This window comes from Micromonospora sp. CA-246542 (assembly GCF_050942905.1).
Lineage (GTDB): Bacteria > Actinomycetota > Actinomycetes > Mycobacteriales > Micromonosporaceae > Micromonospora.
Map to the genome: position 1 here is coordinate 6,152,844 of NZ_CP192040.1, position 113,648 is coordinate 6,266,491.

Here is a 113,648-nt window from a genome sequence, read left to right on the forward strand (position 1 = left end):
CCCGCCGACTGCCCGGCCCGCCCCCGTCGATCATGAAGTTATTGCCTTCCCACTCGGCGTGTCCGGGCAATAACTCCATGATCGACGCGCGGATAGGGGTGCGGACCCGGCGGCGACCCCGGTGATCAAGAGGTTTGCGTCAGGAATTGGGGTTTTGGTGACGCAAACCTCTTGATCACCGGGTTAGGTGGGCGCGGGCCGGGATGTGGGCCCAGGCCTGGGCGGCCGGGCGCGGGTGGGGACCGGGATGTGGGGCCAGACCTGGGCGGCCGGGCGCGGGTGGGGACCGGGACGTGGGCCGAACCGGACGGCCAGGCCCGGGCCGGGCGCGGGCCAGGCGCGGGCCGGGCGCGGGCCGGGCGCGGGCGGCCGGGTGGGAGGGAGTGCGGAGGGTGGGAGGGAGTGCGGAGGGTGGGAGGGAGTGCGGAGGGTGGGAGGGAGTGCGGAGGGTGGGAGGGAGTGCGGAGGGTGGGAGGGGGTGCGGGGGTGGGAGGGGGTGCGAGAAGGGCGCGCCGGCTTGGCCGGCGCGCCCTTCGTCCTGGTGCTGGTGGATCACATGCTGGAGATGTCGCCCTGCTTCGCGCGGACGGCCTCGGCCGCCTCGAGGAGACTGGCGCGCTCGTCGGCGTCCAGGTCGGTCTCGACGACCCGACGGACACCCTCGGCGCCGATCTCGGCCTCGACGCCCAGGTAGACGCCGGAGATGCCGTACTCGCCGTCGACCCAGGCGCAGACCGGCATGACGTCGCCGGAGTCCTCGGCCACGGCCTTCGCCATGCGGGCGGCGGCGGCGGACGGGGCGTAGTACGCCGAGCCGGTCTTGAGCAGCGCGACGACCTCGGCGCCACCGTTGCGGGTCTTGACGACCAGTTCCTCGATCTGCTCGGCCGGCATGGCGTCGCGCAGGGGCTTGCCGTTGACGGTGCTCTTGGACGGCACCGGGACCATGGTGTCGCCGTGCGAGCCGAGGGTCAGGGTGCGTACGGACGCGACGGGCACGTTCAACGCCTCGGCGACGAAGTTGCTGAACCGCGCGGTGTCGAGCATGCCGGCCTGGCCGAGGACCCGGTTCTTGGGGAACTGGGTAGCGAGCTGCGCCAGGGCGGTCATCTCGTCCAGCGGGTTGGAGACGACGATGACGACGGCGCTCGGGGCGTACTTGGCGACGTTCTCGGCGACCTGGCGGACGATCTTGGCGTTGGTCTCCAGGAGGTCCATCCGGCTCATGCCCGGCTTGCGGGGCAGACCAGCGGTGATGACGACGACGTCGGAGCCCTCGATGGCCTCGTAGCCCTCACCGTTCGGGCCGGTGGTCACGCCGACGACCTTGGTCTCGAAGCCCTCGATGGCCCGCGACTGGTTGAGGTCGAGCGCGAGGCCCGCGGGCTTGCCCTCCACGATGTCGGTGATCACTACGGTGTCGAAGACGTCGTACTCGGCCAGGCGCTGTGCGGTGGTGGAGCCGTAGAAACCAGCCCCGACGACAGTGACCTTCTTACCCATGGTCGTCCCACTCCCTGATACCAGTCGGTTTTCCGGACCGTATCAGCCATCCTGGCACCGATAGGGCCAGGGGCGGACGGTTACGGCCTTCTCGGGTCAGGAAGGGCCCCTTTACATGCACCAGGTGTTAATAAGGTGCCCTTCCTTACACATCAGCCGCGTTCGGCGCGCTCCACCACGTTGGTCAGCAACATGGCGCGGGTCATCGGGCCGACACCGCCGGGCATCGGGACGAGCGCGCCGGCCGTCTCGGCCACCTCCGGGTCGACATCGCCGGTGTAGCGGCCCTTGCCGTCCGGGCCGATCACCCGCGTGATGCCGACGTCCACGACCACCGCGCCAGGGTTGATCATGTCGGCGGTCAGCAGTCCGGGTACGCCGGCCGCGACGATGACGATGTCGGCGGCGCGGGTGTGCGAGGCGAGGTCGAGGGTGCCGGTGTGGCAGAGGGTCACCGTGGCGTTCTCGCTGCGACGGGTGAGCAGCAGGCCGAGCGGACGGCCGACGGTGTTGCCCCGGCCGACCACGGCCACGGTGGCGCCCCGCAGCGCCACGTCGTGGCGGCGAAGCAACTCGACGATGCCGCGCGGGGTACAGGGCAGCGGACCGTCGTAGCCGAGGACCAGACGACCCAGGTTGACCGGGTGCAGGCCGTCGGCGTCCTTGTCCGGGTCGATCAGCTCCAGCACCCGCTGGGTGTCCAGGTGGGCGGGCAGCGGCAGCTGGACGATGTAGCCGTGGCACGCCGGGTCGGCGTTCAGCTCGGCGATCACGTCGTCGACCTGCTGCTGGGTGGCGTCGGCCGGCAGCTCCCGGCGGATCGAGGCGATGCCCACCTCGGCGCAGTCGCGGTGCTTGCCGTTGACGTACGCCTGGCTTCCCGGGTCGGCCCCGACCAGGACCGTGCCCAGCCCGGGGACGATGCCGCGCTCCGCGAGAGCCTTCACCCGCGTCCGCAGCTCGTCCTTGATCTCCGCTGCGGTCGCCTTGCCGTCCAGAACCGTCGCCGTCACGACCAGATCGTCTCATGTCCGGCACCTGCCATCTCCCGGGACCTCGCTCCGGCCGGCCACCGAGGCCCCGATCACACACCCATCGGCAACGAAGAGTCACGTGCCGTTCATCACTATCAGTGACCGTCTGTGGAACTGGTCACCGTCGAATCGGGCGGCGGCGGTGCGCGTGGTTGAGACGGGACGGCTCGCCACGGAGGACCGAAGCCGGTGCACCAGAGCACGGAAGATCTCCGATATCACCGATGAGTTCCCAGTTCAGCGCCGCCTGTCCGGTCTGGGGTAGCACGCGCCAGGGCCGCATGCAAGCAGGTACGACTGGAACCGTTACCCGCCCGCGACCCAGCCGTTGTCGACAGGCGGTAGGCCGACCTACCGTTACCGCCTGTTGCGCAGCGTAAACCCAGCGTCGGGCATAACTGCGCAGCGTGAGGAGATGAGGAGGCTCAATGCGAGTTCGTAGACTCGCTGCCTGGACCGCCCTCCCGCTCGCGGTGACGCTGGGCCTCGCGGCCTGCGGCAGCGGCGGAGACGGCGGATCCGGTGGCAACGGCAGTTCGGCCGTCAGCATCCAGATCGGCGAGCCGAAGCACCTGGTTCCCACCAACACCACGGAGACGTCCGGCTCTCAGGTCATCTCTGGCCTGTTCAGCCCGCTCGTCGACTACGACGCCCAGAACAAGCCGTACGAGGTGGCTGCCCAGTCGATCACCTCGTCCGACAACAAGGTCTGGACGATCAAGCTCAAGGACGGCTACACCTTCCACAACGGTGAGAAGGTCACGTCCCAGAACTACATCAACGCGTGGAACTACGGCGCGTACGCCCCCAACGGCCAGGACACCAACCCCTTCTTCGAGAAGATCGCTGGTTACGCCGACCTGCAGGGCAAGGAGCCGAAGGCCAAGGAGATGTCCGGCCTGAAGAAGGTCGACGACCTCACCTTCACCGTGGCGCTCTCGGACCCGTACATCGACTTCCGCACGACGCTTGGCTACAACGCGTTCTTCCCGATGCCGGACGCCGCGTTCTCGGCCCCGGGCGTGCTCAAGGACTCCTACGAGCAGGCGCCGATCGGGCAGGGCCCCTTCAAGATGAAGGGCACCTGGCAGCACGACAGCAAGATCGAGGTCGAGCGGTACGACGCGTTCCCGGGCGAGAAGCCCAAGGTAAAGAACGTGGAGTTCCGGATCTACCAGCAGCTCACCGCGGCGTACGCGGACGTCCTGGCGGACAACCTGGACGTGCTGCCGACGATCCCGACCGAGAGCCTGAGCACCGCGCCGACCGACCTGGGCGACCGGTACCAGACCAGCCCGATGTCGTCGTTCCAGTTCCTGGCGTTCCCGACGTTCGACAAGGACTACAGCAACCCGGACGTGCGTAAGGCCATCTCGATGGCGATCGACCGTGACGAGATCACCAAGTCGGTCTTCAAGGGCTCGCAGACGTCGGCGCGTTCCTTCGTCTCGCCGGTCCTGCCGGGCTACCGCGAGAACACCACCGGCGCGGCGGGCGAGTTCAACCCGACCGAGGCCAAGAAGCTCTACCAGGCTGCCGGCGGTCCCGCGAAGATCGTCATCTCGTACAACGGCGACGGCGGTCACAAGGACTGGGTCGACGCCACGGTCAACCAGCTCAAGGCCAACCTGGGTGTGGACGCGGTCGGCTCGGCCGAGCCGAAGTTCGCCGACCTGCTGACCAAGGTCGAGAAGAAGACGCCGGTGGGTGCGTTCCGGATGGGTTGGGTCATGGACTACCCGACCATGGAGGACTACCTCGGCCCGCTGTACAGCACGAACGGCTCGTCGAACTACTACGGCTACAGCAACAAGGACTTCGACAGGCTGGTCAAGGAGGGTTCCGCCGCCAAGACGCAGGACGAGGCGATCGCCAAGTACCAGCAGGCGGAGGACATCCTGGCCAAGGACATGCCGGTGATCCCGCTGCGCTTCGGCCAGAACGTCTTCGGCTACTCGTCCAAGGTCAAGAACGTGCAGATGGACCTGTTCCAGCGGGTCAACCTCGTCAAGATCGAAGCAGCCAGCTGAGCTGAGCATGCTGCGGGCCACCCGGGCGACGAAGCCCGGGTGGCCCGGTCTGCACCACCGGGGCCGGGCCGCAGCAGCGGACCCGGCGTCGGTGGCGTCGGCTCCCCCGGGCCGGACGGCCCATCCCGGATATTTCGGGTACGACCAGAGATGCCGTCCTGCGACCCTTTCGCACATTTCCGGAGAGACTGCTAAGCATGTTCCGCTACATCCTGCGGCGCCTACTGCAGATGGTCCTCGCCTTCTTCGGGACCACCCTGATCGTCTACGCGCTGACATTCGCCGGGCAGGGCGACCCGATCCAGGCGCTCGCCGGCGAACGGCCGGTGACGCCAGCGCAACGGGCCTACCTGACCGAGAAGTACCACCTCGACGCCACCGGCGTCGGCGGGTTCTTCTACCGCTACTTCGACTACGTGAAGAACCTGCTCCAGGGCAACCTGGGCGAGTCACTCACCGGTCGGAACATCGGTGACATCCTCCAGTCGGCCTGGCCGGTCACCGTGCGGCTCGCGCTCATCGCACTCGCCGTGGCGATCATCTTCGGCGTCACCGCCGGGGTGCTCGCCGGCATCCGTCGGGCCAGCATCTTCGACAACTCGACGCTCGTGCTGACCCTGCTGGTGCTCGGCATCCCGACGATCGTGCTGGCGCCCCTGGCGCAGTACCTCCTGGGCGTCAAGTGGCAGCTCTTCCCACCCACCGCCGGATCCGACCCGACGTTCTACGCGCTGCTGCTGCCGGGCATCGTGCTCGGCTCGCTCTCGCTGGCCACCGCCCTGCGACTCACCCGGGCCTCGGTGGCGGAGAACCTGCGCGCGGACTACGTCCGGACCGCCCGGTCCAAGGGCCTGGTCAAGCGGCGCATCGTCGTCGTCCACGTGCTGCGCAACTCACTGATCCCGGTGGTCACCTTCCTCGGTGTGGAACTGGGCAACCTGATGAGCGGCGCGATCATCACCGAGGGCGTCTTCAACATCCCCGGCGTCGGCTTCAACCTCTTCCGCGGCATCCGCACCGAGGACGGTCCCCTGGTGGTGGGCATCGTCAGCGTGCTGGTCGTGGTCTACCTGGTCTCGAACCTGGTGGTGGACGTCCTGTACGCCGTACTCGATCCGAGGATCCGCTATGAGTGAGCGCAGCGAGGTGCCGGCATGAGTGACTTTGAAACTGTCGCGGCCAGCGAGAACCAGGCCGCGCGGCGGGGCCCTTCGGGCGAACCGGGCGCACCCAACCAGGTTGGCGCTCCGCAGAAGCCCCGCAGCCTGGCCGGAGACGCCTGGCGGGACCTGCGCCGCAACCCGATCTTCTGGATCTCGTTGGCGCTGGTCACCATCTTCACCCTGATGGCACTGCTCCCCGGGGTCTTCACCGCGAACAATCCGAACGACTGCCTGCTCTCCCGACAGCACGCCGGGCCGTCCGGCGGGGCCATCTTCGGGTACGACTTCCAGGGCTGCGACACGTACTCCCGGGCGGTCTACGGCACCCGGGCGTCGCTGCTGGTCGGTGCGCTCGCCACCCTCGGCACCGGGATCATCGCGCTCGTGGTCGGCATGCTCGCCGGTTACTTCGGCCGCTGGGTCGACGCGGTGCTCTCCCGGGTGATCGACGTGGTGCTCGGTATCCCGCTGCTGCTGGCCGCGATCGTGCTGCTCAAGCGGGTTTCCAGCGACAGCCAGTGGGCCCGGATCGGCGCTGTCGTCTTCGTGCTGGCGCTCCTCGGATGGACCACCGCCGCCCGCGTGGTCCGTTCCTCGGTGATCACCGCCAAGGAGCAGGACTACGTCGCGGCGGCCCGGATGCTCGGCGCGGGCAACAGCCGGATCATGTGGCGGCACATCCTGCCGAACTCGCTGGCTCCGGCCATCGTGGTGCTGACGATCGCGCTCGGCTCGTTCATCGCCGCCGAGGCGACGCTGTCCTTCCTCGGCATCGGCCTCAAGGCGCCGACCATCTCGTGGGGCCAGGACATCGACACCGGCCGGATCCACATGCGCGAGGCGGCCACCCCGCTCCTCGTTCCGTCGGCCTTCCTCGCGCTCACCGTCCTGGCGTTCATCATGCTCGGCGACGCGATCCGTGACGCCTTCGACCCGAAGCTGCGGTGATCAACTCATGACCGTCGAACCCACGCCCGCCTCCGCCACACCCGAGGGCGGCCACCTGCTGGAGTTGCGGGACCTGCACGTCGAGTTCCGCACCAGCGAGGGCGTCGCACGGGTGATCAACGGGGTGTCGTACCACCTGGACGCCGGCGAGACGCTCGCCGTACTCGGCGAATCCGGCTCGGGCAAGTCGGTGACCGCCCAGGCGATCATGGGCATCCTGGACACGCCGCCCGCGTTCGTCCGCTCCGGCCAGATCCTCTACCAGGGTCAGGACCTGCTCACCCGATCCGAGGAGCAGCGTCGGCAGGTACGCGGCAAGGAGATCGCGATGATCTTCCAGGACGCGCTCTCCGCCCTCAACCCGGTCTTTCCGGTCGGTTGGCAGATCGGCGAGACACTGCGCCAGCGCGCCGGGATGTCCCGGGCCGACGCCCGCCGCCGTGCCGTCGAACTGATGGACCTGGTCAAGATCCCCGGGGCCGCGAAGCGGGTCGGCGACTACCCGCACCAGTTCTCCGGCGGCATGCGGCAGCGCGTCATGATCGCGATGGCGTTGGCGCTGGACCCGAAGGTGCTCATCGCCGACGAGCCCACCACCGCGCTCGACGTCACCGTGCAGGCCCAGATCATGGACCTGCTCGCCGACCTGCGCCGGGACCTCAACATGGCGATGATCCTGATCACCCACGACCTGGGCGTGGTCGCCGGCGTCGCGGACCGGATCGCGGTCATGTACGCGGGCCGGATCGTCGAGCACGCCGACGTCCGCTCGCTCTACAAGGCGCCGGCCCACCCGTACACCAAGGGGTTGTTGGAATCGATCCCCCGCCTGGACGTCCGCGGCCAGGAGCTGGCGACGATCAAGGGGTTGCCCCCGAACCTCATGCGCATCCCCTCCGGATGCCCCTTCCACCCCCGGTGCCCGTACGCGCAGCAGGTCTGCGTGGACGTGGTGCCGCACGACCTGGTCCTCGGCGACGGCCGAACCAGCGCTTGCCACTTCGCGCAGGAGGTCCGTGATGACAGCGCCCGCTAGCTCCGCCAAGGTCCGGGGCGAGACGATCCTCTCCGTCGACAACCTCGTGAAGCACTTCCCGATCAGTCAGGGTGTGCTGTTCCAGCGGCAGATCGGCGCGGTCAAGGCCGTCGACGGCGTGAGCTTCGAGCTGCGCCGGGGCGAGACGCTGGGCGTGGTCGGCGAGTCCGGGTGCGGCAAGTCCACCCTCGCCCGGCTGCTCATGCGGCTGGAGACCCCCACCTCCGGAAGCGCCACCCTGGAGGGTAGGGACCTGTTCAAGGCCTCCGGGTCCGAACTGCGCCGGCTGCGCCGGAACATGCAGATGGTCATGCAGGACCCGTACACGTCGTTGAACCCGCGGATGACGGTCGGCGACATCATCGGCGAGCCGTTCGAGATCCACCCCGACGCCGCGCCCAAGGGCAGCAAGGCCAAGCGGGTCCAGGAGCTGCTCGACCTGGTCGGTCTGAACCCGGAGCACATCAACCGGTACCCGCACCAGTTCTCCGGCGGTCAGCGGCAGCGCATCGGCATCGCCCGGGCGCTCGCGCTGCGGCCCGAGGTGATCGTCTGCGACGAGCCCGTCTCGGCGCTGGACGTCTCCATCCAGGCCCAGGTGATCAACCTGCTGGAGCAGCTCCAGGACGAGTTCGGGCTCTCGTACATCTTCATCGCCCACGACCTGTCCGTGGTGCGGCACATCGCCGACCGGGTCGCCGTCATGTACCTCGGGCGGATCGTCGAGATCGGCACCGAGGACGAGATCTACGAGCGGCCGACCCACCCGTACACCCAGGCCCTGCTCTCGGCCGTGCCGGTGCCGGACCCGGAGGTACGCGACCAGCGCAGCATGATCCGGCTGGTCGGCGACGTGCCGAGCCCGGCCGACCCGCCGAGCGGCTGCCACTTCCGGACCCGCTGCTGGAAGGCCCAGGAGATCTGCGCGATCGAGGACCCGCAGACGGTCCCGAGGGCGGCGGACCCCCACCCCTCCGCCTGCCACTTCGCCGAACTCCGCTCCCCCACCACAGCCTGACCCGCCGCCGCCCCTCCGCCCGTTGATCATGAAGTTATTGCCCTGCACATCGGCGTGTCAGGGCAATAACTTCATGATCAACGAGGTTCTACAGAGGCCGGTGGTTAGTGGAAGAAGTGGCGGGTTCCGGTTAGGTACATCGTTACGTTGGCCTTCTTCGCCGCTTCGATGACCTCTTCGTCGCGGATGGAGCCGCCGGGCTGGACGATGGCGCGGACGCCCGCGTCGATGAGGATCTGCGGGCCGTCGGCGAACGGGAAGAACGCGTCCGAGGCGGCCACCGAGCCACGGGCCCGGTCGGCGCCGGCGCGGCTCACCGCGAGCTGCGCCGAGTCGACGCGGTTGACCTGACCCATGCCCACCCCGACGGTCGCGCCGTCCTTGGCGAGCAGGATCGCGTTGCTCTTCACCGCGCGCACCGCCCGCCAGGCGAACGCCAGGTCACGCAGCAGCTCCTCGTCGGCGGCCTCGCCGGTCGCCAACTGCCAGTTCGCCGGGTCGTCGCCGGGGGCGTCCACCCGGTCGGCGGCCTGGGTCAGCACGCCGCCGGTCACCGACCGCCACTCGACGGCAGCCGGGGTCCACGCGGGCGCACGCAGCAGCCGGATGTTCTTCTTGCCCTGCAACACCTCGACCGCGCCCTCGTCGAAGCCGGGGGCGACCACCACCTCGGTGAAGATGTCCGCGACCTGCCGGGCCATCTCGACCGAGACCGGCCGGTTGACGGCGATGACACCGCCGAACGCCGACACCGGGTCGCAGGCGTGCGCCCGGCGGTGCGCCTCGGCCACGTCCACGCCCACCGCGATGCCGCACGGGTTGGCGTGCTTGATGATCGCCACGGCCGGCTGGTCGGCGAAGTCGTTCGCGGCCCGCCAGGCGGCGTCCGCGTCGACGTAGTTGTTGTACGACATCTCCTTGCCGTGCAACTGCTCGGCCTGGGCGAGCCCCGCCGGGGCGTCCGGGTCGGTGTAGAGGGCGGCCGGCTGGTGCGGGTTCTCGCCGTACCGCAGCACCGTCGACTTGCGCAGCGCCGAACCGGCGAACGCCGGCCACGTGTCGTCGGCGGGGGCCAGCTCACGGGCGCACCACTGGGCGACCGCCACGTCGTACTCGGCGATGTCGGCGAACGCGCGGGCCGCGAGCGCGCGACGCTGGGCCAGCGTGAAGCCGCCCTCGTCGAGCGCGCCGAGCAGCGCCGGGTAGCCGGCCGGGTCGGTGAGCACGGCGACCGAGGCGTGGTTCTTGGCGGCGGCGCGCACCATGGCCGGGCCGCCGATGTCGATCTGCTCCACGCACTCCTCGACACCGGCCCCGGAGGCGACGGTCGCCTGGAACGGGTAGAGGTTGGAGACCAGCAGGTCGAACGCGGCCACCCCCAGCTCGTCGAGCTGCGCCACGTGCGCGTCCTTGCGCAGGTCGGCGAGCAGGCCGGCGTGCACCTTCGGGTGCAGGGTCTTCACCCGGCCGTCGAGCACCTCGGGAAAGCCGGTCACTGTCTCCACCGGCGTCACCGGCACGCCAGCGGCGGCGATGGTGCCCGCCGTGCTGCCGGTGGACACGATCTCGACGCCGGCCGCGTGCAGGGCCTGGGCCAGCTCGACCAGACCGGTCTTGTCGTAGACGCTGACCAGCGCCCGCCGAATCGGGCGACGCCCGTCCTGAGTGGGACTCACGGAACCGTGACCTTTCTTCCGGTGATGGTCCAGCCTTCGCGGACCAGCCGACCGACCTGCTCGACGAGCTGGCGGCGCTCGGCTTCCTTGATGCGTTCGGTGAGGGTGTCCACGTCGTCGTCGTCGAGCACCGGCACCGCGACCTGCGCCACGATCGGCCCGGTGTCCATGCCGGCGTCGACGAAGAACAGCGTGGCCCCGGTGAGCTTCACGCCGTAGGCGAGAGCGTCGCGCGGGCCGTGGATGCCGGGAAACGCCGGCAGCAGGGTGTTGTGGGTGTTCAGGTAGCGGTCGCCGAAGGCGGCGAGGAAGTGCGGGCCGACCAGCTTGAGGAACCCGGCGGAGATGACCAGGTCTGGTTGGTGCTTGGCGACGTGCGCGGTGAGCGCCCGGTCCCAGTCTTCCCGGCTGTCGTGATCCGGGACCCGCTCGACGAACGTCGGCACCCCGGCGGCCTCGGCCCGGTCCAGGCCCGCGATGCCGTCGCGGTCCGCGCCGACCGCCACCACCTGGGCGCCGTACGCGGGGTCGACTGCGGCGTCCAGCAGGGCCTGGAGGTTGCTCCCGGAGCCGGAGACGAGGACGACGATGCGGGCGACGGACGCGGGCTCGGTCACCGCAACACCCTATCGGGCAGGTCACGAACGACCTTCGACCGGGCGGCGCGCCGAATCTGTGCCGGCGCGGACGAGCATCGAACCGGTACGCTGCCGGTCGCTCGGGCTGGACACCGTGCCGGCCCGCAACCCCTGTCAGTGACCCGGCACGGCGAGCGTGCCGATCGAATGAGGAGCACCCCCATGCACCCCGGCGCCCACCCCCAGCAGCAGCCGCCGATCAACAACAACATGACGATGTCGATCGTCGCCATCTTCCTGTTCTGGCCCCTGGCCATCCCGGCGATCATCAACGCCTCGAAGGTCAACCCGCTGCTGCAGCAGGGTGACTACGCCGGCGCCCAGGCCGCCGCCGCGGAGTCGCGGAAGTGGTCGAAGTGGGCCCTCATCGTGGGCATCGCGTGGCTTGTCATCGTGCTGCTGTGCTGTGCGTTGGGTGGTCTGGGCGCGATCATGAGTGGGGACAGCAGCACCAACTGACGGAACCAACCAAGGAGTTCTCTCGAATGCAGCCCGGTAATCCCGGTCAGGACCCGTACGGTCAGCAGCCGAACGACCCGACCGCACCCCAGCCGCCGCACGACCCGTACGCCCCGCCGCCGGCCGCCCCGTACGGCCAGCAGCCCACCTCGGGCCAGCCGTACGGCCAGCCCACCTCGGGTCAGCCCTACGGCCAGCCGCCGCAGGACCCGTACGGCGCGCCGCAGGCCCCGTACGGCGCGCCGCAGGCCCCGTACGGGCAGCAGCCGCAGGCGCCCTACGGCGCTCCGACGTACCCGAACGCCGGGTACCCGCAGGCCCAGGGGCAGAACAACACCCTCGGTCTGGTGTCGATGATCCTCGGCATCGCGTCGATCCCGCTGGTCTGCTGCGTCTTTCTGGGTATCCCGGTGGGCATCGCCGGCGTGGTGACCGGCTACCTCGCCAAGCAGAAGGTCGCCCAGGGCCAGGCCAGCAACGCGGGCCAGGCCAAGGCCGGTCTGATCTGCGGCGCGGTCGGCGTCGGCCTGGGCATCCTGCTGCTCCTGCTGAACATCGTCGGGAGCTTCAGCCTGCCGACCGAGCCCTGATCGGCAACCCTCTCGTCGGGGCGCTCCGGATCTCCTCCGGGGCGCCCCGCGGCGTTCCCGCCCCTAGACCGCTCCCGGCCCACCCAACCCACCCGGCCCCCGCCCCCGTGCGTTGATCATGAAGTTATCGCCCCTCGTCTCGGCGTGTCGGGACAACAACTTCATGATCAACGGAGGGAGGCGGGGGCCTGGGGGCAGGTGGGGGGGTGGTCAGGGGGTGGGGCGGGGGGTGCGGGTCAGTACGCGGGTGGCGGCGGCGCCGAGCAGCGCGCCTACCGCGACGACGCCGGCCGCCACTGCGCCGACCTGCCAGGCCACCGGCCCGAGCTGCGCCAGCCGTCCCGATCCGAGTGGTCCGGCAGAGGCCGCGGCGGCGACGCCGAGCAGCACACCGGCCACCGGGCCGGCCAACGCCGCCGGCGCCAGCAACTCCGCCCACCGTCGCGGAGCGCGCTCCGGCCCGGCGACGCGGGCCAGCCGGCGCGCGAGCAGCCAGCCGGCGACCATCCCGGCCAGCACCGGCACCGCGAGCAGCAGGGCGCCGAGGCCGTCCACCGGGCCGCGCGGCAGGCCAGCGAGCAGGGTACGGCCGGCAGCGCGCCGACGGACACCTCGCTGGTACGCACGGCCGTGTCGACGCCGACCGCGAAGCCCGGCCCGAGCAGATAGCTCGTCGACCAGACCGCCGCGTTCGGCGCGTACGCCATGCTGACCAGGGTGATCCCGGCCTGCCCGGCCACCCCGGTCCGGTACGCGCCGATCATGTCCGCCGCGTCGCCGCCGCCGGTGGCCACGGCGAGGCCGGCCGCGCCAGCCCCCGCCCCGAGGAGCAGGAGCGCTGCCACCAGGCCGGTGCGGACACCGTCGCGCAGCGGGCCGGGTATCCGGGTGATGAGCAGCCGGGTCACGGCGGTGATGCGGATCGCGCCGACCAACGCGCCGAGCGCACCGACCACCGCGAACGTGGCCGCCGCCCGTACCGGCGACACCTGTGGACCGTGCGCGCCGATCAGCAGCGCGGCGAGAGCGCCGAGCAGGGCGTACGCCAGACCGACCGCTCCGGCCGCGATCAGCGCCCGGCGCGGTGAGCGGCTGTCGCGGGCGCCGATCGCGCGGCTCACGTGCACACCGGCCCGGCTGAGTCGCCACAGCGCGAGCACGGTCAGCGCCAGCGGGGCGAGCCCGAACGGGCCCGCCTCGGTGTGCAGCGGAACACCGTGCCCCACCAGCCAACCGGCCAACGCGGTGCGCAGAGTGCCGCCCAGCGTGGTGGAGTCCGCGCCGAGCTGGACCAGGCCGAGCACGATGGCCACCGGCAGGTACGACGTGAGGGCGGCCCCGCCGGCGGCCACCCCGGCGGCGACGGGCAGCGGCGCCCGACCGCGTGGCGACCCACCGGCGCGGGGCGCGGGCACCCGTCGGCGCGGCGGGGCGCGGTCGACCGGCCGCTCGTCGGCGCGTACGCCGCCGGCACGGCTGGGACGGTCAGGGGTGACGGGGGACATCCGCTCTACTCTGGCACGTCGCGCGGGCTGTGGCAGTCCGATAACCCGCCCCGGAGGGCGGCGAGTTGAGCGAACCGGGGTCCGGGCGACCCGGACGGGTCTAGCCTCGGCCCTGAGGGGGTGGCCGTCGCCGCCATCGGATCCCACCCGCCGGTCGCGACCCGGGTAGGTCGGCCGCCCACGACGCACCGGAGGTAGTCGTGACGACCGCATACCCGCCACCACCGCCGGCCCGGGGCCGGGACCGCACCACGCTCTGGGGCGTGCTGGGCATCGTCCTCGGCCTGATCTGTTGCGGCATCCTCGGCATCATCTTCGGCTACCTGTCACTGCGCGACGCGCGGCGTAACGGCCAGTCGCCGGTGCTCGGCTACCTCGCCATCGCGTTCGGCGTGATCAACATCATCGGCGGGGCGATCCTGCGTCTCACCGGCAACTACCCGTTCTGGAACAACGACTGAGCCGGCGGTACGACGAAGGGGCCGACCGGTTCCGGTCGACCCCTTCGCTGTTGCCCTGCCTGCTCAGCTGCCGGACATGATCTCCCGCATCAGCTTCGCGGTCTCGGTCGGCGTCTTGCCAACCTTCACCCCGACGGCCTCGAGCGCCGCCTGCTTCGCCTCGGCGGTGCCGGCCGAGCCGGAGATGATCGCGCCGGCGTGGCCCATGGTCTTGCCGGGAGGCGCGGTGAAGCCGGCGATGTAGCCCACCACCGGCTTGGTCACGTTGGCCTTGATGAACTCGGCGGCCCGCTCCTCGGCGTCGCCGCCGATCTCACCGATCATCACGATGGCGTCGGTCTCCGGGTCGGCCTCGAACGCCTTGAGAGCGTCGATGTGCGTGGTGCCGATGATCGGGTCGCCACCGATGCCGACGCAGGTGGAGAAGCCGATGTCGCGCAGCTCGTACATCATCTGGTAGGTCAGCGTGCCGCTCTTGCTGACCAGGCCGATTCGGCCGGAGCCGGTGATGTCGGCCGGGATGATGCCGGCGTTGGACGCGCCCGGGGAGGCGATGCCCGGGCAGTTCGGCCCGATGATTCGGGTGCGCTCGCCCTGGGCGAGGTTGTACGCCCAGAACGCGGCGGTGTCGTGCACCGGCACGCCCTCGGTGATCACCACGGCCAGCGGAATCGCGGCGTCGATCGCCTCGACCACGGCGGCCTTGGTGAACTGCGGCGGCACGAAGATGACGGTGACGTCGGCACCGGTCTCGGCCATGGCGTCCGCCACGGACGCGAACACCGGCAGCTCGGTGCCGTCGAAGTCGACCTTCTGGCCCGCCTTGCGCGGGTTGACGCCGCCCACCACGTTGGTGCCGGCGGCGAGCATCCGCCGGGTGTGCTTGGAGCCCTCGGAGCCGGTCATCCCCTGGACGATGACCTTCGATTCCTTGGTCAGCCAGATAGCCATGATCAGACCCCCGCAGCTGCCAGCTCAGCGGCCCGCTCGGCCGCACCGTCCATGGTGTCCACCCGCTGCACGAGCGGGTTGTTCGCGCCGTCCAGGATCGCCCGGCCAGCCTCGGCGTTGTTGCCGTCGAGACGGACGACGAGCGGCTTGGTGACCTGCTCGCCGCGCTGCTCGAGCAGGGCCAGCGCCTGGATGATGCCGTTGGCGACCTCGTCGCAGGCGGTGATGCCGCCGAAGACGTTGACGAAGACGCTCTTCACGGCCGGGTCGGAGAGCACGATCTCCAGCCCGTTCGCCATCACCGCGGCGCTCGCGCCGCCGCCGATGTCGAGGAAGTTGGCCGGCTTGACGTTGCCGTGCCGCTCACCGGCGTACGCGACCACGTCGAGGGTCGACATGACCAGACCCGCGCCGTTGCCGATGATGCCGACCTCACCGTCGAGCTTGACGTAGTTGAGGTCCTTGGCCTTGGCGGCCTGCTCCAGCGGGTCCACGCTGGCCTGGTCGACCAGGGCCTCGTGGTCCGGGTGCCGGAACGCGGCGTTCTCGTCCAGGGTGATCTTGGCGTCGAGCAGCAGCAGCCGCCCGTCGCCGTTCTTGGCGAGAGGGTTCACCTCGACCAGGGTGGCGTCCTCGGCGACGAACGCCTGCCACAGGCCGACGGCCACCTCGACGACCTGGTCGGCGACTTCGGCCGGGAAGCCGGCCGCGGTGACGATCTCCCGCGCCTTGGCCTCGTCGACACCGGTGTTGGCGTCGATCGCCGCCTTCACCACGCGGTCCGGGGTCTCGGCGGCGACCTGCTCGATGTCCATACCGCCGGCCACGCTGGCGATGCAGAGGAAGGTGCGGTTCGCCCGGTCGAGCAGGTACGAGAAGTAGTACTCCTCGGCCACGTCCGCCGTCACGGTGATCATGACCTTGTGGACGGTGTGACCCTTGATGTCCATGCCCAGGATGTCGGTGGCCCTGGCCACCGCCTCATCCGGGCCCTCGGCGAGCTTGACGCCACCGGCCTTGCCTCGGCCGCCGACCTTCACCTGCGCCTTGACGACCACTCGACCGCCGAGGCGTTCGGCGATCGCGCGGGCCTCTTCCGGGGTCGTGGCAACGCCGCCGGCCAGCACGGGCAAGCCGTGCCGCTCGAACAGGTCCCGCCCCTGGTACTCGTACAGGTCCACGATTGCGCGTCCCGTCCCGTCTCCGCGGCGCGCCGTCGCGCCGCCACCAGCGTTCAGAAAACAGTTTGACGCCTGTCATCAGTTGAAACAGGCCATTGGCGGCAGCCTAGCGAGGTGGGCACGGCCGGCAACCGAGCGGGTGCGCGGTGTGCGGTAATGCACAGAGGCGATCGGGAGACGACCGGTTCTGGCCAGGCCAGGGCGGGTGTCAGCCGTCCGGGCGATGTTGGCGGGGGTGCGTAACCCGGCCGTGGGGTCGTCGTTGAGTCAGGTGTCGGAGCGCTGCACAGCGCGATGACGGGAGACGGCCGATGCCCTGTCGGTCGAGGGGTGGCGGCGGGGCATCGTGCATAGAGGGGCCGGACGTGTGAGGGGTGCGTCCGGCCCCTCCCCCGTGCCCGGAAACAGCGCCTCCGCTCAGGAGACCGGCTGCGCCACGTTCTCGCGGACCCACTCGACGATCGCCTGGGTGGTGGCGCCCGGCGTGAAGATCTTCGCGACGCCCAGCTTCTCCAACTCCGGGATGTCGCCGTTCGGGATGATGCCGCCACCGAAGACGACGATGTCCCGCGCGTCGCGCTCGGTGAGCAACTCCAGCACCCGGCGGAACAGCGTCATGTGCGCGCCGGAGAGCACGGAGAGTCCGACCGCGTCGGCGTCCTCCTGGATGGCCGTCTCCACGATCTGCTCAGGCGTCTGGTGCAGGCCGGTGTAGACGACCTCCATCCCGGCGTCCCGCAGGGCCCGGGCGACGACCTTCGCGCCGCGGTCGTGGCCGTCCAGACCTGGCTTCGCGACGACGACCCGAATTCGAGAGCTCATCAGCGCACACCTTTCACCGGCTCCACGGCCTTCACCTGAACGAACGGTAACCCGCCCGGCCGGGGCCGGGAAATCCGGGCCGGAAACACGTCCGTCATCCCGGCGACCTCGGAGGGACCCGGCGGCACGCACCCTCGTCCGGCTGCGGCGTCAAGCCGGACTACTCCGCCGGATCGGTCACGCTCGGCGACGAACGGGTGGTTACGGGGGCACCGTTCGACGGCACGATGCGTGACAATCACGGACGCAAACGGACAAGTCGACACGCCAATTCGACGGTCTGGCTTGTGACTCGCCTGGTGGTTGGCTAACGTGTCCACGGTTGTCATCAGGTCCATGGACGGGTGACGACGCGGTCGGCAGACGTTCACCTGAGCTTCACGGACGTCCACCGGTCGCCTCGGAACCCCGACAACGGAGGGTGTGCGTGCGCCAGCGCCTGTCGTCTGAGCCCGATCGATATCGCGGCCGCCGCCGCGTACCCACCCCCCCGCGTAGCCGTTACGCGGCGGTCGTCACCACCGCGTTCGTCGGCGCGGGCATCGTCGCGCTGGGCGCGTCGGCCCTGCCGGACGCCAAGGACGTCAGCCCGTCGGTGCTCGACGAGCTCAAGCAGGCGTCGGTCACCAGCCAGGACGCCGCTGCCCGCGCGGACAACGCCGAGCGCGCCTCCCGGGACAGCCGCGGCAAGGAAGCGGCCGAGCCCGACGTCTGGATGCTGCCGCTGCAGGGCTACGACTTCAACTCGCCGTACGGGATGCGGTGGGGCAAGCTGCACACCGGTGTCGACCTGGTCGTCCCCGAGGGCACGCCCTACGTGGCCGTCCACGACGGGCTGGTCACCAAGGCCGGCTGGTTCGGCGGCTACGGCTACGCCGTGATCGTGCAGCACGCCGACGGCAGCGAGGCCATCTACGGCCACTCCTCCGCGCTCAGCGTCAAGGAGGGCCAGCAGGTCAAGGCGGGCGACCAGCTCGGCCTGGTGGGCCAGACCGGTCACGCCTACGGCACTCACCTACACCTCGAACTGCATGTCAAGGGCGCACCGATCGACCCCGTTCCGTACCTCCAGGAGCGCGGAGTGGACATCAAGCTGCAAGTCGAGGCAATCTACAGCGATGCAGCCGCGTCCTGACGCTGCGTACTGACCGTTGACCGCCCGGATCTGTCGATCCGGGCGGTTCTGCATGTGCTGATGTTTCCTGGGTCACAGCGACAACTGTGGCCCAGCACACGCCGCACATGATCATATTTCTGGACGTGGGGCTGAAAAGCGCCTCATAACGGGCGGGCTCGCCTGCGGTCCGCGCGTCGGGCGGCCGGACCACGCGGTCATCCCACTCGGCCCGGCACCAGTATTTCGAGGTCAAGTGCCCCTCGACTGTGAAGGTCCGCCGTGCCGGAAGACAGCCCCGTCCAGAACGAGAACACCCCCGACACCACCGGTGAGCAGCCTCGGCGCGCCCGCCGACGGAACCGCCTCATCGTGCTCGGCGCGGCCGGCCTGGTCGCCCTCGGCCTGGGCGGGGTCGCCGTCGCCACCACCGGACCCGACCGGCCCGCGCCGACCGCCGTCTCCCTCGACGCGCAGTCCCGGGCCGAGGCCGCCAGCCGGGCCGACCGTTCGGCCCGCGAGTCGAGCGCGCCCGCCTCCCCGTCGGCCAGCCCGACCGCGAGCCCGTCGGCCGTCGTCGCCAGCCCGTCGCCCACGAAGACGGCCCCCGCCAAGCCGAAGCCGAAGCCGAAGAAGACCACCAAACCGACGGCCGCCTGGGTCGATCCGATGCCCGGGGCCGAGGTCACCTCCTGCTACGGCCAGCGCTGGGGCACCCTGCACGCCGGGATCGACCTGGCGCTGCCCTCGGGCACCCCCATCCGCGCCGCGGCGGCCGGCACTGTCACCCAGGCCGGTGACGCCGCCGACGGGTACGGCAACTCGGTCTTCATCGACCACGGCAACGGCTACCTGACCCACTACGCCCACCAGAGCCGCATCGCGGTCACCGTCGGCCAGGCGGTCAAGGCCGGCCAGGTGATCGGCTACGAGGGCGCCACCGGCGACGCTACCGGCCCGCACCTGCACTTCGAGGTGCACCAGGGCATGTGGAACCAGATCGACCCCGCCCCGTTCATGCGCGCCCGCGGCGTGGACCTGGGCTGCTGACCCCGCACCTGCGCCGATCTTGCACTTTCGGTGGCGACACAAAGGGCACGAGCCCTCAAGTCGACAACCGAAAGTGCAAGATCGGCGCGGGAGTGGCGCGTGGCGCGGCGCGCGGGGCGCGGGAGTGGCGCGTGGGGCGGGTTAGAGCTTGTCTACCGGGGCGTGGCGCAGGACCAGCCACATGGTCTGGTCGCCGAAGTCGATCTGCGCGCGGGCGCCGGGGCCGTGGCCCTCGACGGCGAGCACGCGGCCCAGGCCGTAGCGCTGGTGGTTGACCCGGTCGCCGGCCGCCACCTTCGGCCCCTGCGGCAGCTCGCTGGCCGTGGTCAGGCGACTGCCGTCCACGCCGAGCCGCTGGGCGAGCTGGGCCGCCTTGGGCGTACCCCCGGTAAAGGTGCCGCGCCCGCCGGGCGCGCGGTCCGCGCGGCCACCGACGCCGCCGCCTCCGCCGGCCCACGAGGTGTACGACCCCTCGGTGCGCTCCCAGCGCACCAGCTCCGGCGGCAGCTCCTCCAGGAAGCGTGACGGGGGGTTGTAGGACGGCTGCCCCCACGCCGAGCGGGTGACCGCCCGGGACAGGTAGAGCCGCTGTCGGGCACGGGTGATCCCCACGTACGCCAGTCGGCGCTCCTCCTCCAACTCGCGGGTGTCGCCCAGCGAGCGCAGGTGCGGGAAGACGCCGTCCTCGAGGCCGGTCAGGAAGACCACCGGGAATTCCAGGCCCTTGGCGGTGTGCAACGTCATCAGGGTGACGACGCCCTGGTGGTCGGGGTCGTCGGAGGGGATCTGGTCGGCGTCGGCCACGAGCGCGACCTGCTCCAGGAACCCGGCCAGGGTGGCCCGCTCCCCGTCCTCGCCCAGGGCCTCGATCCGCTCGGTGTACTCCCGGGCGACGCTGACCAGCTCCTGGAGGTTGTCCACCCGACCGGCGTCCTGCGGGTCGAGGCTCTCCTCCAGCTCGGTCAGGTAGCCCGAGCGGGTCAACAGGGCCTCCAGCACCTCCTCCGGGGTGCCGGTCTCGGCCAGCTCCCGTGCGCCGTCGAGCAGCGCCACGAAGTCGGCGATGCCGTTGGCCGCGCGGGTGGAGATGCCGGGCGCCTCCCGGGCCCGGCGCAGCGCCGCGCCGAAGGAGATCCGGTCGCGGCTGGACAACGCCTCGACGCACGCCTCCGCACGGTCGCCGATGCCCCGGCGTGGGGTGTTCAGCACCCGCCGCAGGCTCACGGTGTCGTCGTCGTTGACCACCGAGCGCAGGTACGCCAGCGCGTCGCGGACCTCCTTGCGCTCGTAGAAGCGCACCCCGCCGACCACCTTGTACGGCAGGCCGGCGCGGATGAACACCTCCTCGAAGACGCGGGACTGGGCGTTGGTGCGGTAGAAGACTGCGACGTCACCGGGGCGGGTCTCGTCGGCGTCGACGAGGCGGTCGATCTCCCGGCCCACCCAGTCGGCCTCGGCGTGCTCGGTGTCCGCCACGTACCCGACGATCCGCTCGCCGTCGCCGGCCTCGCTCCACAGCCGCTTCGGCTTGCGGGAGGTGTTCCGGTCGATCACCGCGTTGGCCGCGTTGAGGATGGTCTGCGTGGAGCGGTAGTTCTGTTCCAGCAGGATCGTCCGCGCGTCGGTGAAGTCCCGCTCGAACTCCAGGATGTTGCGGATCGTCGCGCCCCGGAACGCGTAGATCGACTGGTCGGCGTCACCGACCACGCACAGCTCGGCCGGCGCCAACCCGTCGGTGCCGGAGACCAGCTCCTTGATCAGGATGTACTGGGCATGGTTGGTGTCCTGGTATTCGTCGACGAGCACGTGCCGGAACCGCCGCCGGTAGCTCTCGGCCACGTGCGGGTGGGACTGGAGCAGGTGCACCGTCGTCATGATCAGGTCGTCGAAGTCCAGCGCGTGCGCCTCGCGCAGCCGGCGCTGGTAGAGCGTGTACGCCTCGGCGAGCGCCCGCTCGTTGGGCCCGCTGGCCCGCGCGGCGAACTGCTCCGGGTCGACCAGCTCGTTCTTGAGGTTGGAGACCTGGGCGGCCAGCCCGCGCGCCGGGTAGCGCTTCGGGTCGAGATCCAACTCCCGGGCGACCAACTGCATGAGGCGCCGGGAGTCGTCCGCGTCGTAGATCGAGAACGTCGACTTGAGGCCGGCGTGCTCGTGCTCGGCACGCAGGATGCGGACGCACGCGGAGTGGAACGTCGACACCCACATCAGCCGGGCCCGTGGCCCGACCAGCGCGGCGACGCGCTCCTTCATCTCGCCCGCCGCCTTGTTGGTGAACGTGATGGCGATGATCTCGCCGGGGTGGACGTCCCGTGCGGCGAGCAGGTAGGCGATCCGGTGGGTGAGCACCCGGGTCTTGCCGGAACCGGCGCCCGCCACGATCAGCAACGGGGAACCGGCGTGACTGACCGCGTCGCGCTGCGGCCCGTTCAACCCGTCGAGCAGTTGCCGCGGATCGAGGCGGGCGGAGGCCGACCCGGGCCGGTGCGGACGGGCCGGCACGGACTCCGGCGCGGGCGGGGACGCGGGAATGTCGAAGAGAGGATGCATCGCGCGACAAGTCTATGCCGCCAGCCGGACACTTCCCGACCGGTGCACGGCTCGTCCGCCAGCCGGGCACGGCGTCACGAACCGCGTCGAATCCTTGCGCACCGGCCATCCGCGTGGGCATACTCGACGGCGTGATCGGAGCGCGCTACTACTTTTACTACGGCACCGGGAGTCCGGCTGCCGTAGGTCGCGCCTGATCGATCAGACCTGCGAAACGCCCCGGGCTCCTGGAGTCCGGGGCTTTTTCGTCCCGGGTTGCGGGCACGGGGCACCAGAGCGCGAGAGGTACCCGATGATGACAGACGTGGTGGAGCAGAACGGCGGCCCGGCACGGCCGGACCCGGCACAGGCCCCGGTCGACGGGAGCGTGCCGGAGGCGGGCCCCCCGATGGAGTCCGGCGAACCGGCCGACGCGCGGACCGGCACCGTGGAGCCGACCGCTGCCGCACGGATCGTGCAGATCAGGGAGCGGATCGACGAGATCGACCACGCCCTGATCACGCTCTGGCAGGAGCGGGCCGCGCTGTCGCGGGAGGTCGGCGCGACCCGGATGGCCTCCGGCGGCACGCGGCTGGTGCTCTCCCGGGAACGGGACATCCTGGAACGCTTCCGGCTCGCGCTCGGCGCCGACGGTACGCAACTGGCGCTGTTGCTGCTGCGAGCCGGCCGCGGCCCGCTCTGAGGGCGCTGCTCAGCGAACCTGGACAGACGAAACCGCCTGCCGTCGTCGGGGTGACGTCGGCAGGCGGTTCCGGGAAATCACGCCTCGTGGGTGGCGACGATCTCGCGCCGCTCCGCGAAGTGGCAGGCGCTCGGGTGGTCCGAGTCGCGGCGGATCTCCAGCAGCGGGACCTGCTCGGCGCAGACGTCCTGCGCCTTCCAGCAGCGGGTCCGGAACCGGCAGCCCGAGGGCGGGCTGATCGGCGACGGCACGTCACCCGTGAGCCGGATGATCGTCTTGTTGTTCCGCTGGGTCGGATCCGGCACCGGCACCGCCGAGAGCAGCGCCTGGGTGTACGGGTGGGTCGGCCGCTCGTAGATCTCGTCCTCGGTGCCGATCTCGACGATCTTGCCGAGGTACATCACCGCCACGCGATCCGACAGGTGGCGGACCACCGACAGGTCGTGGGCGATGAAGATGTACGACAGGCCCAGCTCACCCTGCAGCTTCTCCAGCAGGTTCATCACCTGAGCCTGGATGGAGACGTCCAGCGCCGAGACGGGCTCGTCGCAGACGATCACCTCGGGCCGCAGCGCGAGCGCCCGGGCGATGCCGATGCGCTGCCGCTGACCGCCGGAGAACTGGTGCGGGTACCGGTTGATGTGCTCCGGGTTCAGACCGACCAGGTCGAGCAGCTCGCGGACCTTGGCCCGGCGGCTGCCCCGGGGCGCCACCTCCGGGTGGATCTCGAACGGCTCACCGATCAGGTCGCCGACCGTCATCCGCGGGTTCAGCGAGGTGTACGGGTCCTGCATGACCAGCTGGATCTGCCGACGCAGCCGGCGCAGCGCCCCACCGGAGAGCTTGGAGATGTCCTGGCCCTTGTAGACCACGCTGCCGGCGGTCGGCTTCTCCAGGTTCATCAGAACCCGGGCGAGGGTCGACTTGCCGCAGCCGGACTCGCCGACGACACCGAGCGTCTCGCCGGCCCGCAGACCGAACGAGACCCCGTCGACGGCCTTGACCTGACCGACGGTCTTCTTGAACACCACACCCTGGGTGACGGGGTAGTGCTTGACCAGGTCGCGGACCTCGAGGATGTTCTCAGACACGGTTCACCAGCTCCTCGGCGAAGTGGCAGGCGCTGGCCCGCGCGTGGCCCACCTGAAGCAGCGGGGGGACCTTCTCCCGGCACACCGGCTGAGCCATGGGGCAGCGCGGGTTGAACGGGCAGCCCGGCGGGATGTTCATCAGGTTCGGCGGGAGGCCCTTGATCGTCCGGAGCTGCTGCCCCTTCTCGTCGAGCCGCGGGATCGAGTCGATCAGACCCATCGTGTACGGGTGCGCCGGCTTGGCGTACAGGTCGTACACGTCGGCTTCCTCGACGATGCGGCCCGCGTACATGACGGCGATCCGGTCCGCGACGTCGGCGACCACGCCGAGGTCGTGGGTGATCAGGATCATGCCCATCTGCCGCTCACGCTGAAGCTCCGCGAGCAGGTCCATGATCTGGGCCTGCACGGTCACGTCGAGCGCGGTGGTCGGCTCGTCGGCGATCAGCACCTCGGGGTCGAGCGCCAGCGACATCGCGATCATCGCGCGCTGCCGCATACCACCGGAGAACTGGTGCGGATAGTTGTTGAACCGGCCCTTGGCGTTCGGGATCTTGACCTGGTCGAGCATTTCGATCGCGCGCTTCTTGGCCTCGGCGCGACCCATGCCCCGCCGGACCCGGAACTGCTCGGCGATCTGGAACCCGACGGTGAAGACCGGGTTCAGGGCGGAGAGCGCGTCCTGGAAGATCATCGCGATGCCCTCGCCGCGGATGCGGCGGCGCTCCTCGCTGGCCATGCGGAGCATGTCCTTGCCGTGGAAGCGGACCTGCCCACCGGTGACGAAGCCGGGGGGCGTGTCGAGGATGCCCATGATGGTCTGCGCCGTGACGCTCTTGCCGGAGCCGGACTCGCCGAGCACGGCGAGGGTCTCCCCCGCGTCGACGTGGTACGTGACCCCGTTGATGACCTTTGCGACGCCGTCCCGGGTACGGAACTCCACCCGCAGGTCGTCGACCTCGAGCAGCCGGCCGGAGGGACGTCCGGACCCGCCGGATCCCGGCGCGGACTGCTCGGAAACGAGAATGTCGGACACTGGATATCCCCTAGCGGAGTTTCGGATCGAGGGCCTCGCGGACCGCCTCGCCGAGCATCACGAAGCTCAGCACCGCGGCGACGAGGAAGGCGGCAGGGAAGAACACCAGCCCCGGCGCGACCCGGATGAAATCCTTGCCCTCGCTGATCATGATGCCCCAGGACACCACCGGCGACTTCAGGCCGACACCCAGGAACGACAGGGTGGCCTCGGCGCCGATGAACGAGCCGACCATGATCGTGCCGTAGACCAGCAGCGGGGCCAGACAGTTCGGCAGCAGGTGCTTGAGGATGATCCGACCGCTGCCGGCACCCAGCGCGCGGGCCGCGACGATGTAGTCGGCCTCCCTGGTGGCGAGCACCGAGGAGCGCATCAGCCGCATCACGACCGGCCAGCTCAACACGATCAGCGAGATGATCACCAGGCCCATGATCTCGGCCTTGCTGTTGGTAGCGCCCGAACCGTTGAACGTGGTCAGGATGACGATCGCGCCGAGCACGAACGGAATACCGAAGAACACGTCGGCGATCCGGCTGAGCAGCGTGTCGACCCAGCCACCGAGGTAGCCGGCGATGATGCCCATGGTGCCGCCGACCAGCAGCGTGCCGATCACGGAGAGCACAGCCACCACGACGGAGGCACGCGCGCCGTAGATGACCCGGGCGTAGACGTCCCGGCCCTGCAGGTCGTACCCGAACCACGCGCTCCCGGACGCCTTGTTGAGGCTGCGCGACAGCGAGCCGTTGACCGCGTCGCCCGGGGCGAACAGCGACGGGAAGGCGGCCATCAGCAGGAAGATGACGATGAACGTCGCCGAGATCCAGAACAGCGGCTTGCGGCGCAGGTCGCGCCAGGCGTCACCGAGCAGACCACGCGGCTTCTCGTTGCTCTGCGGTCCGGGGGCGGCCGGGGTGTCGACCGCGTGCGTGGGAGGGGTGCTGACGATCGATGCGGTGCTTGGGTCACTCATAACGGATCCTCGGGTCCAGGGCGGCGTAGAGCAGGTCGACCAACAGGTTCATCACCAGATAGACGACCACCAGTACGACCACGATGCCAACCACGGTAGCGCTTTCCTTGGTGACGATCGCGCGGTAGACCTCGCGGCCGATTCCGTTGATGCCGAAGATGCCCTCGGTGACGATCGCGCCGCCCATCAGGGCACCGAGGTCGGTGCCGAGCAGGGTGACCACCGGAATGAGCGAGTTGCGCAGCAGGTGCACGCCCACGACCCGGCGCATCGGCAGGCCCTTGGCGATGGCGGTACGCACGTAGTCCGCGCGGCGGTTCTCCGCGATGCTCGTACGGGCCACCCGGGCGATGTACGCCACCGACGCGCTACCGAGCACGAAGCCCGGGACGATCAGTTCGGAGAACCGCATCTCGGACGAGACGGTCGGCTTGACGATGCCCCACTGCACACCCAGCAGCCACTGCAGCACGAAGCCGACGACGAACACCGGCAGCGCGAGCAGGAACAGGGTCGAGACCAAGACCAGGTTGTCCAGGAAACCGTTGCGACGAAGGCCGGTCAGGATGCCGGCGCCGAGGCCGATGACGGCCTCGATGGCGAGCGCGACCAGGGCCAGCTTCAGCGTGTTGGGGTACGCGTTCGCGATGATGTCGCCGATGTCACGCTGCGAGAACGTCTGCCCGAAGTCGCCCTGGAGGAGGTTCTTCATGTAGTTGCCGTACTGCACGAAGACGTTCTGGTCCAGGTGGTACTTCTCGGTCATGTACGCGACGTACTGATCCGGGCAGCGCCGCTCGCCGCACTTGCCGGCGAACGGGTCGCCCGGCACGGCCCAGACGAGGGCGTAGATGAGGAAGGTCGAGCCGATGAAGACCGGCACGAGTTGGAGCAGCCGTCTCAACAGATAACGGCCCATGGGGTGGTCCTCCAGACAGGGGGCGCGTCGGACGGCCGACACGGTGGTGACAACGTGGCGAGTGGAGTGTTGTAGCACCCACTCGCGGAACGGCCCCGGGTCGGGCTCACCGGATGTGGCGAGCCCGACCCGGGGTCAGACCGTACGGATCAGAGCTCGACCGAGGTGATGTCGAGTTCGCCGACGTTGTTCAGCTCGAGCTTCTTGATCTTCTCCGAGTGGCCGGACTGCTGACCGTAGAAGTAGATCGGGATGCTCGGGACGTCCTGGTCGACAACCTCGACGGCCTTGGCGAACGCCTCGTGCGAGGCCTCCAGGCTCGGCGCGGCGCTGGCCTCCTTGGCCAGGGCGTCGACCTGCGGGTTGCTGTAGAGACCGTCGTTCGAGGAGCCACCCTTGATGAAGAGCGGGTTGACCCAGTTCTCCACGTCCGGGTAGTCCTGCTGCCACGCGGCACGGTACGGGCCGGTCATCTTGTGGGCGTTGATGTTCTGCCGGAAGACCGCGAAGGTCGGGATGCCCTCGGCGCGAGCCTCGATGCCGAGGTTGGTCTTGACCTGCTGCGCAACGGCGTCCATCCAGTCCTTGTGGCTGGAGTCGGCGTTGTAGTAGAACACCATCTCACCGGTGAAGCCGCCGGCCTCGGTCAGCAGCTGCTTGGCCGTGGTCGGGTCGAACTTGCAGGCGGTGCAGTTGCCCGGCTTGGCGCCCGGGGTCAGCGGGTTCGCCCAGCTGTCGGCCGGCTTGCGGGTACCGAAGAAGATCTTGTCGGAGATCTCCTGCCGGTTGATCGACAGCGACACCGCGCGACGCAGCTTCGGGTTCTGGAAGCGCTTGTCGTAGATCGGGAACGCGATGAACGCGGTCGACGGGGTGACCGTGTTCAGGCCCCGCTCACCGAGGTCGGCCTTCCACTTGTCGCCGGCGAGCGCCGAGGTGGGGACAACCTCCATGAAGTCGAGGTTGTTGGCCAGCAGGTCGGCGTAAGCGGCCGTCTCGTCCTGGTACAGCTTGACGTCGACGTCCTTGATCTTCATCTTGTCGCGCAGGCTGTAGTCGTCGAAGCGCGTCAGCTTGATGAGGACGTTGTCCTGCCACGAGACGAACTTCACCGGGCCGTTGCCGATCGGGTTCTTACCGAACTCCTCGGGCTTCATGGTGAAGAACTTGTCCGGCAGCGGCATGAAGGCGCTGTAGCCGAGCTTGGTCGGGAAGACCGCGGTCGGGGCGGCGAGGGTGACCTCAAAGGTCTGGTCGTCGACGATCTTCAGGCCGGAGAGCTCCTTGGCCGTCGGGGTCGGGGCCTTCTGCGGGCCGTCCGCGCCGTCCGGGTCCTCGGTGTAGGTCTTGTCGAAGCCCGCGATGTCCGCGAAGAAGGAGCCGTTCTGCGCGCCGTTCGGCGAGTACGCGGCCCAGTTCCAGGCGTCGACGAAGTTCTTCGCCTTGACCTCGGTACCGTCGTGGAACTTGGTACCCTTCTTGATCTTGATCGTGAAGACCTTGGAGTCCTTGGTGTCGATGGACTCGGCCAGCGCGTTGCGCGGGGCCCCACCGTCGTTCGGGTACTCGACCAGGCCGGTGAACAGCCAGTCGATGACCTTGCCACCGCCGGTCTCCGTGGTGTTCGACGGAACCAGCGGGTTCTCCGGCTGGACGCCGTGGATGACGATCGCGCCATCCTTGCTGGCGGCGGCGTCGCCGTCGCCGTCACCGCTCGAGCAACCGCTCGCGACAAGCGCGGCGGCCGCGCTGAGCGCGATCGCGCTCGTCGCCCGCTTCGAGACTCTCATTCCGAGGGGCCTCCTCTTTCTAACCTGGTCCGTCGTGGGTTTCACGCACGTGTGGGGGTGACACCGCCCGGCTACCTCGGGGCGGAGGTCGCCGGGACCACAGGGAAGTTTGGAGACACCCCTGATGTTCCGATCCGCCGGGCTCCCCACCCGACGGGGCACGACCCTACGCAGGCGTCGCGACCACGAACCCGCCGGAAAGCAGCGGAGATCATGGTCGTGGGCCGTACGGAGTGCCACACACCGAGGGTGAGGTGCTGCCACTGTGACACCCACCGGCCTCTTCCGTGAAGGTGCCGTTATCAAGCCGTTAGTTGCCCGCCACGTAGCCGATACTTGAAAAATGATCATAAAACGGTCGCTGTGCAGCTCCCTGGCTCCAACGCCCCGACCTGCGGGGAGAGCCGTGCGGCGCTCAGATCCGGCCTTTGCGAGTCACTCCCGCACCCGGGGCCGTCGACCGGTGACCGCTCGCACACTCAGTGTTCTTTACCCGTCCGGATGATGTCCTCGTCCGCTACACGGGCACCAGCGCCGACTGGGTGGACGAGTGCGCCGCGGACGGACTTCTGACCACCGCCTACCGCCGAGACGACATCGGCCCCGGCACCGCTCGCGCGGTTCCGGGGCCGATGGTGCGGCGAGATGGATCAGGCGGTGAAGCGGACCTTACGGCGACGCACCACCAGGACGGCCACCGCGCCCGCGGCGAGCAGCAACAGACCCGCGGTCGCCGCCGCCGCGATCGGCGAACCGGTCAGCGGCAGGCCGCCACCGTTGCTCGCCGGCGAGGTGGACGGGGCCGGGCTGGCCGGCTGCGCCGAGTCCGACGGCGTGGCCGACGGGGTGGTCGGCGACGGCGACGCGCTCGGGGTCGCCGACGGGGTGGCCGGCGGCGTCGTGGGTACGGCCGTGAAGGTCGCCGCCGCCCGGGCGGTGACGGTGGCGCCGGTGCTGCCGCCGAGGATCAGCTTCTGCGCCTTCTTGGCACCGGTGAACAGGAACACCCGGCCGAAGGAGACCGAGTCCTGCGCGGTCAGGGTCACGTTGACCGTGCCGGCGGCCTCGGCGGCCAGCCAGAACTGCCCGCCGTTGGTGGTCGTGGTGACCGGCTTGCCCTCGGCGTCGACGGCGGTGCCCCCGGTGGCCGCGACGGTGATCGCGCCCGCCGGGCCCTTCACCGTGAACGGACCGGCCTTGCCGCCGACCGTCGCGGTGGCGCTGGCCGGGTCGACGGACAGCTCGGCACGCGGCTCCGGCTGGTCGGTGGCGTTCTTGATGAGGTAGTCACGGACCTTCGTGATCACCTCGTACTGGTTGCGCGGCTCCAGGTCCTTCTCCCAGGCGCCCAGCTCGATGCCGTCGCTGAAGTGCCAGACGGCGGTCTGGGTGCCGAAGTAGAGCAGGTTGTCGAGCTGCTTCTTGCCGATCTTGGTATCCACGCCGGCGGCGGCGAGGAGCTTGGTGGAGTCGGCGTTCGGGTAACCGTGGGTGAGCACCCACTGCACCTTGCCGAGGTTCTTCACCTGGGACTCGTCCCAGGTGCCCTCCTCGTACTTGCCGTCGAGCTTCACGTTGGTGTGGTAGTCGATGCAGAACGCCGGCACCAGCTTGCCGTCGATCTTCAGGGCGAGCGCGGACGTGGTGCGCGTCTTGCCGTCGAGCTTGAGGGTGACCTCGCTGCCGTCGACCGCCTTGGCCACACCGGCGGCCGGAGCGGCTGCGGCGGCGCCTGCCACGCCGAACGCCAGGGCGCTGCCGGCGACAGCCGCCAGGGCTACCCGCGCCCAGCGTCGTCCTCGTTGTCCGAACATCAGAAGTGGTACCTCTCCCCCAGGGGTGACCCGCGATCCGCGGGCACGCGCGTGAGCCGCCGTTTCCGCGGGATGCGATACCCACGCGCGGAAAACGGGACCGGGGCAGTATGGAACCACGATTGATCTCTTGTCAGCCCCGCCCGGCGGCATCCGTGGCATGTGCCCGAATTGCCGGGGCGGAGGAATTAATCACACGAGCCGACGGTCCGCAGCCCAGCGGGAAAGCTCGTACCGGTTGGACATCTGGAGCTTGCGCAGCACGTTCGACACGTGCGTCTCCACCGTCTTGATGGAGATGAACAACTCCTTGGCGATCTCCTTGTACGCGTACCCCCGAGCGAGCAGGCGCAGCACCTCCCGCTCACGGTTGGTGAGCTGGTCCAACTCCGGGTCGGCGACCGGCGCGTCCGGCCGCGCCGCGAACGCGTCCAGCACGAACCCGGCCAGCCGAGGGCTGAACACGGCGTCACCGTCGGCCACCCGGCGGATGGCGGCGGCCAACTCGTCCGGAGAGATGGTCTTGGTGACGTACCCGCGTGCGCCGGCCCGGATCAGCCCGATCACGTCCTCGGCCGCGTCGGAGACGCTCAGGGCCAGGAACTTGACCTGCGGGTGGCTGCGCCGCATCGCCTCCAGCACCGCGCGGCCACCGCCGTCCGGCATGTGCACGTCGAGCAGCACCACGTCGGGCACCGTGACGGCGATCCGGGCGACCGCCTCGGCCACCGTGCTCGCCTCGCCCACCACCTCGACGTGCGCGCCCAGCTCGGCGCGTACCCCGGCACGGAACATCGCGTGGTCGTCCACCAGGAAGACCCGCAGGCGTTCCGGGCGGCTCTGCACCGGTTGCTCCGTCGGCTGCTCGGCCATGGTCATCTGTTCCTCTCCGCCGCGGACGAGTCCCGGGAGATCGGCAGGATCAACCGGACCTCGGTCCCCTCCCCCGGGCCGGACCGGATCTCGGCCCGTCCGCCGTGCCGCTTCATCCGTCCGATGATCGAACCGCGTACGCCGTGCCGGTGGTCCTCCACCGTATCCGGATCGAAGCCCTTGCCCCGGTCCCGGACGAAGACACTTACCTGTTCCGGTTCCACCTCGGCGTAGAGCGACACGGTCTGCACGCCGGCGTGCCGTGCCGCGTTCACCAGCGCCTCCCGGGCGGCGGCGACCAGCGCGCCGACCTTCTCGTCGGTCTCGCGGTCACCCACCACCACCGCCTCCACGGTGATCGCGAACGTGTCCTCGACCTCGGCGGCAGCCTGCTCCAGGGCGGCCGCGAAGCGCTCGTTTGGCGAGGCCGTGGGCTTGTAGAGCCAGTTGCGCAGCGAGCGCTCCTGCCCCCGCGCCAACCGCTGCACCGTCTTGACGTCGCCCGCGTTGCGCTGGATCAGCGCCAGGGTGTGCAGCACCTGGTCGTGCACCATCGCGGCCAGCTCCGCCCGCTCCTGCTCCCGGATGCGACCCTCACGCTCCGCGCGGAGCTGGTTGTACGTCCGCCAGAGCACCGGCGCGGCGACCACGCCGACCCCGGCCAACCCGACCAGCGCGAAGATCACCCCGTTGATCACCGCGTCGAAGTTCTGTGCCGGCGAGTAGACCGCCGCGACACCGATGATGCCGACCGCGACCAGCACCCCGCCGCCGATGAACCGGAGCACGAAGGCCCGCCGGTCGCTCTCCTCGACGACCGCCCCGAGCCACGGGACCGGCATCGTCTCGCCCCATCGCCGCCGCCGCTCGGGCGCCGACTGGTGCCAGATCACGCCCGCGCCGACCGCGATGATGGCCACCAGCCAGCCGGCGGTACCCGCCGCGCCGACCGAGTCGAAGACCATCACCTGGATCAACAGGACGCCGAGCCCGATCGCGACGAACGGCAGGAGCTGGGCCACGTCCCGCCGGGGCGGCACGGCGGTGTCACCGGGCCGCAGCGGCACCACCGCCCAGAACGCCGCGTACAGCAGCAGGCCGAGCCCACTGAGCCCGAGCAGCACCATGAACGCGACGCGCACGCGCAGCACCGAGATGCCGAGGTGGTCGGCGATACCGGCGGCGACGCCAGCGGCCATCCGATGCTCGGGGGCCCGGTACAGGCGCGGAGGCGGGGTCACGGTGCTGATCGCAGGCTCCCTGGTCACGGTGGTGGGTTGGGTGTGGGTCGGTGAGTCCGATCGTCACACGCGGCGGCGTCCCACGACCACGGGGACGCCCCCGACATTCCGGCCTCGGAGATCTCAGGGTGGCGTCAGGGTCGGGTCCTGAGGTCGTTCGGGCGAGGTGGGCAGCAGGATCGAGGCATGACCGAGGAAGCTGCCCCGCCGCCCCGCCCCGGGTCGGCACAGCCGGGCGGTTCAGTACCGCCCGCACCGCCCACGACACCTGCCGGCTGGGCCGAGCCGACCACGTTCGGCCCACCTGCCGCACCGCCGGCCGACGGCCGGTACGAGCCGCCGGGCGCCGGCTACGCGCCGGGCGCCGGCTACGCGGCCGGCACCGGCTACGGCCCCGGCGGGGGTACGACCGGCACGGGCTACGGGCCCGGCGGTGGCACGGGTGCACCTGGGGGCCCGGCACGGCCGGTCCGACCGGGGGGCCGCTGGGCGGCGCCGGCTTCACCTCGCGGTACGGGCTGGTGCGGCCCCGCGACGGTCGTTACCTCGCCGGGGTCTGCGCGGCGATCGGACGGGCCACCAACACCGACCCGGTGCTGTGGCGGGTGCTCCTCGCGGTGCTCGGGTTCTTCGGCGGCATCGGCATCCTGGTGTACGTCGCCGCCTGGCTGATCATTCCCAACGAGGGCGACACGGCCTCTCCGGTGGAGTCCATGCTGGGGCGGGGCCGTTCCAGCATGTCCCCGGTAACCGTGATCATCCTGGGCATCCTGGTGGCCGCGAGCTTCGGTTACATCGTCACCGACGCCTTCCGCGCGGTCCTGCTCGGCGCGGCCATCCTGATCGGCGGCGCGCTGCTCCTCAACCGGGACAACCGTGGGCCGCAGCCCTCGGGTGGACCGGTGCCGCCCTCCCCGGCGGGTACGCCACCCGGGCCGGTCCCGCCGGTCGCCTGGCCCGCTCCCGCGTACGGCACGGTGCCGCCCGGCGGTCCGCTGGCGACCGCGCCGCTGGCGGGCGAAACCCTGTCGTACGCCGCCGCGCCGCAGAGCGCGTACCCGCCTGTCCAGGGCGGTCAGCCGCCCGCGACGGCGCAGCCGACCGTCGGCCCGCAGCCGGCCTCCCCGGCGGCGATGGTGTCCGGGGCAGGTCCGGTCTCCGCGCAGCCGGCCGCCGCGACGGCCGCGTCGCAGGGCACCGGCTGGCCGGCCCCCGATCCCGGTTGGCCGGGCAGCGACAGGCCCACCAGCGGCTGGCCGTCCGCGCCGGTGACCGCCGTACCCGCCGCCGGCCCGTCCACCCATCCCGGGGCGACGACGCCGGGCGGATACCGCCCTCCGTTCGCTCCACACGGCCCGTACGCCGCGCCGGCTCCGGCCGCCTACCCCCCGCCGAAGCCACCGAAGCCACCCAAGCGGCCCCGGGAGCGTTCGCCGCTCGGTCCGGTGACCTTCTCGCTGATCTTCCTGGCGCTCGGCGTGGTCGCCCTGCTCGACCTGTTGGACGTCTTCGACGTCGGCGCCTCGGCGTACTTCGCGGCCGCGTTGGCCACCATCGGGCTGGGACTGCTGGTCGGCACCTGGTTCGGCCGCGCACGCTGGTTGATCGCGCTGGGGCTGGTGACGGCCGCCGCGTTGGGCACGGCGACCGTCGCCGAGTCCTACGACCGGATCCGGGGCGTGGACGGCGCGGTCACCTGGGCGCCCACCGACTACCGCGACCTCGCCGACCGGTACGAGAACAGTTTCGGTGACGCCGTCCTCGACCTGCGCGGCATCGACTTCACGAAGCAGGACACCCAGGTGACCGTGGCGATCAACTTCGGTCAGGCGACCGTGGTCGTACCGCCCAACGTGGACGTCACCACGGTGGCCGACGTCAACGCCGGCGACGCCACCGTCTTCGGCAACCGATCCGGCGGGATCGACGGCCGGCTGCGGGAGTCCACCGACCTGGGCGCGGACGGCCCCGGCGGCGGGAAGCTGCGGCTGTACATCCACGTCAATGCCGGCAACCTGGAGGTGACCCGGTGAAGGCTCACCGTACGGACCTGCTCTCGTTCGCCTTCGGGCTGGTGTTCCTGGCGCTGTCGGCCTGGTGGCTGCTCGCTCAGCTGCTCGGGCTCGCGCTGCCGCCGGTCGGCTGGTTCCTGGCCGGCGCGCTGATCCTGATCGGAGTCTTCGGTCTGGTCGGCGCGCTGCGCTCCGGCCGGTCCGGCCGCCCGGAGCCGATCGAGACCACCGGGCCGGGTGCGACGGCCTCCGCTGCCACGGTCGCGCCCGAGCCTGTCGCAGCCGAGCAGGGCACGCCGCGGACCGCCGCGTTCGAGCCGCCCGCGTACGAGCCGCCCGCGCCGACCATGTTCGAGTCCACGCTCGACCCGGCGCCCACGGCGGAGCTGCGCGTGCCGGAGCCGCCCACGGCGGAGCTGCGGACCCCGGAGCCGCCCACGGCCGAGCTGGGCACACCGGACGCGTCGACGGCCGGCATGGTCCATCCCGCCTGGCTGGCACACGCCCCGGCCGAGCCGGAGACCTCGGCCGTTTCAGCGCGGGCCGCGGAGTCGACGCGGGTCGACCACCCGGTCACCCCGGCCGACGAGACCCGGGCGTCCGGTCCGGCGGCCGAGAAGGCGGCCGGCGACAAGGATCCGGCGGCCGATCCGGCGGTCGGCGACAAGGATCCGGCGGCCAGTGACGATCACGCCACCGGCGACGATCCGGCGGGCGCTCACGAGCGGGCGGGGCGGCGAGAGGATTCCTGACCCCGGCTGTCGCCCCGGGCCGGAGGGCTCGCCGGTGCGGCCGGGGCGGACAGGCGCATATGCTGGCCGGTGGAGATCTCGCCTCCGCCGGCCGGCCCGTCCCGCCATGGCGCCCCCGCCGCGATTCCCGTCTCTACCCCGTCAGGAGCCCGCCCGTCATGACGCAGTCCCCCGCCGTGCGTACCACCGGCCGGTCCGGTCCGGTCCGCATCGGCGAGCGAGCCGCCCGTACGCTCGTCTCCGAGCTGGCCCGGATGAACGACCCGAAGGTCGCCCTGCTGGTCGGCGCGACCCCGGAGTCCGCGGTGCTGGCCGCGGCGATCGAGGCGTTGCTCCCCGGCGACCGGCTCACCGTGGTGCCCGCCGAGTCGTCCACCGCCGCCGCGCTCCGTGAGCACGTCACCGGCCAGGGCCGGTGGGTCGCCGACCGGGTACACGTGGTCGACGCGCTCGCCGACGCCGAGCCCGCGGCGGTGGTCGTCGCCGGTGAGGCCTTCGTCGGCACCGCCGAGGAGGCCCGTGCCGACATCCAGGGGTTGTCGAAGTACCTCATCGACGGCGCGGTACTGAGCGTCGCCACCACCGCGACGCCGGGCCGGACCACCGGCGCGGCCGGCGAGCTGGGCCGCCAGGACGCCCTGTACGGCGTCGGCAGCGACCTGGTGCTGCGCAACTCGCCGCCGGTACGGGTCCACCGACTGCGGTTCACGCCGGCCAGTCCGGCGGCGGCCGACCGGCTGGCCCCGGCGTACCGGCCGTCCAGCGTGCCGCTGACCAGGGGCATGCACATCGACTCCAACGGGGTGGCGGCTGCGGGCATCACGCTGGGTCTGGCGGCGCTGGCCCGGGTGGCGCGTCCGTCGTCCAAGCTGTGGCTGCTGCCGGCGCTGGCGGCCGGCCCGGTCGCCGCGTTCTTCCGGGATCCGCAGCGGGACGTGCCGGAGGACCCGAACGCCGTGGTCGCCAGCGCGGACGGCAAGGTCCTGTCGGTGCAGCGGCTGTACGACGAGCGGTTCGGTGACGGCGAGTGGCTGCGCGTCGCGGTCTTCCTGTCCGTGCTGGACGTGCACGTCAACCGTGCCCCGGTCGCCGGCAAGGTGGTGGACTACTTCGTCGCCGACGGTGGTTTCGTCAACGCGATGAAGCCGGACGCCGAGCACAACGTCGCCGCGTACACGGTGCTGGACACCAGCCGCGGCACGGTGGTGGTCGCGCAGCGGACCGGCCTGATCGCCCGCCGCATCGTGCAGCGCGCGCCGATCGGCGCGCTGCTGGCCAAGGGCGAGCGGTTCGGGCTCATCCGGTTCGGCTCGCGGACCGACGTCTACCTGCCGGCCGACGCCGCGGAACCGCTGGTGGGGCCGGGCGACAAGGTGGTCGGCGGCGCCACGGTCATCGCCCGCTGGCGCTGAGACGAAGAACGGGGCGCCGCTGTCCGCGGCGCCCCGTTGTCGTACGTCGGATCAGGCGGTACGACGCTGGCGCAGCCAGAGCACCGGCCCGCTGACCAGGTAGCCGACCACGATCAGGGCGAACGTGAGCCGGATGTCGACGAGCGCGCCGAGCACCGGGGCGAGCCAGAGCCACGGCGGCAGCTTCACCAGGCGCGCGAGCTTGGCGTACGGGAAGCTGGACACCATCGCGAAGGCGAGCAGCGCCACGCCGGCCACGAGCACGAAGCCGGGCACCGGCAGACCGATCGCCACGGTCACGGCGAGCACGGCGGCGGCCATCGTGGTGGGGACGCCGCAGAAGAAGCGGCCGTCCTTCGGTGAGACGTTGAAGCGGGCCAGCCGGATCGCCGCGCACGCCGCGACCAGCGCACAGGCGACCGCAGCCGCGGCCGTCGACACGGAGCCGGCGAGCGAGGCGTAGACCACCACGGGCGCGGCGAGGCCGAACGAGCACATGTCGGCGAGCGAGTCCATCTGAGCGCCGAACGGGCTGGCGACGCCGAGCCGACGCGCCAACGCACCGTCCAGGCCGTCGAAGATGACGCAGGCGATCAGGCAGAGGGCCGCGATGCGCACCTCACCCTGCATGGCCAGGAAGATCGCCAGCATGCCGAGCATCAGGCTGGACAGGGTGCAGGCGTTGACCACGGCGAACTTCATCCGGCGGGCCATCGTGCGCTCGCCGGGGAGCAGGGGGATCGACCCGGCGGTGGCCTCGTCGGTGTGCTGCGCCATCGGCAGCGCCGGGCTGACCGGCATGACCGCCTCGATGCCGGCGCGGCTGACGCCGGCAGGCCGGCTGAGCCGGTCCAGGCCGTAGCGACGGCGCTGGCGGTCGGCGTACCGGTGCTCGGGGAGTGTCAGGTCGGTGGTCCGCAGGTCACCGTCACGGCGGCCCACCCGGACCAGCAACACCTGGCGGGCGAACGTGCTGCTGCGGCGCAACTGGCCCGCCCAGCGACGCCCTGCGGGGCGCGGACTGTCAGTCGTACGACGCCGGCGCCAAAGGGCTCTCGGCACGTTTCCTCCATCACCGGATCGGCTTGCCGCCCTCGGGGGGCGGGTGTCCGGCTGTCTCGTGCCGGACCTTACGTGGCCCGGCAGCCGTTTTGGCGGAGTACACCATCGCACAGGGGAACGGGGCTTGGCGATAGCTGCCGGCGGTACTTATCTGGTACAAACCGCGCGATCCGCTTGTTATTCCCCATCCCGGGCTTCATCGCCCGTTTCCTCCACCATTCCCGCCTCTGACTCTACCGGAGGGTAGCCAACTCGGCTCGCTGAGCCGAGTGCTATGCGGCCAGGTGTCCGATTGCCGAGGCAGCGATACCCGTCAGCGGCAGCTCAGCGGCCTCCGCGACGGTGAACCAGCCCGCCCGCGCGGTCGAGCCGCCGGCGGACTCGGTCACCACGGCGTCGGTGGGCGCGTCCACCAGCACCCGATAGACCACCCGGACGCCGTGCCAGTCCAACGGACGGCCCTCCGGGCCGAGCGCGGCCGGGTTGTGCAGGTTGTCCACGCCGAGCAGCTCCACCACGCGGCCCACCTGACCGCCCTCCTCCACCAGTTCCCGGAGCAGCCCGGTGGTCGGCTGCTCGCCGTGATCGGTGCCGCCGCCGGGCAGGTGCCACTTGCCGGCCCCGGGGTAGCCGTCGGCGATCTGGGTCAGCAGGATCCGCCCGGCCGGGTCGGTGACCAGCCCGTACGCCCCGAAGCGCAGCCGGCGATCCGGATGCGACGGCGCGGGCGGCTCGGTGGACGGGTACGCGTCGACCGGAAGCGGAACGGCGGGCAGGCCGAGCAGTTCGGCGCTGAACGGCGTCAACGGCAGCTCGGCCACGGCCTCGAGGTCGACCCAACGGGTCTCCACGCCACCGCCGGTGACCTCCGGCACACCGTCCAGCAGGGCGATGTCGAACAGCAAGCGGTCGGTGTGCACCGACGTACCGCCACCCGCGCCGGCGTTCACGTCCGCGACTACGGCCCGCAACCGGCCCACCGACGCGGTCGAACCGGTCTGCTCGGTGAACGCGCGCACCACGGCCCGCTCCGGGTGCTCAGCATGCGTGACAAGCCCTCCCGGCAGCGACCAGGCCCGCGCCCCAAGATCCCAGACAACCAAAAATCGCCCCAGATCCCCCAACAGACCATAGGAACCAACCCGCCGCACCAGCTCCACCCGCCCCAAGCCCACTCCCACTCCCCTGCCCCCGTCCTCCGCAGCACCCGGTGATCATGAAGTTATCGCCGTCCATCTCGGCGTGTCCTGACAATAACTTCATGATCACCGGCCGGCGGGTGGGTGGGAGGGCCGGGAGGGGTGGGTCAGGTTAGTTGGGCTGCTTGGACTGCTTCGGCTGTCACCTCGGTTAGGCGGTCGGTTCCGAGGGCGCCCAGTTCCTCGCGGGCGAACCAACGGGCCTCGCAGGTGGAGCCGCCGACGTCGCCGATGATCAGCGGGTTGGGCTGGTCGACCACCACGCGGTAGAAGGCGCGTACGCCGTGCCAGTCGATGGGGTAACCCTCCGGACCGAGCGAGGCGGCGTCGCGGTGGCTCGCCACTCCGAGCAGTTCGACGAGGCGGCCGGCCTGGCCGGTCTCCTCGACCAGCTCCCGGATGAGCGCCGCGCCGGGCTGCTCGCCGTAGTCGGTGCCGCCGCCGGGCAGGTGCCAGCAACCGGCACCCGGGTAGCCGTCGGAGATACGGGTGAGCAGCACCCGCCCGGCCGGGTCGGTGCACACCGCGTACGCGGCGAAGCGCTGCGCGCGGTGCAGCCCGTCCGGGCCGGGGACCGCGTAGAAGGAGGGGAACTCGGGGGCCTCGTCGGGCACCACGTCGGCCGAGGAGGCGGGGAGGCCGAGAGTCCGCGCGGTGAAGGAGCGCAGCGGCAACTGACGCGCCTCGTCCAGCGTGTACCACCGGGCCAGGTCGGTGGGACGCTCGCCGGCCCGGTCGGCCAGCGTGCCGCCACGCACCGCCACCCGGTAGATCAGGCGATCGGTGTGGATCGTGATGCCGCGCTCGGGCAGCGCCCGCATGTCGGCGAGCACGTCGGCCAGGCCCGAGACGGCGACCGAGAGGCCGGTCTCGGCGGCGGTCTCGCGGACGACGGTGTGATGGGGGTCCTCGCCGTGGTCGACCGCCCCTCCGGGCAGCGACCAGGTGCCGGGGGTGCCGGAGCGCTCCGATGCGCGGACCAGCAACACTCGGCCGTCTGAATCAGCACAAACTGCGTATGCCGCGATCCTGCGAAGCGGCTCCAGCATGGTGGTCACGGGTCCAAATTCTCCCCGGGCCGCGTTACCGGAACGGAAAAGAGTCGGATTCCTGACTCCTGGCTTCCCGCTCAGGGATCGATCAGGGTAGGGATCCGGGCGGTCACCGAGGGCAGGCCGCGCGTCGGCGCGGACCGTGGAGGCATGACACCTACCGCCGCTCCCCAGGCCCCGTACAAGCAGCTCCGGCGACCCACCACCGACCGCATGGTCGCGGGGGTCGCCAGTGGCCTCGGCCGCTACTTCGACGTCGACCCCACCCTGGTCCGCGTGGCCTTCGCGGTCACCGGCCTGCTCACCGGCGGGGTCGCGCTGCTCGCGTACCCGATCATGTGGTTCCTGATGCCCGAGGAGCCCACCGGCGCGCCCGCCTGGCCGCACCCGGCGGGCGTCGCGCCGACCGCCGGGTCCGCGCCCGGCGGTCCGCAGCCGGGGTACGCCCCGACGCCGCCCTATCCGCCGACGACCCCGCCGGCCGCGTGAGGCCCGCTCACTCCCACTCGATGGTGCCCGGCGGCTTGCTGGTCACGTCCAGCACCACGCGGTTCACCTCGGCGACCTCGTTGGTGATCCGGGTGGAGATCCGGGCGACGACCTCGTAGGGCAGCCGGGACCAGTCGGCGGTCATCGCGTCCTCGCTGGAGACCGGGCGCAGCACCACGGGATGCCCGTAGCTGCGCCCGTCACCCTGCACCCCGACGCTGCGCACGTCGGCGAGCAGCACCACGGGGAACTGCCAGACGCCCCGGTCCAGGCCGGCGGCCGTCAGCTCCTCACGGGCGATCAGGTCGGCCTGACGCAGCAGGTCGAGGCGCTCCCGGTCGACGGCGCCGATGATCCGGATGGCCAGACCGGGGCCGGGGAACGGGTGCCGCCAGACCATCGCCTCGGGCAGGCCGAGCTGGAGGCCGAGCGCCCGGACCTCGTCCTTGAAGAGCGTGCGCAGCGGCTCGACGAGCGCGAACTTCAGGTCCTCCGGCAGCCCGCCGACGTTGTGGTGACTCTTGATGTTGGCGGTGCCGGTGCCGCCGCCGGACTCGACCACGTCCGGGTAGAGGGTGCCCTGCACGAGGAACTCCACGTCACCGTGCGAGGCGATCTCCCGGGCGGCGGCCTCGAAGACCCGGATGAACTCCCGGCCGATGATCTTGCGCTTCTGCTCGGGGTCGGTCACCCCGGCCAGCGCGCCGAGGAACCGGTCCGCCGCGTCGACGACCTTGAGCTTGATGCCGGTGGCGGCGACGTAGTCCTTCTCGACCTGCTCGGCCTCACCGGCGCGCAGCAGACCGTGGTCGACGAAGACGCAGGTGAGCTGGTCGCCGACCGCCCGGTGCACCAGCGCGGCGGCGACCGCCGAGTCCACCCCGCCAGAGAGGCCGCAGATGACCTCCTTGTCGCCGACCTGAGCCCGGATGCGGGCGACCTGCTCGTCGATGATGTTCTCGGGCGTCCAGGTCGGCTCGATACCGGCGATGTCGTACAGGAAGCGGGTCAGCATCTCCTGGCCGTGCGCCGTGTGCCCGACCTCCGGGTGGAACTGCACGCCCGCCCGACGGCCGACGGTGTCCTCGAAGGCCGCGACCGGGGCGCCCGCCGACTCGGCCGTCACCGTGAAGCCCTCGGGAGCCTCGGTGACGCAGTCGCCGTGGCTCATCCAGACCGGCAGGTCAGCCGGCAGGTCACGCAGCAGCACGCCCGGCTCGGTGAGGCGCGGACGCAGCGGGGTGCCGCCGTACTCCCGGTTACCCGTGTGCGCGACGGTGCCGCCGAGCGCCTGGGCCATCGCCTGGAAGCCGTAACAGATGCCGAAGACCGGCACGTCGGCCGTGAACAGGCCGGCGTCGACCTGTGGGGCGTCCGGCGCGTACACGCTGGCCGGACCGCCGGAGAGGATGATCGCGGCCGGGTTCTTCGCCAGCATCTCGGCGACCGGCATGGAGTGCGGCACGATCTCGGAGTAGACCTTCGCCTCGCGGACCCGGCGCGCGATGAGCTGGGCGTACTGGGCTCCGAAGTCCACCACGAGGACGGGGCGAGGCAGGCTCATGTGCACAAAGCCTACCGACAGTCACCCCCGGCCCGACCCGCGCCCCACGCACTCGGCGCGGCGGCCGCACCGTTGGCGGTATGCCCCGTGATGTCCGGCAGGACGGCGACGGTGTACCGCGTCCCGATACGGTCCGCGACGATCCCCATTCGGATCGGACGGAGGCGTGCCGATGACCGAGCTGACCATCCGAGCGTTCCGCCCCGAGGACGGCGACGCGCTGGCGGCCCTGGTCGTCCGCTGCCTGCGGGAGGTGAACAGTCGCGACTACCCGGCCGAGCTGATCGACCGGATGTGCGACCACTTCACCGCCGACCGGTTCCGCGAACTCAGCGCCGAGCGGCGGATCTACGTTGCCGAGCAGGACGGACGGCCGGTCGGCACGGTGTCCCGCGACGGCAACAAGGTCTACACCATGTTCGTCGACCCGGACGCGCACGGCCGCGGCATCGGCCGTCGGTTGATGCGGCACATTGAGGAGCTGGCCCGGGCCGAGGGGCACACGTTCATGGAGACCGGCGCCAGCCTCACCGGGCACGGCTTCTACCAGCGGATCGGCTACACCGACGTCCGCGTCAGCGACACGGTGTTCGGCGTCAACCACATCCTCCGCCGACCCCTGTCAGGGTCGTAGGGCGGCCGGGGCGTCGGCGGGCACCGCCGGCGTGTGCGGGGGTACGGGTGGCAGCCGTCGGTACGGATCTCCGAGCGGGGGCCGGGGGTCCTCGTCGCCCCTGTTCGGCCAGAAGGACATCGCCCGTTCCGCCTGCGCGGTGATCGTCAGCGACGGGTTGACCCCGAGGTTGGCGGAGACGGCCGCGCCGTCGACCACGTGCAGCCCCGGATGGCCGTACACCCGGTGCCAGGGGTCGACCACCCCGTCGGCCGGGGTGGCGCCGATCACCGCCCCGCCCAGGATGTGCGCGGTGACCGGAATGTCGAACGGCTCGGTGAGCGAGCCGCCGGGCGTACCGCCGATCTCCTCGGCGAGCAGTCGGGTGGCGGTGTTGCCGGCCGGGATCCACGTCGGGCTCGCTTTGCCGTGCCCCGGCCCCGCGACGAGGCGGCGACCCAACGGGCCGCGCCGCCAACGGGTGGTCAACGAGTTGTCCACCGACTGCATGACCAGGGCGATCACCGTCCGCTCCGACCAGCCGCGCACGGTCAGCATCCGCGCGGCCAGGCGCGGCTGCCGGACGATGCTGCCCAGCCAGCGCCGGACCCGGTGCGGCCCGCCGTCGACCAGCAGCGACTGGAGCAGGCCCATGGCGTTCGAGCCGCGGCCGTAGCGGACCGGCTCGATGTGGGTCTGCGGATCGGGGTGGAACGAACTGGTGATCGCCACCCCCTCGGTGAAGTCGGTCCGCTCCTGCCGGGCCCGTCGCCGGGGGATCGACGCGCCGAGGATCGCCTCGGAGTTGGTGCGGGTCAACGCGCCCAGCCGGTCCGACAGGCCCGGCAACGCCCCGGTGGCCTTCATCTCGTGCAGCAGCCGCTGCGTGCCGAGCGCCCCGGCCGCGAAGACCACCTGGTCGGCGTGGATGACCTGCCGCCGTCGGCGCAACCACGTCCCGGTGCGCTCGGTGTGCACCTCGTACCCGCCGCCGGCGGCCGGCCGGACGGCCGTGACCGTGGTCAGCGGGTGCACGGTGGCGCCCAGCCGCTCGGCGAGCCAGAGGTAGTTCTTGGCCAGCGTGTTCTTGGCGCCGTGCCGGCAGCCGGTCATGCACGAGCCGCAGTGCAGGCAACCGGTGCGCTCCGGGCCGACGCCGCCGAAGTAGGGGTCGGCGACGCGTTCACCCGGACGGCCGATGTGCACGCCGACCGGGGTGGCGTGGAAGGTGTGGCCCACCCCCATCCGGTCGGCCACCGCCCGCATGGCGCGGTCCGCGCCCGTGTGCACGGGGTACGTGGTGACGCCGAGCATCCGCTTCGCCTGGTCGTAGTGGCGGGCCAGCTCGGCACGCCAGTCCGTGATGTCGCGCCACTGTGGATCGCGGTAGAAGGCGTCGAGCGGCTCGTAGAGGGTGTTCGCGTAGACCAGCGACCCGCCACCCACCCCCGCTCCGGAGAGCACCAGCACGCCGCCGCCGGACCGGCCGGTGGCCGAGCGGAGCAGGGTGAGCCGCTGGATGCCGTAGCAGCCCAGCTTCGGTGCCCAGAGGAACCGGCGCAGGCGCCACGACGTCTGCGGGAACTCGTCGTCGGCGAAGCGGCGGCCGGCCTCGACGACACCGACCGAATAGCCCTTCTCGGCCAGCCGCAGGGCGGTGACGCCGCCACCGAAGCCGGACCCGATGACGACCACGTCGTACCGCATGCACGCATCATTACTTGCGAGTAGCGCTCGCGCCAGCGCCCGTTTTCGCGCGATCATGCACCGGCCGACCGACCCGTCGCCTCCCGGCCGCAACCCGGAGCACCCGTCGGAGCGTTGTTCCGGATACGGGTGGAAGGAAGCACACGATGATCCTGGGGTCGATGGAGCCGCGCCGACGCTGGCTGCTGCTCGGGCTGGCGGCGCTCGCCGTCGTCGCGTTGGTCGTCGGCGGAGCGACGGTGATCACGCGGCTGAGCGGCGACGACAAGCCCGCCGGCACCCCGCTGGCCGGCTCGCCGAGCCCGTCGCCGGCCGCCCCACCCACCCCGAGCCCGACCGGCCCGCCGCCGGGCGCGAACATCAGCGGCCCGTTGACGCTGCTGCTGGTCGGCGTGGACACCCGGGTCAGCGTGCCGGGCTGGGAGCCGCACTCCGACGCCGTCCTGGTGCTGCACGTGCCGAAGGGCCTCAACCGGGCGTACCTCTTCTCGCTCCCCCGCGACCTGCTGGTGGACATCCCGGCGTTCCCCAAGGCCGGCTACAAGGGCGGCAAGACCAAGCTCACCCACTCGATGAGCTTCGGCAGCCGGGTGCCGGGCAAGCCCAAGCAGCCGAGCACGGCCCAGGGGTACGAACTGCTGCGCAGCACGGTGAGCGGCTACACCGGGCTGCGGATCGACGCGGGCGCCGTGCTCACCTTCGGCGGGTTCGACAAGCTGGTGAACGCCCTCGGCGGGGTGGACATCTACGTCGACCAGCGGGTCGCGTCCCTGCACCGCAAGCCGGACGGCAAGTACCGGGACAGCGCCCCCGGCGGCTACACCGGCCCGCAGAAGGTCTACGAGAAGGGCGAACAGCACCTCAACGGCTGGCAGGCACTGGACTACGCCCGGCAGCGCTACATCACCGGCGGCGACTACGCCCGCCAGCGTCACCAGCAGCAACTCGTCAAAGCCCTGACCCGCAAGATCCTCGACGAGGGCCTGGCCCGGCAGCCCGAGCGGGTCGACCAGGTGGTCGCCGCCCTGGGCGACACCCTGGTGTACGTGGGCGGCGACCGGATCGTCGACCTGGCGTACGCCCTCAGCGGGGTGCCGGAGAACCAGTTCACCCTGGTCGGGCTTCCCGGCTCCGGCGTCGGCAAGGGCAGCGCCTACCGGGGCGAACAGCTCACCGGTGAGGGGCGGACGTTCATCACCGAACTCCGGGCCGGTCGCGCCGACGCGTACCTGAAGGCCCACCCCAAACTGGTGGTCAGGAACTGAGCCCCGGCCCCGGCCCCCTGAACCCCCGCGATCTTGCACTTTCGGTTGCCGATTGGGCCGCACTCGCCCCTTTTGCCGGCGCAGAAAGTGCAAGATCGCGGGGAGTGGGGGTCAGAGCTTCTTGGGTTGCGCGGGCTTCTTGGCGCCGTACAACCACGCGTCGAAGAGCGCGTCGAGCTGCTTGCCGGAGATCCGCTCGGCGAGGGCCACGAACTCGGCGGTGGTGGCGACACCGTTGCGCTTCTCCGCCGCCCAGGTCTTGACGATCTCGAAGAACGCCTTGTCACCGACGGCCACCCGCAGCGCGTGCAGGGTCATCCCGCCGCGCTGGTAGACCGACTCGCTGAACAGGTTCTTCACGCCCGGCTTGCCCGGCGGGGTCTTCCACACCGTGGCGGGCACCCGCTGGTACCGGATGTCGAACGCCTGCTTGGCGGTGTACTCCTTGGTGTGCTCAGCCCAGAGCCACTCCGCGTACGTCGCGAAGCCCTCGTTGAGCCAGATGTCCTCCCACTTGGCCAGCGCGACGCTGTCGCCGAACCACTGGTGGGCCAGCTCGTGGGCGACCACCTCGGTGTTCTCGCCCCGCCGGAAGAAGCCGGCCGAGTAGACCGGGCGGCTCTGCGTCTCCAGCGCGTACGCGATCCGGCTGTCCGAGACGACCACACCGCCGTACGCGTCGAACGGGTACGGCCCGAAGACGGTCTCCAGGTAGTCGGCAACCTTGACGGTCTTCGCGATGGACGCGTCGGAGGCGCCCTTGGCCACCTTGGTGGTGACCGCGCTGTAGACCGGCTTGCCCTTGTGCTGACTGGTGGTGATCCGGAACTTGCCGATCACCACGTTGCTCAGGTAGCTGGCCATCGGCGACTTCTCCGACCACTTCCAGGTGGTCCAGCCGTCCGTGGTGGTGCTACCGCCCGGCACGCCGTTGCTGACCGCGGTGATGCCCTGCGGGACGGTGATCTCGAAGTCGTACGCCGCCTTGTCCGACGGGTGGTCGTTGACCGGGAACCAGGTGCTCGCCGACTCGGGCTGGCCCAGGGCGATGGCGCCGTCGGCGGTGTGCAGGAAACCGCCCTCGCCGAGCAGTTCGTTCTTCAGCGGCTTCGGCACCCCCTCGTACGCGACCTCCACCACGAACCCGTTGCCCGTGATGAGGCCGGCCGCCGGCGTGATGACCAGCTCGTTCTTGTTCCGGGTGTGAGTGGCCGGCGCGGCGTCCACGGTGACCGTCTTGACGGTCAGGCCCGCCAGGTCGAGGTTGAAGGTCGACAGGTCCGCGGTCGCCGTCGCCTGCACGGTGGTCGTACCCGTCAACTGGTCCTTCGCCGGGTCGTACCGCACCTTGACGGTGTACTTCCCGACGTCGTACCCGCCGTTGCCGTAGCTGGGGAAGTACGCATCGCCGACTCCGGCCGCACCGGCGGTGAAGTTCCGCGACGGCGTCGGGGACGCGCTGGGCGACGGCGGTGCCGCCTCCGGAGTGGACGAGTCGCACCCGGACAACACGAGCACCCCGGTCACCAGCAGACCGACGCCCGCCCGCAGCCTGTGCCGCGTACCCCGCATCACGAACCTCCCCGTACGTCCGGTGCGGGAGGGCCTCGCCACCCCGCGCGACCGGCGCTCCCGCCCGATCGCAGGCGGCAGCCTATCGACAGATGATCACGGGGCCGTCACGGCAGGGTCGGTGCGGCGCCGCCCACCAGCCAGGCGTCGAAGAGCGGCCGGAGCGGCCGGTCGGCCACCCGCTCGGCCAGCGCCACGAAGTCCGAGGTGGTGGCGGTGCCGGACGCCCGCTCCGACGTCCACGTGCGCAGGATGCGGAAGAAGGTGTCGTCACCGACCGTCCGGCGCAGCGCGTGCACGGCGAGCGCGCCGCGCTTGTAGACGGCGGTGCCGAACATCCGCTCCCGGCCCGGCTCGACCGACGGCTCCGACCAGTCGGTCGACGCGTACTGCAGCTCGAAGTTGCGCTGTGCGGTCCGGCCGCCGTCGTGCTCCTCCCACAGCCACTCGGCGTAACTGGCGAAGCCCTCGTTGAGCCAGATGTCGCTCCACCTGAGCAGGGACACGCTGTCGCCGAACCACTGGTGGGCCAGCTCGTGCGCCACCACCCCGGGGTTCGGGTGGTCGCCGGTGAAGAAGGCAGGCCCGTAGACCGGCCGGGACTGCGTCTCCAACGCGTACCCGATCCGCTCGTCGGCGACCACGATCCCGCCGTACGAGTCGAAGGGGTACGGACCGAAGCGGCTGGCCAGGAAGTCGACGATCTCCCCGGTGCGGGCCACCGAGCCGGCCGCGCCACCGTTCGCCGGCAGGCTCGCCGCGACGGCGGTGACCATCGGCCTTCCGGCGTGGGTGCCGGAGACCACCCGGTAGTTCCCGATCACGAGGGTGCTCAGGTAGCTGGCCATCGGGGTGCGCTCCGACCAGCGCCAGGTCGTCCACCCGTCGGCGCTGCTCCGGGGGCCGGGCACCCCGTTGCTCAACGCGGACAGTCCGTCCGGGACGGTCACCGCGATGTCGTAGCTGGCCTTGTCCGACGGGTGGTCGTTGACCGGGAACCAGGTGGCCGCCGATTCGGGCTGGCCGAGAGCGATGGCCCCGTCGGCGGTGTGCAGGAAACCGCCGCTGCCCAGCACGCCGTCGTCGACGGGGGTGGGCACGCCCGCGTAGTCGACGGTCACCGTGAACGACCGACCGCGCGTCAGCCCGTCGCGCGGGGTCACGACCAGCTCGCCGTCGTCGCGTCGGTGCTGGGCACCCTTGCCGGCGACCGTGACCCCGTCGACGTTCAGGCCGACCAGGTCCAGGTTGAACCGGGACAGCTCCTGGGTGGCGGTCGCCGTGATGGTGGCCCGACCGGTGAGCCGGTCCGTCCTCGGGTCGTAGCGGACGTCCAGCCCGTAGTGCGTGACGTCGTAACCGCCGTTGCCCCGGCCCGGCACGTACGGGTCACCGGCGTCCGCCGCACCGGGCCGGAAGCCGTCGTCGTCGCCCGTGCAGCCGGCCGTGGTCAGCGCGAAGGCACAGCTCAGAGCCGTGAGAGTGGCGGCCAGCCGACGGCGCGGCGGCGTCAGTCCGCTCCGGACCATGCACCACTCCTTCCGCGCCACCCGGGGTCAGGACCGAGCGTAGCCACCGTCACGCCGGCGGAGGCCCGAATCGACGGCGAGGACGTCGACGGTGACGTCGAAGGGCCGGCCCCGCACGGTGGCGGAGCCGGCCCTTCGACGACGCGAGCGATCAGCGGTCGAGGACCAGGCCGACCTTCTGGAACTCCTTGAGGTCGCGGTAGCCGCACTTGGCCATGGCCCGACGCAGCCCACCGAACAGGTTGAGCTGGCCGTCCGCCTCGTCCGCCGGCCCGAAGAGCAGCTGCTCCATCGAGCCGAGCGGCTCACCGGACACCTCGAAGGCGCCCCGGGGCAGCGACGGGTGGCTCGCCGCCGAGTGCCACCAGGCGCCACCGGCGGGGGCCTCGTCGCAGAGCGACAGCGGCTCACCGAGCATCACCGCGTCCGCGCCGCAGCCGAGCGCCTTGGCGATGTCACCGGAGGTCTGGAGGTCACCATCGGCGATCAGGTGCACGTACCGGCCACCGGTCTCGTCCAGGTAGTCACGGCGGGCCGCCGCGGCGTCCGCGATGGCGGTGGCCATCGGCACCCGGATGCCCAGCACCGACTCGGTCGTCGACCACTCGTCGCCGCCGATACCCACGATCACGCCGGCCGCGCCGGTCCGCATCAGGTGCAGCGCCGTCTTGTAGTCGGTGCAGCCGCCGACGATCACCGGCAGGTCGAGGTCGGCGATGAACTCCTTGAGGTTCAGCGGCTCGTCGGTCGTCGACACGTGCTCGGCCGAGACGATGGTGCCCTGGATGACCAGGATGTCCACCCCGGCGTCCAGGATCACCGGCGCCAGCGCGAGGGTGTGCTGCGGGGAGACCCGCACCGCCACCGTGCCGCCGCCGGCGCGCAGCTCGCGCACCCGCTCGGCGATCAGGTCGGGACGGATCGGCTCCGCGTAGACCTCCTGGAGGCGCTTGGTGGCACGGGCGTCCTCGTCGAGGCCGGCCAGCTCGTCCAGCACCTTCGTCGGGTTCTCGTAGCGGGTCCACAGACCCTCGACGTTGAGCACACCGAGACCGCCGAGCTGACCCAACCGGACCGCCGACGACGGACTCATCGTGGCGTCCGAGGGGTGCCCGACACAGGGGATACCGAACGGGTACGCGTCGAGCTGCCACGCGGTCGAGACGTCGTCGACGTCCCGGGTCCGGCGGCTCGGCACGATGGCGATGTCGTCCAGGTGGTAGCCGCGCTGCGCGGTCTTGCCCAGCCCGATCTCGACCACGTCACGCATGGGGGACTCCAGATTGTTGGGGGTGATGGGGTCAGCGGGAGTGGTAGTTGGGCGCCTCGACGGTCATCTGGATGTCGTGCGGGTGGCTCTCCTTGAGCCCGGCCGCGGTGATCCGGATCAGCTGACCACGCCGGTGCAGCTCGGGGATGCTCTCCGCGCCGACGTACCCCATGGCGGCCCGCAGCCCGCCGATGAGCTGGTGGGCGACCGCGGACAGCGGGCCCCGGTAGGGCACCTGGCCCTCGACGCCCTCGGGGACCAGCTTGTCCTCGGCGAGAACGTCCTGCTGGAAGTACCGGTCCTTGGAGTACGACTTGGCCTGCCCCCGGGACTGCATCGCGCCGAGCGAGCCCATCCCGCGGTACGCCTTGTACTGCTTGCCGTTGATGAAGATCAGTTCGCCGGGGCTCTCCTCGCAGCCGGCCAGCAGGCTGCCGAGCATCACGGTGTCCGCGCCGGCGACCAGGGCCTTGGCGATGTCGCCCGAGTACTGGATGCCACCGTCACCGATCACCGGCACGCCGGCCGGGCGGGCGGCACGGGCCGCCTCCATGATCGCGGTGATCTGCGGGACGCCGACGCCGGCGACGATCCGGGTCGTACAGATCGCGCCCGGGCCCACACCCACCTTGATGCCGTCGGCGCCGGCCTCGACCAGCGCCCTCGCGCCGGCGTACGTGGCCACGTTGCCGCCCACGATGTCGATCGTCACGTCCTTCTTGAGCCGGCGGACCATGTCCAGCACGGCCCGCTGGTGCCCGTGCGCCGTGTCCACGATCAGCACGTCGACACCGGCGTCGACCAGCGTGCGCGCCCGCTTGTACGCGTCCTCGCCCACACCCACGGCGGCGGCCACCCGCAGCCGGCCGGCGTCGTCCTTGGTGGCGTTCGGGTACTGCTCGCTCTTGGTGAAGTCCTTCACGGTGATCAGCCCGCGCAGCCGACCGGAGTCGTCCACGATCGGCAGCTTCTCGACCTTGTGCTGGCGCAGCAGCGCCAGCGCGTCGTCCTTGCTCACCCCGACCGGGGCGGTGACCAGCGGAGTCCGGGTCATGATCTCGCGGACCGGGGTGTCCGGCTCGGTGACGAAGCGCATGTCGCGGTTGGTCACGATGCCGACCAACTGGCCATTGCCGTCCACCACCGGGACGCCGGAGATGCGGTACCGCCCGCACAGCTCGTCGACCTCGCTCAGCGTGTCGTCCGGGCTGGCGGTCACCGGGTTGGTGATCATGCCGGACTCGGAGCGCTTCACCAGGTCGACCTGGAGTGCCTGGTCCTCCAGGGACAGGTTGCGGTGCAGCACGCCGATGCCACCCTGGCGGGCCATGGCGATCGCCATCCGCGCCTCGGTGACCGTGTCCATGGCGCTGGAGAGCAGCGGGACGGTCAGTTCGACGTTGCGGGTGAGCTTCGTCCGGGTGTTGACCCGGCTGGGCACCACGTCCGACTCGCCCGGCTGGAGCAGCACGTCGTCGAAGGTGAGCCCGAGCGGAACGACCCGGGCCGAGCCGGTGGGCAGCTCGGGCAGGTGGCCGCCCAGGTCGGCGTGCTCGACGCCGGCCGGAAGATCGGTACTGGGCGAATTTTCCACGATTGCTCCCCTGAGCTGCTCGGATGGGCTTCAGCGAGGTGGCGCGGGCGGGCACCGGAACACGCCACGGTGCCGGCACGTCGTCCCATCGTACCCAGTGACCTGCGCGACCTGGATCGGCGGCGGTTGCCTGGGCGCGGTGCCCGGGGGCGGACGTTCCCGCCGCGTTGGGTCTACGGTGAGGGGGTGCACGACGAGCCCATCGACCCGTTCAACGGCGACCCGGCCGACCCGACCGCCGGGCTGGACGATCCGGGCGACGACACGACGCCGGATCCGCTGACCGACGTCGAGCGGCAGGATGTGCTGGAGGACCTCGCCGACCTGGAGATCTACCAGGCCCTGCTGGCGCCCATCGGGGTGCGCGGGCTGGTCATCGAATGCGAGGACTGCCGGGAACCCCACTACTTCGACTGGGACCTGCTCCGGGGCAACCTGCGGCACCTGCTCAACTCGGGGCGGCCCCGGGTGCACGAGCCGGCGTACGACCCGGATCCTGACCACTACGTGACCTGGGACTACGCGCGTGGATACGCCGACGGGGTGCACGACACCCTGACCGAGGGCACCGAGGACGATCCGGACCCGGGCGCCGCCACCACCGCCGACTGAGGTCCCGCCGGCCCCGGGTCGCTCCCGGAGACCGCTCAAGATCGTGCTGGCACAAGGAAGTAGTGGCCCCGCCGCGCCGGGAGGCCACTACTTCCAGGTTCGAGCACGATCACGGGGCGGGGTGCGGCGTCAGGAGACCAGGCCGGCCCGGAAGCCGGCGGCGACCGCGTGGGCGCGGTCCCGGGCGCCGAGCTTGCGGAACAGCCGGCGCGCGTGTGTCTTGACGGTGTCCTCCGAGACGAACAGTTCCCGGCCGATCTCCGCGTTGCTCTTGCCCTCGGCCATGCCCAGCAGCACCTGGAGTTCCCGTTCGGTGAGCCCGATCGACGACCGGCCGCCACGAACGCCCGCGCCGGGCCGGGTGCCGTCGGACTGCCCGGTGGCGGTCCCGTCGGTCGCCGACTCGACCTCGTCGTCGCCCCGCTGCACGGGTACCGAGGCGACGCCCGCCGGCCCGTCGCCGGTCGCGGCGGTCCAGCCGGGCTCCGCGGCGCCGCGTACCGACGGAGTGGAGCGGGCCGAGCCACCGACCGCCGCCGCATCCCGCGCCGGGTCGGTGACCCGCTGCCGGGAGGCCCGGCCGGGCGCGGTCAGCAGGAGCAAGGCCTTCGCCACCGCGCTGGTGAGGTCGTGGTCGGCGTTCTGGATCAACCCACGGGCGCCGGCGCTGATGGTGGCGGCCGCCGCCTCGGATTCCTCGGTGCCGAGCAGCACGACCGCGGCCTGCGGCGCGCGGGCCAGCACCCGGCGGACGAAGCCCGCGCTGTCCGGCCGGGTGAGGGCCGTGTCGGCCAGAACCACGTCGGCCGGTCGTTCGGCCAGGCGCAGCATCACCTCGGGATCGGAGACGGCGGTACGAACGATCGCGGACAAGCCCAGCCGCGCGGCAGCAGAAGTGAGGTGCTGAGCCGCGAGCGGTGTCCGAACGCACACAAGAACGGTACGCACTGTGATGGTCTCCTCTCCGCACACGAGCAGACCATGACGGGGTCGGCTGGGGAGGAGGTTCCCGGCAATCATCTGAACTTTTCCGACAGATGGGGCAAAAGCCGCAAGTTGCCAGGGGTTTTCGATCACAGACGTGTGAGCTGGCAACGACCCGGGTACCGGGGGGTCCAGGCCGGGAACGGTGCGCCTGCGCGGCCCGCCGCCCGGAAGCCGGCCACAAGCATTCTCGCGGTGCCGCGCGGGAGGAGGGGTGCTGATGTCGAACGTACGTAGACTGCCCGGACCCATCGTCGACCTCTGGGACTGGCAGCGGCTCGGTGCCTGCCGAGGCCGGGACAGCGCTCAGTTCTTTCACCCGGATGGGGAGCGTGGGTCCTCGCGGCTGCGGCGGGAGTCCCAGGCCAAGTCGGTCTGCCGCGCCTGCCCGGTCCGCGCCGAGTGCGCCGCACACGCGCTGTCGGTCCGCGAGCCGTACGGCGTGTGGGGCGGCTTCAGCGAGTCCGAGCGGCTGCGCCTGCTCGCCGTCGGCTGGGAGGACCTGGCAGACCGCCGGCAGATCCGGGTCGACGTGGCCCGCCTGGAGGCCCGCCTGGGCCGCCCGCACAAGTCCACGGTCCCGGCTCAGCGCAACGTAGCCTGACCCGAGAACACAGCACTTCCCCGAAACCGCACTCCCGATGGGGAGCGCGGTTTCGCGTCACCAAGACCGCGAGGCAACTGCTGACGGGCGGCGGACCGGCGCCGCCGCCCGCTTCGCCGCCATGCCAGGCCTACTGCGACGCTCCAGGTGTGTAGACGGCCTTTCTTCGCTCTGCCCACCGGTACGCCCGCCGTCCCTTGCGCTGCCCACCGATGCCCCCGCCGTCCCTTGCGCTGCCCACCGATGCGCCCGCCGTCCTTTGCTCTGCTTCAGCGGAGGAAACACGCCCTGTCCGAATAGCGGACACGGCGTGTTTCCTGGGTTGAAGCAGAGCAAAGGACGCACGAAGGGTAGGTCCTCCGTCGGCCGCCGATGGGCTCGGCGCAACGCTCCCAACGGCCTCAGCGCACGGCCGTGGGGCAGATCAGCGGACGTTGACGGGGACGGTGTGCCAGCCGGTGGCGCCGTCGGGGGCGACGCTCTGGGTGCGCTCGGTCTGGGTCTCGCCGGTCGCGTCCGTTGCCCGGACCTGAAGACGGTGCTCACCCGGCGTGGCGTCCCAGCGCCAGGACCACTGGACCCAGGTGTCCACCGATACCGTGGGGGCCAGCGCCGCCTCCTGCCAGGGGCCGTCGTCGACGCGTACCTCGACCCGGCTGATGCCCCGGTGCTGCGCCCAGGCCACCCCGGCCACCGTCACCGGGCCCGCGGTCAGCCGGTTGCGCCGCCGTGGCGCGTCGATCCGCGACTGGGTCTTGATCGGCCCCTGGGCGGACCAACCGCGCGGCACCCAGTACGCGTCGAAGTCGGCGAAGCGCGTCAGCTCCAGCTCGGTCACCCACTTGCAGGCCGACACGTAGCCGTAGAGACCGGGCACCACCATCCGCACCGGGAAGCCGTGCTGGACCGGCAGCGGTTCTCCGTTCATGCCGATCGCCAGCAGCGCGTCCCGCCCGTCGCGCAGGGCTGCGGTGGGGGTGCCGCAGGTCCAGCCGTCGACCGACCGGCCGACGACCTGATCGGCGTCCTCGTCCGGTTGGGCCTCGTCCAGCAGTTCCCGCAGCGGTACGCCGAGCCAGCGCGCGTTACCGATCAGGTCGCCGCCGACCTCGTTGGAGACGCAGGCCAGCGTGACGTACCGCTCGACCAGCGGCCGGGCCAGCAGGTCCGCGTAGGTGTAGGTGCGCTCGGTACCCACCCGGCCGTGAATGCGCAGCCGCCAGGTGTCCGGATTCACCTGCGGCACCACCAGGGCGGTGTCGATCCGGTAGAACCCGGAGTTCGGGGTGACGTACGGCGCGAGCTGAGCCAGGGACAGGTCCGCTCCCGCCGGCACGGCCGGCGCGGGGACGGCCGGGGCGGGCAGCCGGATCGCGTCCCGGGCGGCCGAGACACCCCGCCGTCCGGCCAGCCAACGGCCACCGAGACCGGCCACGGCCGCCGTACCGAGCAGCACTCCGGTGCCGGTGAGGAACCGTCGGCGCGACTCCGGGTCCACACCCTCGACCGGCGCGGCCGGCGTCACCGGCGTGGGTGGGTCCCACGGCCAGGGGTCCAGCTCGAACGGTCCGGCGATGAACAGCCAGAGCACCAGGGCGCCGAGCCCGCCGCCGACCAGCGACGGCAGCGCGTCGAAGACGTCCGCGCCGGGCCGGGTCAGCGCGGCGGCCACACCGACGGCGCCGAACGCCGCGATACCGGCCAGGCCCAGGGCCAGCCGGCGGATCGCCAGCATTCCGAAGAGGGCCGCGAACCCGCCCAGCAGCAGGGCTGTTCCGGTCAGCAGGGCGATCTTGTCGGCGGTGCCGAAGACGTCGATGGCGAACTGCTTGAGCGGCTCGGGAACGGCGTCGACGACCACCCCGCCGACCGCGACCAGTGGCGCCGACCGGGGGCCGGTCAGCACCGCCACCGGCTCCGCGATGCCGATCGCGACGGCGGCGGCGGTGACTCCGGCCAGCGCGGCGTACCGCCGTGACGTCGTGCTCATCGGCCCAGTGTGCGCGATCATCTCGGCCGATCGCCAACGACGTCATCGCTTGGTAATGCTCGCGCGGACGAAACCGGGGCACACCGCCGTACGGCGGTGTGCCCCGGAACGGGTGTCGCTACCGGGTCAGAAGCCCGGGCCGTGCTGGTGGCCGTGGCCGTGCCCGCCACCGGCGGCGGCCGGCTCGGGCTGCTCCGGCTTCTCCACCACGAGGCTCTCCGTGGTGAGCAGCAGGCCGGCGATCGACGCGGCGTTGGTGACGGCGTTGCGGGTCACCTTCACCGGGTCGATGATGCCGGACTTGACCAGGTCGCCGTACTCGCCGGTGGCCGCGTCGAGGCCGTTGCCCCACTGCATGCCGGCGACCTTCTGGGTCACGACGTAGCCGTCGTGGCCGGCGTTCTGCGCGATCCAGCGCAGCGGCTCGACCAGCGCCTTGCGCACGATCGAGACGCCGACCTTCTCCTCGCCGGTGAAGCCCAGGTCGTCGTCGAGCACGGGGAGGATCTGCACCAGGGCGGCGCCGCCGCCGGGCACGGTGCCCTCCTCGACCGCGGCCTTGGTCGCCGCGATGGCGTCCTCGATGCGGTGCTTGCGCTCCTTCATCTCGACCTCGGTCGCCGCGCCCACCTTGATCACGGCGATGCCGCCGGAGAGCTTCGCCAGCCGCTCGGCCAGCTTCTCCCGGTCCCAGTCGGAGTCGGAGGCCTCGATCTCCTTGCGGATCTGGGCCACCCGGTCGTCGACCTCGGTCTTCTGGCCGCCGCCGTCGACGATCGTGGTGTTCTCCTTGTCGACCACGACGCGCCGGGCGGTGCCGAGCACCTCCAGGCCGACCTGGTCGAGCTTGTAGCCCAGCTCCGGGGCGACCAGCTCGGCGCCGGTGGAGATCGCGATGTCCTGGAGCATGGCCTTGCGCCGGTCGCCGAAGCCCGGGGCCTTGACCGCGCAGACCTTGAGGGTCTTGCGCAGCGAGTTGACCACCAGGGTGGAGAGCGCCTGGCCGTCCACGTCCTCGGCGATGATCAGCAGGGGCTTGCTGTTCTGCAGGACCTTCTCCAGCAGCGGGAGTAGCTCCTCGATCGCCGAGATCTTCTGGGTGGTGACCAGGATGTACGCGTCCTCGAGGACGGACTCCTGACCCTCCAGGTCGGTGACGAAGTTCGGCGAGATGAAGCCCTTGTCGAACTGGAGACCCTCGGTCACGTCCAGCTCGGTGGTGAGCATCGAGCCCTCCTCGACGGTGATGACACCGTCGCGGCCGACCCGCTCCATCGCCTCGGCGATCAGCTCGCCGATGGTGGCGTCCTGCGCGGAGATCGTCGCCACGTTCGCGATCGACTCCTTGCCGGAGACCTCGACGGCCTTGCCGAGCAGCGCCTCGGAGACCTTGGCGGCCGCCGCGTCGATGCCCCGCTTGAGGCCGGCCGGGTTGGTCCCGGCGGTCACGTTGCGCAGGCCCTCACGGACCATCGCCTGCGCCAGTACGGTCGCGGTGGTGGTCCCGTCGCCGGCGACGTCGTTGGTCTTGGTCGCCACCTCCTTGACCAGCTGCGCGCCGAGGTTCTCGTAGGGGTTGGTGAGCTCGATCTCCTTCGCGATGGTCACGCCATCGTTGGTGATCGTCGGCGCACCGAACTTCTTGTCCAGGACGACGTTGCGCCCGCGCGGGCCGAGGGTGACCTTGACCGCGTCAGCGAGGGCGTTGACACCGTGCTCCAGCAGGTGTCGGGCGTCGTCCGAGAAGCTGAGGATCTTCGCCATGAATGTCCCTTCGAAGCGCCGCTGCCCCGGCCCGGCGAGCCGGACCGGGGCAGCGACACTGATCGGTTGCTTACTTCTCGATGACCGCGAGGACGTCGCGGGCGGAGAGCACCAGGTACTCCTCGCCGGCGTACTTGACCTCGGTGCCGCCGTACTTCGAGTAGAGGACGGTGTCGCCGACCTGCACGTCAACCGGGACCCGGTTGCCGTTGTCGTCGACGCGCCCCGGACCGACAGCGAGGACGGTGCCCTCCTGCGGCTTCTCCTTGGCGGTGTCGGGGATCACGATGCCCGACGCCGTGGTGGTCTCAGCCTCGTTCGCCTGGACCACGATGCGGTCCTCGAGCGGCTTGATCGCAACCTTGGTCGCGGTAGTCACGGGCATACCCTCCTGGGGTACTGGTTTCGTTGCCGGCCAGCGGGGCTGACCAGCGTCAATCTGCCTCATGCCACCGGGCGGGGCCGTCGTCGCGGGTGCCGGTCCGCCTGGCGTGCGCATCCGGGTCGCGAGACCCGGAAGCTGGCACCCTCAGGGTGAGAGTGCTAATCGCAGGTTATTCCGTGGCTAGCACTCCGTCAAGGAGAGTGCCAGCGCGTCGCGCCCCGCCAGCGGTATTTTCCCCTCGGTCGGGAGAATGGGCAGGTGGATCTCGATCAGTTGGCGGCACTGCGTACCCCCGAGGGGTCGGCCGCCCTCACGGCGGCGGCCGAGCTGGCCGGCGGCGATCCACTGACCGCGGCGTCGGCGCTCCGCGCGGCCGGGGTGCCCCCACGCTGGCGGCGGCGGCCCTCACCCAGGCCGAGCTGCGCCACCGGGCGGTGGGCAAGTTCGGCCCCGCCGCCGCCGGGATGTTCCTCACCCGCCCCGGCCTGGAGCAGGCCACCCGCCGGGTGGTTGCCGACCGGCGGGCCGCCCGGCTGCACGCGGCCGGCGTGCGCACCCTCGCCGATCTCGGGTGCGGCCTCGGCGCGGACGCGCTGGCCGCCGCCCGTGCCGGCATCCGGGTGTACGGGGTGGAGGCCGACCCGGTGACCGCGGCGATGGCCGCCGCCAACGCCACCGCAGCCGGGCTGGCCGACCTGTTCACGGTCGAGTGCGGCGACGCGACGGCGTTCGACGTGTCGCGGGTGGACGGCGTCTTCTGCGACCCGGCCCGACGGGCCACCGGCACCGGACGACGGATCTTCGACCCGCGCGCCTACTCGCCGCCCTGGGACTTCGTGACCGGCCTGGCCGAGCGGGTGCCGCGCACGGTGGTGAAGGTGGCGCCGGGCCTGGACCACGCGCTCATCCCGGCCGGCGCGGAGGCGGAGTGGGTCGGCGTGGACGGCGATCTGGTCGAGGCCGCGCTCTGGTGCGGCGAGCTGGCCGAGGTGCCCCGCCGTGCCAGCGTGTACCGGAGGGAGATCCACCAGCTCACCGGCTCGGGCGACACGGAGGCGCCGGTCGGGCCCGCACGCCGCTACCTGTACGACCCGGACCCGGCGGTGGTTCGCGCGCACCTCGTGGCCGAGCTGGCCGCGGAGCTGGACGCCACCCTGGCCGACCCGAGCATCGCGTACCTCTACGCCGATCGACCGACCCGCACCCCGTACGCGCGCTGCCTGGAGATCACCGACGTGCTGCCGTTCTCGCTCAAGCGCCTACGGGCGTTGCTGCGCGAGCGTCGGGTGGGCCGGGTGGAGATCCTCAAGCGGGGTTCGGCGCTGACGCCCGAGCAGTTGCGGCGGGACCTGCGCCTCGCCGGCGACCAGGCGGCGAGCCTGGTGCTGACCCGGGTCGCCGGAGCGCCGACCGTGCTGATCGGCCGGCCGGTGGTTTAGGTTCGGGGCGTGGCGGGACAGGGCACTCCGGCAACGGCATTACTGGCCAAGCGCGGGATCGCGCACCGCACCCACCCGTACCGGGTGGCACCCGACGCTCCGAACTACGGTGCCCTGGTGGCGGCGGCCCTCGGCGTGGCTCCGGAGCGGGTGTTCAAGTCGCTGGTGACCGAGGTGGACGGCGTCCTCACCGTGGCGGTCGTACCGGTGACCGGTGAGCTGGACCTCAAGGCGCTCGCCGCGGCGGTCGGCGGCAAGCGGGCGGCGCTCGCCGAGCGGACGGTCGCCGAGCGGGCCACCGGCTACGTGCGAGGCGGGATCAGCCCACTCGGGCAGCGTCGACGGCTGCCCACCGTGCTCGACGACTCCGCGCTGAACCTGCCGACGATCTACGTCTCCGCTGGTCGGCGCGGGCTGCAACTCGAACTGGCGGCGGTGGACCTGGTGGCGCTCACCGGGGCCCGCAGCGCGCCGTTGCAGGCCCGCTGACCTGTCGTTACATCGCGCTTTTCGGGGGATGTTCGGCGAGTAACAGTCGCGTTGCTGAATTGTTATCGCTTCCAACAAACTTGGGACCTGCGTGGTCTTGTGGTGCCAGTGTGACGCGGAATACGTTGCCGGACACAACAAAACAACACCTCCCCCACCTCCGAAAGGACCCTGCACATGCGTAAGGGGATCCTCACCATCGCCGCCGTGGGCCTGCTCGCGACCGGCGGTTTGACCGCCTGCGGCGACGACTCCGGCAACGGTTCGGCCGACTCCAAGAAGACTCCCAAGATCGGCGTGATCCTTCCGGACAGCAAGTCCTCCCCCCGCTGGGAGACGGCGGACCGTCGCTTCCTGGAGGAGGCGTTCAAGGCCGCCGGCGTCCAGTCCGACATCCAGAACGCCCAGAACGACAAGGCCGCCTTCCAGACCATCGCCGACCAGATGATCACCGGCGGCGTCACCGCCCTGATGATCGTCAACCTGGACTCCGGCACCGGCAAGGCCGTGCTCGACAAGGCCAAGTCGCAGGGCGTCGCCACCATCGACTACGACCGGCTCACCCTGGGCGGCTCCGCCCAGTACTACGTCAGCTTCGACAACGAGGTCGTCGGCAAGCTCCAGGGCGAGGGCCTGTCGAAGTGCCTGACCGAGAAGGGCGCCAAGAACCCTGTCGTGTCGTACCTGAACGGCTCGCCCACCGACAACAACGCCACCCTGTTCAAGGCCGGCTACGACTCGGTGCTCAAGCCGAAGTTCGACTCCAAGGAATACACCAAGGGCCCGGACGACGCCGTGCCGGGCTGGGACGGCCCCACCGCCGCGACCATCTTCGAGCAGCAGCTCACCGCAACCAAGGGCAAGATCGACGGCGTGCTGGCCGCCAACGACACTCTCGGCAACGCCGCCATCTCGATCCTGAAGAAGAACAAAATCAACGGCAAGGTGCCGGTGACCGGGCAGGACGCCAGCGTGGAGGGCCTGCAGAACATCCTCGCCGGTGACCAGTGCATGACCGTCTACAAGGCGGTCCGGGAAGAGGCCAAGGCCGCCGCGGACCTGGCCATCGCGCTGGCGAAGGGCGAGAAGAAGGACACCGGCCAGTCGGTGAAGGACGGTGACCGCGACGTCCCCTCGGTGCTGCTCACCCCGAAGGCCATCTACAAGGACAACGTCAAGGACGTCATCGCCGACGGCTACGCGACCAAGGAGCAGGTCTGCACCGCGGCGTACGCCAAGTTCTGCGCCGAAGCCGGCATCAGCTGACCGACGCCGCAGTACCCGCCGGGACGACCATCGCCGCCCGGCACGGGAGCACCCTCCCGTGCCGGGCGGCGCCCGCCGGACGGGCCCCGACCCTCCCTTAAGAAGGAGACCCCGTGTCCGCGATTCCCCTGCTGGAACTCCGCGGGATCGACAAGAGCTTCGGTCCCGTCCAGGTGCTCCGCGACGTCGCCCTGAGCGTCCACCCGGGCGAAGTGACCGCACTTGTCGGCGACAACGGCGCCGGTAAGTCGACCCTGGTGAAGTGCATCAGCGGCATCTACCCCACCGACGCCGGTGAGGTCCTGTTCAACGGCGCACCGGTGCACATCGGCAGTCCCCGCGACGCCGCCACGCTCGGCATCGAGGTCGTCTACCAGGACCTCGCGCTCTGCGACAACCTGGACATCGTGCAGAACATGTTCCTCGGCCGGGAGAAGCACAGCGGCATCGTCCTGGACGAGCCGACCATGGAACAGCTCGCCGCCGAGACTCTGGCGGGGCTCTCCATCCGCACCGTCACCTCGCTTCGCCAGCACGTCTCCAGCCTCTCCGGCGGTCAGCGCCAGACCGTGGCCATCGCCAAGGCGGTGCTCTGGAACAGCAAGCTCGTCATCCTGGACGAGCCGACCGCAGCCCTGGGCGTGGCACAGACCGCCCAGGTCCTCGAACTGGTCCGCCGCCTCGCCGACAACGGCCTGGCCGTGGTGCTCATCTCGCACAACATGAACGACGTCTTCGCCGTCTCCGACCGGATCGCCGCGCTGTACCTCGGCCAGATGGTCGCCCAGGTGAAGACCACCGACATCACTCACGCCCAGGTGGTTGAGCTGATCACCGCCGGGCGCTCGGGCGGCCTCGGCCTCGCCACCGACCCGGGCGGCAACGGCGACGGCCCGCAGCCGGCCGACTCGATCTCAGGAGGCGTCCGATGACCACCACCGCCGTGCGCAAGGACGGCCCGGCGGCCGTCACACCGCCGCCGACCGTCGGGAGCCACGTCCGCAACTACGTGAGCCGGGTACGCGGTGGCGACGTCGGCGCGCTACCAGCCGTGCTCGGCCTGATCGTGCTCTGCACCGTCTTCGCGGTCATGCGGCCGTCGTCGTTCCTGTCGGCCGGCAACTTCGCCAACCTCTTCACGCAGGGCGCGGCGGTCACGCTGATTGCGATGGGCCTGGTCTTCGTGCTGCTGCTCGGCGAGATCGACCTCTCCGCCGGCTTCGCCAGCGGTGTCTGCGCGGCGGTACTGGCCAACGTGGTCACCGTGCTCGGCTACCCCTGGTGGGTTGCCGTCCTCGCCGCGGTCGCCACCGGTGTCATCATCGGCACCACGCTCGGCATGCTCGTCGCGAAGATCGGCATTCCGTCCTTCGTGGTCACTCTCGCCGGCTTCCTCGCCTTCCAGGGCGTCGTGTTGCTGCTCGTGCAGGAGGGCACCAACATCTCCGTCCGCGACGAGGTGCTGGTCGCCATCGCCAACCGCAACCTCGCCCCCGCGCTGGGCTGGGCGCTGACCGCCGTCGCCGTCGTCGGCTACGCGGCGGTGCAACTGCTACGCCACCGCAACCGGGCGGCCCGCGGTCTGATCACCGACCCGATCGCGGTGGTGGCGCTGCGGATCGGCGGGCTCGCCGTCATCCTCGGCACCGCCGTGTACGTGCTCAACCTGGAGCGCAGCCGCAACGTCCTCATCGTCTCGCTCAAGGGTGTGCCGATCGTGGTGCCGATCATCGCGGTGCTGCTTGTCATCTGGACCTTCGTGCTCCAACGCACCAGCTACGGCCGGCACATCTACGCCGTCGGCGGCAACCGGGAAGCGGCCCGCCGGGCCGGCATCGGAGTCGACCGGATCCGGATCTCCGTCTTCGTGATCTGCTCGTCCATGGCCGCCGTCGGTGGCATCGTGGCCGCCAGCCGGGCCAACTCGGTCGACCCGAACACGGGGGGCAGTAACGTACTGCTCTACGCGGTCGGCGCGGCGGTGATCGGCGGCACCAGCCTCTTCGGCGGCAAGGGCCGGGTATTCGATGCCGTGCTGGGAGGCGCGGTGGTCGCGGTCATCGAAAACGGAATGGGCCTGATGGGGTACAGCGCGGGAGTCAAGTACGTGGTGACCGGCGTCGTGCTGCTGCTCGCCGCCAGCGTCGACGCCCTCTCCCGCCGCCGCGCGGCAGCCACCGGCTCCCGCTGACCGCGCGGGAGGTAGCACCAGCATGCGCCCGGCACCGAGCCAGGAGGAGGTTCGCCGGCAGAACCTCGGGGCCCTGCTGCGGTACGTGCACGTCCACGGGCCGACCACCCGTGCCGAACTCACCACGGCACTGGGGTTGAACCGGAGCACCATCGGCGCGCTCACCGCCGACCTGGCCGGCGTCGGGCTGGTCAGTGAGGGAACGCCGAAGGAGACCGGCCGGGCCGGACGACCGTCCATTGTCGTCCGGCCCGAGTCGGCCCGGGTGTACGCGTACGCGTACTCCGTGGAGGTGGACCGGCTGCGGGCCGCACGGGTCGGTCTGGGCGGCGCGGTGCTGGACCGCCGCGAGCTGGACCGCCCACGCGGTCTGCTGGCCGCGGAGGCCGCGCCGATGCTGGCCGGCGCCGTCAAGGAGATGCAGCAGGCGGTCCCGGGCGGCGCGATCTGCGTCGGCACCGGCGTCGCGGTCTGCGGCATGGTCCGCCGGGAGGACGGCCTGGTGCGGCTCGGCCCCACCACCGGCTGGGTGGACGAGCCGATCGGCGCGGCGCTCGGGGCCGAGATGGGCCTGGACGTGCCGGTCACGGTCGGCAACGTGGCGGACGTGGCGGCGTTCGCCGAGCACACCAGGGGCGTCGCGGCCGGCTGCGACAACGTCATCTACCTGTACGGCGACGTCGGCGTCGGCGCCGGGATCATCGCCGGTGGGCGTCGGCTCACCGGACACGGCGGGTACGGCGGCGAGGTCGGCCACATGAAGGTGGTGCGCGACGGCAGGCCCTGCGAGTGCGGCGCCCGGGGCTGCTGGGAAACCGAGATCGGCGAGCACGGCCTGCTACGCGCCGCGGGACGCTCCGACGCGCGGGGACGCGACGCCCTGCTGGCCGTCTTCGACGCCGCCGACCGGGGGGACGCCCGCGCCCAGACGGCGGTACGCCAGGCGGGTGACTGGCTCGGCTTCGGGGTCGCCAACCTGGTCAACGTCTTCAACCCCGAGATGGTCATCTTCGGCGGCACCATGCGCGACCTCTACCTCGCGGCGGCGGCCCAGATCCGCAGCCGGCTCAACTCGAACGCACTCGGCGCGTGCCTGGAGCACGTCCGGCTGCGTACGCCGACGCTGGGCGAGGACGCACCCCTGATCGGGGCCGCCGAGCTGGCCTTCGAACGACTGCTCGCCGACCCCCTCGACGTGGGCTGACCCGCGTACGCTGTCCGGCGTGGACGTCGAGTTGCGCGCCTCCGACGACGACCGTCACCGGGTGGTCGCCGAGCTGCACCGGCACACCACGGTGGGCCGACTCACCCTGGACGAGTTCTCCGAGCGGGTCGGCGCGGTGTGGACCTCCCGCACCCTCGGCGACCTCGCCGCGCTGACCCGGGACCTGCCGGCCCTGCCCGATCCCGCAGCCGCGGCGAAGGGCGACGACGGGATCGGGCACGGCCGCCGGGAGCTGCTGGTGCTCTTCGCCGTCGCCGCGCTCACCCTGCTACTGCTCGGTGGCTTCCTGGCCGTCACCCGCTGATCCGAGTCGCAGGCCCGACGGGCTCCGCATTTCCACGGCACGAGCGGATGAACTGATCGGACGATCAGTCCGTACCAGTGGGCGGACGGGCGGCCGGCAGGGTGCGGCTGCCCGGTTCAGACGCGTTTCGGTCCGGACCGAGGAGGCACCGCAGACATGGCACCGCTCAGAACCGCCCGTCGTCGGCCGGGAACCCGGATGCACCGCGCGGCGATGTTGCTCATCGCGATCATCGCGGGGGTCGGTGTCCTGCCGGGCGTGGCCATCGCCGCCCCCGCTGGTGGGCAGCAGCTCAACGCCGCCGACATGACGCTGCTCAACGGTGTGCGCCTGGCCGGGCTGTGGGAGATGCCGGCCGGCCAGATGGCCGCCGAGAAGGGACAGTCGGCGAAGGTACGCGAGATCGGGGCCGGCATCGCCGGCGAGCACCAGAAGCTCGACCAGCTCGTCGTGGACGCCGCCAACAAGCTCGGCGCGTCCATCCCCACCGAGCCGACCGCCGAACAGAAGGGCTGGCTGTCGGAGATGCAGAACGCCTCCGGCGCCCGGTTCGACCAGATCTTCGTGACCCGGCTCCGGGTGGCCCACGGCAAGATCTTCCCGGTGATCGGCGCGGTACGGGCCAGCACCCGCGACGCCACCGTCCGCAAGCTCTGCGAGGACGCCAACGCCTTCGTACAGCACCACATGCAGATGCTGGAATCCACCGGACTGGTCCGGTGGCCCGAACTGCCGCCGGCCGCGCTGCCCGCCCCGGGCAAGGACGGTCTGCTCGCCGCCGCCTCGGCGAACACCGGCCCGCAGGTCGGAGTGAGCAGCACCGTCGTCTGGCTGGTCTTCCTCGCCGCGCTCGGTACCGGCGGTATCGCCACCTACCGGATGCTGCGTCGTAGCTGACCGACGGTCGAGGTGGCCCGGAGTCAGCGGTCGACCTGGGTGAAGTCCCAGGAGTGCGGGGCGCGGGCCACCAGCAGGGCGGGAGGATCTGGCAGCGGGCGAGGGTTGCTGCGCCACTTCGAGATGACCACCACCCGATGGTCGGTGGACGAGAAGACCTCGCTGGACACGTGTAGCGGGTCGTGCTCCAGCTCGGGCAGGGCGGTGTCGCACACCCAGGTGATCAGGTCGGCGACGCCGTACGCCTCGGCGCGCGCCTCCCACATCCGCACGATCATCTCCGGCGTCCCCGTCACACGCTGACCGTGGTCAACGGCAGCGCCGAGTCGGCCGGCAGATCCAGCCGGCTCGGCGCGACCCCGGCGGCGACCAGGTGCGATCCGAGCGCGGCCACCATCGCCCCGTTGTCGGTGCACAGCTTCGGCCTCGGCACCCGGACCCGGATGCCGTACTTCTCGGCCCGCTCCTCGGCCAACGCCCGCAGCCGGGAGTTCGCCGCCACTCCCCCGCCGATCACCAGGGTGTCGATGCCCTGCGCCCGGCAGGCGGCGATGGCCTTGTTGGTCAGCACGTCGCAGACCGCCTCCTGGAAGGACGCGGCCACGTCGGCGACCGGCACCGGCTCACCGGCGCGTTGCCGGGCCTCCACCCAGCGGGCCACGGCCGTCTTCAGACCGGAGAACGAGAAGTCGTACCGGTGGGCCGCCAGGTCCTTCGCGGCGGTCAGGCCACGCGGGAAGGCGATGGAGGCGGCGTCACCCGCCCGGGCCTCGCGGTCGATGGGCGGACCACCCGGGAACGGCAACCCGAGCAGCCGGGCCACCTTGTCGAACGCCTCACCGGCCGCGTCGTCGATGGTGGCGCCGAGCGGGGTGACACCCCGGGCCAGGTCGTCGACCAGCAGCAGGGACGAGTGCCCGCCGGAGACCAGCAGCGCGATGGCCGGTTCGGGCAGCGGGCCGTGTTCCAGGGTGTCCACCGCCACGTGCGCGGCCAGGTGGTTGACGCCGTACACCGGCTTCTCGGCGGCGAGGGCGTACCCCTTGGCGGCGGCGACGCCGACGAGCAGCGCGCCGGCCAGACCCGGTCCGGAGGTGACCGCGATGGCGTCGATGTCGGCGAGGGTGACGCCGGCGTCGGTGAGCGCCCGCTGCATGGTCGGCACGATGGCTTCGAGGTGGGCCCGGCTGGCCACCTCCGGCACCACGCCCCCGAAACGGGCGTGCTCCTCGACGCTGGACGCGAGCGCGTCGGCCAGCAGGGTGTGCCCGCGTACGATGCCGACGCCGGTCTCGTCGCACGAGGTCTCGATGCCCAGGATCAGCGGTTCGTCAGCCATGGTCGTGTGGTCCGTCCCCGGTCGGCTCGGCGTCGCGCCGCATGACCAGCGCGTCGGTGTTGCTCGGTTGGTAGTAGCCGCGACGCACCCCGATCGGCTCGAACCCGTACGTCGCGTAGAGGCGCTGGGCGGGGGCGTTGTCCACGGCCACCTCCAGCAGAGTGCTGCGGGCGCCCCGACGGTTCGCCTCGGCGAGCAGTTCCTCCAGGAGGACGCGGCCGACGCCACGCCGCTGGACGTCCCGCCGGACGGCGATGACCTGCACCCACACCTCGTCCGGTGGGGCGCCGGCGAGCCCGGCGTAGCCGAGCACCGTCCCGTCGGTGTCGGTGGCGACCCGGTAGTGGTGCCCGTTGGCCAGCTCGTTCCAGAACATGGCGGGCGACCACTGCCCGGCACCGAACAGGTCCGCCTCGATCGGCATCGCCTCTTCGACGTGCCACCAGCGGAACCGTTCCAGCCGTACCGGTGTCACGGCAGGACCGGTTTGCGGCCGGTGGCCACCACGGCGTCGGGTCGGCGCAGGTAGAGCGGGGTGAGTCGCTCGCCGGGCGCGCCGGCCCGGATCCGCTCGGCGGCGAGCAGCGCCAGCACGGTGGCGTCCGGGTAGCGCGGTTCGACCCGGACCGGCAGGTCCAGAGCCTCGGCGTACCGGTGTGCTCCGTCGCCGACCGCGACCGTCGCGCCCAGCTCACGGGCGCGGGCGGCGGCCACCGCCGGCGAGGACACCTCGGGCCCGACGACCCGCTGGCCGGCCCCGTCGTAGACGGCCCAGTACAGCTCCTTGCGGCGGGCGTCGCTGGCGGCCAGCACCGGCTCGCCGGCAGCCGCCGGGTGGCCGATAGCGTCCAGGGAACAGACGCCGTACGTCGGAACGCCGAGCACCTGCCCCATCGTGGCGGCGGTGACCAGGCCGACCCGCAGCCCGGTGAACGGCCCGGGGCCGAGCCCGGCGACTATCGCGCCCAGGTCACGCGGGCGCGCGCCGGCGTCGGCGAGGACCGCGTCGACCTGGGGCGCGAGCAGTTCACCGTGCGCGCGGGCATCGACCGTGCACCGGTGCGCCCGGGACGTGACGCCGTCCGCCGAGATCTCTACCAACGCTGCGGTCACCGCGGGGGTCGAGCTGTCCACCACGAGTACGAGCACGGTTAGCCAGCCTAGCGGCCCCGCCACCGCCCGCCCGTGACGCCCCGCCCCTCGGCCACCACCCGGCCAACCGGCGGACGAGCAGCGCCACGACTCCACCCGTCGCCACGCCACCCGTCGCCACGCCACCCGACGCCGCGCGTCTTTCCGACCGCCATGCCACGCCACGCATCGCCGTGCGTCTGCGCGACCGCCACGCCGTGCCAGGCGACGCGACGCGACGCCGTGCGTCTGCGCGACCGCCACGCGACCCGACGCCAAGCCACGCGACGCCATGCGTCTTCGCGACGGCGACGGCGACGGCGACGGCGACGGCGACGGCGACGGCGACGGCGACGGCGACGGCGACGGCGACGGCGACGGCGACGGCGACGGCGACGGCGACGGCGACGGCGACGGCGACGGCGACGGCGACGGCGACGGCGACGGCGACGGCGAACAAGACCCTGATGAGCGTGATGCCTGTGAGTCATCTAGATGACTCACAGGCATCACGCTCATCAGCATTACCGCCGCCGCTCAGCGACGTGGCCCCGACCGTGCTGATCGCGGCCTGGAAGACCGCGAGTCGTGAATCCGCCGCAGAGCTACCGCGAGCGTCTGATGCTGGGCCAGCATGCCGGGATGCCATCGACTCGCCTCGTCACCCTCCTCGGCACCGTGCTGCGGCAAGAACGCCAGCGACGCGAGCTGACTCAGCGCCAGCTCGCCGGGCTCGCCGAGGTCAGCCAGGCGGCGGTGGCCAGGATCGAACGCGGCGAACGAGCGCCGAGCGTCCCCGTGCTGGAGCGGTTGTTCACCGCGATGGACGTGCAGGTGGTGGTCGCGGTCGAGCCGCTGGACGCGCACCTCGACGCTCGCATCGACGAACTGGCCGCCCGCCCGATCGGCGAGCGCATCGACGAGCTGGGCCTCAACGAGACGCTGGACCGACTGACCGACTTTCCGCAGGTGCTCACCGGCAGCACGGCGGCGCTGTTGCAGGGCGCTCCGGTGCCGGTCGACGCCGTGGAGATCGCCCTGCGGTGGAAGGACTCGAAGCGGTTCACCGCCTGGCTGGAGGTGAACTACGGCCAGCGGTGGAACGCCCGGTGGGGCGAGTTCGGCGGGGTGTGGTTGGAGCCGGAGGAGCCGGGCGAACACCGTTGGTCGACCCGGTACGGCGAGATCAGGGCGACCATGTGCGACGAACTGCCCGAGACGATCGAGGTGCGCCACGGTGGCCGCGACTATCAGGTGGTGCCGCTGGTCGAGTTGGAGCTGGCCGAGCCGCGGGCCGCCGACCTGCTGCGCCGCTACCGGGCCCGGCACCGCGCCGTCCAGAGCTAGATCCCCAGGACGACGCGGGCGACGCGGGTCGGGGTCAGCCGGAAGTGCGCTCCCAGTCGATGGTGGGACGGCCAGCGTCGGCGAGGGCCTTGTTGGCGGCGCTGAACGGGCGGCTGCCCAGGAAGCCGCGCGGGTTCATCGGGCTCGGGTGGCCGGCCTCCAGCACGACGTGCCGAGAGTTGGTGACCAGGCCGGCCTTCTTGCGGGCGTAGCCGCCCCAGAGCAGGAAGACCACCCGGTCCGGCAGGGCGTCCAGCGCCCGGATGGTGGCGTCGGTGAACTCCTCCCACCCGGCGTTCGCGTGCGAGCCGGGGGTGGCCTGACGGACGGTCAGCACCGCGTTGAGCAGCAGCACGCCCTGCGCCGCCCAACCGTCGAGGTTGCCGCTACGCGGCTTGGGCACGCCCACGTCCTCGCCCAACTCCTTGAAGACGTTGCGCAGCGAGGGCGGCACCGACACGCCCTCGCGGACGCTGAAGCTCAGCCCGTGCGCCTGCCCGGCCCGGTGGTAGGGGTCCTGCCCCAGGATCAGCACCCGGGTGGCCTCCGGCGGGCAGAGCCGGTACGCCGAGAAGAGGTCCTCCAGCGGCGGGAAGACGGTCTGCGTCGCGTGCTCCCGGGCAACGAACTCGGCCAGCGCGGCCGTGCGGGCCGGGTCGAGGTGCGGGGTGAGCACGGCACGCCACTGCTCCGGCAGCAGCGCCAGCAGATCCAGGGCGGGGGCATCGTCGGGCATCAGAAACCTCTTCCAGCGCGGGTCGGTCCCCCGCACTCTAGGCATCACGTCCGACAGCGCCGCGCCCTAACCCAGCTCGGCCAACCGCCGAGCCCAGTCACCACCGACCGGATCCAGCTCGACGACTCGGGTGTCGTCGTCGCGGCGGTCGATACGGACCCGCAGGTGCGCGTCGACCAACTGCTCCACCAGACCCTCGCCCCACTCCACGACGGTCACCGACGCGTCCACCGAGGCATCCAGGTCCAGGTCGTCGATCTCGGCGCGCGGGTCGCTGGCGGCGCCCAGCCGGTACGCGTCGGCGTGTACGAGGGCCACCCGACCGCCCCGGGCCGGATCGGGCCGGTGGACCCGGGCGATCACGAACGTCGGCGAGGTCACGTCCCCGAGGACGTTGAGCCCAACGCCGATGCCCTGGGTGAGCGCGGTCTTGCCGGCGCCCAGCGGGCCGGTCAACAGCACCAGGTCACCGGCCCGCAGCAGCCCGGCCAGCCGGCGGCCGAACTCCCGAGTGTCCTCGACGGTCGGCAGTTTGACGACGAAACTCACCGGTCCTCCATGCTCTCCAGTGATTCGAGGAACCGCTCCAGCGCGGCGTTGACCTCGTCGGCGTGCTCCAGCATCACCACGTGACCACTGTCTTCGATCTTGATGAACTCGGCGTGCGGCAGCCGCCGGACGATCTCCTCGGAGTGGGTGACCGGCGTGATCATGTCCTTGTCGCCGACGACCACCAGCACCGGGGCGTTCGCCAACGCCGCCAGCGCCGGGAAGCGCGAGTGCGTGGCGAGGGTCCGCAGGTAGCGGGTCACCGTGTCGGCCGAGGTCCGGGAGTTCATGGTCTCCACATAGGACACCAGCCGAGGGCTGGGCTTACGGGTGCCGAAGCCGTACTTGCGGGTCAGCAGCCAGGCCACGTTCGAGGTCGACTTGCGGGCCCGGTCGATCACCGGGCCGCCGTACCGGGTGGCGTTGCTGACCATATAGAGCACCGGACCACCGACCCGGCCCAGCAGCGCCGGAGCCACGAGCTTGGTCTCCGCGACGAGACCGCCCGACGTGGCCATCAGCACCGTGCCCACCACCCGGTCACCGAACAGCTCCGGGAACAGCTCGGCGAACGCCATGATGGTCATGCCGCCCATCGAGTGCCCGACCAGCACCAGTGGCCCTTCCGGGGCGACCCGGTCGATCACCCGGCGCAGGGTCCGGCCGAGCACGGCCAGGTCGTACTCGCCGGTCTCCAAGCGACCGGACTGGCCGTGACCGGGCTGGTCGTACGCCACGATCCGGTAGTCGCCGCGCGCGGCGAGCATCTCGCGCTGGAAGTGGAAGGTGCCCATGTCCAGGCAGAACCCGTGCACCAGCACCACCGTCGGGTGGCCCGGCACCGGACGGGTCGGCTCGACCACCTCGACGTGGATGTCGGTGCCGTCCGGCAGCTCCAGCCGGAACGCCTCGTCGTACCTCTGCTCGCCGAACGTCTCCTGCGCGTACCGGTCGGTCGGGTCGGTCTTCAGCCGGCGGACCAGGGTGCGTTCGGTCGCGACGCCGGCCGCCAGACCGGCCGCCGCCACCCCGACCGCGGCGCCGACCAGGCCGGCCACGCGGCCGGCCGCGGTCCGCGGACGCGGGATGCGGTACGCCATCAGGGGCGCTCGCCGTCGTAGACGCGCGGCACCCGGGTGCTGCCGAAGCGGGTGACGATCTCGTAGTTGATCGTGCCGACCGCCTCGGCCCAGTCGTCGGCCGTCGGCTCGCCGTCGGCGCCGCTGCCGAACAGGGTCGCCACGTCGCCGTCGGCCACCGGGTCGTCGCCGCAGTCGAGCACGAACTGGTCCATGCAGACGCGCCCGGAGATCGTCCGCCGCGCGCCGGCGAGCTGCACCGGCCCGGTGTTGGAGGCGTGCCGGGGCACACCGTCGGCGTACCCGAGCGGCACCACGGCCAGGTTCGCGTCCGACTTGGTGGTGTAGGTGTGTCCGTAGGAGACGCCGGTGCCGGCGGGAACCCGCTTGGTGAGCATCACCCGGGCCCGGGCGGACATCGCCGGACGCAGCCCGTACGTCTCGCCGGCCACCGGGGACAGTCCGTAGATGGCCAGTCCGGGGCGGACCAGGTCGAAGTGCGTGTCGGGGCGGGTCAGGGTGGCCGCCGAGTTGGCCAGGTGCCGCCACCGGGGGCGCAGCCCGGCGCGCTCGACCATGGCCAGTCCCTCGTGGAAGACGGCGAGCTGCCGGTCGGTGGTCGGGTGACCGGGCATGTCGGCGTACACGAAGTGGCTCCACACGCCGACCACCTCGACCAGGCCGTCGGCCTGGGCCTTCGCCGCGGCGTCGAGCAGGGCCGGCCAGTCGGCGACGGTGGCGCCACCTCGCGACAGCCCGGTGTCGATCTTCAGGTGCAGCCGGGCGGGGCGCTCGGCACGCCGGCTCGCCTCGATCATCTCGTCGAGCTGCGGCAGGCTGGCGGCACCGAGATCCACCCCGGCGCTCACGCCCTCGTGCAGCGGCAACCCGGGCGCGAGCAGCCACGCCAACACGGGCGCGGTGATCCCGTTCCGGCGCAGCGTGAGCGCCTCGTCGAGGGTGCAGACGCCGAGCCAGTCCGCTCCCCCGTCCAGTGCCGCGCGGGCGGCCGGGAGCATGCCGTGGCCGTACCCGTCGGCTTTCACCACCGCCATCATCTCGGCGGTGGTGCCGGAGCGGAGCCGGCTCACGTTCTCGCGGATCGCGTCAAGATCGACGCGTACCTCGGCCTGCCACATACGCCCAGCCTACTTTCCAGCCTGATCACCGTGGGCGGCGACGCTCGGCCCGCCGCGCCGGTCGGGTCGGACGGGACGATCAGCCCAGCCGGGCGATGACCGGGCGCAGCGCGGTCACCACGTCGGGCGCGGTCACCGGGCCGCCGCGGGCCGCCTCCCGACCGGCCAGTCCGTGCAGGTACGCGGCCCCGGCCGCCGCCCGGTCCGCCGGCACCCCGGCCGCCAGCAGCGAGCCGAGCAGTCCGGCCAGCACGTCGCCGGTGCCGCCGGTGGCCAGCGCCGGGGTGCCGGTCGGGTTGACGTACGCCCGGCCGTCCGGCGTGCCGATCACCGTGCGGTCCCCCTTGAGCAGCACCACGGCGTTCATCCAGGCGGCCAGTCGCAGCGCGGACCCGACGCGGTCGGCGCCGGGCTCCTCCCCGCACAGCCGGGTGAACTCCCGGTCGTGCGGGGTGACCACGATCGGCGCGTCCCGGCCGCGCAGCCGGTCGGCGAGTGAACCGTCGACCAGCAGGGTCAACGCGTCCGCGTCGAGCACCACCGGCACCGGTGTCGCCAGGACGGCCCGCAGCTCGGCCGCCGCCTCGTCTCCGGTGCCCAACCCCGAGCCGCACACCCACGCCTGCACGCGGCCGGCATCGGCCACCCGGGGCGTGGCGATCACCGAGGGTGCTGGCGCAGCACCTCGTCGCGGGCCCCACCGGCGTACCGGACCAGGCCGGTCGGCCCGGCGAGCGCCCCGCCGACGGAGAGCACCGCCGCGCCCGGGTACGTCGCCGAGCCGGTCGCCACCCCCACCACACCCCGGGTGTACTTCTCCGACGCGGCGCCAAGCTCGGGCCACCACCGCTGAAGGTCGGACCAGTCGGTGACGTTCAGCGCGGGGGTGCCCCGCAGCCAGGGCTCCAACCCGATGTCGACCAGCTCGACCTGCCCCGCCAACGCGGCGGCCGGCCCGACCACCAGGGCGGGCTTGAGCGCGCCGAAGGCGACGGTCACGTCGGCGCGGACGGCGGTGGGCCGGCCGGACGCGGACAGCGGCACGTGCCCGGTGTCCACCGCGACCCCGCTCGGCACGTCCACGGCCAGAACGGTGGCCCGCTGGCCGTCGCGCCCACGCAGGTCGCCCAGCCGCTGGACGACCTCGTCCGCGTTCGCCCGCAACCCACCCGTGCCGCCGATCCCGACGATGCCGTCGAGGACCAGGTCGACGGGGCCGGCGGGGCGGTCGACCAACCGACCACCGGCGGCCCGCAGCGCGGCCAACCCGGCGACGTGCGCCCGGCCGGGGTGAGCAGCAGGGCGGAGACCTCGACGCCCCGGCGGGCCAGTCGCTCACCGGCGTAGAGCGCGTCGCCGCCGTTGTCGCCCGAGCCCACGAGCAGCAGCACCCGGCCGCCGTACACGCCGCCGCGCTCGGCGAGAAGCAGGGCGGCCCGGCGGGCCAGCCCGGCGGCGGCGCGTTGCATCAGCGTGCCCTCCGGCAGCGTGCCCATCAGCCCCGCCTCGGCGGCCCGTACGTCGCCCACCCGCCACACCGGTCTCATGTCACCGTGTCCCATCCGTTCCGCGGGTTGGCCGGCACGGCCCACCCGGCCGACGTCACCGTTCCGCGACCACCATCGCCGAGGCGATCCCGCCGTCGTGCGAGAGCGACAGGTGCCAGTGGTTGATCCCCCGCTCGGCGGCCACCGCCGCGACGGTTCCCGTGACGCTCAGCCACGGCCGGCCGTCGGTGTCGGGCACGATCTCGCAGTCGTGCCACCGCAGGCCGGCGGGAGCGCCGAGGGCCTTGGCGACGGCCTCCTTCGCGGCGAAGCGGGCGGCCAACGACTCCGGCGAGCGGGGACCGCCGGAACGGGTGACCCGCTCCGGCCCGGTGAAGAGCCGGTCGGCGAGCAGCGGCGTCCGCGCCAGGGACCGGGTGAACCGGTCCACCAGGACGACGTCGAGGCCGACAGCGACGATCACCAGACCACCCTACCGGCGGCGGGGGCGGCAGATTAGCCGTCGGGCCCGCGGTGGGCAACGCCTGTGGACAGACCCGGGTACGACCGCAGCCCGGCATCCACAGGGCACCTCGGCGCGGCCCGGCTCTGCCTAGCGTTCACCGCGTCGATGCCGATCCAACACGGGGGTGGGGTCATGACCGAGGAGCCGTTCGCCGTCCGGCCGCAGGAGCTGCGCGCGGAGGCCGGCGCGCTCGACGACGAGGCGTACCGGTTGGCGTGGGGTCTGGCGCGGGTGCCGGGGCTGCTGGTGCCGGCCCCGGGCTGGCGGACGGCCACGGCGCTGGCGGGGCTGGAGGCGGCCGGGCACGCCTGGTTCTGCCGGCTGGGCACGGCCATGGCGGTGACCGCCGATGGCATCCGTGGGGCGGCCGGGGCGTACGAGACCGTGGACGACCGGGCCGCCGGCCGGTTCGTCACCGTGCCCCGGTGAGCGGGGTCGGCTACCGGCAGCTCTGGGCGGCCGATCCGGAGGGTGGCGGGCGGCCGGATCGGCCTGGGCCGGGTTGACCGGCCCGGTCCACCGTCACGCCGACGAGCTGGCCGGGACGGCCGGACGGCTGCGCAGTGGCTGGTCCGGTGCGGCGGCCACGGCAGCCGACGCCCGGCTCGCCAGCCTTGCCGACGAGCTGACGTCGGTGGCGCCGGCGCTGATCGAGGCCGACCAGACGCTGGCCGAGTTGGCCCGGCAGCTCGCCGTGGCGAAGGCCCAGCTCGCCGAGGCGGTCGCCCGGGCCGACGCGGCCGGCCTGGTGGTGGACCGAGCCGGTGGTGTGCGGGCGGCTTCGGTGGACCCCACGCACCCCGACGGAGCCGGCATGGCGGCAGCCGGGTCACCGGCAGGAACGAGGGCCGGCACGGCGGCGGGGTCGGCAGCCGGCACGGCGGCAGGGTCGGCAGCCGGCACGGCGGCGGGCGCGGCGCTCGGAGTCGCGGTGGCGGGAGTGGCGGTGGCCGTACGCGCGGCGATCGGGCGCGCCGACGCGGCGGATCGGGCCGCCGCCGCGCGGTTGGCGGAGCTGGCCCGTGCGGCCGGCACCGGCTGGGCGTCCCCGGCACCGCCCGGCCGGCCGGCCGCCGGGGCGTCGCCGCCGGTCGTACGCGCCTGGTGGTCCGGGTTGACGCCGGCCCAGCGGCGTTGGCTGGTGGGGCACGAACCGGCGCTGGTCGGCACCCTGGACGGGGTACCGGTGGCGGCCCGCGACCAGGCCAACCGCCTGCTGCTCGGCGCGCGGCGTGACGAGTTGCTGGCCGAGCGGCGGCGATTGCTGGCCCGGGTGCCGCCGGGACCGCTGGCGTCGGTGCGACTGCGCGCGCTGGCCGCGCGGCTGGCCGGCCTGGACACGCTGACCGAGCGGCTGGCCGGCGGGGCGCCGCGGGCGTACCTGTTGGGGCTGGACCCGACCGGTGAGGGGCGGGTGGTGGTGGCGCTCGACGACCCGGACCACGCCGATCGGGTGCTGACGTACGTGCCGGGGATGACCGCCGGGCTGGACGACGCCCCCGGCGAGCTGGGTCGGGCCGCCCGGGTGCTGGAGCGCTGCGCGGCGCTCGCGCCGGGTGAGCGCAGCGCGGCCGTGCTGTGGCTGGACTACGACGCTCCGGACTTCCTGACCGAGGCGGCGTCCGCCGGCCAGGCCCGGGACGCCGGGCCGGCGCTGCACCGTTTCCAGGAGGGGTTGCGCGCCACCCACGAGGGGTCGCCGGCCCGGCAGACGGTGCTCGGGCACAGCTACGGGTCGCTGGTGGTGGGGGTGGCCGCCCGGGAGCACGGGCTGGCCGCCGACGCGCTGATGTTCGTCGGTTCGCCCGGGGTGGGCGTGGCGCGCGCCGACGAGCTGGGCATCCCGGCCGGGCAGGTGTGGGCCAGCAGGGCACCGGACGACGTGATCCGCCTGGCCCGGCCGGTGGACGAGCTGGGCCGGCCGGCCCTGCTGGGCGCGGCTCCGCTCGCTGCGGTGCTGGGTTGGCCGGATCGCACCGGCCACGAGCTGTGGTTCGGTCACGACCCGGCGGACGCCGGGTTCGGCGGCCGGGTGTTCCGCAGCGGCAGCGGTGGACACGCCGGCTACTGGGAGCCGGACAACCCGGCGCTGGACGGGATGGCCCGCGTCGTACTGGGCCGGTGACGGGACCGGGCCGCCGACGAGCCACCGGACGCGACGCCGACGACGGAGCCCCGGCCACCGCGGGTGCGGCGCGGCCGGGGCTCCGGGCGTGGCTGTCGACTACTCGACGGTGACCGACTTGGCCAGGTTGCGGGGCTGGTCCACGTCGTGCCCCCGAGCTGCGGCGATCTCGGCGGCGAACACCTGGAGCGGCACGGTGGTGACGAGCGGGGCGAGCAGGGTGGGCGTACGCGGCACGTAGATCAGGTGGTCGGCGTACCGGACGACGGCCTCGTCGCCCTCCTCCGCGATCACGATGGTCCGCGCGCCACGCGCCCGGACCTCCTGGATGTTGGAGACGACCTTGTCGTGCAGCATGCCGCGCCCCACCGGGGAGGGCACCACGCAGATCACCGGGGTGCCCTTGTCGATCAGGGCGATGGGGCCGTGCTTCAGCTCGCCGGCCGCGAAGCCCTCGGCGTGCATGTACGCCAGCTCCTTGAGCTTGAGCGCGCCTTCGAGGGCCACCGGGTAGCCGACGTGCCGGCCGATGAACAGCACCGTCGGCTCGGACTTCAGCTCGCGGGCCAGCTCGCGGACCGGCTCGATGCGGTCCAGCAGCTCACGCAGCTTGCCGGGCATCTCCTGGAGCTGGGCCACGACCGCGCCGACCTCGTCGGCGAACTTGATGCCGCGTACCTGGGCCAGGTGCAGGCCGATCAGGTAACAGGCCACGACCTGGGTGAGGAACGCCTTGGTGGAGGCGACGGCGATCTCCGGCCCACCGTGGGTGTAGAGCACGGCGTCGGACTCGCGGGGGATGGTCGAGCCGTTGGTGTTGCAGATGGCCAGCACCCGGGCCTTCTGCTCCTTGGCGTGCCGCAGGGCCATCAGGGTGTCCATCGTCTCGCCGGACTGCGAGATCACCACGATGAGCGTGGACCGGTCGAGCACCGGATCGCGGTAGCGGAACTCGCTGGCCAACTCCACCTCGCACGGGATCCGGGTCCAGTGCTCGATGGCGTACTTGGCGACCAGGCCGGCGTGGTACGCGGTGCCGCAGGCCACGATGAAGATCTTGTCGACGTCGCGCAGATCCTGGTCGCTGAGGCGGACCTCGTCCAGGGCGATCTCGCCGCTCTCGGTGAGTCGGCCGAGCAGGGTGTCGGCGATCGCCTGCGGCTGCTCCTCGATCTCCTTGAGCATGAACCAGTCGTAACCGCCCTTTTCGGCGGCGGACGAGTCCCAGTCGATGTGGAAGTCCTTGCCGCTGGCGGGCTGACCGTCGAAGTCGGTGATCTCGATGCTGTCGCCGGTGATCAGGACGATCTGGTCCTGACCCAGCTCCACCGCCTCGCGGGTGTGCTCGATGAACGCGGCCACGTCGCTGGCCAGGTAGTTCTCGCCGTCGCCCCGCCCGACGACCAGCGGCGAGTTGCGCCGGGCGCCGACGACGGCACCGGGCACGGAGGCGTCGACCGCGAGCAGGGTGAACGCGCCCTCCAGCCGCTGGCACACCACACGCATGCCGGCGGCGAGCAGCTGCGGGCCGTCCGGCTGGCCGGCGGCGCGCAGGTCGGCCAGCGCGGCGGAGAGCAGGTGCGCGGCGCACTCGGTGTCGGTGTCGCTGGTGAACTGGACGCCGTCGGCCTCCAACTCGGCGCGGAGCCGGGCGAAGTTCTCGATGATGCCGTTGTGGATCACCGCGACGCGGCCGTCAGGCGCGACGTGCGGGTGGGCGTTGCGGTCGGTCGGCCCGCCGTGGGTGGCCCACCGGGTGTGCCCGATGCCGGTGGTGCCGTCACCGATGCCGATCGGACTGGCCGCGCAGGAGGTCGGGTCGTCGGCAGCACGCTCGGAGAGCACCTTTTCGAGGTTGGCGAGCTTGCCGGCCTTCTTCTCGGTCAGGAGCTGGTCGTCGCAGACGATGGCGACGCCCGCCGAGTCGTAGCCCCGATATTCCAGCCGCCGCAGCCCGTCGAGCACGATGCTCAGCGCCGGGCGCGCGCCGGCGTATCCCACGATTCCACACATGGCCCGCAGCCTAACCCAGTTTCGCTCATCATGGGTGCTCGAAAGCCGGCTAAACAAGCACCGGATTTGAGCGATCGGTGGTTGGTGGGCCGCAATGGGACGAGCGTCACGAGCCGGGCCGGCGTTTCACGAGACCGGACGGGGTTGCGGGACGGCCGGGGCGTACGACAGTCTTCCGGCGGGTTCGGCGCACGCTCCGCTGACTCCTCGACCCCTTACCCACTCCCGCCCGGAGCAGCCATGTCCGACGCGCCGCCCCCCGAGTCGTCCCCGACGCCACCTCCGGACCCCGCTCCGACGCAGCCGGACCCGACGGCCACGCAGCCGCCGACGAACCCGCCGTCCGGGTGGGCCGCGCCGGACGCCTTCCCGACGCCGGATCCGTTGGCGCCGGGCCAGCCCTGGGCGCCCCCACCGGCCTGGACCCCGCCGCCCCCGCCCACGTCGTGGACGCCCGATCCCACCGGCGGCATACCGGTTACGCCGGACCCCGCCGGAACGGGCGCCTGGCCGCCACCCCCACCACCAGGACAGCCGTCGGCCGGCTACCCGCCGGGTTACCCGGCACCCGGCTATCCACCGCCCGGCTATCCACCGCCCGGCTACCCACCGCCGTACCTCTATCCCGGCTATCCGCCGCCCGCTCGCCCGGCCGCCAGCGCCGGTCGGGTGATCGGGATCGTCGTCGCAATCGTCGCGGCGCTCGCCCTCCTCGGGTGCGGATGCTTCTGCGTGTCCGGGTCACTGCTCAGCCGGCTCGCCCCGGACACGGTCGCCGAGGACCCGTACGACAGCGACCCCTTCGGCGACGACACCTGGCCGCCGAGCATCGCGCCCGAGCCGCCCACCGTGCCCGACACCCCCACGGCGGGGCCCACCAAGAAGCCGATCACGCGTCCGACGTCGGGTCCGGCCCCCGTGACGGTGGTCTACGAGGTCACCGGAGTGGGCCGGGCGGACATCGCGTACTTCGACGCCGAGAGCGATCTCATCCACGCCGACGGCGCGAAGCTGCCCTGGCGTATGACCATCCGCACCAACGGCCAGAGCAGGGTCATGGTGGAGGCCAGGTGGTCCGACTACGAGGAAAGGCCGATCGGCTGCACCGTCACGGTCACCGGCGCCGGAAAACCCGTGACGAACACGACCCAGGGGACCTGGGCCACCAGTTGTGAGCCCGAGTGAAGCTGGAGTCGGGTCAGCGGGTGACCGTAGGCTGGCGCAGGTGACGACGAGCACCGATGTCGACCCGCTGGTGGCCCGGATGCGGCCGTTCGGTACGACGATCTTCGCCGAGATGTCCGCCCTCGCCGTACGGACCGGGGCGGTCAACCTCGGCCAGGGTTTCCCGGACACGGACGGCCCGCCGGAGATGCTGGCCGCCGCCGCCGAGGCGCTGCGCGGCGGGCAGAACCAGTACCCGCCCGGCCCGGGGATCCCCGCCCTGCGTGCGGCCGTCGCGGCGCACCAGCGCCGGTTCTACGACCTGGCGTACGACCCGGACGGCGAGATCGTGATCACGGCGGGCGCGACCGAGGCGGTGGCGGCCAGCATCCTCGCTCTCTGCGAACCGGGCGACGAGGTGGTCTGCTTCGAGCCGTACTACGACTCGTACGCCGCCTCGATCGCCCTGGCCGGCGCGGTCCGGCGGCCGGTCACGCTGCGCCCCGGCGCGGACGGCCGGTACGCCTTCGACCCGGCGGCGCTGCGGGCGGCGTTCGGGCCGCGCACCCGGCTGGTGCTGCTCAACTCGCCGCACAACCCGACCGGCAAGGTGTTCACGCCGGCCGAGCTGGCGCTGGTGGCCGAGCTGTGCCAGGAGTTCGGCGCGTACGCGGTCACCGACGAGGTGTACGAGCACCTGGTGTTCACGGACGCGTCCAGCGCGCACGTGCCACTGGCGACGCTGCCGGGGATGCGGGAGCGGACGCTGCGCATCTCGTCGGCCGGCAAGACGTTCTCCTGCACGGGCTGGAAGATCGGCTGGGTGAGCGGCCCGGCGGCGCTGGTCTCGGCGGTGCTGCGGGTGAAGCAGTTCCTCACCTACGTCAACGCCGCGCCGCTGCAACCGGCGGTCGCGGTGGCGCTGGCCCTGCCCGACGACTACTACACGGGTTTCCGCGACGGGCTCCAGCAGCAGCGCGACCAGCTCATCGGCGGCCTCACGGACGCCGGGTTCGACGTGCTGACGCCGGAGGGCACGTACTTCGTGACCGCCGACGTCACCGCGCTCGGCGGCACCGACGGGATGGAGTTCTGCCGGTCGCTGCCGGAACGCTGCGGCGTCGTGGCGGTGCCCACCCAGGTCTTCTACGACGACGTCGAGGCCGGCCGGCGGCTGGTCCGGTTCGCGTTCTGCAAGCGCCCGGAGGTGCTGGCCGAGGCGGTCACCCGGCTGCGCGCTCTGACCCGCTGACGGGCCCGGAGCCGCTCGCGTCCGAATCGGTCACCGACCGATCCGGGGTGGACGACGCCAGTCGGGTGAGCAGCTGGCCCTCGTCGCCGAGCAGCACCGCCTCGGCGTCGTCCAGGAAGGACAGGTCGGCGGTCACGTGCCGGCTCGCCGCGGTGAGCAGCAACCCGACCACCGGATCCTCGGCGGCCCGCCGGAGGCCGTCCAGATTGCGCAGCTCGCGCAGCAGGTGCCCGCGCTGGTTGCTCAGCACGGCACGAACGGTGGCCGCGGAGCCGGACCGGGCGGCGGCGGTGACCTTGAGGAAGAAGTCGTCCCGGAATCCGCCGCTGCGCGGGCTCGGCTCGCCCAACCACCGCGCCAGCTCCGCGCGCCCGGCCGGGGTGATCTCGTAGACGACCCGGTCCGGCTTGATCGGCTGGGGCTGCCGTTCGGCGACGACCAGTTCGTCCCGGGCGAGCCGGTCGAGGATCTGGTACAGGTGGCCGATGTTCAGCGGCCCCCACTGCGGGCCGACGGCGGCCTCGAACGCCCCCTTGAGCTGGTAGCCGTGGCTGGGGCCACCAGCGAGCAGGGCGAGGACGGCGTGCTGGATCGCCATGTCACCTCCGGTACGCGTCTTGCATTGTCACAATGTATCGCGCAGAGTGGGAGACAGCACACGGGGAGGCGCGATGCTCGGCTTCATCTGGCGACAGCTACGCGGCCGTGCGGGGCGGTCGGTGGCACTGCTGGTCGGCATGCTGGTGGCCACCACCGGTTTCGTGGTCCTGACCGGTGCCACCACCACCTCTCGCCTGGACGTCAACGGCACGGTCGAGCGCAACACCCAGGTCGCCTACGAGATCCTGGTGCGCCCGAAGGGGACGCGCACCCCGCTGGAGGCCGAGCGCGGGCTGGTCCGCCCCAACTATCTCTCCGGGCTCTTCGGCGGCATCACCACCCAGCAGTACGAGCAGGTGACGGCCGTACCCGGCATCGAGGTGGCGGCCCCGATCGCGATGCTGGGCTATTCCACCACGCTGCTGCCGACACCGATCGACCTCACCGGGGCGGTTGACCGCTCCCTGGATCGTCAGGTCATCCGGGTCGACCCGACGTTCCATGCCGAACGCGGGCTCTCCAGCGCGTCCGGCAAGCCCCGGTACGTCTACGTCACCAAGAAGCCGTTGATCTTCCCCCGGCTCGACGGGGGACTCGGCAGCGAGTCGGTCCCCTACTCCGACGGGAACTCCTATCCCTTGCCGGAGGCCTGCGGGCCAGTCCCTCGGGAGGTGCAGCCGGACGGTCGCAGCCTCCCCATCTGCGATCCCCAGTACGCCCTGCTCGGCAACCCCGGCACCTACTCCGAGCGGGAGGCGTGGTCGCTGCACGCCGTGCAACTGTTGGCCGACGGACGGTTCCGGGGCCAGCCCTACACGCTGGCGACCGATCGGGACGGCACCTCGGCGCCCGCCGACCGGCTGGTGATGGCGTACGACCTGACCGTGCCGTTCCTCCTGGCCGCCGTCGACCCGGTGGCCGAGGAACGCCTGGTCGGCCTCGACGACGCCGTGGTCACCGGCCGGGCCGTCCGCCCGGACGACACCGTCGCTGTCGAACGGGCCGGCAGCGCGGAGAACCTGGAGGTGCCGGTCCTCGTCACCAACCGGCCCTTCATCGACGAGGCACTGTCGGCCACGTTCACCCGGCTCTCGGTCAATCCGGTGGGTGTGCCGGCGATCGACCTGGAGAAAACCCTGAGCCGCCGGGGCGGGGCACCAGCCGGGTCCGCTCGGACCGACCTCACCGCCGGCCACCAGACGATGCTCACCGAGGAGCTGTCCCCGACCGGGTGTTGCGTGGGTCAGTTGCAGTCCATCGTGCAGTCGGCCGACGTGCAGTACGACCGTCTGGCCGACGGCACCCTGCGGGCCCGTCCGCAGCCACCCGGCGCACCCACCGCGTACGGTCGGGATACGGCGTACAACCCGATCCCCCGCCCCTGGCTCGCCGACGACAGCGGTTCGCGGTCGGTACGGCCGCTGCTGCTGGCCGCCGCCGGTAACACCACCTTCCGGCACTGGCGGGCCACGGGCGTCTTCGATCCGAGTCGGCTGACCGGATTCGCCGATCTCGGCCACCTGCCGCTGCAGACCTACCAGGCCCCCGTCGCGCAGGGCGCCGACGAGCGCAGCCGCGCGGCGCTCGGCGGTCAGCCACTCGCGCCCAGCGGTAACCCGGCCGGATACCTCTCCGCCCCACCGCTGCTGATCACCAACCTCGGCAGCCTGCCGGCCCTCTTCGCGGGCACCGGCAGCCCACAGGCCAGGGCCCCGATCAGCGCGATCCGCGTACGGGTGGCCGACGTGGGCGGGTACACCGAGCGCTCGGCCGAGCGGGTCCGGTTGGTCGCCGAGCAGATCGCGGCGCGCACCGGGCTGGACGTCGACATCACCCTCGGCTCGTCGGCCGCGCCGCAGACCGTGGAGCTGCCCGCCGGCACGTTCGGTCGGCCGGTGCTGCGGCTGACCGAGAACTGGTCGGCGCTCGGCGTCGCCTCGATCATCACCCAGGCGGTTGACCGCAAGAGCCTGGTGCTCTTCCTCCTGGTGCTGGTGGTCTGCGTCCTGTTCCTCGGCAACGCGGTCAGCGCCGCAGTCCGGGACCGACGCTCCGAACTGGCGGTGCTCTCCTGCCTCGGCTGGCCGGTCCGCCGCATCGCGGCGCTGATCCTGGGCGAGGTGGCCCTCCTCGGGCTCATCGCCGGCCTGCTGTCGCTGACCCTCGCGGTGCCGCTCGGAACAGCTCTCGGCATCGATGTCGACTGGCGACGGTCGGCTCTGGCCGTACCCATCGCCCTGCTGCTCGCGCTGGCCGCGGGCCTGGTGCCGGCGCTGCGGGCCGCGCGCGCCCACCCCGCCGCCGCCCTGCGCCCGATGGTCGCTCCCGCCAGTTGGGTACGCCGGCCCCGCACCCTGGTCGGGATGGCGCTGGCGAATCTGGCCCGCACCCCGGACGCACCTTCCTCGGCGCCGGCGCGCTGGCCATCGGGGTGGCCGCGCTGACGTTGGTCACCGCCGCCGCCTGGGCGTTCCGGGGCGCGATCGTCGGCAGTCTGCTCGGCGACGTGGTCTCACTGAGCGTGCGCGGCGCGGACACCGTGGCCGCGGTGGCCACCGTGCTGCTCGGCGCGGCGGCGGTCGCGGACGTGCTCTACCTGAACATCCGTGACCGGGCAGCCGAGTTGGCCACCCTGCGCGCAATCGGCTGGACCGACGCCGAACTGGGCCGGCTGGTCGGTTACGAGGGGCTGACGCTGGGGCTCGTCGGATCGACGACCGGCGCGGCGGTCGGCCTGGCCAGCGCCGCGTGGCTGATCGGCGCCCTGCCCGGCGCGCTGATCCTGGTGGCCGCGCTGGTCGCGCTGGCGGGCGCGGTGGTGAGCGCTCTCGCCGCGCTGGTGCCCGCCGCCCTGTTGCCGCGCCTGCGGCCCGCCCGACTTCTGGCAGAGGAGTAGCAGATGAGCGAGCAGAGCGGCAGCGTGATCTCGGTCGATCACCTGGTCCGACGGTTCGGCGTCGGCGCGGACCGACTCACGGCGGTCGACGACGTGTCGCTGAGCATCGCGGCGGGCTCGGTGGTGGCGCTGACCGGGCCGAGCGGGTCGGGGAAGTCGACGCTGCTGCACCTCATCGGCGCCATCGAGCAGCCCGACGAGGGCAGCATCACCACCGACGGTGTGGTGGTGAGCGATCTGCGTCGGGCCGCGCTGGCCCGCTACCGGCAACGGGTCGGATTCGTCTTCCAGCGCTACCACCTGTTGCCCGCACTCACCGTGCTGGACAACGTGATCGCGCCGGTCCTCCCCCGACGTGGTCGGACCGACCACGCGGCACGAGCGCGTGAACTGCTCGACGCGGTCGGCCTGGCGGGGCGGGAGCGCGCCCTACCCGCCCAGCTTTCCGGTGGCCAGCAGCAACGGGTCGCCATCGCCCGCGCCCTGATGGGCGCACCAGGACTGCTGCTGGCCGACGAGCCGACCGGCAACCTCGACTCCACCACCGGCGGGCAGATCCTCGATCTCCTGCTCGACCTTCGGGACCGGCACGGCATGACCATCCTGCTCGCGACCCACGATCAGGCCATCGCCGCCCGCTGCGACCGACTGGTCCGGCTGACCGACGGACGCGTCACCGAGGACCTCGATCTCACCGACGGCGAGGACCCCGCCGACACCTACGGACGGGCGAGCCAACTGCGGTTGTGACGTCGCGCCGGAGTGGTCTCAGGCGGCCGGGCTGGCCGTACGCACCAGGGCGGCGATCCGCTCGGCGACCTCGCGGGCGACCGCCTCGGTGGCGGCCTCGACCATCACCCGGACCAGGGGCTCGGTGCCCGACGGGCGCAGCAGCACCCGACCGGTCTCCCCCAGCTCGGCCTCGGCCCGCTCGACCTCGGCGCGGACGGCCGGCGCGTTGGCCCCGACGGTCCGGTCGCCGACCGGCACGTTGATCAGCACCTGCGGCAGCTTGGTGACCACCGAGGCCAGCTCGGCCAGGGACTGGCCGGTGGCCGCCATCCGGGCCATCAGGTGCAGCCCGGTGAGGACCCCGTCGCCGGTGGTGGCGTGCGCGGGCATGACGATGTGGCCGCTCTGCTCGCCGCCGAGCGCGAGGCCGGACGCGCGCAGTTCCTCCAGCACGTACCGGTCGCCGACCTTGGTCTCGATCAGCCGGATGCCCTGCGCGGACATCGCCAGCCGCAGACCGAGGTTGCTCATCACGGTCGCCACCAGGGTGTCCTGGGTGAGGGTCCCGGCCTCCCGCATGGCCAGCGCCAGGATCGCCATGACCTGGTCGCCGTCGACCTCGTCGCCGTCGGCACTGACCGCCACGATCCGGTCGGCGTCGCCGTCGTGGGCGATGCCCAGGTGGGCGCCGTGCTGCACCACGGCCTCACGCAGGGCCTCGATGTGGTTGGAGCCGCAGTCGTCGTTGATGTTCAGGCCGTCGGGCTCGGCGTGGATCGCGACGACCTCGGCACCGGCCTCCCGGTAGGCGACCGGCGCCACCTCACTCGCCGCGCCGTTGGCGCAGTCGACGACGACCTTGATCCCGTCCAGCCGGTGCGGCAGTGCGCCGACCAGGTGCTGCACGTAGTGGTCCGCGCCGTCGAGCAGGTCGTGCACCCGGCCGACGCCGGCACCGATCGGGCGGTCCCAGGCGGTGGTGGCGTTCGCCTCCACCGCGGCCTCGATCTTCATCTCGATCTCGTCGGGCAGTTTGTGACCACCGGCGGCGAAGAGCTTGATGCCGTTGTCCGGCATGGGGTTGTGTGACGCGGAGAGCACCACGCCGAGGTCGGCCTTGGCCTCGGCGGTGAGGAAGGCCACGGCCGGGGTGGGCAGCACACCGACGCGTACGACGTTCGCCCCGGCACTGGTCAGCCCGGCCACGACGGCGGCCTCCAGCATCTCGCCACTGGCCCGGGTGTCCCGGCCCACCACGGCGAGCGGCGGGTGACTGCGGTCCGTCTCGGCGAGTGTGTGCGCGGCAGCCACGGCCAGCGCCAGCGCCAACTCGGGCGTGAGATCGGCGTTCGCGCGCCCGCGTACACCGTCCGTGCCGAACAACCGACCCATACCCGCCAACCTCCGATGAGCAACTGCCGATGAGGAGAAAGCGGAACGGCCGGTCCACCTCCCCGGTCGGGGGAGGCGGACCGGCCGTCCGTCAGAAGTACAACGCGCTGGGAAAGATCAGCGCTTCGAGTACTGGGGAGCCTTACGGGCCTTCTTGAGGCCGTACTTCTTGCTCTCCTTGACCCGGGCGTCCCGGGTGAGGAAGCCGGCCTTCTTGAGGGCCGGGCGGTCGTCCGGCTCGTTGACGATCAGCGCGCGGGCGATGGCCAGCCGCAGCGCACCGGCCTGGCCGGTGGTGCCGCCGCCACGCAGGTTGGCGATGACGTCGAACGCCTCGGGCTTCTCGGCGGTGACCAGCGGGTCCTTGATGAGCTGCTGGTGCACCTTGCTCGGGAAGTAGGCCTCGAGGTCGCGGCCGTTGCAGGTGATCTTGCCGGTGCCCGGAACGATACGGACCCGGACGATGGCCTCCTTGCGCCGACCCACGGTCTGGATCGGGCGGTCACCACGCGGCGCGCGGGCGACGGGCGCCGGCGCCTCGGTGGCCTCGGGGGCAACCTCGGTCTCGGTGATGTCGGTCATGCTGCTTCCTTCGCCCGCGCTCACTGCGCGATCTGCTTGATCTCGAACGGCACCGGCTGCTGTGCCAGGTGCGGGTGCTCGGCACCGGCGTAGACCTTCAGCTTCTTGATCAGCTGACGGCCGAGCTTGTTGTGCGGGAGCATCCCCTTCACAGCCAGCTCGATGGCCCGCTCGGGGCGCTTGGTCAGCAGCTCGTCGTAGCCAACCTGCTTCAGACCACCCGGGTAACCCGAGTGGCGGTAAGCGACCTTGGTCTGGCGCTTGTTGCCGGTCAGCGCAACCTTGCCCGCGTTCACGATGACGACGAAGTCGCCCGTGTCGACGTGCGGCGCGAAAGTCGGCTTGTGCTTACCACGCAGCAACGTGGCGGCGTGGGTGGCCAGGCGGCCCAGCACGACATCAGAGGCGTCGATGACGTGCCACTGACGCTCGATCTCACCCGGCTTCGGGCTGTACGTACGCACAGGTCTACCTTGTCTCGTCGTCGGTCTGGGGTCGCGCGCCGAGGTGACCAGAGCTAGCAGGCCGGACCAGCGCGCACGAACGACCAAGCGTACCTGATAGGGCACGCCTCTGGATGTCGTACAACAGCAGGCAACGATACCCGGCGCCCCATCGGCAGGTCAAAACGGGGGTGGACCGCCGCCCTCGGGCGCGGCGGCCGTGACCCGGCTCACACGCCGGCGAGCCGCTGGAACGACCCCGGACGACGGTAGGCGACCCAGGTGACCGCGAAGCACAGCGCGTACCAGCCGATGAACGCAAGGTAGGCGGCGTCCGCGTTGCCGGAGCTGAGGAACGACTGGCGGAAGGCGATGTTGACCAACACCCCGCCGAACGCCCCGATCGCGCCGGCGATCCCGATCAACGCGCCGGTCATCCGTCGCGCCCACCGGGCGGCGTCCTCCGGGTCGCGCGTGCCGTCGGCCACCGCGTCCGCCGCCCGGGCCCGGAAGATCGCCGGGATCATCTTGTACGTGGAGCCGTTGCCGACCCCGGAGAAGACGAAGAGGGCCAGGAACCCGGCCAGGTAGAGCCCGAACGAGCGCTCGCGGGCCGCGTACAGGACCGTGCCGGCGCCGAGCGCCATCGCCACGAAGTTCCAGAACGTCACCCGCGCCCCGCCGAGCCGGTCGGCGAAGTGCCCGCCCAGCGGCCGGACCAGCGAACCGATCAGCGGCCCGAGGAAGGTCAGCCAGGCGGCGTCGACGGGGGTGGGGAACCGGTCGGCGAACTGGAGCTGGAGCACCTGGCCGAAGGCGAAACCGAATCCGATGAACGACCCGAAGGTGCCGATGTAGAGCAACGACATGACCCAGGTGTGCGGGTCCCGGGCCGCCTCGCGCAGCGCTCCCGGCTCGTTGCGCGCCCCGGGCACGGTATCCAGCCAGCGGGCCGCCGCCAGCGCGGCCAGCACGATGAGCGGCAGGTAGACCGCGGGCACCAACCGGGGGTACGCGGCGCCGGCGGTGGCCAGCACCGCCAGCCCGACGAGCTGCACGGCCGGTACGCCCAGGTTGCCGCCACCGGCGTTGAGCCCGAGGGCGCGTCCCTTGAGGTGCTGCGGGTAGAACAGGTTGATGTTCGCCATCGAGGAGGCGAAGTTGCCCCCGCCGACGCCGGTGAGGCAGGCGAGCACCATGAGCGTGGAGTAGGACACCCCCGGCTCCAGCAGGATCGTCATCGGCACCGTCGGGAGCAGCAGCAGAAGCGCGCTGATCATCGTCCAGCGCCGCCCGCCGAAGCGGGCCACCGCCAGGGTGTACGGCAGCCGCAGCACCGCGCCCAGCGCGGCCGGCACGGCGGTGAGCAGGAACTTTCCGGCCGGGTCGATGCCGTACGCGGGGCCGAGGAAGAGCACGGTCACCGACCAGAGACTCCACACGGAGAAGCCGACGTGCTCGGCGAAGATCGACACCCAGAGGTTGCGGCGGGCGATCGGCGCGCCCGTCGTACGCCAGAAGTCGGGGTCCTCGGGCCGCCAGTCTTCCAACGGGCGTCGACGCCCGCGGACGGCAGGTGGGTCGGCGGTGACTGCGGTGCTGGTGAGCGTGCTCACGGCGGCTCCTCCTCGTCGATCTGACGAGGAAAAACGCTAGGAAGGCGGAGTTACCTGGCAGTGCCTGTCGTGGGTCGGCCCGGAAACGCCTGCCGCACCACGGGCCGGGGGCGTTGGTGAGGTCCGTCGATTCAGAGCTGTTGGAGGATGCGCAGCGCGCGGCCGACCCGGAGCATCGTGTCGGTGTCGGCGACGTCCACGCACTCGGTGAACCACTTCTTCATGGGCGAGGAGATCCGGTCGGGCATCACCACGTACGTGCCCATCGGCACGGCCAGGGGCGAGTCGCGCAACAGCGACTCCTCGACCACCTCGACGACGATCACGATGGGCACGTCGGTGGAGTTGTAGACGTCCGAGCTGATCACCAGACCGAGGCGTTCCCGGGCGCCCTCGATGCGCCAGACCTCACCCCTGCGCAGCACGCGGCGGTTCACCGGAGAAGAGGTCGTTGACCATGCCCACCTCGCGGGCGTCGGCCAGGGCCGCGGACTCCAGGTCGAGGCCGGCGCGTCCCACGGCGGCGGCGTGCGCGGTGAAGACCTCGCGCAGCGCCTTCTCCCGGGCGGCCTGGTCCATCCACGCCGAGAGGGACAGCCCTTCACGCTTGGCGAAGCGTCGGGCCTCCTCGATCGTCTCGTCCGTGAACGACAGCGTCACCTTGGCAGTCATGCCGGTGAGACTACCCATCGGTATGACTGTCAGTCATCCACGCGGTGGCCGGCTCGCTCCCGGATGTCGAAACGTGCATATCGTCAGCGGGCACGTCCGCCGAACACCGCGAAACGCCACTCCTTGAAGTAGCAGTCGACGTCGACCAGGCCGGCCTCGTCGAGCCATCGGCACTGGTCGGCGACGGTCGCCGGAATGTCGTAGCGCATGCGGCCCCGGGAGGCGGCGATCTCCTCCGGCGACGACCCCAACTCGGCGATCCGCGCCATCCACACCTCGTCGTAGCGCTGGTCGAGCGCGGGAGTCGGCCCCGCGACCTGCTCGGCGTTGACGAACACCCCACCGGGCGCAAGGGCGGCGGCGGCCCGCCGGTAGAGCGCCCGCTTGCCGTCGTCGTCCAGGTGGTGGATCGCGAGCGCGCTGACCACCGCGTCGTACCGACCGGGGGGCAGTTCGCCGGACAGGTCCGCCTCGACGGTCCGGTGCGGCACCGACCGCGCCGACAGCTCGTCGGTGGCGCGGGCCAGCATCGCCGGCGCGGCGTCCACAAGGGTCAGCCGGATGCCGGGCACCGCCGCGGCCAGCAGGAGCGAGAGCAGCCCGGTGCCCGCGCCCAGGTCCAGCACCTCGGGGGTACGCCCGGCCGCCAGCGCGGCCCGCAGCGGTGGCGTGGCCACCTCGACGGCCGTGCCGTAGAAGGCGTCGAAGCAGGGCACCAGCCGCCGTCGCGCCTCGTCATAGGTGCCGGCCACCGCGTCGAAAACGTCCACCACACTCATCGCGCACTCCCATTTAATGAGACGGTTTTCCCACATTATAAGCGCCATAGAGTCAACGCCGCCGCCCCCGGACATGCGAAAGCCCCCGGCGAGCCGGGGGCTTCTCGTGCTGTAGCTGATTAACCGACGGGGCCGATCGCCTTCACCAGGTCAACGAAGCCTGCCCATGCCGCCGGTCCGAAAGCCAGCGTCCCGCCGTCGCGGTCCTTGGTGTCGCGGACGAGGACGATGCCCGGAAGGTTGTCAGCGACCTCGACGCACGAGCCGCCGTTGTTTCCGCTCTTCGTGCTCTTACGCCACCGCGCGCCGGTCATGTCCATGATCCCGCTGCTTTCCTGATCAGGTCGAGGGACTGTTGACGGGAAAGGGCTTCACTCCTGATGCGTTCCCATCTGCGATTTAGCGTAGCAACGTCCGCAGCTCCGTTTACGATCTGCGCCCGCGCCTGGCTGTCGATGTGGGCGACCTGCTCACCGTCCGGCAGTTCGGCCACGATGAAGCCCCCGCCAAGGCCCGGATACATCCCGACGTCTTGTGGCACCACGAGCACCTGCACAGCGGGCAACGCCGCGCAGTCGACAAGGTGGGCGACCTGCTCGCGCATCAGTGAGCGGTCGCCGTACGCCGACTGATAGAGGACCAGTTCGTGCACAACCGCGGTCAGCAGGGGCGGGCGCTCACGACGGAGGATGGCCTGCCGGTCGGTGCGGGAGGCGACCACATCGTCAACTTCACCCATCGTCAGCGCTTCGCCGGTCAATGTCGCCCGTGCATACGCCTCGGTTTGCAAGAGACCAGGCACCCACGCGTGCTCGAACCAACGAATCGCGACGGCCTCACGCTCCCAGTCCACCCACTCGCGCAGCCATTGCGGCTCGCGTCGCTTGAGGACATCCGGCCAGAGGTCCGCAACGTCCCTTCCGAGGATCGCCGCCAGCTTCGCGCGCCGACGGGGCTGAGGCACACGTCCCGGGCTTATCCAACGCGCCGCCGTCTTCGGATCTACACCCGTCTGAGCTGCCAGGCTTTCGGCTGTCTCCCCAGCTTCAGCCATGGCCACCTGAAGTAAATGATTCATCCTGCCTCCGCGATGAACGTCCCGAACGTCCCTGGGAATAGATCAACGTCGTGTACTGATCCCATCACTCTCGGCAATGTAACCGGCAGGCGGCGCGGCCGGTAGGGACCAGAACCCGGCGGACGCGTTCGTATCGGGGCCGCCCCTGGCCCATCCAGATCTTGGACAGAAACCGTTCTCAGTTAACGGAATCTGTCCAAGATCTGGATGGGTGAGCATCGCGGGGCGGCCCCTTTCCACAGGGACGACCAGGGGAGAGCACCGTGCCGGACAAGCCGCCGGATCGCAGACCCGCACCGAAGCCCACACCGCGGAAGCCACACCCGGGTGACGTGCTGCACCTGACGCGTGCCGCGAGTGTGCAGTTCCTGCGCCCGATCTTCGTCCGCGTGATTCGCGTGCTCGACTGGCCGACGTACGACGGGTGGCTGTGGATCGACGCTTACGAGCTGGCCCGGAATGGCGACGCGGTCGCGCGCCGGTCCCTGTTCGTGATGCCGGTGGGCCTGATCTGGCCGGACACGTCCGCCCCGGCCCGTCGCTCGATCGCCCGCACTCCCGTCAGGCGCGGTCCGGTGCGTGTTCGGTGACCCGCCGTCCTCGCCCGCACCATCCGATGCGCCCGGCATGGCTCTGCCGCAACTGTGCCGCTCCCTGGCCGTGCCCGCCGGCACAGCTTCGCCTCGCGACCGAGTTCTACGGCCATTCGATCGCCCTGGCGTTCTACCTGGCAGCGAACATGCAGGACGCGGTTGACGACCGGTACGCCCTGGGCCTTGATCCTGACCTGCGGGCACTTCACGCCCGGTTTCTGGGCTGGCTGTCGCTGTCCCGCCGACCGAACCGCGCCGACCTGGAGGGGTGACTGTCGGTCACCCATCCACCTACCCGTCACGCCCGTTGCTCCCGTGCGGTGTGAGGCCCACTTGACAGGACCGAAACAGAAGGGACCCGGACTGGAAACTGCCCGGCGGCACGCTTTGCCGACATGACAGACGGTGCACGGCCGGCAACTCGATCGGGGCGTACGCCCCGGGAGGTGGCGACTCACTGCCCGTACTGCGCTCTCCAGTGCGGCATGACCCTGCGCGAGGACGAGGCAGGGGTGAGCGTGCTCCCCCGCCAGTTCCCGACCAACCGGGGTGGGCTGTGCCAGAAGGGCTGGACCTCCGCCGAGCTGCTCGACCACCCGGACCGGCTGACCACCCCGCTCGTACGCGACCCGGCCAGCGGCGAGCTGCGCCCGGCGACCTGGGACGCGGCGCTGGACCGGATCGCCACCGGCGTACGCGCCATCCAGGACAGCTCCGGGCGGGACGCGGTCGCCGTCTTCGGCGGCGGCGGGCTGACCAACGAGAAGGCGTACGCGCTGGGGAAGTTCGCGCGGGTCGCACTGCGTACCCGCAACATCGACTACAACGGGCGGTTCTGCATGTCCTCGGCGGCCGCCGCCGGGATGCGCGCCTTCGGCATCGACCGGGGACTGCCGTTCCCCCTGTCCGACCTGGGCCGGGCCGACACGCTGCTGCTGGTCGGCGCCAACCCGGCGGAGACCATGCCGCCGCTGGTGCGCTGGCTCACCGAGCAGCGCCAACGCGGCGGGAAGCTCATCGTCGTCGACCCGCGCGTCACCGCCACCGCCCGCCAGGCCGACCTGCACCTGCAACCGCTGCCCGGCACCGACCTCGCCGTGGCCAACGCGCTGCTGCACATCGCGCTCACCGAGGGCTGGGTCGACCAGGCGTACGTGGCCGAGCGCACCACCGGCTTCGACGCGGTCCGCCGTAGCGTCGCCGCCTGGTGGCCGGCCCGCGCGGAACAGCTCTCCGGGGTGCCGGTGGCCGATCTCGAGGCGACCGCCCGCGCGCTCGGCACCGGCGGCCGGGTGATCATCCTGACCGCGCGCGGGGCCGAGCAGCACGCCAAGGGCGTCGACACCGTCACCGCGTACGTCAACCTGGCCCTCGCCCTGGGCCTGCCCGGCCGCCCCGGCTCCGGGTACGGCTGCCTCACCGGCCAGGGCAACGGTCAGGGCGGGCGGGAGCACGGGCAGAAGGCCGACCAGCTCCCCGGCTACCGCAGGATCGACGATCCGGCGGCCCGGGAGCACGTCGCGGGCGTCTGGGGCGTACCGGCCGACGAGCTGCCCGGTCCCGGTGTGCCGGCGTACCAGCTCCTCGACTCGCTCGGCACCGCCGACGGTCCCCGGGCGCTGCTGGTGTTCGGCTCGAACCCGGTGGTCTCCGCTCCCCGGGCCGCCCGGATCGAGGGCCGGCTGCGCGACCTCGACCTGCTGGTCGTCGCCGACCTGCTGCTCTCCGAGACGGCGGCGCTGGCCGACGTGGTGCTGCCCACCGCGCAGTGGGCCGAGGAGGACGGCACGATGACCAACCTGGAGGGTCGGGTGCTGCGTCGGCGCGCGCTGCGCCCACCGCCGCCGGACGTCCGCACCGACCTGGCCATCCTCGCCGACCTGGCGGCACGGTTGGGCGACGCCGAGACGGCGGCGGCGCGGTTCCCGACCGACCCGGCCACCGTCTTCGGCGAGCTGCGCCGCGCCTCCGCGGGAGGCATCGCCGACTACGCCGGCATCACCTGGGAGCGCATCGACGCCGCCGACGGCGTCCACTGGCCGTGTCCCAGCGCGGACGGGCCGGACACGCCACGACTCTTCGCCGACCGGTTCGCCACCCCGGACGGCCGGGCCCGGTTCCACCCCGTCGACCACCGGCCGGCCGCCGAGGAGGTGTGCGCCACGTATCCGCTGCACTTCACCACCGGCCGGGTGCTGGCCCAGTACCAGTCCGGCACGCAGACCCGCCGCGTACCGGCGCTGCGTCGCGCCGCGGCCGAGGCGTTCGTCGAGCTGCACCCGGACCTGGCCGCCCGGTTGGGCATCGACGACGGCGACCCGGTGCGGGTCACGTCCCGCCGGGGTGAGCTGCGCGCCCCGGCCCGGCTCAGCCCGGGTATCCGGCCGGACACGGTCTTCGCGCCGTTCCACTGGCCGGGTGCCGGGCGGGCCAACTCGGTGACCAACGACGCGGTGGACCCGATCTCCGGGATGCCCGAGTTCAAGATCTGCGCGGTCCGGGTGGAGAAGGCATGACCGCCCGGGTGGTGATCGTCGGCAACGGCATGGCCGGCGCCCGGCTCGCGACCGAGCTGCACGCCCGCGGGGACGAGCGCAAGGTCACCGTCCTCGGGGCGGAACCGCACCGCGCGTACAACCGGATCATGCTGTCCACGCTGCTGGCGGGCCGCATCGACGAACCGGACGTGGAGCTGACCGAGGCCGCCGGGCACGGCATCGACCTGCGCTCGGGCGTGACGGTCGCCGCCGTGGACCGGTCGGCCCGCGAGGTCCGCACGGCCGACGGCGAACGGATCGCCTACGACCACCTGGTGCTGGCCACCGGCGCACGGGCGGTGGTGCCGCCCCTGCCCGGCCTCGACCCGGCCGACCTGCCCCGGCGGGTCGTCCCCTTCCGCACCCTGGACGACTGCCGCCGCATCCTGGCCGTGGCGCGCGACGCGCGCTCCGCGATCGTGCTCGGCGGCGGGCTGCTCGGGTTGGAGGCCGCCCGGGGCCTGGCCACGCGCGGGCTGGCCACCACCGTGGTACACCCGACCAACCACCTCATGGAACGGCAACTCGATCCGGCGGCCGGCACGGTGCTGGCCGGCACGCTCGCCGGGCTCGGCGTCACGATCCAGCTCGGGGTGCCCGCCACCGGGGTGGCGGCGGACGACAGCGGCGTCCGACTCGACCTGGCCGACGGCCGGTCGCTGCACGCCGACCTGCTGGTGCTCTCCTGCGGGGTACGCCCGGACACCGCCCTCGCGCAGGCCGCCGGGCTGACCGTGCGGCGCGGCGTGGTGGTGGACGACCGGCTGCGCACCAACGACCGGTCCATCTCGGCGCTCGGCGACTGCGCCGAACACGACGGGACGCTCACCGGACTGGTCGCGCCCGCTTGGGCCCAGGCGCGGGTGCTCGCCGACGTGTTGACCGGCACGGACCCGCTCGCCCGGTACCGGCCCCGCCCGGTGGTGACCCGGCTCAAGGCGGCCGGGATCGACCTGGCCGCGATGGGCGAGGCGGTCGGCGGCGCGCCGGGCGAGGAGCTGACGTTCACCGACCCGACCCGGGGCACGTACGCCCGGCTGCGCATCCGTGACGAGCGGTTGATCGGCGCGATCCTGCTCGGCGACAACCCGGCGATCGGCACGGTGATCCAACTTTTCGACCGGGGTCACCCGGTACCGGCCGACCGGCGGGCCCTGCTGCTCGGCCGGGCGCTCGGCGGGGCCGTCTCGACGCCGAGCGCGTCACCGGCGCTGATGCCGGACGCGGCCGTCGTCTGCCAGTGCAACAACGTGACCAAGGGAGCGCTGGTGCGCTGCTGGCGCTCCGGCGCGCGGACGGTCGACGCGGTGGTGGCGGGCACCCGGGCCGGCACGGGATGCGGCGGATGCCGCGACGCGGTCGGCGGCATCGTCGACTGGTTGTCCGAAGCGGAATCTGTGGAGGTGACGCGATGAGCGGCGCGGACCTGGTCGTCGTCGGCAACGGCATGGTGGGGCAGCGCTTCGTCGACGCACTGCGCGCCCGTGACCCGCAGGGCCACTGGCGGGTCACGGTACTGGCCGAGGAGGGGCGTCCGGCGTACGACCGGGTGCGGCTCTCGGCGTACTTCGACGGGGTGAGCGAAGAGGAACTGAACGTGCACACCCCGGACGACGGGGTGCGGATGCGCCTCGGTGAGCCGGCCACCGCCATCGACCGGGAACGGCGGGTGGTGAGCACCGCCGAGGGCGACTACCACTACGACGCGCTGGTGCTGGCCACCGGGTCGTACCCGTTCGTGCCGCCGGTGCCCGGGGCCGACCTGCCCGGCGTCTTCGTCTACCGGACACTCGACGACCTGGCGGCGATCCGGACGTACGCCGCCGGTCGACGGGTCGGCGCGGTGATCGGCGGCGGGCTGCTCGGGCTGGAGGCGGCGAACGCCCTGCGTCTGCTCGGCCTGAGCACCGACGTGGTCGAGTTCGCGCCCCGGCTGATGCCGGTGCAGGTGGACCAGGCCGGCGGCGCGATGCTGCGCCGCTACGTCCAGGACCTGGGTGTGCGTACCCATCTCGGGGTCGCCACCACGGCGATCCGCGCGGGGGCCGACGGCGCGGTGGCCGCGTTGGAGCTGTCCGACGGCCGGGTGGTCGACGCCGAACTGGTCGTGGTGGCCGCCGGCATCCGGCCCCGCGACGAGCTGGCGCGGGCCGCCGGTCTGCCGTTGGGTCCGCGCGGTGGGGTGCTGGTCGACGAGACCTGCCGCACGGCCGACGAGCGGGTCTGGGCCGTCGGCGAGTGCGCGGCGGTCGACGGCACCTGTCACGGCCTGGTGGCACCGGGGTACGCGACGGCCGAGGTGGTCGCCGACCGGCTGGTCGGCGGCGCGGCGACGTTCCCGGGCGCGGACACCGCCACGAAGCTGAAGCTGCTCGGGGTGGACGTGGCGTCGTTCGGCGACGCGCACGGCACCACCGAGGGCTGCCTGGACGTCACGTTCACCGACCCGGCCACCCGGGTCTACGCCAAGCTGGTCCTCTCCGACGACGCGCACACCCTGCTCGGTGGGGTGCTGGTGGGCGACGCCAGCGCGTACCCGACGCTGCGGGCCAGCGTGGGCGGCCCGCTGCCGGCCGCGCCGCTGGCCCTGCTCGCCCCCGACGGCGGTGGCGCGGACGCCGGGACGCTGCCCGCCACCGCGCAGGTCTGCTCCTGCAACGCGGTCACCCGGGGCGACGTGGACGCCGCGATCGCCGGTGGCTGTTCGGACGTACCGTCGTTGAAGGCGTGCACCAGGGCGGGCACGAGCTGCGGCTCCTGCGTGCCGATGCTCAAGCAGCTCCTGGACGCGGCCGGGGTGGCACAGTCCACGGCGCTGTGCGAGCACTTCGACGTGAGCCGCCGCGAGCTGTTCGAGATCGTGCGCGTACGCGGCATCCGCACCTTCTCCCGGCTGGTCGCCGAGCACGGCCGGGGACGTGGCTGCGACATCTGCAAGCCCGTGGTGGCCTCGATCCTCGCCTCGTTGGGCAACGGGCACGTGCTCGACGGCGAGCAGGCGTCCCTGCAGGACACCAACGACCACTTCCTGGCCAACCTGCAACGCGACGGCAGCTACTCGGTCGTGCCGCGCATCCCCGGCGGCGAGATCACCCCGGAGAAGCTGATCGTGATCGGCGAGGTGGCCCGGGACTTCCAGCTCTACACGAAGATCACCGGTGGGCAGCGCATCGACCTGTTCGGGGCGCGGGTAGAGCAGCTACCGCAGATCTGGCGGCGCCTGGTGGACGCCGGCTTCGAGTCCGGACACGCGTACGGCAAGGCGCTGCGCACGGTGAAGTCCTGCGTCGGCGAGACCTGGTGCCGGTACGGCGTACAGGACTCGGTGGGATTGGCCGTGGCGCTGGAGCTGCGCTATCGCGGGCTGCGCGCCCCGCACAAGCTCAAGTCGGCGGTCTCCGGCTGCGCCCGCGAGTGCGCCGAGGCCCGTAGCAAGGACTTCGGCATCATCGCCACCGAGACCGGCTGGAACCTCTACGTCGGCGGCAACGGCGGCTTCCGGCCCCGGCACGCCGACCTGTTCGCCACCGACCTGTCCACCGACGAACTGGTCACACTCATCGACCGCTTCCTCATCTACTACATCCGCACCGCCGACCGGCTGCAACGCACGGCCGGCTGGATCGAGGCCATGGACGGCGGCCTGGACCACCTGCGAGCCGTGATCGTGGACGACTCGCTCGGTATCTGCGCCGACCTCGACGCGGCCATGGCACGGCACGTGGCGTCGTACTCGGACGAGTGGCGCGACGTGCTGGACGATCCGGAGCGGTTGCGCCGCTACACCTCCTTCGTCAACGCCCCCGATGTGCCCGACCCGTCCATCACCTTCGCCGTGGAGCGCGGCCAGCCGGTGCCGGCGCGCGGCGGCACCCCACCCGACGGCCACGGCCGTCGTCCCGTCACGCTCGGCCTTCCGGAGGTACGGCGATGAGCATCACCATGACCACCCTCGGCTGGACGGCGGTCTGCCCCCTCGACCGGCTGGAACCGGAGCGGGGTGTCGCCGCCCTGGTCGACGGCGTGCAGGTGGCTCTCTTCCACACCGTGGACGGGCTGTTCGCGATCGACAACCGCGACCCGGTCACCGGCGCGTACGTGCTGTCCCGGGGCATCGTGGGCAGCCGTGGCGGAGTGCCGACGGTCGCGTCGCCGCTGCACAAGCAGGTGTACGACCTGCGCACCGGCGAGTGCCTCGATCTGCCCGGGGTGGCCGTGGCCCGGCACGACACGCGCTGCCACGACGGGATCGTCGAAGTGCGGTTGCGACGGGAGGACTGATGCGGGAAGAACTGGCCGGCTTCACCATCGGGGTGACCGCCGACCGGCGGCGCGACGAGTTGGCCGCGCTGCTCGAACGCCGGGGCGCACGCGTGGTGCTCGCCCCGGCGCTGCGGATCGTGCCGCTGTCCGACGACAGTGAACTGCGCGAAGCGACCCGCGCCTGCCTCGACCAGCCACCCGACATCCTGATGGCCAACACCGGCATCGGGATGCGCGGGTGGCTGGAGGCGGCCGAGGGCTGGGGGCTGGCCGAGCCGCTGCGTTCGGTGCTCGCCAGCTCGTACGTCGTCGCCCGGGGTCCCAAGGCGCGCGGCGCGATCCGGGCGGCCGGCCTGCACGACCAGTGGTCACCGGCGTCGGAGAGCTGCGACGAGGTGGTCGACCACCTGCGTCGGCGGGGGGTGGCCGGGCAGGTGATCGCCATGCAGCTACACGGTGAGCGGCAGCCCGAGTGCACCCTCGCGCTGGAGGCGGCCGGCGCCACGGTGATCGAGGTGCCGGTCTACCGGTGGGCGCCACCGACCGACCCGGCGCCACTGCACCGGCTGATCGACCTGATCGCCGGCCGGCTGGTGGACGCGGTGACGTTCACCTCCGCGCCGGCGGTCGAGGCGCTGCTTCGGGCGGCCGGCGACCGTACCGACGCGGTGGTGTCCGCGTTCCGCACCGACGTGCTGGCCTGTTGCGTCGGCGCGGTGACCGCCGAGCCGTTGCTCCGGCTCGGGGTGCCGGTGAGCGCGCCCGGCCGTGCCCGGCTGGGCGCCCTGGTCCGCACCATCGTCGACGAGCTGCCCCGGCGGACCGTGACGTTCAAGGCCGGCGGCCACCTGCTCACGTTGCGCGGGCACGCCGCGGTGATCGACGGCGACCTGCGGCCCCTCGCTCCCGCGCCGATGGCGGTGCTGCGGGCGCTGGCGCAGTCCCCGGGCCGGGTGCTGTCGCGTACCGCCCTGCTGCGGACCCTGCCCCGGGGCGCGGACGAGCACGCCGTGGAGATGGCGGTGGCCCGGCTGCGTGCCGGTCTGCGCGCGCCCCGGGTGGTGCAGACCGTGGTGAAGCGCGGCTACCGACTCCGGGTCGACTGAAACGCGCCACGGCCGGCTGTCGCCAGCCGGCCGTGGCCTGCCGGTTGTGCCGCCGGCCGGGACCGTGCGGTTCAGCCGGCCGGGACCGTGCGGTTCAGCCGGCCGGGACCGTGCGGTTCAGCCGACCGGCGTGGGGAAGCCCCGGCCGTGCTCGGCCTGGAGGCGGAGCATGGCGTGCTCGACCACCGTCACCAGCACCTGCTTGACCGAGTCCCGCTGCCGGGCGTCGGTCATGACCAGCGGCACCTGCGGCGAGATGGCCAGCGCCTCGCGGATCTCCTCCAGCTCGTACTGGGGAGAGCCGTCGAAGTTGTTCAGCGCCACCACGTACGGCAGGTTCCGGTTCTCGAAGTAGTCCAGCGGGGCGAACGCGTCCGTGATCCGACGGGTGTCCACCAGGACGGCGGCACCCACCGCCCCTCGGATGATCTCGTCCCACATGAACCAGAAGCGGGTCTGACCCGGCGTACCGAAGAGGTACAGGATCAGGTCCTGGGCCATGGTGATACGGCCGAAGTCCATGGCGACCGTGGTGGTCTCCTTGCCGGGCACCTTGGACGGGTCGTCGATGCCGACGCCGGCCGCGGTCATCACCGCCTCGGTCGTCAACGGCGTGATCTCGGAGATCGAGCCGACCAGGGTCGTCTTACCGACGCCGAAACCGCCCGCGACGACGATCTTCGCGGAGACGATTCCCCGGCTCGGCTGCCGCCCCCCAGCGGGGTCATAGCCTGCGAAGTCCACTTAGCACCCTTCCAAGCAGTTCCATCCGCTCCTCGAACCCCTCGGCGGGAGCAGCAGTGTGTAACGTCAGCAGGCTCTCGGCCACCATGTCGGCGACCAGTACCCGGGCGACGCCCAGCGGCATCCGGGTGTACGCGGCGATCTCCGCCAGCGACTGTGCACGGCCTTCGCAGACCGTGGCGATTCGGTGCTTGTCGTGCCCCGCGAAACGGGACTCGGCAACCTGGGTGGGAGAGGCCGTGAGGACCGCCTCGAGAGCGATGTCCTGCCGGGGCTCGGTACGACCACGGGTGACCGCGTACGGACGCACCAACGCGCCACGCGGGTCAACGCGTCGTTGGTCCATCCCCGATCACCTCCTCGCCTTCCGCGGAGCCGGTACGGACCGCCTCCCCCTCCCTGCTCCGGCGCGCGGGGTCCGCGCGCCGGACTGTGGCGCTACGAACGCACCGCGTCCCGGGGCAGCGGCACCAAGGCAGCGCCCACCCGTTCCACCAGCAGCGCCATCTCGTAGCCCACCTGGCCCACGTCACAGCTCCGCGCGGCCAGCACGGCCATCGACGAACCGTCGCTGATCGACATGAGGAACAGGTAACCGCTGTCCATCTCGATGACGGTCTGCAACACACCGCCCGCGCTGAACATCCGGGCCGCGCCCTCGGTCAGGCTCACCACGCCGGAGGTGATCGCGGCGAGCTGGTCGGCCCGGTCCCCCGGCAGGTCCCGGGAGGACGCGAGCAGCAGCCCGTCGGCGGACACCGCCACCACGTGGGCGATACCGGCCACGCTGTCGGCGAAGTTGGTGAGCAGCCAACCCATGTCCTGCATGGCAGCTGGCCTGTTCATCGGCTCTCCTTGGTCGAGGTGCTGTTCAGGTCCGTACCAGCCGACCTACCGCGCTGCACACCACGGTGGTAGGCCGACAACAGGCCACGGACTTCGTCGGGGGTCCGCCGGCTGCGGTCCCGGCCACCCTTCGGTTCGATACCGCCCGGCACGAGCTGCGCCTGCGGCACCCGCTTCGGCAGACCGGAGCGGGTGGTGCCGGCGGGGGCCGGCTCGGCGGCCCGGCTGGCCAGCGTCCACCCCTCGTCGGCCGCCGTCCGCCAGGCGTCCGGGTCCGGAGCCGGCGGCGCGGCGGCCGGCGCGGGAGCCGCGACGGGTGCCGCCGGAGCGGCCGGGGCGGCCGGCGGCGGGGCGTAGGACGGTGGTGGCGTCGGCGTCGAGGCGGTACGACCGCCGGCCTTCGCGGTGCCGAATCCGTCCATGCTTCCCATGCTCTGCGCTCCGGTGCCCTCGGAACTGCCCGGGGTCCGGGTGGGCAGCGGCGGGCGGGCCGGCGCTTTCGCGGCGCTCGACGGGCCACCGTTGGTCACCCGCGTGCCGGGGTCGGCCGGCGGGGGCGGCGTGTCGAACTGCGGCCGGGTGAAGATCGCGGTGGCGTCGTCGCCGTGCGACCGGAACCAGACCGCCTCCATCTCCCGGAAGATCGGCGCCTCGGCGGGAAACTCCGGCCGGGTGCTGACCGGCGCGGCCGGCGTCGGCGGCGCGACCGGCGCGGCGGGCTGCACGGGCGGGAGCGGCGGCGCGGGCGGCGCCGGCGGGGCGACCGCGCCCGGCCCGGCGACCGGACCGACCGGCAGCACCGGCGCGGTCCGGGCATCCGTGGTGTCGGCCACCGCGCCCCGCCGGGGCAGCGCGTCGATGGTCGGGTACGCCACGGTGGGGCTGCCCGCCGAGGTGCCGTTGCCGTTGCCGTACGACGGTCGCGCGGGCGGCGCCGGAGCGGCCGGCGCGGCGACGGGCGGCACCGTCGGACGCGCACCGGTGTAGCCGCCGGCCTGCACGGCCGGGGTGGTGTCCCGCGCGTCGAGTGGAGACTGCCACTGCGCGGGCGCCGGGGCGTTGCTCCGCCACTGGTCCGGCAGCGTGGCCGCCGAGGTGGTCGCGCCGGCGTACGACTCGGCGTGGCCGACCGGGGTGAGCGGCGTCTGCTCGACGGCCATCGGCTGACGCGGACGGGTGAGCGCCTGGTCGCGTCCCCGGCTGCTGGGCAGGATCACGGTGGCGGCGGGCAGCGTCACCTGGGCGACCGTGCCCCCCTCGACGTTGCGACGCAGCTCCACCCGGATGCCGTAGCGGGACGCGAGCCGGCTCACCACGGCCAGACCCATCAGTCGGAACGCGGCGACGTCCACGCTCGGCGGGGCGGCCAGCCGACGGTTGAGCGAGTCGAGCTGCTCGTCGGTGAGGCCGAGCCCGCGATCCTCGATCTGGATCAGTACGTAGTCGCGGATGCGGCGACCGTCGGCGACCACCGTCGTGTTCGGCGGCGAGAACCGGGTGGCGTTGTCGAGCAGTTCGGCGACGAGGCGTACGACGTCGTTGACCGCGTGCGCGGCCACCGAGATGTCGGTGTCGACGGTGCCGAACTCGATGCGGTTGTACAGCTCGACCTCGGACTGGGCGGCGCGCAGCACGTCGACGACGAGCGCGTCGTCGCGGCGCGGTACGGCCGAGTCGGCGCCGGCCAGGACCAGCAGGTTCTCGTCGTTACGGCGCATTCGGGTGGCCAGGTGGTCCAACTCGAAGAGCTGGGCCAGCCGCTTCGGGTCCTCCTCGCCGCGCTCGATCGCGTCCAGCTCGCCGATCATCCGGTCGACCAGGGTCTGACTACGGCGGGCCAGGTTGAGGAACATCGCCGAGACGCTGGTGCGCAGCGCGGCCTGTTCGGCCGCGACCCGGACCGCCTCCCGGTGGACGACGTTGAAGGCCGACGCCACCTGGCCGACCTCGTCGCGGCTGTTGAGCTGGATCGGGTCCCGGACCTGCCGGACGATCTCGTCCACACCGCCGTCGCCGACGCTGCCCATGTTCTGCAGTCGCTGCACGGCGTCCGGCAGGTCGTGGTTGGCCACCGAGAGCGCGCCCTCGCGCAGGCGGCGCAGCGAGTGGTTCAGCGACCGGGCCAGCACGACGGCCAGCGACACGGCGATGATCAGGGTGAGCAGCACCAGGATCGACTCGACCACGGCCTGCCGGATGACGTCCGAGCGTGCCTCGTCGGCCTGGTCGAGCAGCCGGTCCTGCAGTTGGATCTCGGCCCAACGCATGAGGTCGTTGACCGCGCCGATGGCGGCGGTGGCATCCTGCGCGCTCACCAGCGCGCGCTGCCCGACGGAGCGGGTGATGTCGCTGGCGACCCGGTCGGAGAGGCCGACGGCGTCACCGGAGACGGTGCTGTCGACCAGGGCCCGCTGCACGGGGTCGGCGGCGAGCGAGAAGGAGACCAGCGCCTCCTGCTGGCTGGTCAGCGTGGCCACGAAGGAGGAGAACTGCTCCGGGTCGAGCTGGCCGGCGGTCAGCGCGGTGAAGGCGACCGCCTCCTCCTCGGCGACGGACGCCTTGGCGCGGGCGAAGGCGGCGACCGCGCGGCGACTGTCCGCCAGGCTCTCGTCGCCGGGTAGCTGGGCCAGCCCGTCGCCGTAGCTGATCAGGTCGGTGAGGATGACGCCGTAGCGCAGGACCGCCTCGGCGACCGCCATCTGCCGGCGGTCCAGCACCTCCTGGCGGGTGCCGTCCAGGGTGGCCAGGTGGTCGTCGATCGCCGCCAGCCGGTCCCGCACCGCCGCCGGCACCTCGCCGATCCGGTCACGCTCGGCGCGGTACTCGTCCACGCGCTGCTGCGTCTGGCGTACCCGCAGGTTGTACGCGTCGGCCGGCTGCTGCGGAGTGGCCAGGTAGGCCGCCGCCGCCATCCGCTCGGCCTGCAGATCCTGGGTCAGCGCGCTCACGTCGATGGCGAGCGCGGTGAGCGAGCGGGCCCGGGTGGCGTCGTAGGCGCCCTCGCCGATCGAGATGAGTCGGACGGTGGCGAGCGCGATCACCGCGGCCACCGGAACGACCAGGATCAGCGCCAGTTTGGACCGGATCCGGGCGTCCCGCAGCCTCGGCATGCGCCGGCGCGTACGCCCGGTATCGCCGCCGATCGCGGGCAGGGTCGTCGGTCCGGTGCTCACGACATCGCCTCCGTCGTTTCTTCCCCGCCTGACCCGCCGAGCCGTGCCGGGAGCGGAGGGGACCACGCGCGGCACGGCCGCGATTTCATCAGAGAAGATCGTGTTTGGGAAGCCGCAGTGAGGTAGGAAACGGTCGGACGGCGCGGAACCCTTGATCCGGTCAACTGATACCTTCATTTCCGCAAGCCCCTGATCAGGGCATGTAACTCCAGAGTGGTCACGCGTGTATGCAAAGTGAGGTTTTGCAAACATTGCGTTACCCCAGCATGTGGGATGACCGTCCCGAAAATGCAACCGGGGTCCGCGCTTGACCACAGCGCCGGCCATTGGCAAGGTTTTGCAGGCTTCGCGCACACACCGTACGGCAGACGAGATCCCGTCCTCCACTGAGGACGGATTAGCGGCGGTGACCGGGCAGCGCCCGCGCCCGCACCTGGAGGACTGAGTTGAGCCCCATCCGCTCCGCGACCATCGCGGTGCTCGCATCGGCCCTCGTGGCCACCACGCTCACCGGCTGCCAGTTCGGCGAAGCGGAGCAGGACACGAGTCCGATCGTGATCGCCGCCGACCTCGAGCTCTCCGGTGCCGCCGCACCAATGGGCCGGGCATACCAGCGCGCGCTGGAACTCAAGAGAGACCAGTTGAACTCCTCCGGAGCACTGAACGGCCGGAAGATCGACCTTAGGATCAAGGACAACCGTTCCGACGCTGCCGAGTCACTGCGCAACATCGCGGACTTCAGCAGCGATTCCCGGGTCAGCGCGATCGTCATGGGCGGTTGTAGCGAATGCGCGGTCGGCGCGGTCGGCGTCATCAACGAGAAGCGGATTCCCACCATTGCGCTGGCCGCTTCCGGGGCGATCTCGAGCCCGGTCGCCGACCGGCGCTACGTGTTCAAGCTGGGCCCGAACGCGGCCGACAGCGCCTCCGCGCTCACCACCGAACTGCGTCGCAAGAACGTCCGCAAGGTCGCCCTGCTCGCCAGTAACGACGACTACGGCCGCGAGGGTGTCCTCGCGCTCCGCCGCGAACTGGGCAAGACCACCATCAAGGTGGCCGGCGAGGAATCGGTGAAGAACACCGACACCGAGGTCGGCCAGCAGATCGGCAAGCTCGTCAAGCTCAAGCCCGACGCGCTGGTCGTCTGGACCCCGCCGGAGCAGGCCGCGCTCGCCGCGACCAGCGCCCAGCAGGCCGCGTTCCGCGGGTCGCTCTTCTTCGACGCGGGAGCGGCCGGCGACCTCTTCCTCGGCGCGGCGGCCCGGGCCACCGAGAAGGCCACGATGGTCTTCACCCAGACCATGGTCATCGACGACGTGATCGCCACCACCCCGGCGAAGGCGGCCCGGCGGCAGTGGTTCCAGGACTACACGGCCCGCTTCGGCGGGTACAACGGCTCCTCCTCCTTCGCCGCCGACGCGATCCAGCTGATCGCCGACGCCGAACTGCGGGCCGGCGGCCCGGCGGGGAAGGTCGACCGGGACGGCATCCGTGACGTGTTGGAGACGTCCCAGATCGACGGCCTCTCCGGCCCGATCCGCATGACGCCGGACAACCACTCGGGGCTCATGCCGCAGGCACTCACCACGCTCGTCGCGCGCAACGGCCGCTGGCGGCTGGCGGGATAGCTCGGGTCGGGGGGTGGTGGCCTACCGCGCCCGGCTCCGGGCGGTCAGGCTTGATCCCTGCGCCGGGCACGGTAGGCCACCACCCCGCCGTGTCACCGTGAGCGAAAGAGCCGGCCTCCTCTGGAGGCCGGCTCTCGCCGTTCATCAGGAGTACGAGTTGGGCCGCGCCGGGTAGCCGACCGCGACGGTGATTCTTTTCCGTACGAGCGTTCGTGGCCGGGACATGACACGCAAAGACCCCCGAATCGGGGGTCTTTGCGTGGTGCTGAGTCAGGAGACGGGACCGATGGCCTTCGCGAGGTCGACAAAGCGCTGCCACTGCGCCGGACCGAAGGTCAGCGTCCCGCCGTCACGGTCCTTGGTGTCGCGGACGAGGACGACGCCGGGAAGATTGTCGGCAACCTCGACGCAGTTCCCGCCGTTGCTGCCGCTCTTGGTGCTCTTGCGCCACTGCGCGCCGGTCATGTCCATGATGCTGCCGCTTCCCTGATCAGATCGAGTGATAGGGCCCGGGGTAGGGCGTCGCCAACTATGCGCGCCCACCTGCGGCCCAGGGTAGCAATTTCCGCCGGCTCCTCGATTATCTGCGCCCTCACCTGGCCGTCCTGATGAGCGAGCTGCGCACCGTCGGGCATCTCGGCTATGACGAACGGGCCGCCCAATCCTAGGTACATCGGCGTTGCGGCCGGCACGACGTGCACCTGAACATGCGTCAGCTCGGCACACTGAGCGATGTACTCGCACTGATCGCGCATCAGGGAACCACTTTGCCCCACCCGCCGCCGGAGGACCGCCTCGTCCATGACCGCGACGATCAGAGGCGGCCGGGAGCGATGAAGGATCGTCTGCCGGCGCACCCGCGCCGCCGCCTGCTCGTCGACTTCCTCGGCCGTCAGCGACTCCATCGCCAGCGTTGCCCGCGCATACGCCTCGGTTTGTAGGAGGCCGGGCACCCATGCCAGCTCGAAACTCCGCAGAGCGACCGCCTCGCGCTCGATGTCGACCCACGGCCGAAACCACGAAGGTTCCCGACGTTTCAAAACGTCCGGCCATAGCTCTGTTTCTTCGCGGCCGAGTAGCGCGGCGACCTTCGCGCGGTGCCGGGTCTGCGGGATGCTCCCCGGGTTCGCCCACTTAGCTGCGGTCTTGGGGTCGACGCCGATCTGAGCTGCGAGGCTGTCTGCTGTCTCTCCCGTGGCAGACATGGCCTCGATTACGGCGTGGTTCATCCGCCACCTCCGCGAAACGTCGTAAACGTCTAAAGGAGATAGTGCTACGCAGTGTATTCGTCGCGCAACAGTCGGCAAAGTGCCATCTAGACGGCGCGGCCGGTGGAGGACCCGAACCCGGCGGACGCGTTCGTGTCGGGGCCGCCCCTGTCCGGCGAGCACTTGCGGGGGCGGCCCCTCTCCACGACGACAACGTAAGGAGGCACCGTGCGTCTCACGTTCTGGCGCAGCGAACCCGCCCTGATAGTGCCTGCGATTCGGCCCCCGCAGCTCCCGGCCTGGGGCCAGGAATGATCTCGGCGCAGGTTTCCGGCCCCGAGCGCGGGCCGGTCGCGGACCGTCCGCGTCGGCACGGCCCGGCCCCGCCGCACACGCCGTTACGGCCGCACTGGATGTGCCGGGCCGACGGTCAGCCCTGGCCATGCCCGACCGCACGACTCATGCTCAAAGCCGAGTACGAGAACAAGATGCCGAGCCTGTCGATCTACCTGGCCGGACTGTTCTACGAAGCGATGCGCGACCTCTACCACCTCAACCCGCACGACGGGCCGAGTCCACGAGCCCTGTACGACCGGTTCGTGGGATGGGGACCGTTCCGCAGACCGATCGTCGACGCACCGCGTTGAGACGCCTCCCAACACGGCGGCGGCGTGCCGCCGTACGCGCCATCGCTGGCAATCTTGGACAGTTTCCGTTAGCTGCTAACGGAAACTGTCCAAGAATCACTCTTTGAACTGCCTCCCGCGGCCCCGGACGACGTCGCCGACTCGGTCGCTGACGAACCTTTGGGACAAATCCTCCAGCGAGTCCCGGACGGGGTCAGCGGCTGCTGGTGGTCTCGCGTACCCAGGGCAGCGCGATCCGCTCGACGAGCACGAGCGCGGAGTAGAGCAGGATGCTGACCAGTGCCACCAGCATGATGGCCGCCCAGGCGGTGGCGGTGTCGCCGACGCCCGCGTACTGGGTGATCACATAGCCCAGGCCCTTCTCCCCGGCCTGGAACTCGCCGATCACCGCGCCGATGGCCGCCAACGGCATGGCCACCTTGAGCCCCACGAAGATCTGCGGCAACGCCGCCGGGAACCGCACCTTGCGGAACGCCTGCCAACGGGAGGCGTTCCACGACCGGACCAGCTCGGCCAGGTCGGCCGGCGTGGTGGTCAGTCCCGTCGCGGTGGACAGCACGATGGGGAAGAAGCAGAGCAGGAACACCATGGTCAGGATCGGCCTCTGCCCCCAACCCAGCGCCACCACCAGCAGCGGGCCCAGGGTGATCTTCGGCACGGCGTTGACCGCGACCAGCAGCGGCGTGAACATCCGCTCGACCGTGTGGGAGCTGGCCAGGGAGAGTCCGATCAGGACACCGGCGGCGGCCGACAGGACGAACCCGATCAGGATCTCCAGCAGGGTGGCCCAGGTGTGCTCCAGCATCTGGGCGGGCTTGTCGACGAACGCGGTGAGCACGTCCCCCGGCGGCGGCAGGGCGGCCGGGTGGACCAGCTCCAGCCGGGCGACCAGCCACCACACGGCCAGGGCGACCACGAGACCGGCCGCAGGCAGCAGCGCCGCCCCGGTCCCCGCGCGCAGGCCGGCGCCCCGACCCGCCCGACGCGCCGGGCCGCCGGCGCCCGAGGGTGCGGGCACCGTCACCGCCGACTCCGCTGAGCGGACGTCGGTCATCTTGTCCTCCTCGTTGTTCGCCGGCCCCGCAAGGACCGACAAGATTCGCCGGTCCGCGAGGGCCGACAAGCGACGGGGGTACGCCCCACCGGAGACCGGTGGAACGTACCCCCTGGTGACGACCGGACGATCAGGCCTTCGGCGCGAGGCTGAAGTCGATGATCTGCTCGGGGGTGATGTTCTGCTTGAGCGCGCCCGCGCCCTGCAGGATCGCGATGCTCTTCGCCACCCGGCCGCTGTCCAGCGTGCCGATCGCGGTGCCGGAGTTGCCGGAGCGCACGTACGCGGCCATCAGGTCCAGCTCGGCGGCGGCGGCCACCGGGTTGGCGGCGTCGACGTTCTTCTTCAGGATCTCGCCGGCCTCCTTGGAGTTGGCCAGGCTGTACTCGAGGCCCTTGAGCAGCGCCGCGGTGAACCGCTTCACCATCTCGGGCTTCTCCTTGGCGATCTTGCTGGAGGTGATCAGCACGTTGCCGTAGAGGTCCTGCATCACGTTGCTGTACGGCAGCATGACGGCCTTCTTCTTGGACACCGCCTCGATCGTCGGCTGACCCACGACGAACTGGCCGATGCCGTCCACCGAGCCGGAGGCCAGCGTGCCGATCAGCGCCTGCGCCTCACCGTTGACCCAGGTCACCTTGCTGGCGTCCACTCCGGCGAGCCGGGCGTACGTCGGGAACAGGTTGCGCACCACGGAGCCGGGGGTGTCGGCGAGCTTCTTGCCCTCCAGGTCCTTGGGCGAGTTGATGTTCTTGCCCTCGACGGTGGCGATGCCCGCCATCGTGCGCTGCTGGATCGCGGCCACGGCGGTGAAGTCCTTCGCCTGACCGTTGCCGAGCTGGAGCAGACCACCGGTGAGGTCGATCGGCCCGAAGTCCGCCTGGCCACCGACGACGGTCTGGATCACGCCACCGGTGCCCTGGCCGGCCTTGATCTCGACGTCGAAGCCGGCCTCCTTGAAGAAGCCCTTGTCCTTCGCCACCCAGGCGTAGGAGTCACGGCCGAAGTTGCCGAAGGAGGTGAGGTAGGTCACCTTCTCCAGCGCGCCGCCCTTGCCGCCCTTGGCGTCGTCGGACGAGTCCGACCCGCTGCTGCAGGCGGAAACAAGGGCGAGGGCGGTGGCCAGCGCGGCCGCAGCGACCGTACGGGTCAGCCTTCTCATCAGTGCACCATGTCCTTTCCGACCGGGGCCGCAGGCCACCGGAGGGGGTTGTCGCGACGGCACCGGCGGGAGGGGTAGATGCCGGGCACCGCCATCGTGAGGGGACTCTTCGCGGGCACAGCGTACGAGAAACCCACAGTTGCGACGCCAGGCGTATTGGGTTGCGGAACGGATACAACCTGACGACCACCCCGGACGGTGCGGAATGTCAACGAGGCGGCTAGCCTTTGTCGGATTCCTGACCGACCACTCAGCGGAGGTACGCCGCAGATGATCCGAATGTCCGGGGTGTCGCGTACCTTCGAGGGCCGATCCGGCCGGGTCGAAGCCCTTCGCGGCCTCGACCTCGACGTCGCCGAGGGCGAGTTCGTGGCCGTGCTCGGGCGCTCCGGCTGCGGGAAGTCCACCCTGCTGCGGTTGATCGCCGGGCTGCTCCCGCTGACCTCCGGCGAGATCACCGTGGCCGGTACGCCGATCACCCGACCCCGCCGCGACATCGCCATGCTGTTCCAGAAGCCGGCGCTGCTGCCCTGGCGCAGCGTGCTGGACAACGTGCTGCTGCCGGTGGAGATCTTCGGCTGGAGTCGCGCCAAGCACCGCGAACGGGCCCGGCAACTGCTCGACGTGGCCGGCCTGGCCGGGTTCGAGAAGCGGCTGCCGCACGAACTCTCCGGTGGCATGCAGCAGCGGGTGTCGCTGTGCCGGTCGCTGATCGGCGAACCCCGGGTGATGCTGATGGACGAGCCGTTCTCCGCGCTCGACGCGCTCACCCGCGAGGAGCTCTCCGGCGAACTCCAGCGCGTGCACATGGAGAACAAGCCCAGCATCGTCTTCGTCACCCACTCGATCGACGAGGCGGTGCTGCTCGCCGACCGGGTGATCGTGCTGAGCCCCCGCCCCGGACGGATCCGCAAGGTGGTCGAGGTGGCCATCCCCCGTCCACGCACCCTGGGCCGCAACGCCCACCTCGCCGACGTCGCCCGGGTCAGCGCCGACCTGCACGAACTGTTGATGGAACGCGACCAGCCGGCCACGGCCGGCGCGGAGGGACGATGACCATGCGGGTGTCGGTCTTCACCGAGCCGCACCGGGGTGCCGACTACGACACCCAGCTCCGGTTCGCCCGACTGGCCGAGGCCGGTGGCTTCGAGGGATTCCTGCGGGCCGACCACTACCAGTCGATGGGCGACGACCCCGGCCTGCCCGGCCCGACGGACGCCTGGCTGACCCTCGCCGCGCTGGCCCGGGAGACCGAACGGATCCGGCTCGGCACCCTGGTGACGTCGGCCACCTTCCGCCTGCCCGGCCCCCTCGCCGTGCTGGTCGCGCAGGTCGACCAGATGAGCGGCGGCCGGGTCGACCTCGGCATCGGCGCCGGCTGGTACCAGCGCGAGCACACGTCGTATGGCATCCCCTTCCCGGCCGTCGGGGAGCGCTTCGACCGGCTGGCCGAGCAGCTCGAGGTGATCACCGGGCTGTGGTCCACCCCGGTGGGCGAGACGTACAGCTTCACCGGTGACCACTACCGGCTGGTGGACGCGCCCGCGCTGCCCAAGCCGGCGCAGGTGCCCGGTCCGCCGATCATCGTGGGCGGACGCGGCCCCAAGCGGACCCCCGAGCTGGCCGCCCGGTACGCCGACGAGTTCAACATGCCGTTCAAGTCGGTGGCCGAGACCGCCGGGGCGTACGACCGCGTGCGGGAGGCGTGCGACCGTACCGGTCGGGCCGAGACCGGGCGAGCGCCGCTGGTGCTCTCCGCCGGCATCGTGGTGGCCATCGGGCGTACCGACGCGGAGGCCGCCCGACGGGCCGCGCCCCTGCACGAGAAGAGCGCGCTGCCACCGGAGGACCCGGTGGTCGGCTCGCCGGCACAGCTGGTGCAGCGGATCGGCGAGTTCGCCGAGATCGGCGCGAGCCGGGTGCACCTGCGCCTCACCGACCTCGACGACCTCGACCACCTCGAGCTGATCGCCGCCGAGGTGCTTCCCCAACTGGACGGTGGACGATGACCGACGTGATCGACGGCACCGAGCTCGGGCCCGTGGGCCAGGAGGTCGTGTACGAGAACGACCGGGTCCGGGTCTGGCACATCCGGCTCGAACCGGGTGAGCGCCAGCCCCTGCACCGGCACGACCACCCCTACCTGGTGGTGGCGATCCAGGGCGCGAAGAACGTCGTGCAGACGATCGACGGGACCCGGATCGACGCCGACGAGCCCACCGGCGGTGTCGTGTACCGCGACCCCGGCGCGGTACACATGCTCACCAATGTCGGGGACACGACATACCTGGCCCGACTGGTCGAACTCAAGTAGACCCGCCCGGCGTGCACCGGCGCGCCGCGCGGCGCGCCGGTGGCGATCGGGTGTACCAGGTGCGTAACGTGCCCGACATGGCCTATCGGACCTGGGGCAGACTGCTGCTCACGGCGCTCGGGGTGAGTGTGCTGGCCGGAGCCGGCCAACTCGGCGTCGCGTACGGCTTCGGCATCGTCCGGCTCACCGGCGCCTTCACCGGCTCGACGGTCAACCAGTGGCCGGCCCAGCTCGTCTGGGTGGGCTGGTTCGCCGCGAACGCCGCCGTGGCCGGCGCCGTCCTGACCGGACGACTGGCCCGCCGGGACACCC

General features: G+C 71.7%; 104 protein-coding genes and 4 pseudogenes (1 of these 108 only partly in view). 49 read left to right on the plus strand and 59 right to left on the minus strand.

Annotated elements, in window-relative coordinates; all coding sequences use genetic code 11:
• Positions 1–552: 552 nt before the first annotated feature.
• Both ACQP0N_RS28520 and ACQP0N_RS28525 read right to left on the minus strand, forming a co-directional pair.
• Positions 553–1,503: a malate dehydrogenase gene (locus ACQP0N_RS28520; RefSeq protein WP_425728335.1), complete on the minus strand. Its 951-nt coding sequence runs from the start codon at positions 1,501–1,503 to the stop codon at positions 553–555.
• Between the two features lie 152 nt (positions 1,504–1,655).
• On the minus strand, positions 1,656–2,516 hold the full coding sequence (locus ACQP0N_RS28525; RefSeq protein WP_355050652.1) for a bifunctional methylenetetrahydrofolate dehydrogenase/methenyltetrahydrofolate cyclohydrolase: 861 nt from the start codon (positions 2,514–2,516) through the stop codon (positions 1,656–1,658).
• A 449-nt stretch (positions 2,517–2,965) separates the two neighbouring features.
• Here ACQP0N_RS28525 and ACQP0N_RS28530 point away from each other — a divergent pair, with 449 nt between their 5' ends.
• The 5 genes from ACQP0N_RS28530 to ACQP0N_RS28550 all read left to right on the plus strand — a co-directional run bounded on the left by ACQP0N_RS28530 (position 2,966) and on the right by ACQP0N_RS28550 (position 8,732).
• Positions 2,966–4,567, plus strand: a complete 1,602-nt coding sequence (locus tag ACQP0N_RS28530; RefSeq protein WP_433115424.1) for a peptide ABC transporter substrate-binding protein — start codon at positions 2,966–2,968, stop codon at positions 4,565–4,567.
• A 197-nt stretch (positions 4,568–4,764) separates the two neighbouring features.
• On the plus strand, positions 4,765–5,703 hold the full coding sequence (locus tag ACQP0N_RS28535; RefSeq protein WP_355050654.1) for an ABC transporter permease: 939 nt from the start codon (positions 4,765–4,767) through the stop codon (positions 5,701–5,703).
• Between the two features lie 18 nt (positions 5,704–5,721).
• A complete protein-coding gene (locus ACQP0N_RS28540; protein WP_355050655.1) occupies positions 5,722–6,678 on the plus strand; it encodes an ABC transporter permease in 957 nt (318 codons plus the stop codon).
• 7 nt (positions 6,679–6,685) lie between these two features.
• Positions 6,686–7,714 carry an ABC transporter ATP-binding protein gene (locus ACQP0N_RS28545; protein WP_433115427.1) on the plus strand — a complete coding sequence of 343 codons (1,029 nt, stop codon included), beginning with the start codon at positions 6,686–6,688 and terminating at the stop codon, positions 7,712–7,714.
• Positions 7,698–8,732, plus strand: a complete 1,035-nt coding sequence (locus ACQP0N_RS28550; protein ID WP_357126227.1) for an ABC transporter ATP-binding protein — start codon at positions 7,698–7,700, stop codon at positions 8,730–8,732. Before ACQP0N_RS28545 ends, ACQP0N_RS28550 begins: the two co-directional genes overlap by 17 nt.
• Before the next feature lie 104 nt (positions 8,733–8,836).
• Here ACQP0N_RS28550 and purH read toward each other — a convergent pair whose 3' ends face one another.
• Positions 8,837–10,408 carry a bifunctional phosphoribosylaminoimidazolecarboxamide formyltransferase/IMP cyclohydrolase gene (gene purH, locus ACQP0N_RS28555; protein WP_433115429.1) on the minus strand — a complete coding sequence of 524 codons (1,572 nt, stop codon included), beginning with the start codon at positions 10,406–10,408 and terminating at the stop codon, positions 8,837–8,839.
• Positions 10,405–11,025: a phosphoribosylglycinamide formyltransferase gene (gene purN / locus ACQP0N_RS28560; protein ID WP_355050659.1), complete on the minus strand. Its 621-nt coding sequence runs from the start codon at positions 11,023–11,025 to the stop codon at positions 10,405–10,407. The genes purH and purN overlap by 4 nt, the downstream gene beginning before the upstream one ends.
• A 168-nt stretch (positions 11,026–11,193) precedes the next feature.
• Here purN and ACQP0N_RS28565 point away from each other — a divergent pair, with 168 nt between their 5' ends.
• On the plus strand, positions 11,194–11,505 hold the full coding sequence (locus ACQP0N_RS28565; protein WP_396804719.1) for a CD225/dispanin family protein: 312 nt from the start codon (positions 11,194–11,196) through the stop codon (positions 11,503–11,505).
• A 26-nt stretch (positions 11,506–11,531) separates the two neighbouring features.
• Positions 11,532–12,095: a DUF4190 domain-containing protein gene (locus ACQP0N_RS28570; protein WP_433115432.1), complete on the plus strand. Its 564-nt coding sequence runs from the start codon at positions 11,532–11,534 to the stop codon at positions 12,093–12,095.
• A 210-nt stretch (positions 12,096–12,305) separates the two neighbouring features.
• Here the strand turns inward: ACQP0N_RS28570 and ACQP0N_RS28575 are convergent.
• Positions 12,306–13,600: pseudogene (locus ACQP0N_RS28575) on the minus strand (cell division protein PerM).
• Positions 13,601–13,800: 200 nt separating this feature from the next.
• On the opposite strand from ACQP0N_RS28575, the gene ACQP0N_RS28580 reads away from it, so the two are divergent.
• On the plus strand, positions 13,801–14,061 hold the full coding sequence (locus ACQP0N_RS28580) for a hypothetical protein (RefSeq protein WP_355050663.1): 261 nt from the start codon (positions 13,801–13,803) through the stop codon (positions 14,059–14,061).
• A gap of 63 nt (positions 14,062–14,124) precedes the next feature.
• On the opposite strand, the gene sucD is transcribed toward ACQP0N_RS28580, so the two are convergent.
• The 3 genes from sucD to ACQP0N_RS28595 form a co-directional block, all read right to left on the minus strand.
• Entirely contained in the window at positions 14,125–15,012 is an 888-nt protein-coding gene (gene sucD, locus ACQP0N_RS28585; protein ID WP_433115434.1) for a succinate--CoA ligase subunit alpha, read from the minus strand.
• Positions 15,013–15,014: 2 nt separating this feature from the next.
• A complete protein-coding gene (gene sucC, locus ACQP0N_RS28590) occupies positions 15,015–16,193 on the minus strand; it encodes an ADP-forming succinate--CoA ligase subunit beta (protein ID WP_433115435.1) in 1,179 nt (392 codons plus the stop codon).
• Positions 16,194–16,610: 417 nt separating this feature from the next.
• Positions 16,611–17,015 carry a cobalamin B12-binding domain-containing protein gene (locus tag ACQP0N_RS28595; RefSeq protein ID WP_425728359.1) on the minus strand — a complete coding sequence of 135 codons (405 nt, stop codon included), beginning with the start codon at positions 17,013–17,015 and terminating at the stop codon, positions 16,611–16,613.
• Positions 17,016–17,442: 427 nt separating this feature from the next.
• On the opposite strand from ACQP0N_RS28595, the gene ACQP0N_RS28600 reads away from it, so the two are divergent.
• Positions 17,443–18,150, plus strand: a complete 708-nt coding sequence (locus tag ACQP0N_RS28600; protein ID WP_433115438.1) for a M23 family metallopeptidase — start codon at positions 17,443–17,445, stop codon at positions 18,148–18,150.
• Between the two features lie 261 nt (positions 18,151–18,411).
• Positions 18,412–19,179 carry a M23 family metallopeptidase gene (locus tag ACQP0N_RS28605; RefSeq protein ID WP_433115440.1) on the plus strand — a complete coding sequence of 256 codons (768 nt, stop codon included), beginning with the start codon at positions 18,412–18,414 and terminating at the stop codon, positions 19,177–19,179.
• 141 nt (positions 19,180–19,320) lie between these two features.
• Here ACQP0N_RS28605 and pcrA read toward each other — a convergent pair whose 3' ends face one another.
• On the minus strand, positions 19,321–21,726 hold the full coding sequence (gene pcrA / locus ACQP0N_RS28610) for a DNA helicase PcrA (protein ID WP_355050669.1): 2,406 nt from the start codon (positions 21,724–21,726) through the stop codon (positions 19,321–19,323).
• 292 nt (positions 21,727–22,018) lie between these two features.
• Between pcrA and ACQP0N_RS28615 the strand changes: the two genes are divergently transcribed.
• Positions 22,019–22,408 carry a chorismate mutase gene (locus tag ACQP0N_RS28615; RefSeq protein ID WP_396832832.1) on the plus strand — a complete coding sequence of 130 codons (390 nt, stop codon included), beginning with the start codon at positions 22,019–22,021 and terminating at the stop codon, positions 22,406–22,408.
• A gap of 77 nt (positions 22,409–22,485) precedes the next feature.
• Here the strand turns inward: ACQP0N_RS28615 and ACQP0N_RS28620 are convergent, their stop codons facing one another.
• From ACQP0N_RS28620 to ACQP0N_RS28655, 8 genes are all read right to left on the minus strand, one after another.
• Entirely contained in the window at positions 22,486–23,499 is a 1,014-nt protein-coding gene (locus tag ACQP0N_RS28620; protein ID WP_355050671.1) for an ABC transporter ATP-binding protein, read from the minus strand.
• Positions 23,492–24,535: an ABC transporter ATP-binding protein gene (locus ACQP0N_RS28625; RefSeq protein WP_433115442.1), complete on the minus strand. Its 1,044-nt coding sequence runs from the start codon at positions 24,533–24,535 to the stop codon at positions 23,492–23,494. The genes ACQP0N_RS28620 and ACQP0N_RS28625 overlap by 8 nt, the downstream gene beginning before the upstream one ends.
• A gap of 10 nt (positions 24,536–24,545) precedes the next feature.
• Positions 24,546–25,505: an ABC transporter permease gene (locus ACQP0N_RS28630; RefSeq protein WP_433115444.1), complete on the minus strand. Its 960-nt coding sequence runs from the start codon at positions 25,503–25,505 to the stop codon at positions 24,546–24,548.
• Complete coding sequence (locus ACQP0N_RS28635; protein ID WP_355050673.1) at positions 25,498–26,424, minus strand: ABC transporter permease; 927 nt, start codon at positions 26,422–26,424, stop codon at positions 25,498–25,500. The genes ACQP0N_RS28630 and ACQP0N_RS28635 overlap by 8 nt, the downstream gene beginning before the upstream one ends.
• A gap of 149 nt (positions 26,425–26,573) precedes the next feature.
• Positions 26,574–28,214, minus strand: coding sequence for a peptide ABC transporter substrate-binding protein (locus ACQP0N_RS28640; RefSeq protein ID WP_433115447.1), 1,641 nt, complete (start codon positions 28,212–28,214; stop codon positions 26,574–26,576).
• A gap of 650 nt (positions 28,215–28,864) precedes the next feature.
• Entirely contained in the window at positions 28,865–30,028 is a 1,164-nt protein-coding gene (locus ACQP0N_RS28645; protein ID WP_433115449.1) for a Cys-Gln thioester bond-forming surface protein, read from the minus strand.
• A gap of 192 nt (positions 30,029–30,220) precedes the next feature.
• Positions 30,221–30,901: a response regulator transcription factor gene (locus tag ACQP0N_RS28650; RefSeq protein ID WP_355050784.1), complete on the minus strand. Its 681-nt coding sequence runs from the start codon at positions 30,899–30,901 to the stop codon at positions 30,221–30,223.
• Positions 30,902–30,903: 2 nt separating this feature from the next.
• Positions 30,904–32,169, minus strand: a complete 1,266-nt coding sequence (locus tag ACQP0N_RS28655) for a PspC domain-containing protein (RefSeq protein ID WP_355050676.1) — start codon at positions 32,167–32,169, stop codon at positions 30,904–30,906.
• Positions 32,170–32,663: 494 nt separating this feature from the next.
• On the opposite strand from ACQP0N_RS28655, the gene ACQP0N_RS28660 reads away from it, so the two are divergent.
• The 3 genes and pseudogenes from ACQP0N_RS28660 to ACQP0N_RS28670 all read left to right on the plus strand — a co-directional run bounded on the left by ACQP0N_RS28660 (position 32,664) and on the right by ACQP0N_RS28670 (position 36,318).
• The gene (locus ACQP0N_RS28660; protein WP_433115451.1) at positions 32,664–34,175 is read left to right on the plus strand and encodes a PspC domain-containing protein; all 1,512 of its coding nucleotides are present in this window, start codon (positions 32,664–32,666) and stop codon (positions 34,173–34,175) included.
• Positions 34,172–34,355: pseudogene (locus ACQP0N_RS28665) on the plus strand (hypothetical protein); the annotation flags it as partial. The gene ACQP0N_RS28660 and the pseudogene ACQP0N_RS28665, both read left to right, overlap by 4 nt.
• 709 nt (positions 34,356–35,064) lie before the next feature.
• Positions 35,065–36,318 (plus strand): phosphatidylserine decarboxylase, encoded by a 1,254-nt coding sequence (locus tag ACQP0N_RS28670; RefSeq protein ID WP_433115453.1) that lies wholly within the window; start codon positions 35,065–35,067, stop codon positions 36,316–36,318.
• 51 nt (positions 36,319–36,369) lie between these two features.
• Here ACQP0N_RS28670 and ACQP0N_RS28675 read toward each other — a convergent pair whose 3' ends face one another.
• The 3 genes from ACQP0N_RS28675 to ACQP0N_RS28685 all read right to left on the minus strand — a co-directional run bounded on the left by ACQP0N_RS28675 (position 36,370) and on the right by ACQP0N_RS28685 (position 39,637).
• Positions 36,370–37,305, minus strand: coding sequence for a CDP-alcohol phosphatidyltransferase family protein (locus ACQP0N_RS28675; protein ID WP_433115455.1), 936 nt, complete (start codon positions 37,303–37,305; stop codon positions 36,370–36,372).
• A 347-nt stretch (positions 37,306–37,652) separates the two neighbouring features.
• Positions 37,653–38,540, minus strand: coding sequence for an NUDIX hydrolase (locus ACQP0N_RS28680; protein WP_433121872.1), 888 nt, complete (start codon positions 38,538–38,540; stop codon positions 37,653–37,655).
• A gap of 146 nt (positions 38,541–38,686) precedes the next feature.
• A complete protein-coding gene (locus ACQP0N_RS28685; protein WP_355050680.1) occupies positions 38,687–39,637 on the minus strand; it encodes an NUDIX hydrolase in 951 nt (316 codons plus the stop codon).
• A 144-nt stretch (positions 39,638–39,781) separates the two neighbouring features.
• Here ACQP0N_RS28685 and ACQP0N_RS28690 point away from each other — a divergent pair, with 144 nt between their 5' ends.
• Positions 39,782–40,120 carry a PspC domain-containing protein gene (locus tag ACQP0N_RS28690; protein WP_355050681.1) on the plus strand — a complete coding sequence of 113 codons (339 nt, stop codon included), beginning with the start codon at positions 39,782–39,784 and terminating at the stop codon, positions 40,118–40,120.
• A gap of 7 nt (positions 40,121–40,127) precedes the next feature.
• Here the strand turns inward: ACQP0N_RS28690 and guaA are convergent, their stop codons facing one another.
• Entirely contained in the window at positions 40,128–41,684 is a 1,557-nt protein-coding gene (gene guaA, locus ACQP0N_RS28695; RefSeq protein WP_433115458.1) for a glutamine-hydrolyzing GMP synthase, read from the minus strand.
• Between the two features lie 172 nt (positions 41,685–41,856).
• Here guaA and ACQP0N_RS28700 point away from each other — a divergent pair, with 172 nt between their 5' ends.
• Entirely contained in the window at positions 41,857–42,318 is a 462-nt protein-coding gene (locus tag ACQP0N_RS28700) for a GNAT family N-acetyltransferase (protein ID WP_433115460.1), read from the plus strand.
• Here ACQP0N_RS28700 and ACQP0N_RS28705 read toward each other — a convergent pair.
• Positions 42,307–44,004, minus strand: a complete 1,698-nt coding sequence (locus tag ACQP0N_RS28705) for an FAD-dependent oxidoreductase (protein ID WP_433115462.1) — start codon at positions 44,002–44,004, stop codon at positions 42,307–42,309. The genes ACQP0N_RS28700 and ACQP0N_RS28705 overlap by 12 nt on opposite strands.
• Before the next feature lie 146 nt (positions 44,005–44,150).
• On the opposite strand from ACQP0N_RS28705, the gene ACQP0N_RS28710 reads away from it, so the two are divergent.
• Entirely contained in the window at positions 44,151–45,269 is a 1,119-nt protein-coding gene (locus ACQP0N_RS28710) for an LCP family protein (RefSeq protein ID WP_433115464.1), read from the plus strand.
• Positions 45,270–45,380: 111 nt separating this feature from the next.
• Here the strand turns inward: ACQP0N_RS28710 and ACQP0N_RS28715 are convergent, their stop codons facing one another.
• From ACQP0N_RS28715 to guaB, 4 genes are all read right to left on the minus strand, one after another.
• A complete protein-coding gene (locus ACQP0N_RS28715) occupies positions 45,381–46,841 on the minus strand; it encodes a M1 family metallopeptidase (RefSeq protein WP_433115466.1) in 1,461 nt (486 codons plus the stop codon).
• 107 nt (positions 46,842–46,948) lie between these two features.
• Positions 46,949–48,370: a M1 family metallopeptidase gene (locus ACQP0N_RS28720; RefSeq protein WP_433115468.1), complete on the minus strand. Its 1,422-nt coding sequence runs from the start codon at positions 48,368–48,370 to the stop codon at positions 46,949–46,951.
• A 151-nt stretch (positions 48,371–48,521) separates the two neighbouring features.
• Complete coding sequence (locus ACQP0N_RS28725) at positions 48,522–49,640, minus strand: GuaB3 family IMP dehydrogenase-related protein (RefSeq protein WP_355050688.1); 1,119 nt, start codon at positions 49,638–49,640, stop codon at positions 48,522–48,524.
• 31 nt (positions 49,641–49,671) lie between these two features.
• Positions 49,672–51,234 carry an IMP dehydrogenase gene (gene guaB / locus ACQP0N_RS28730; protein WP_433115470.1) on the minus strand — a complete coding sequence of 521 codons (1,563 nt, stop codon included), beginning with the start codon at positions 51,232–51,234 and terminating at the stop codon, positions 49,672–49,674.
• Positions 51,235–51,420: 186 nt separating this feature from the next.
• Here guaB and ACQP0N_RS28735 point away from each other — a divergent pair, with 186 nt between their 5' ends.
• The gene (locus ACQP0N_RS28735) at positions 51,421–51,846 is read left to right on the plus strand and encodes a DUF5319 domain-containing protein (protein ID WP_355050690.1); all 426 of its coding nucleotides are present in this window, start codon (positions 51,421–51,423) and stop codon (positions 51,844–51,846) included.
• A gap of 129 nt (positions 51,847–51,975) precedes the next feature.
• Here ACQP0N_RS28735 and ACQP0N_RS28740 read toward each other — a convergent pair whose 3' ends face one another.
• Complete coding sequence (locus ACQP0N_RS28740) at positions 51,976–52,794, minus strand: response regulator transcription factor (protein ID WP_433115472.1); 819 nt, start codon at positions 52,792–52,794, stop codon at positions 51,976–51,978.
• A gap of 256 nt (positions 52,795–53,050) precedes the next feature.
• Between ACQP0N_RS28740 and ACQP0N_RS28745 the strand changes: the two genes are divergently transcribed.
• Positions 53,051–53,434, plus strand: coding sequence for a WhiB family transcriptional regulator (locus tag ACQP0N_RS28745; protein ID WP_355050692.1), 384 nt, complete (start codon positions 53,051–53,053; stop codon positions 53,432–53,434).
• A 424-nt stretch (positions 53,435–53,858) separates the two neighbouring features.
• Here ACQP0N_RS28745 and ACQP0N_RS28750 read toward each other — a convergent pair whose 3' ends face one another.
• The 3 genes from ACQP0N_RS28750 to groES all read right to left on the minus strand — a co-directional run bounded on the left by ACQP0N_RS28750 (position 53,859) and on the right by groES (position 57,573).
• Positions 53,859–55,424, minus strand: coding sequence for a molybdopterin-dependent oxidoreductase (locus ACQP0N_RS28750; protein WP_433115474.1), 1,566 nt, complete (start codon positions 55,422–55,424; stop codon positions 53,859–53,861).
• Between the two features lie 126 nt (positions 55,425–55,550).
• Complete coding sequence (gene groL / locus ACQP0N_RS28755) at positions 55,551–57,188, minus strand: chaperonin GroEL (RefSeq protein ID WP_433115476.1); 1,638 nt, start codon at positions 57,186–57,188, stop codon at positions 55,551–55,553.
• 70 nt (positions 57,189–57,258) lie between these two features.
• On the minus strand, positions 57,259–57,573 hold the full coding sequence (gene groES, locus ACQP0N_RS28760; protein WP_030330046.1) for a co-chaperone GroES: 315 nt from the start codon (positions 57,571–57,573) through the stop codon (positions 57,259–57,261).
• Between the two features lie 258 nt (positions 57,574–57,831).
• On the opposite strand from groES, the pseudogene ACQP0N_RS28765 reads away from it, so the two are divergent.
• The 8 genes and pseudogenes from ACQP0N_RS28765 (at position 57,832) to ACQP0N_RS28800 (ending at position 65,384) form a co-directional block, all read left to right on the plus strand.
• Positions 57,832–59,012, plus strand: a pseudogene (locus ACQP0N_RS28765) (THUMP-like domain-containing protein).
• A 9-nt stretch (positions 59,013–59,021) separates the two neighbouring features.
• A complete protein-coding gene (ybaK, locus tag ACQP0N_RS28770; RefSeq protein ID WP_433115478.1) occupies positions 59,022–59,501 on the plus strand; it encodes a Cys-tRNA(Pro) deacylase in 480 nt (159 codons plus the stop codon).
• 177 nt (positions 59,502–59,678) lie between these two features.
• Positions 59,679–60,767 (plus strand): sugar ABC transporter substrate-binding protein, encoded by a 1,089-nt coding sequence (locus ACQP0N_RS28775; protein WP_357126335.1) that lies wholly within the window; start codon positions 59,679–59,681, stop codon positions 60,765–60,767.
• A gap of 113 nt (positions 60,768–60,880) precedes the next feature.
• On the plus strand, positions 60,881–61,699 hold the full coding sequence (locus tag ACQP0N_RS28780; RefSeq protein WP_433115481.1) for an ATP-binding cassette domain-containing protein: 819 nt from the start codon (positions 60,881–60,883) through the stop codon (positions 61,697–61,699).
• The gene (locus tag ACQP0N_RS28785; protein WP_433115482.1) at positions 61,696–62,958 is read left to right on the plus strand and encodes a sugar ABC transporter permease; all 1,263 of its coding nucleotides are present in this window, start codon (positions 61,696–61,698) and stop codon (positions 62,956–62,958) included. The genes ACQP0N_RS28780 and ACQP0N_RS28785 overlap by 4 nt, the downstream gene beginning before the upstream one ends.
• 22 nt (positions 62,959–62,980) lie before the next feature.
• Positions 62,981–64,162: an ROK family protein gene (locus ACQP0N_RS28790; RefSeq protein ID WP_357126345.1), complete on the plus strand. Its 1,182-nt coding sequence runs from the start codon at positions 62,981–62,983 to the stop codon at positions 64,160–64,162.
• Positions 64,163–64,181: 19 nt separating this feature from the next.
• A complete protein-coding gene (locus ACQP0N_RS28795; RefSeq protein ID WP_433115484.1) occupies positions 64,182–64,487 on the plus strand; it encodes a DUF1707 SHOCT-like domain-containing protein in 306 nt (101 codons plus the stop codon).
• A gap of 156 nt (positions 64,488–64,643) precedes the next feature.
• On the plus strand, positions 64,644–65,384 hold the full coding sequence (locus tag ACQP0N_RS28800) for a DUF4142 domain-containing protein (RefSeq protein ID WP_433115486.1): 741 nt from the start codon (positions 64,644–64,646) through the stop codon (positions 65,382–65,384).
• Between the two features lie 23 nt (positions 65,385–65,407).
• Here ACQP0N_RS28800 and ACQP0N_RS28805 read toward each other — a convergent pair whose 3' ends face one another.
• From ACQP0N_RS28805 to tsaB, 4 genes are read right to left on the minus strand one after another with little or no spacing between them, the layout of a single operon-like run.
• On the minus strand, positions 65,408–65,662 hold the full coding sequence (locus ACQP0N_RS28805) for a hypothetical protein (RefSeq protein WP_053660576.1): 255 nt from the start codon (positions 65,660–65,662) through the stop codon (positions 65,408–65,410).
• Positions 65,663–65,676: 14 nt separating this feature from the next.
• Positions 65,677–66,723, minus strand: coding sequence for a tRNA (adenosine(37)-N6)-threonylcarbamoyltransferase complex transferase subunit TsaD (tsaD, locus tag ACQP0N_RS28810; protein ID WP_357126354.1), 1,047 nt, complete (start codon positions 66,721–66,723; stop codon positions 65,677–65,679).
• On the minus strand, positions 66,716–67,198 hold the full coding sequence (gene rimI / locus ACQP0N_RS28815; RefSeq protein WP_433115488.1) for a ribosomal protein S18-alanine N-acetyltransferase: 483 nt from the start codon (positions 67,196–67,198) through the stop codon (positions 66,716–66,718). Before rimI ends, tsaD begins: the two co-directional genes overlap by 8 nt.
• On the minus strand, positions 67,195–67,872 hold the full coding sequence (gene tsaB / locus ACQP0N_RS28820) for a tRNA (adenosine(37)-N6)-threonylcarbamoyltransferase complex dimerization subunit type 1 TsaB (RefSeq protein ID WP_433115490.1): 678 nt from the start codon (positions 67,870–67,872) through the stop codon (positions 67,195–67,197). Before tsaB ends, rimI begins: the two co-directional genes overlap by 4 nt.
• A 274-nt stretch (positions 67,873–68,146) precedes the next feature.
• On the opposite strand from tsaB, the gene ACQP0N_RS28825 reads away from it, so the two are divergent.
• Positions 68,147–68,353, plus strand: coding sequence for a hypothetical protein (locus ACQP0N_RS28825; RefSeq protein ID WP_433115492.1), 207 nt, complete (start codon positions 68,147–68,149; stop codon positions 68,351–68,353).
• A gap of 143 nt (positions 68,354–68,496) precedes the next feature.
• A complete protein-coding gene (locus ACQP0N_RS28830) occupies positions 68,497–69,201 on the plus strand; it encodes a helix-turn-helix domain-containing protein (protein ID WP_433115494.1) in 705 nt (234 codons plus the stop codon).
• A gap of 34 nt (positions 69,202–69,235) precedes the next feature.
• Here the strand turns inward: ACQP0N_RS28830 and ung are convergent, their stop codons facing one another.
• From ung to ACQP0N_RS28860, 6 genes and pseudogenes are all read right to left on the minus strand, one after another.
• Positions 69,236–69,937: a uracil-DNA glycosylase gene (ung, locus tag ACQP0N_RS28835; RefSeq protein WP_433115495.1), complete on the minus strand. Its 702-nt coding sequence runs from the start codon at positions 69,935–69,937 to the stop codon at positions 69,236–69,238.
• A gap of 66 nt (positions 69,938–70,003) precedes the next feature.
• Positions 70,004–70,486 (minus strand): tRNA (adenosine(37)-N6)-threonylcarbamoyltransferase complex ATPase subunit type 1 TsaE, encoded by a 483-nt coding sequence (tsaE, locus tag ACQP0N_RS28840; protein WP_355050708.1) that lies wholly within the window; start codon positions 70,484–70,486, stop codon positions 70,004–70,006.
• On the minus strand, positions 70,483–71,586 hold the full coding sequence (locus tag ACQP0N_RS28845) for an alpha/beta fold hydrolase (RefSeq protein ID WP_433115497.1): 1,104 nt from the start codon (positions 71,584–71,586) through the stop codon (positions 70,483–70,485). Before ACQP0N_RS28845 ends, tsaE begins: the two co-directional genes overlap by 4 nt.
• On the minus strand, positions 71,586–72,704 hold the full coding sequence (gene alr, locus ACQP0N_RS28850; protein WP_433115499.1) for an alanine racemase: 1,119 nt from the start codon (positions 72,702–72,704) through the stop codon (positions 71,586–71,588). The genes ACQP0N_RS28845 and alr overlap by 1 nt, the downstream gene beginning before the upstream one ends.
• Before the next feature lie 79 nt (positions 72,705–72,783).
• Positions 72,784–74,251 (minus strand): annotated as a pseudogene (locus ACQP0N_RS28855) (NAD(P)H-hydrate dehydratase).
• A gap of 55 nt (positions 74,252–74,306) precedes the next feature.
• Positions 74,307–74,675 (minus strand): holo-ACP synthase, encoded by a 369-nt coding sequence (locus tag ACQP0N_RS28860; protein WP_355050712.1) that lies wholly within the window; start codon positions 74,673–74,675, stop codon positions 74,307–74,309.
• A gap of 174 nt (positions 74,676–74,849) precedes the next feature.
• On the opposite strand from ACQP0N_RS28860, the gene ACQP0N_RS28865 reads away from it, so the two are divergent.
• Together ACQP0N_RS28865 and ACQP0N_RS28870 are read left to right on the plus strand one after the other, a co-directional pair.
• The gene (locus ACQP0N_RS28865) at positions 74,850–75,146 is read left to right on the plus strand and encodes a hypothetical protein (RefSeq protein WP_355050713.1); all 297 of its coding nucleotides are present in this window, start codon (positions 74,850–74,852) and stop codon (positions 75,144–75,146) included.
• A gap of 73 nt (positions 75,147–75,219) precedes the next feature.
• Positions 75,220–76,842 carry an alpha/beta hydrolase gene (locus ACQP0N_RS28870; RefSeq protein ID WP_433115501.1) on the plus strand — a complete coding sequence of 541 codons (1,623 nt, stop codon included), beginning with the start codon at positions 75,220–75,222 and terminating at the stop codon, positions 76,840–76,842.
• Between the two features lie 99 nt (positions 76,843–76,941).
• Here the strand turns inward: ACQP0N_RS28870 and glmS are convergent, their stop codons facing one another.
• Entirely contained in the window at positions 76,942–78,855 is a 1,914-nt protein-coding gene (gene glmS, locus ACQP0N_RS28875; RefSeq protein WP_355050715.1) for a glutamine--fructose-6-phosphate transaminase (isomerizing), read from the minus strand.
• A 240-nt stretch (positions 78,856–79,095) separates the two neighbouring features.
• Between glmS and ACQP0N_RS28880 the strand changes: the two genes are divergently transcribed.
• On the plus strand, positions 79,096–80,040 hold the full coding sequence (locus ACQP0N_RS28880; protein ID WP_433115503.1) for an MmpS family transport accessory protein: 945 nt from the start codon (positions 79,096–79,098) through the stop codon (positions 80,038–80,040).
• 79 nt (positions 80,041–80,119) lie between these two features.
• On the plus strand, positions 80,120–81,271 hold the full coding sequence (locus ACQP0N_RS28885; protein WP_433121873.1) for a pyridoxal phosphate-dependent aminotransferase: 1,152 nt from the start codon (positions 80,120–80,122) through the stop codon (positions 81,269–81,271).
• On the opposite strand, the gene ACQP0N_RS28890 is transcribed toward ACQP0N_RS28885, so the two are convergent.
• Positions 81,243–81,869, minus strand: coding sequence for a helix-turn-helix transcriptional regulator (locus ACQP0N_RS28890; protein ID WP_433115505.1), 627 nt, complete (start codon positions 81,867–81,869; stop codon positions 81,243–81,245). The genes ACQP0N_RS28885 and ACQP0N_RS28890 overlap by 29 nt on opposite strands.
• 73 nt (positions 81,870–81,942) lie before the next feature.
• Between ACQP0N_RS28890 and ACQP0N_RS28895 the strand changes: the two genes are divergently transcribed.
• From ACQP0N_RS28895 to ACQP0N_RS28905, 3 genes are read left to right on the plus strand one after another with little or no spacing between them, the layout of a single operon-like run.
• Positions 81,943–84,315, plus strand: a complete 2,373-nt coding sequence (locus ACQP0N_RS28895) for an FtsX-like permease family protein (RefSeq protein WP_433115507.1) — start codon at positions 81,943–81,945, stop codon at positions 84,313–84,315.
• Entirely contained in the window at positions 84,303–84,767 is a 465-nt protein-coding gene (locus ACQP0N_RS28900) for an FtsX-like permease family protein (protein WP_433115509.1), read from the plus strand. Before ACQP0N_RS28895 ends, ACQP0N_RS28900 begins: the two co-directional genes overlap by 13 nt.
• A 3-nt stretch (positions 84,768–84,770) precedes the next feature.
• Positions 84,771–85,517: an ABC transporter ATP-binding protein gene (locus ACQP0N_RS28905; RefSeq protein ID WP_433115511.1), complete on the plus strand. Its 747-nt coding sequence runs from the start codon at positions 84,771–84,773 to the stop codon at positions 85,515–85,517.
• An 18-nt stretch (positions 85,518–85,535) separates the two neighbouring features.
• Here ACQP0N_RS28905 and glmM read toward each other — a convergent pair whose 3' ends face one another.
• The 9 genes from glmM to ACQP0N_RS28950 all read right to left on the minus strand — a co-directional run bounded on the left by glmM (position 85,536) and on the right by ACQP0N_RS28950 (position 92,061).
• Positions 85,536–86,891, minus strand: a complete 1,356-nt coding sequence (gene glmM, locus ACQP0N_RS28910; RefSeq protein WP_433115513.1) for a phosphoglucosamine mutase — start codon at positions 86,889–86,891, stop codon at positions 85,536–85,538.
• A 117-nt stretch (positions 86,892–87,008) separates the two neighbouring features.
• Positions 87,009–87,473, minus strand: a complete 465-nt coding sequence (rpsI, locus tag ACQP0N_RS28915) for a 30S ribosomal protein S9 (RefSeq protein WP_355050719.1) — start codon at positions 87,471–87,473, stop codon at positions 87,009–87,011.
• A 20-nt stretch (positions 87,474–87,493) separates the two neighbouring features.
• On the minus strand, positions 87,494–87,937 hold the full coding sequence (rplM, locus tag ACQP0N_RS28920; protein ID WP_007465158.1) for a 50S ribosomal protein L13: 444 nt from the start codon (positions 87,935–87,937) through the stop codon (positions 87,494–87,496).
• A gap of 209 nt (positions 87,938–88,146) precedes the next feature.
• A complete protein-coding gene (locus ACQP0N_RS28925; protein ID WP_433115515.1) occupies positions 88,147–89,532 on the minus strand; it encodes a nitrate/nitrite transporter in 1,386 nt (461 codons plus the stop codon).
• A gap of 131 nt (positions 89,533–89,663) precedes the next feature.
• The gene (locus tag ACQP0N_RS28930; protein ID WP_396804725.1) at positions 89,664–89,957 is read right to left on the minus strand and encodes a hypothetical protein; all 294 of its coding nucleotides are present in this window, start codon (positions 89,955–89,957) and stop codon (positions 89,664–89,666) included.
• Entirely contained in the window at positions 89,941–90,204 is a 264-nt protein-coding gene (locus ACQP0N_RS28935) for a DUF6364 family protein (RefSeq protein WP_357126411.1), read from the minus strand. Before ACQP0N_RS28935 ends, ACQP0N_RS28930 begins: the two co-directional genes overlap by 17 nt.
• Positions 90,205–90,287: 83 nt before the next feature.
• A complete protein-coding gene (locus ACQP0N_RS28940) occupies positions 90,288–90,983 on the minus strand; it encodes a class I SAM-dependent methyltransferase (RefSeq protein ID WP_433115517.1) in 696 nt (231 codons plus the stop codon).
• Between the two features lie 119 nt (positions 90,984–91,102).
• Positions 91,103–91,297: a DUF397 domain-containing protein gene (locus ACQP0N_RS28945; protein WP_433121874.1), complete on the minus strand. Its 195-nt coding sequence runs from the start codon at positions 91,295–91,297 to the stop codon at positions 91,103–91,105.
• Positions 91,294–92,061 carry a Scr1 family TA system antitoxin-like transcriptional regulator gene (locus ACQP0N_RS28950; protein ID WP_433115519.1) on the minus strand — a complete coding sequence of 256 codons (768 nt, stop codon included), beginning with the start codon at positions 92,059–92,061 and terminating at the stop codon, positions 91,294–91,296. The genes ACQP0N_RS28945 and ACQP0N_RS28950 overlap by 4 nt, the downstream gene beginning before the upstream one ends.
• Positions 92,062–92,393: 332 nt before the next feature.
• On the opposite strand from ACQP0N_RS28950, the gene ACQP0N_RS28955 reads away from it, so the two are divergent.
• The 7 genes from ACQP0N_RS28955 to ACQP0N_RS28985 all read left to right on the plus strand — a co-directional run bounded on the left by ACQP0N_RS28955 (position 92,394) and on the right by ACQP0N_RS28985 (position 100,560).
• Complete coding sequence (locus tag ACQP0N_RS28955; RefSeq protein ID WP_433115520.1) at positions 92,394–92,651, plus strand: hypothetical protein; 258 nt, start codon at positions 92,394–92,396, stop codon at positions 92,649–92,651.
• A 26-nt stretch (positions 92,652–92,677) separates the two neighbouring features.
• A complete protein-coding gene (locus tag ACQP0N_RS28960; RefSeq protein WP_433115522.1) occupies positions 92,678–92,926 on the plus strand; it encodes a hypothetical protein in 249 nt (82 codons plus the stop codon).
• 213 nt (positions 92,927–93,139) lie between these two features.
• A complete protein-coding gene (locus ACQP0N_RS28965) occupies positions 93,140–95,170 on the plus strand; it encodes a molybdopterin oxidoreductase family protein (protein WP_433121875.1) in 2,031 nt (676 codons plus the stop codon).
• Positions 95,167–96,606, plus strand: coding sequence for an FAD-dependent oxidoreductase (locus ACQP0N_RS28970; RefSeq protein ID WP_433115524.1), 1,440 nt, complete (start codon positions 95,167–95,169; stop codon positions 96,604–96,606). The genes ACQP0N_RS28965 and ACQP0N_RS28970 overlap by 4 nt, the downstream gene beginning before the upstream one ends.
• A complete protein-coding gene (gene nirB, locus ACQP0N_RS28975) occupies positions 96,603–99,125 on the plus strand; it encodes a nitrite reductase large subunit NirB (RefSeq protein WP_433115526.1) in 2,523 nt (840 codons plus the stop codon). Before ACQP0N_RS28970 ends, nirB begins: the two co-directional genes overlap by 4 nt.
• Positions 99,122–99,472, plus strand: a complete 351-nt coding sequence (gene nirD, locus ACQP0N_RS28980; protein WP_433115528.1) for a nitrite reductase small subunit NirD — start codon at positions 99,122–99,124, stop codon at positions 99,470–99,472. Before nirB ends, nirD begins: the two co-directional genes overlap by 4 nt.
• A complete protein-coding gene (locus ACQP0N_RS28985; protein ID WP_355050730.1) occupies positions 99,472–100,560 on the plus strand; it encodes a uroporphyrinogen-III synthase in 1,089 nt (362 codons plus the stop codon). Before nirD ends, ACQP0N_RS28985 begins: the two co-directional genes overlap by 1 nt.
• 117 nt (positions 100,561–100,677) lie before the next feature.
• On the opposite strand, the gene ACQP0N_RS28990 is transcribed toward ACQP0N_RS28985, so the two are convergent.
• The 4 genes from ACQP0N_RS28990 to ACQP0N_RS29005 form a co-directional block, all read right to left on the minus strand.
• Entirely contained in the window at positions 100,678–101,304 is a 627-nt protein-coding gene (locus ACQP0N_RS28990; protein ID WP_396804657.1) for a GTP-binding protein, read from the minus strand.
• Positions 101,285–101,650: a DUF742 domain-containing protein gene (locus tag ACQP0N_RS28995; protein ID WP_151488101.1), complete on the minus strand. Its 366-nt coding sequence runs from the start codon at positions 101,648–101,650 to the stop codon at positions 101,285–101,287. The genes ACQP0N_RS28990 and ACQP0N_RS28995 overlap by 20 nt, the downstream gene beginning before the upstream one ends.
• 92 nt (positions 101,651–101,742) lie before the next feature.
• On the minus strand, positions 101,743–102,150 hold the full coding sequence (locus tag ACQP0N_RS29000) for a roadblock/LC7 domain-containing protein (protein WP_007465177.1): 408 nt from the start codon (positions 102,148–102,150) through the stop codon (positions 101,743–101,745).
• Positions 102,147–105,323: a sensor histidine kinase gene (locus ACQP0N_RS29005; RefSeq protein WP_433115532.1), complete on the minus strand. Its 3,177-nt coding sequence runs from the start codon at positions 105,321–105,323 to the stop codon at positions 102,147–102,149. The genes ACQP0N_RS29000 and ACQP0N_RS29005 overlap by 4 nt, the downstream gene beginning before the upstream one ends.
• 446 nt (positions 105,324–105,769) lie before the next feature.
• Between ACQP0N_RS29005 and ACQP0N_RS29010 the strand changes: the two genes are divergently transcribed.
• Positions 105,770–106,951 carry an ABC transporter substrate-binding protein gene (locus ACQP0N_RS29010; protein ID WP_433115534.1) on the plus strand — a complete coding sequence of 394 codons (1,182 nt, stop codon included), beginning with the start codon at positions 105,770–105,772 and terminating at the stop codon, positions 106,949–106,951.
• 270 nt (positions 106,952–107,221) lie between these two features.
• Here ACQP0N_RS29010 and ACQP0N_RS29015 read toward each other — a convergent pair whose 3' ends face one another.
• Together ACQP0N_RS29015 and ACQP0N_RS29020 are read right to left on the minus strand one after the other, a co-directional pair.
• On the minus strand, positions 107,222–107,416 hold the full coding sequence (locus ACQP0N_RS29015) for a DUF397 domain-containing protein (protein WP_433115535.1): 195 nt from the start codon (positions 107,414–107,416) through the stop codon (positions 107,222–107,224).
• The gene (locus ACQP0N_RS29020; protein ID WP_433115537.1) at positions 107,413–108,180 is read right to left on the minus strand and encodes a DUF5753 domain-containing protein; all 768 of its coding nucleotides are present in this window, start codon (positions 108,178–108,180) and stop codon (positions 107,413–107,415) included. Before ACQP0N_RS29020 ends, ACQP0N_RS29015 begins: the two co-directional genes overlap by 4 nt.
• A gap of 290 nt (positions 108,181–108,470) precedes the next feature.
• Between ACQP0N_RS29020 and ACQP0N_RS29025 the strand changes: the two genes are divergently transcribed.
• A complete protein-coding gene (locus tag ACQP0N_RS29025; protein ID WP_433115539.1) occupies positions 108,471–108,806 on the plus strand; it encodes a hypothetical protein in 336 nt (111 codons plus the stop codon).
• 193 nt (positions 108,807–108,999) lie between these two features.
• Here ACQP0N_RS29025 and ACQP0N_RS29030 read toward each other — a convergent pair whose 3' ends face one another.
• On the minus strand, positions 109,000–109,860 hold the full coding sequence (locus tag ACQP0N_RS29030; RefSeq protein ID WP_433115541.1) for an ABC transporter permease: 861 nt from the start codon (positions 109,858–109,860) through the stop codon (positions 109,000–109,002).
• Between the two features lie 130 nt (positions 109,861–109,990).
• Positions 109,991–111,022, minus strand: coding sequence for an ABC transporter substrate-binding protein (locus tag ACQP0N_RS29035; RefSeq protein ID WP_433115543.1), 1,032 nt, complete (start codon positions 111,020–111,022; stop codon positions 109,991–109,993).
• Positions 111,023–111,292: 270 nt separating this feature from the next.
• Between ACQP0N_RS29035 and ACQP0N_RS29040 the strand changes: the two genes are divergently transcribed.
• The 4 genes from ACQP0N_RS29040 to ACQP0N_RS29055 all read left to right on the plus strand — a co-directional run.
• Positions 111,293–112,078 (plus strand): ABC transporter ATP-binding protein, encoded by a 786-nt coding sequence (locus ACQP0N_RS29040; protein ID WP_433115545.1) that lies wholly within the window; start codon positions 111,293–111,295, stop codon positions 112,076–112,078.
• Positions 112,079–112,080: 2 nt separating this feature from the next.
• Positions 112,081–113,031 carry an LLM class F420-dependent oxidoreductase gene (locus ACQP0N_RS29045; RefSeq protein ID WP_433121876.1) on the plus strand — a complete coding sequence of 317 codons (951 nt, stop codon included), beginning with the start codon at positions 112,081–112,083 and terminating at the stop codon, positions 113,029–113,031.
• Positions 113,028–113,336, plus strand: a complete 309-nt coding sequence (locus ACQP0N_RS29050; protein ID WP_355050737.1) for a cupin — start codon at positions 113,028–113,030, stop codon at positions 113,334–113,336. Before ACQP0N_RS29045 ends, ACQP0N_RS29050 begins: the two co-directional genes overlap by 4 nt.
• A 77-nt stretch (positions 113,337–113,413) precedes the next feature.
• A protein-coding gene (locus tag ACQP0N_RS29055) for a hypothetical protein (protein ID WP_433115547.1) crosses the window boundary here: on the plus strand, positions 113,414–113,648 show its beginning. 2,852 nt of this gene lie beyond the right edge of the window; only the first 235 of its 3,087 coding nucleotides appear in the window; the start codon lies at positions 113,414–113,416; its stop codon lies off the right edge, out of view.

Bases quoted from the DNA above. Each gene is read 5' to 3' on its own strand.
- ACQP0N_RS28805 (WP_053660576.1), bottom strand. From the start codon at position 65,662: ATGATCGTGCGGATGTGGGAGGCGCGCGCCGAGGCGTACGGCGTCGCC.
- ACQP0N_RS28565 (WP_396804719.1), top strand. From the start codon at position 11,194: ATGAGGAGCACCCCCATGCACCCCGGCGCCCACCCCCAGCAGCAGCCG.
- glmS (WP_355050715.1), bottom strand. From the start codon at position 78,855: ATGTGTGGAATCGTGGGATACGCCGGCGCGCGCCCGGCGCTGAGCATC.
- sucD (WP_433115434.1), bottom strand. From the start codon at position 15,012: ATGGCTATCTGGCTGACCAAGGAATCGAAGGTCATCGTCCAGGGGATG.
- ACQP0N_RS28535 (WP_355050654.1), top strand. From the start codon at position 4,765: ATGTTCCGCTACATCCTGCGGCGCCTACTGCAGATGGTCCTCGCCTTC.
- ACQP0N_RS28985 (WP_355050730.1), top strand. From the start codon at position 99,472: ATGCGGGAAGAACTGGCCGGCTTCACCATCGGGGTGACCGCCGACCGG.
- ACQP0N_RS28945 (WP_433121874.1), bottom strand. From the start codon at position 91,297: ATGACCGGCGCGCGGTGGCGTAAGAGCACGAAGAGCGGAAACAACGGC.
- ACQP0N_RS28595 (WP_425728359.1), bottom strand. From the start codon at position 17,015: ATGAGCTCTCGAATTCGGGTCGTCGTCGCGAAGCCAGGTCTGGACGGC.
- ACQP0N_RS28645 (WP_433115449.1), bottom strand. From the start codon at position 30,028: ATGTTCGGACAACGAGGACGACGCTGGGCGCGGGTAGCCCTGGCGGCT.
- ACQP0N_RS28650 (WP_355050784.1), bottom strand. From the start codon at position 30,901: ATGGCCGAGCAGCCGACGGAGCAACCGGTGCAGAGCCGCCCGGAACGC.
- ACQP0N_RS28640 (WP_433115447.1), bottom strand. From the start codon at position 28,214: ATGAGAGTCTCGAAGCGGGCGACGAGCGCGATCGCGCTCAGCGCGGCC.
- ACQP0N_RS28865 (WP_355050713.1), top strand. From the start codon at position 74,850: ATGACCGAGGAGCCGTTCGCCGTCCGGCCGCAGGAGCTGCGCGCGGAG.
- ACQP0N_RS28540 (WP_355050655.1), top strand. From the start codon at position 5,722: ATGAGTGACTTTGAAACTGTCGCGGCCAGCGAGAACCAGGCCGCGCGG.
- ACQP0N_RS28710 (WP_433115464.1), top strand. From the start codon at position 44,151: ATGATCCTGGGGTCGATGGAGCCGCGCCGACGCTGGCTGCTGCTCGGG.
- ACQP0N_RS28775 (WP_357126335.1), top strand. From the start codon at position 59,679: ATGCGTAAGGGGATCCTCACCATCGCCGCCGTGGGCCTGCTCGCGACC.
- ACQP0N_RS28880 (WP_433115503.1), top strand. From the start codon at position 79,096: ATGTCCGACGCGCCGCCCCCCGAGTCGTCCCCGACGCCACCTCCGGAC.
- tsaD (WP_357126354.1), bottom strand. From the start codon at position 66,723: ATGGCTGACGAACCGCTGATCCTGGGCATCGAGACCTCGTGCGACGAG.
- ACQP0N_RS28960 (WP_433115522.1), top strand. From the start codon at position 92,678: ATGCGCCCGGCATGGCTCTGCCGCAACTGTGCCGCTCCCTGGCCGTGC.
- ACQP0N_RS29020 (WP_433115537.1), bottom strand. From the start codon at position 108,180: ATGAACCACGCCGTAATCGAGGCCATGTCTGCCACGGGAGAGACAGCA.
- glmM (WP_433115513.1), bottom strand. From the start codon at position 86,891: ATGGGTCGGTTGTTCGGCACGGACGGTGTACGCGGGCGCGCGAACGCC.
- ACQP0N_RS29015 (WP_433115535.1), bottom strand. From the start codon at position 107,416: ATGACCGGCGCGCAGTGGCGCAAGAGCACCAAGAGCGGCAGCAACGGC.
- ACQP0N_RS28705 (WP_433115462.1), bottom strand. From the start codon at position 44,004: ATGCGGTACGACGTGGTCGTCATCGGGTCCGGCTTCGGTGGCGGCGTC.
- ACQP0N_RS28935 (WP_357126411.1), bottom strand. From the start codon at position 90,204: ATGACTGCCAAGGTGACGCTGTCGTTCACGGACGAGACGATCGAGGAG.
- ACQP0N_RS28790 (WP_357126345.1), top strand. From the start codon at position 62,981: ATGCGCCCGGCACCGAGCCAGGAGGAGGTTCGCCGGCAGAACCTCGGG.
- ACQP0N_RS29050 (WP_355050737.1), top strand. From the start codon at position 113,028: ATGACCGACGTGATCGACGGCACCGAGCTCGGGCCCGTGGGCCAGGAG.
- ACQP0N_RS28965 (WP_433121875.1), top strand. From the start codon at position 93,140: ATGACCCTGCGCGAGGACGAGGCAGGGGTGAGCGTGCTCCCCCGCCAG.
- ACQP0N_RS29025 (WP_433115539.1), top strand. From the start codon at position 108,471: ATGATCTCGGCGCAGGTTTCCGGCCCCGAGCGCGGGCCGGTCGCGGAC.
- ACQP0N_RS28725 (WP_355050688.1), bottom strand. From the start codon at position 49,640: ATGCGTGACGTGGTCGAGATCGGGCTGGGCAAGACCGCGCAGCGCGGC.
- ACQP0N_RS28550 (WP_357126227.1), top strand. From the start codon at position 7,698: ATGACAGCGCCCGCTAGCTCCGCCAAGGTCCGGGGCGAGACGATCCTC.
- ACQP0N_RS28830 (WP_433115494.1), top strand. From the start codon at position 68,497: ATGCCATCGACTCGCCTCGTCACCCTCCTCGGCACCGTGCTGCGGCAA.
- ACQP0N_RS28825 (WP_433115492.1), top strand. From the start codon at position 68,147: ATGCGTCTTCGCGACGGCGACGGCGACGGCGACGGCGACGGCGACGGC.
- groES (WP_030330046.1), bottom strand. From the start codon at position 57,573: ATGCCCGTGACTACCGCGACCAAGGTTGCGATCAAGCCGCTCGAGGAC.
- ACQP0N_RS28670 (WP_433115453.1), top strand. From the start codon at position 35,065: ATGACGCAGTCCCCCGCCGTGCGTACCACCGGCCGGTCCGGTCCGGTC.
- ACQP0N_RS28995 (WP_151488101.1), bottom strand. From the start codon at position 101,650: ATGGACCAACGACGCGTTGACCCGCGTGGCGCGTTGGTGCGTCCGTAC.
- ACQP0N_RS28690 (WP_355050681.1), top strand. From the start codon at position 39,782: ATGACACCTACCGCCGCTCCCCAGGCCCCGTACAAGCAGCTCCGGCGA.
- ung (WP_433115495.1), bottom strand. From the start codon at position 69,937: ATGCCCGACGATGCCCCCGCCCTGGATCTGCTGGCGCTGCTGCCGGAG.
- ACQP0N_RS28530 (WP_433115424.1), top strand. From the start codon at position 2,966: ATGCGAGTTCGTAGACTCGCTGCCTGGACCGCCCTCCCGCTCGCGGTG.
- ACQP0N_RS28700 (WP_433115460.1), top strand. From the start codon at position 41,857: ATGACCGAGCTGACCATCCGAGCGTTCCGCCCCGAGGACGGCGACGCG.
- ACQP0N_RS28905 (WP_433115511.1), top strand. From the start codon at position 84,771: ATGAGCGAGCAGAGCGGCAGCGTGATCTCGGTCGATCACCTGGTCCGA.
- ACQP0N_RS29040 (WP_433115545.1), top strand. From the start codon at position 111,293: ATGATCCGAATGTCCGGGGTGTCGCGTACCTTCGAGGGCCGATCCGGC.
- ACQP0N_RS28845 (WP_433115497.1), bottom strand. From the start codon at position 71,586: ATGGCGTACCGCATCCCGCGTCCGCGGACCGCGGCCGGCCGCGTGGCC.
- ACQP0N_RS28950 (WP_433115519.1), bottom strand. From the start codon at position 92,061: ATGAATCATTTACTTCAGGTGGCCATGGCTGAAGCTGGGGAGACAGCC.
- ACQP0N_RS28895 (WP_433115507.1), top strand. From the start codon at position 81,943: ATGCTCGGCTTCATCTGGCGACAGCTACGCGGCCGTGCGGGGCGGTCG.
- ACQP0N_RS28750 (WP_433115474.1), bottom strand. From the start codon at position 55,424: ATGAGCACGACGTCACGGCGGTACGCCGCGCTGGCCGGAGTCACCGCC.
- ACQP0N_RS28570 (WP_433115432.1), top strand. From the start codon at position 11,532: ATGCAGCCCGGTAATCCCGGTCAGGACCCGTACGGTCAGCAGCCGAAC.
- ACQP0N_RS28630 (WP_433115444.1), bottom strand. From the start codon at position 25,505: ATGAGTGACCCAAGCACCGCATCGATCGTCAGCACCCCTCCCACGCAC.
- alr (WP_433115499.1), bottom strand. From the start codon at position 72,704: ATGTGGCAGGCCGAGGTACGCGTCGATCTTGACGCGATCCGCGAGAAC.
- ACQP0N_RS28800 (WP_433115486.1), top strand. From the start codon at position 64,644: ATGGCACCGCTCAGAACCGCCCGTCGTCGGCCGGGAACCCGGATGCAC.
- groL (WP_433115476.1), bottom strand. From the start codon at position 57,188: ATGGCGAAGATCCTCAGCTTCTCGGACGACGCCCGACACCTGCTGGAG.
- ACQP0N_RS29045 (WP_433121876.1), top strand. From the start codon at position 112,081: ATGCGGGTGTCGGTCTTCACCGAGCCGCACCGGGGTGCCGACTACGAC.
- ACQP0N_RS28890 (WP_433115505.1), bottom strand. From the start codon at position 81,869: ATGGCGATCCAGCACGCCGTCCTCGCCCTGCTCGCTGGTGGCCCCAGC.
- pcrA (WP_355050669.1), bottom strand. From the start codon at position 21,726: ATGCATCCTCTCTTCGACATTCCCGCGTCCCCGCCCGCGCCGGAGTCC.
- ACQP0N_RS28745 (WP_355050692.1), top strand. From the start codon at position 53,051: ATGTCGAACGTACGTAGACTGCCCGGACCCATCGTCGACCTCTGGGAC.
- ACQP0N_RS28785 (WP_433115482.1), top strand. From the start codon at position 61,696: ATGACCACCACCGCCGTGCGCAAGGACGGCCCGGCGGCCGTCACACCG.
- ACQP0N_RS28635 (WP_355050673.1), bottom strand. From the start codon at position 26,424: ATGGGCCGTTATCTGTTGAGACGGCTGCTCCAACTCGTGCCGGTCTTC.
- ACQP0N_RS28615 (WP_396832832.1), top strand. From the start codon at position 22,019: ATGATGACAGACGTGGTGGAGCAGAACGGCGGCCCGGCACGGCCGGAC.
- ACQP0N_RS28545 (WP_433115427.1), top strand. From the start codon at position 6,686: ATGACCGTCGAACCCACGCCCGCCTCCGCCACACCCGAGGGCGGCCAC.
- ACQP0N_RS28520 (WP_425728335.1), bottom strand. From the start codon at position 1,503: ATGGGTAAGAAGGTCACTGTCGTCGGGGCTGGTTTCTACGGCTCCACC.
- rpsI (WP_355050719.1), bottom strand. From the start codon at position 87,473: ATGACCGACATCACCGAGACCGAGGTTGCCCCCGAGGCCACCGAGGCG.
- ACQP0N_RS28940 (WP_433115517.1), bottom strand. From the start codon at position 90,983: ATGAGTGTGGTGGACGTTTTCGACGCGGTGGCCGGCACCTATGACGAG.
- ACQP0N_RS28970 (WP_433115524.1), top strand. From the start codon at position 95,167: ATGACCGCCCGGGTGGTGATCGTCGGCAACGGCATGGCCGGCGCCCGG.
- ACQP0N_RS28715 (WP_433115466.1), bottom strand. From the start codon at position 46,841: ATGCGGGGTACGCGGCACAGGCTGCGGGCGGGCGTCGGTCTGCTGGTG.
- ACQP0N_RS28720 (WP_433115468.1), bottom strand. From the start codon at position 48,370: ATGGTCCGGAGCGGACTGACGCCGCCGCGCCGTCGGCTGGCCGCCACT.
- guaA (WP_433115458.1), bottom strand. From the start codon at position 41,684: ATGAGCCTGCCTCGCCCCGTCCTCGTGGTGGACTTCGGAGCCCAGTAC.
- ACQP0N_RS29030 (WP_433115541.1), bottom strand. From the start codon at position 109,860: ATGACCGACGTCCGCTCAGCGGAGTCGGCGGTGACGGTGCCCGCACCC.
- nirD (WP_433115528.1), top strand. From the start codon at position 99,122: ATGAGCATCACCATGACCACCCTCGGCTGGACGGCGGTCTGCCCCCTC.
- nirB (WP_433115526.1), top strand. From the start codon at position 96,603: ATGAGCGGCGCGGACCTGGTCGTCGTCGGCAACGGCATGGTGGGGCAG.
- ACQP0N_RS29035 (WP_433115543.1), bottom strand. From the start codon at position 111,022: ATGAGAAGGCTGACCCGTACGGTCGCTGCGGCCGCGCTGGCCACCGCC.
- ACQP0N_RS29000 (WP_007465177.1), bottom strand. From the start codon at position 102,150: ATGAACAGGCCAGCTGCCATGCAGGACATGGGTTGGCTGCTCACCAAC.
- ACQP0N_RS28885 (WP_433121873.1), top strand. From the start codon at position 80,120: ATGCGGCCGTTCGGTACGACGATCTTCGCCGAGATGTCCGCCCTCGCC.